We start from the raw sequence: 114,436 nt of genomic DNA, 5'->3' as shown, positions 1-114,436 counted from the left end.
TTCAACACCTGTGCCCGCGGGTACTGAATACCTCGGTGTCAACGAGCTCAGCAGGCAAATGGCCCTGCCGGGCGGGCTCACTTCGGTCGATCTGGTCACTCACCTGCAGGAGCGGATTCGCAGGCTGGATCCGCAACTGAGCGCCATCATCGAACTCAACCCCAAGGCGCTTGAAACCGCACGTGAGTTGGACCGTGAGCGGGCCAATGGCAACGTGCGCGGGCCGCTGCATGGCATTCCCATCTTGCTCAAGGACACGATCGAAACCGAAGGCATGCAAACCAGTGCGGGTGCGTTTGGGCTGGTCGGTGCATCAGCCAGCAAGAACGCCCCGTTGGTGGACTACCTGATCCAGCAGGGCGCGGTGATCCTCGGCAAAACCAACATGACTGAAATGGCTGGGTTCCGTGGGGGCCCCGATGGTTGGAGCAGTCGGGGCGGGCAGACCCGCAACCCTCATCAAAGGGATGCCGACGTTGGAGGGTCCAGCTCCGGCTCTGCCGCCGCCGTTGCAGCAGGGTTGGCGCCCATGGCGGTGGGGGCAGAAACCAACGGTTCGATCATTGTGCCGGCAGCGCGCAACGGTATTGTCGGGCTCAAGCCCACTGTCGGCCTGCTGGATCGCAATGGAATTATTCCCGCGAGCCAGTACCAGGACACACCGGGCCCGATGACGCGTTCTGTGTTTGATGCTGCACTGATGCTCAATGCCATGTCAGGCAGTGATCCTGCGGATCCAGCAAGCGTGGGAGCACCCCAAGGTATCGATTACACCCAGTTACTGGTTCCAGGCGCGTTGAAAGGCAAGCGTATCGGCTATCCCGCCACGTTCTCCAAAGAGGGTGAAACCCTGCCAGTGGAGAACAGCACGACGTTCAATCGGACATTGGAAGTGCTTCGCGAGCAAGGCGCGGTGTTGGTGCCGGTCAACCTGCGCCTGGCCGATGCCTCACGGTACGACGAACTATTGCTTTCGGATGTGAAGGACTCACTGAATACCTACCTGGGCAAGCGCTCGGGATTGCCGGTCAAGTCGCTGACCGAACTGATCCGGTTCAACGACGAACGCGATGGCAGTGAGACGGATCATCAACCGGTGCTCAGGGAAATCAGCGCCTCAACGCTGACGCCAGCAGCACGCAAGCCACTGTGGGAGGCGCTCATCCAGGATTTCAGAAGCTCGATCGATGACCCGATCAAGGCAGAAAACCTGGACGCGATGGTGTCGGATTTCGACACCAACAGTTACTTCGGCGTCGCGGCAGCCGGCTATCCGGGAATCGCCGTACCGTCTGGTGTAGATGAGGATGGTCTACCCACCAGTGCTTACTTTTTGGTACCCAATGGGCCGAGCCTACCTTGCTGGCAGTGGCCCATGGGTATGAGCAAGCAGCTCAGGTAGCGGTTAAGCCGCAACTTTGACACCGTAGCGTGCCGCTGGGGAGCGATGCGACAGGTTGGGTGCCAGGGAGCCTTGCTGTTTCGTAGGCGTCCCTGCTGCTCGATCTTGGCGACCACTTCATCGACACCATCGCCCGCGAAACCGGCTTCGGCGAGCTGGAACGGATGCGCCGTGCATTCCTGCGTGCCTTTGGCCAACCGCCGCACATGATGCGCTGGGCGCGACAACTGCAGGCATGAAGCTCTACGCACCTTTAGGTTCAAGAGATGCCGACGTTGTGCCTATCAGACGGGAGAGGATGCCCTGCGCTACAGGCTCTGGTTCTGCACAGTCAAACCGGCGCACACTCATCCCCCACCCCGGTGCAAACCCCGGGAAAAACACCAGCCCTTCAGCTTCCAACCGAAACGCCAAGGCCAGGCGGGTTTCATCCCCCACGTCATGCTGGCTTTCAAACTGTTGAACCGCCTCAACGGCCACACCGGCCTGGCGAGCCAGGTCTTCCCGGCTCCAGCCCAGCATCGCGCGGGCTTGCACACTGTGTTTGGCGGTGAATTGATGCAGGACGATCTGCTGTTCTACGAAAGAGCTCATTGCCAGAGAGGACATGGGGTTTCTCCAGGTTCGACGGGGGAGGGCAAACTATACTGTGTTTTTGTACAGTTGTTTTGACCGCTCATCAACTGGATTTTTGCTGACCCACTATTCCACCCCTGGCGCCTCCCGAATGATCAGATGGTCCAGGTTCTCGATATTGGCACTGAATACCCCGAAGGTCTGCTCGGGATTCTTCTTGCTCGGCACCTGTTTCAGCTCCGGCGTCACCCCGTAGAAAAAGCAGTACAACGCGCGCTCACTGTCCACTGCCGCCTTGATCTGCTCCAGGAACACCTTGCGTTTGCGGTAGTTCTCAATGAGTTTTTTACTCAGGTAGACGTTGACCGAGTAGGGCTTCTTGTCGAGCCACACTTTCTTTTCGAAGTCGATGCGAAAGCTGCTGGTGTAGTCCTTGATCGCCCTGATCTTGCCCCAGTAGATCAGGCCTTTGTTGTCTTGCAGGTATTCGATTTTCTTGAAAAACGTCCAGTAGGTCGCGGTGTGGTCACCGATTTTCAACGGCATGGACTTGAGCTTGTCTTTGTCGTCGATGTTGGACACGAAACATTCGACCGGGTGGGCGAACACGCTGGTTTTGTCTGGGGTGCTGTCATTGGTGCGGTGGGATACAGAGCTTCGGTTTGAGGGCGCTTTCACTGGATCGTGTGGGATGCTTCCCTCTGTACTCGCAAGCGGTGTCTGGCGTTCGTACTGACGACGGGTGAGTACAAACTCCGATGGGAAATGGTCCTCACGCTCGTCGTCACTGTCATCTACCGCAGTCTTGTGCGTGCTGGCGTAACGACAACCGTCGATATGCCGGGTGCTGGTCTTGTTCTTGAAATGCGGCGTGCGCAGGTAATTGACGTTTTTGGCGTTGAAGGTGCTCAGCGCGTTGCCGGGATCAAACGCCGCACGACAGTCGTCATTGGGGCAGAGAAAGCTGTCCTTGTCTGAGTCGAAATCGGCTGTTTCGTCGAAATTCAGGTCTCGTACGTCGTAGATCGACAGCTTATCATCGAGACTCAGGCAGTAGGCCGTGTCGAATTTCATGGGGCTCGGGTCCGTGAGAGGTTTGGCTATTAATAGCGGGATCCTGCGTAAATATCAGCAAGAACCTGCAACCCGCCGCCCGCTCAAGAAGCACAGCGCACCGCCCGCCGCCGTCAACCCGGCCAGTGCATAAAACATCGTGGTCGGCGGTGAGTTGATCAACAAATAGCCACAAATCACCGGGCTCAGCGCCCCGCCAAAGGCCGCCAGGTTCTGCGCGCCGTAGTAACTGCCACGCAGCGACTCGGGGGCAAGGGTGTCGATAAACAGGAATTCGGACGGGAAGATAATCATCTCGCCCAACGTGAACACGAACATGGCCACACACCACGACAGCAGGCTGTCGGCCTGGCTGAAGCCGATCAGGCCGCCGATGAACAGCGCAGTGCCCAGCAGGATCCAGTAACGCAATTGCTCACGCTTAAGGAAGCGGCCGATCTGGTATTGCAGCACCATCACCGTGATTGCGTTGCACGCCAGCACGGCGGAAAGAATTTTCAGTGCATCATCCGGGTTGTGAATCACCAGCAGAAATTGCGACAGGTACAAGGTGTAACGGCCATGCACGATGGTGCTTAGCAGGCTGCCGCCGGTGAACAGCACCAGGCTGCGATCGTTGCGCAGGGTTTTCAGCGTGGTGAGAAAACTCAAGGGCTTGCTGCTTTCCTCACGCTGGGTTGGCGGGATGCCTATCATCAGGAACACGCTGATAAACGCGATGGCGCTGGACAGCATGAATGGCAGCAGGGGCATCTGCCCGGCAATGACCACGCCCACCATGGGGCCTGTGGCGTAGCCGATATTGGTCAGGGTGTAGCGCAGGGAAAACACCTTGGCGCGCTGCTCCACCGGCAGGTTCTCGCTGATGATCGCCTTGGAACCGATCAGGAACAGCGCCGATGCCGACTCGGTGATGACGAGTGTCAAGGTGGTGAGGTAAAGGTTGGTGGCAAAGGTCAGCAACAGAAAACCGATGGAGCTGGAGAGCATCGCCAGGATCAGCAGCTTGCGCTTTTCCATGCGGTCGATGACGTAGCCGCCGTACAGGCCCATCAGGGTGGCGGTAAACACCGCGATGCCCATCAGCAAGCCGATGTCCTGCTGGTTGAGGCCCAGGCGCCGGCTGAGCAACAAAGTCATCAAGGGACTGGTCATTGCCCGGCTGATGACGATGGTCAGCGAGCAAATCATCAGGCGGCGGATTACCAGGGAGTAGGTGGCCACGGTGGGGCACATGTCCTTGTCTGGGTGGCTTGGTTTTCTGTAGGAACGAGCGTGCTCGCTCCTACAGAAGGAGGGTTATTGGCCGGCGTTGATGCTGATCTTATCGACCGCGCCCTGCTCCAGATCCCACTTTTTCAGGATCTTGCCGTAAGTGCCGTCATCGATCATGCCCTGCAACGCTTCACTGATCGCGGTGACCAATTGCGTGTTGCTCTTCTCGATCCCAAGCCCGGTGAACTGCTTGGAAATCGCCAAGCCCACCGGCTTGTACTTGCCCTTGTCCAGCGACATCAAATAAGGAATCGTCTCGCTGCCCTGCATCGCCGCATCCAAGCGGTTCTGCTGCAACTGCGCGCGCGCATCCGCCGAGCCTTCGGTGCCGATTACCACTATCGCTGGCTTACCCGCCGCTTCGCAGTTTTCCTTGCTCCACGCGGCAATTTCCGACGGCCAAGTGGTGCGACGGCTGGTGCCGACTTTTTTCCCGCACAGGTCAGTCAATTCCTTGAGGTCTTCACGCTTGGCCATCGTGTACAGCTGCGGGCCGCTGCTGAAGTAGTCGATAAAGGTTACGGATTTCTGCCGCTCGGCGGTATCGGTCATGCCCGACAGCACGATGTCCACGCGCTTGGTGGTCAGGCCGCTGAGCATTTGCTCGAAGCCGGTTTCCTGCCACTTGATCTTTACGCCCAGGCGCTCGGCGAGGGCGTTGCCCAGATCGAAGTCAAAACCGGTGAGTGTGTTGGTGGCCGGGTCCTTGAAATCCATCGGCGGATAGTTCGGCACGATGGCCGCGCTGATCTCACCCTTGTCCTTGATTGCCGCCGGCAAAGCCGCGAAAACAGCGGAGGAGGCCAGCAAGCCTGCGAGCAAGGTTGGGATAAACAATTTTTTCATGGGGGCGTTCTCGTTTGTTTTTTAGTTAAGTGCGAACGGCAGAAATAAAGCTTTGGGTACGCGGGTTTTGTGGGCTTATTAGAATTTCTTCGGGGCTGCCGGCTTCCACAATCTGACCGGCATCCATGAACACCATGCGGTTGGACACTTCGCGGGCGAAGCCCAACTCGTGGGTGACCACGATCATGGTCATGCCGGTGGTGGCCAGATCGCGCATCACCGACAGCACCTCTCCTACCAGCTCCGGGTCGAGGGCTGACGTGGGTTCGTCAAACAACATCAACTTGGGGCGCATGGCCAATGCGCGGGCAATCGCCACACGCTGTTGCTGGCCGCCGGATAACTCCACAGGGTAGGCATTGCGCTTGTCTGCCAGGCCGACGCGGGCCAGCAACTCCAGCGCATCTTCGATGGCCTCCTTGGGCGAGCGCTTGAGCACCTGGCACGGGCCTTCGATGATGTTCTGCAACACGGTCATATGAGGGAACAAATTGAAGCGTTGGAACACCATGCCGGTGGCCAGGCGCTGGCGGGCAATCTGCGATTCATTCATCTCATGCAGTTTGTTGCCGACGACCCGGTAACCCACCAGTTCGCCGTCGACCCACAGGCCGCCCTTGTCGATTTTTTCCAGTTGGTTGACGCAACGCAGCAGCGTGCTTTTACCGGAACCCGACGGGCCGATGATGCACATCACTTCGCCTTGTTCGACCTCGATGTTGATGTCGCGCAGCGCGTGATACTGGTCGTAATACTTGTTCAGGTTGACGGCCTTGACGATGCTTCTCATGGGGCAGATCTCCTCAACCCAGACTTACGAACGCTTGCCGGCGCCGCGGGCAAAACGACGCTCAAGGCGGCTTTGACCAAATGAAAGAACAGTCACCACCGCCAGGTACCAGATGCCGGCCACAATCAGCAGCTCCATGACCCGTGCGTTGGCGTAGTAGATGTTTTGCGCGTTATGCAGCAGCTCCGAGTACTGGATCACGCTGGCCAGGCTGGTCATTTTCACCATACTGATAAACTCATTGCCTACAGGCGGAATGATCACGCGCATCGCCTGGGGCAGAATTACCCTACGTAGGGCTTGCAGGCTCGGCATGCCGATGGATTTGGCGGCTTCGTACTGGCCGGTGTCGACCGAGAGCAAACCGGCGCGCACCACTTCGGCGGTGTAGGCGCCCTGGTTGATACTCAGGCCGAGCAGGGCAGCCACGAAGGGCGTCATCAGATCGACAGTGTCGATACTGAACAGGCCCGGAATTGCGATCACCGGGAAGATCAGTGCCAGGTTGAACCACAGCAGCAGTTGCAGGATCAGCGGCGTGCCGCGGAACAGCCAGGTGTAGGTGATGGCCACATACCGCAGGATCGGGTTGGCCGACATACGCATGATCGCCGTGATCACGCCGATCACCACGCCCAGCGCCATGGCCAACACCGACATGATGATGGTGTTCACCAGGCCCCAGAGGATGGCTTCAGACGTGAGGAACTGACCGATGTAGGACCATTCGATCTGACCATTGGCAAATGCACGCAACAGCGCGGCCAACACAATCACGATCAACGTGGCAAAAAACATCCGCCCGTAGTAGCGACGCGGCACGTGCTCGTACTGCGTGATATCGAACTGGTTCTCGGACAACTTGCGCTCGGCTTCCAAGCGCTCTGCCGGGGTTTGGTTCATGGTGCTTCTCCAAAACTGATGACGCTACTACTGATGTACTCGGTCCAAATGTGGGAGCGGGCTTGCTCGCGAAAGCGTCAGCCCCAGCACCACACCTCTGACAGGCTTAAATCCGAAAGCCCTGATAGCTCTCAGCCCACTGCTGCTGAGCCGCCAATGCAATCTTCAACCGCCCAATCTGCTCGCGAACCCGCTCCGGCGCCGTCCCGCCCCACCCACTGCGCGCCGCAATCGCCGCTTCCAGGCTCAAGCAGTCCCGCACTTCAGGCAGCAACCGCGCGTCCACCTCCGCCAACATCGCCGGCGAGGCTTCCCACAATTCAATCTCATGCTTCTCACAGGCCTGAACCAGTGCGCCGGTAATCTCATGCGCCTCCTTGAACGGCACACCGCGCGTGGCCAACCAATCCGCCACCTCCGTCGCCAAGGTGAAGCCCATCGGCGCCTGGCGCCGCAGCTCTTCAACCTGCACCTTCATGGTTGCGACCATCCCGGCCATCGCCGGCAGCACCAGCAGCAAGGTATCCACACTGTCCAACACGCTGTGCTTGTCTTCACTTAAATCGCGGTTGTACGACAGCGGCAACGACTTGAGCGTCGACATCAAACCGGTCAGGTTGCCAATCAAGCGCCCTGCCTTGCCCCGCGCCAATTCGGCAATGTCCGGGTTCTTCTTCTGCGGCATGATCGAGCTACCGGTGGCGTAGGCATCGTCCAGCACTACCCAGCGAAACTGCCGCGACGACCACAGGCAAAATTCCTCAGACAGGCGCGAAATATTCACCCCGAGCATGCCCGCCACAAATAGAAACTCCGCCACATGGTCACGGCTGGCGACCGCGTCGATCGAGTTTTCACAGGGCCCGGTGTAGCCCATCTCCTTGGCCGAATGCTCCGGCTGGCGCGCAATCGCCGAACCGGCCATGGCCGCCGCACCGAGGGGCGACAACGCCGTTCGCGCATCCCAATCCACCAACCGCTGCACATCCCGCAACATCGATTGCGCGTGGGCCAGCAAGTGATGAGCAAACACAATCGGTTGTGCCTGCTGCAAATGGGTAAAGCCGGGGCAGACGCTCTCGATATGCTGTTCAGCCTGGTCCACTAACGCCTGCTGCAGACCCAGCACCTCAGTGGTGATGGTGCGCGCGTGGTCGCGCAGGAAAAGACGCAGGTCATTGGCCGTTTGGTCATTGCGCGAACGCCCGGCGCGCAATTTGCCACCCAAGGCGCCCAGGCGCTCGGTCAATACGCGTTCGATAAAGGTGTGCACGTCTTCGTCATCCAGGGTCGGATGCAGCGTGCCGGCGGCGAAGTCCATGCCAATACTGTCCAGCGCTTCAAGGGTGCGCAGGGTTTCCGACTCATCCAGCAAACCGGCGCGCTGCAACTCACGGGCATGGGCACGGGAGCCGGCCAGGTCGTAAGGCGTCAGACGGAAATAGCGCTCAGGGCAACGCGACAACGCGGCCAATGCAGCAGACGGACCGGTCTTGAAACGAGCGCCCCAAAGGCGGTCGGTGGGCTGGGACATGGATGTTCCTCACGCTTGTTTTTAGAAGAGTCGGAGGCAGTAAAAATAAGGTTTCAACTAGACTGAATCGGCGTCTGACGCGCCGTATTCATGTTTGCCAAGGGCGGATGTTTATGTTCATTATCGCCGCCTGGCTATGTTCAAGGACTGGGTCAAAGCCTGTTGAATATGGCACTTGAGGTCAACGCGTATTATGGAAACCCCACTTTCCACTTCTGGAAACATACCGCCCAAACCCGGCACAAGACCGCCCCTGCAACTGAGCGGGCTGGACTTCAAATTGCTCCGGGTATTCATGGCGGTTGTCGAAGCCGGCGGCTTCAGCGCCGCGCAAAACGAGCTGAATGTGGGCTTGGCGGCCATCAGCAAACAGATCTCCGACCTTGAAATCCGCATCGGCATGCGCCTGTGTACGCGCGGCAGGGAAGGCTTTGGCCTCACCGAAGAAGGCAAGTTGGTGTATCAGGCGTCCATCGAGTTATTTACCTCGGTGGACAGTTTTCGCGACAAGCTTAGTTCGGCGCAAAACGAGCTTATTGGTGACCTTAGTGTCGGCGTAATTGATAACACTGTATCGGACGTTAATTCGCCGCTGATTACCGCGTTGGGAAAATTACACAGCGAGTCGCCCAAGATTAGATTGCGCTTACATGCCTCACAATTGGACGAAGTTGAGCGCGGTGTGGTGGAAGGAAGGCTGATCGTCGGCATCGTCCCTGTGTACCAACGCCGTGAGGAATTCGACTACTTCCGGCTGTACGAAGAAAAGGCCCACGCCTACTGCGCCGTAGGACATCCGCTGTTCACTGCGAGCGACATCACGCCGGAAGTCTTGCGCCAATACGAAGTGGTTAACCATCGGTACGCGATCCACCGCGACAAGGCCAACTTCGTCAACTACGACAGCCAATCCGCCTCAGCCTCCCAGGTTGAAGCGGTCGCCATCCTGGTGCTGACCGGCCGGTTTATCGGCTTCCTGCCCCAGCACTACGCCGCATCGTTGGTAAGGGAAGGGCGCCTGCGCGCACTGTGCCCGGAGCATGTTCACCTGAGCACCGCCTTCAACCTGATCCTGCGCCACAACGCCCCAAGAAGCCCGCTGGTAAAAGCCTTCGCTACAGCGCTGGGCGTGGACCTCAAAGCCACGACATAAGCTCCGCCGAACACCGCTCAACAAGCTCACGACGCTCAACTGTGGGAGCTGTCGAGCCCCAGCGAGGCTGCGAAGGGATCACCTCGGTCCACCTGCCGAACTCGCTATTGGTATCGATACATTTTCCGCCTAGGCAATGTGCTATCTAACGCGCAGTGTTTTCTACCAGGCACAAAAAAGCCCAACCTTTTCAGGTTGGGCTTCATCACCAATCTGGCATTCAACCCCTGGCATCTCATGCCAGTGCGCGATCACCGCAACTGCTTGCGCTTCTTCTTCGAATGAAAATGCCGAAAATGCGCATCCTGCGCCGCCGCCAACAACTCCCTATCCCCACGCGTATCGCCCCAGGCCCGGAGCCGATACTCCCCCAGGTCTCCATACACCGCTTCAAGGCGCAGCACCTTATTCTCACACCGGCAGTTATTCCCGGTGAGTTTGCCGGTCAACACCCCGTCGACCACCTCAAGCTCAGTCCCGATCAACTTGATCCCCAGCCGATTTGCAAACGGCTGCAACACCAACGCCGGCGACGCCGAACACAGCGTGACCTCCGCTCCCGAGCCCAACTCGTGCTCCACCGACAACACCCCCGCCGGGCGCATCAGCCGCGCCCAATTGCGCTGGCAATACTCCTCGGCCTTCTGTTGCACCCACGTCTTCTCCACCCCGGTCATAAAGGTGCGAATCAACTGCGCCTTCAACTCATCCCGGCTGATCTGCCGCACCAAAAAGCGCAGCCCCGGCACCGCCAGCTTGACCATCCGGCCATAAAACTCACCGGTACCAAAGGCAAACTTGAGGAAGGGCACGAAACTGTCGTGGTGGGTCAGGGTGCCGTCGAAGTCAAAGACGGAGAGTACTTTGGCGTCAACGGGGCCGGCTTCGAGCATGTCTGGGTTCACGGGTTGGCCTCGGTCCTATCTAGTATTTTTTTAGCGTGCATCAGGTGTGACAGCAGGAGTCTACTCCCGTGCCAATCTTCCGACTTTGCTGTAAAGCGCTTCAGTGAAAGCGTTCCGATCACTCGACCGGTGACAACGCTGATGGCAATTGGGGCACAAGGCTACAGCATTGGTGGTGCGATCCGAACCCTTCTGGGTCAGGTGGTCAGCCGGATGTGCTTCAAGAAGTGGCAATTCACCGGGCATAAAAAAGCCCTGAACACGTCAGGGCTTCATAGGGGGGCTGGGCTCAGGAATCAATCCCAGCTCAGCGCGCCGCCGGTCTGGTACTCGATCACACGGGTTTCGAAGAAGTTTTTCTCTTTCTTCAAGTCCATGATCTCGCTCATCCACGGGAACGGGTTAGTGGTCCCTGGATACTCTTCTTTAAGACCGATCTGCGACAAGCGACGGTTCGCGATGAACTTGAGGTAATCCTCCATCATCGCCGCGTTCATGCCCAGTACACCGCGTGGCATGGTATCGCGCGCGTATTCGATCTCCAGCTGAGTCCCTTGCAGGATCATCTGGGTCGCTTCCTCTTTCATCTCGGCATCCCACAGGTGTGGGTTTTCGATTTTGATCTGGTTGATCACGTCGATACCGAAGTTCAAGTGCATCGACTCGTCGCGCAGGATGTACTGGAACTGCTCGGCCACGCCGGTCATTTTGTTGCGGCGGCCCATGGACAGGATCTGGGTGAAGCCGCAGTAGAAGAAGATGCCTTCCAGGACGCAGTAGTAGGCGACCAGGTTGCGCAGCAGTTCCTTGTCGGTCTCGACGGTGCCGGTTTCGAACTTCGGATCGGAGATCGAGCGCGTGTACTTGAGGCCCCAGGCGGCTTTTTTAGCCACCGATGGAATCTCGTGGTACATGTTGAAGATCTCGCCTTCATCCATGGCCAGCGATTCGATGCAGTACTGGTAGGCGTGGGTGTGGATCGCTTCTTCGAAGGCCTGGCGCAGGATGTACTGGCGGCACTCCGGGTTGGTGATCAGGCGGTACACGGCCAGGACCAGGTTGTTGGCGACCAGGGAGTCGGCGGTGGAGAAGAAGCCCAGGTTGCGCATGACGATGCGGCGTTCGTCGTCGGTCAGGCCTTCGGGGTTTTTCCACAGGGCGATGTCGGCGGTCATGTTGACCTCTTGCGGCATCCAGTGGTTGGCGCAGCCGTCGAGGTATTTCTGCCAGGCCCAGTCGTACTTGAACGGCACGAGTTGGTTGAGGTCGGCGCGGCAGTTGATCATGCGCTTTTCGTCAACGGCGACGCGGGCGGCGGAGCCTTCCAGCTCGGCGAGGCCTTCGGCGACGTCGAGTTTGTCCAGGGCGGCCTTGGCGCGCACGATGGCGGCGGAGTCACTGGCGGTGACGGCGCGCGCTTCGAGGGCGGCTTTGGCGCCGTCACCGTCGAGGCGGTCCATGTTGGCTTCGGTGGCGTGGCCGGCGTTGGCGCCTTTGGTGGCTACTTCGCCTTCTTCTTCTTTGTCGAATTCGTCCCAGCTCAGCATGACGTGTCGTCTCCTGCGTGAGGGCTCAAAGGTGCCCGTGTGAAACCGGATGGTTGGGTGTTCACACGGCCCTGAGGCCGCGGTGGATCTTAAGGAATCGTTTGTTGCAGCTAGCGCACGCATTAAACGGAATAGGGTTACGGGTGCTCTGCGTGAGGCTTGAGGTGCGGAGCGGTAGGTGCTTGCTCCAGCGGGAGGCCTCAGGTCTGGCTCTTCATCCCAGTGTAAAGGGATATTGCAGGCCCGATTTACCCGCGCATTATAGGGAAAAAATCGGCTTTGTGTTGTGGCGGATGGTCACGGATCGCAGACAAAAAGCCTGCTTTTCAAGCCAAAGCGCGGGTTTGCTGGGGTTGGCCGGAGGGACGAGCGGCAGGATTTTTTTCGAGGGGGCGCAGCGAGGGGAGGAGGGGCCCGGTTCTTTGCCGCAAGAACGATTTCTTGCGGCGAATAAGATCGGGTTCAGGTCAACCTAATCAGGTAATTAGCCGTTAGAACAACCATTGCCCATCACATGGTAATTAAGAATGTGACGCTGACCTTGTGAGTCTTCATATTCCATCTTCACCGGTACAACTTCACACACTTCCGGAATACTGCTCATGGACACTACTTTGGCAACATCCAAGTGGGTGCTGTAAGTGTAATCCTCAACGATCGGGGTGTTGCGGCTAGCTACGTCAGTCGGGGCTTCGTCGGCCAGGGCGGCGGTGACGCACAAGCTGCTGAGGGCCATAACTACTAAAGCTTTCATTTCTCTATATACCTTATTCAGGGCGAGTGGGGTCACGGGGCCCTTGTGAGGCCACGTGTGTAACTTAGGGTTGGAAAGTTCGGATTAACGTTGCCTTCGTGGGGGCTGTTGCGTTGTTAATCACAGTGTCGTGTTGACGGAGTTGATTTTAGGCCTGCGGGTTATATTCATATACCCGTACTTTTGATAAACACTATTGGCGGTTTTTGTAACAATCCCGTGGTAAAGCTTTTTTCACACAGCTGCGAAGCGCCGCAGCCCGCGGGCTAGAGGTGTAGACGGCGATATCAGGGCAATTTGTAGGGGCTTGTTACTACCATCGTCGAATGGTTCTATAGGTCGGCCCCGGCTACAACAGGGCCATACAACAACAACTATGTCACCGAGGTAAGAAAGATGAGTGCGGCTTCCCTGTACCCCGTCCGCCCCGAAGTAGCAGCCAACACGCTGACCGACGAGGCGACCTACAAGGCCATGTACCAGCAGTCGGTGGTCAACCCCGATGGCTTCTGGCGCGAGCAAGCCAAGCGCCTTGACTGGATCAAGCCTTTCACCACGGTGAAGCAGACCTCGTTCGACGATCACCATGTCGACATCAAGTGGTTCGCCGATGGCACGCTGAACGTTTCCTACAACTGCCTGGACCGTCACCTCGCCGAGCGCGGCGATCAGGCGGCGATCATCTGGGAAGGCGATGACCCTTCCGAAAGCCGCACCATCACCTACCGCGAGCTGCATGAAGAAGTCTGCAAGTTCGCCAACGCCCTGCGCGGTCAGGATGTGCATCGCGGCGACGTGGTGACTATCTATATGCCGATGATCCCCGAAGCCGTGGTCGCCATGCTGGCCTGTACCCGCATCGGTGCGATCCATTCCGTGGTGTTCGGCGGTTTCTCGCCGGAGGCCCTGGCCGGTCGCATCATCGACTGTAAGTCGAAGGTAGTGATCACCGCCGACGAAGGCATCCGCGCGGGTAAGAAGATTCCGCTGAAGGCCAACGTCGACGACGCCCTGACCAACCCGGAAACCAGCAGCATCCAGAAAGTCATCGTGTGCAAGCGCACCAATGGCAACATCAAGTGGAACCAGCATCGCGACATCTGGTACGAAGACCTGATGAAAGTGGCCGGCACTGTGTGCGCGCCGAAAGAGATGGGGGCTGAAGAAGCGCTGTTCATTCTTTATACCTCTGGCTCAACCGGCAAGCCTAAAGGCGTGCAGCACACCACCGGCGGCTACCTGTTGTACGCAGCCCTGACCCATGAGCGCGTGTTCGACTACCGCCCAGGTGAAATCTACTGGTGCACCGCCGACGTCGGCTGGGTCACCGGCCACACCTATATCGTCTACGGCCCGCTGGCCAATGGCGCGACCACGCTGCTGTTCGAAGGCGTGCCGAACTACCCGGATATCACGCGGGTGGCGAAGATTGTCGACAAGCACAAGGTCAACATCCTCTACACCGCACCAACCGCGATCCGCGCGATGATGGCTTCGGGCACCGCTGCCTGTGAAGGCGCCGATGGCAGCAGCCTGCGTTTGCTGGGTTCGGTGGGCGAGCCGATCAACCCGGAAGCCTGGGACTGGTACTACAAGAACGTCGGCCAATCCCGTTGCCCGATTGTCGATACCTGGTGGCAGACCGAAACCGGCGGCAACATGATGAGCCCACTGCCGGGGGCCCATGCGCTTAAGCCGGGTTCGGCGGCGCGTCCGTTCTTCGGCGTGGTGCCGGCGTTGGTGGACAACCTGGGTAACCTGATCGAAGGGGCTGCCGAGGGCAACCTGGTGATCCTCGATTCGTGGCCAGGCCAGGCGCGGACGCTGTTCGGCGACCATGACCGCTTTGTCGACACCTACTTCAAGACTTTCCGTGGCATGTACTTCACCGGTGACGGTGCGCGTCGTGATGAGGATGGCTACTACTGGATCACCGGCCGCGTGGACGACGTGTTGAACGTGTCCGGCCACCGCATGGGCACCGCCGAGATCGAAAGCGCCATGGTTGCCCACCCGAAAGTCGCCGAAGCGGCGGTGGTGGGTGTCCCGCACGACATCAAGGGTCAGGGCATCTATGTGTATGTCACGCTCAAAAATGGCGAAGAGCCGAACGAAGCCCTGCGCCTGGAACTGAAAAACTGGGTGCGCAAGGAGATCGGTCCGATCGCTTCACCGGACGTGATCCAGTGGGCACCGGGCTTGCCGAAGACGCGTTCGGGGAAAATCATGCGCCGTATCTTGCGCAAGATTGCCACGGGCGAGTACGACGGGTTGGGCGACATTTCCACCTTGGCGGACCCGGGTGTGGTCGCGCATTTGATTGAAACGCACAAGACCATGAACGTCGCGTAAGGCGGGTTGATGGGACAGAGCCCCATTCGGTGTGAGCCGAGTGGGGCTTTTTTGTGGGATCTGGCAAACGCTTGAAATCCCTGTGGGAGCGGGCTTGCTCGCGAATGCGGTGTATCAGTCAAAGATGTATTGACTGACCCGCCGCCTTCGCGAGCAAGCCCGCTCCCACATCGGGAAGGTACTGCGAGCAGGTATCGGTTAGTGATCTGAAAGACCGGTATAACCTGCAACCCAATAAATATCGGTTTCTCGCGTAGGAGGTTTCTGAATGTTACCGTCGAACGCAAATGTGTAACCCCACGCCCAAACCTGAGGCAAAGGGCTACGCCTATGCCCCGAAAAACCGCGTTTTAGACGCTCCAAGAAATAAGATTAAACGCCAGACTTGCCGTGCTAGAAGGGTTTGCGAATAATAGGCCCGCAACTTGCAGCATCTACAGGTTTAATGTCTTTTGTCTCTGCATAAAATTCAGAGGCTGTCAATGAGCTGGAACCGCTTTCTCGGTGCTTCTGTAAATTGTTGTCGCATTGAGGAAATATCGGCTTCCGGCCTGTCGTTAGAATGCCGATCACTCGCTCGTCGTCTCCAGTGTGTCGCTGGTGTGGGACGCAGCACCGCAATTCGGTTTCCCTTACGCCGCATCGTGGGCCATGGCTCATACTGCTGTTTTGCCCTATACCGATGGAGTCCCAAGATGAAGAAACTCGTGCTGTTGGGCGCCCTGGCGCTGTCCGTGCTGTCCATGCAGGCTTTCGCTGAAGGCAAGCCTCTGAAAATTGGTATCGAAGCGGCTTACCCTCCGTTTGCCTCCAAAGCGCCCGATGGCAGTATCGTCGGCTTTGACTACGACATCGGCAACGCCCTGTGCGAAGAGATGAAGGTCAAGTGCACCTGGGTCGAGCAAGAGTTCGACGGCCTGATCCCAGCGCTGAAAGTGCGCAAGATCGACGCGATCCTGTCGTCCATGTCCATCACTGACGACCGCAAGAAGTCCGTGGACTTCACCAACCGCTACTACCTGACCCCAGCGCGCCTGGTATTGAAGGAAGGCACCGCCGTCAGCGACAGCCTGGATGAACTGAAGGGCAAGAAGATCGGCGTACAGCGCGGTTCGATCCACGATCGTTTCGCCAAGGAAGTCCTGGCGCCTAAAGGCGCAACCATTGTGCCTTACAGCTCGCAGAACGAAATCTACCTGGACGTGGAAGCCGGTCGCCTCGACGGCACCGTGGCTGACGCGACCCTGCTGCAGGAAGGTTTCCTCGATACCCCGGCTGGCAAAGGCTACGCGTTCACCGGCCCAGCCTTCACCGACGCCAAATACTTCGGTGACGGCATAGGCATCGCGGTACGCAAGGGCGACAAGGAAAACCTGGACCGTATCAACGCTGCCATCGCCGCGATCCGTGCCAATGGCAAGTACAAAGAAATCGAGAAAAAGTACTTCAACTTCGACATTTACGGCCCTGAAGCCCAGTAAATCGTCGCAGCTGTCTGTCCGAAATGGCGCAAGCAACAGAATTCCTGAGGTTTGCGCCATTTTTTCATCCCCCTTTTCGAGGACCTGAATCATGTTGAAAGGCTACGGGGCCGTCATCCTCGATGGCGCATGGTTGACGCTTCAGCTCGCCTTGTCGTCCATGGCCTTGGCCATTGTTCTGGGTCTGATCGGGGTCGCGTTACGCCTGTCGCCGGTGCGCTGGTTGGCCTGGCTGGGTGACTTGTACTCCACGGTGATCCGCGGGATCCCCGACCTGGTGCTGATCCTGCTGATTTTCTATGGCGGCCAGGACTTGCTCAACCGCGTCGCGCCGATGCTCGGCTACGACGACTATATCGACTTGAACCCCTTGGCCGCCGGTATCGGCACCCTGGGTTTCATCTTTGGCGCCTACCTCTCGGAAACCTTCCGTGGCGCCTTCATGGCCATTCCCAAGGGTCAGGCCGAAGCCGGCCTGGCGTATGGCATGAGCAGTTTCCAGGTGTTTTTCCGGGTGATGGTGCCGCAGATGATCCGTCTGGCGATCCCTGGCTTCACCAACAACTGGCTGGTACTGACCAAGGCCACTGCGCTGATTTCGGTGGTGGGCCTGCAAGACATGATGTTCAAGGCCAAGCAGGCGGCAGACGCCACCCGCGAGCCTTTTACCTTCTTCCTCGCAGTGGCGGCGATGTACCTGGTGATCACCAGCGTGTCGTTGCTGGCCTTGCGTCATCTTGAGAAGCGCTACTCGGTAGGCGTAAGGGCGGCTGATCTATGATCTTCGACTACAACGTCATCTGGGAGGCCATGCCGCTGTACCTTGGCGGCCTGCTGACCACCCTGAAACTGCTCGCCATCTCGCTGTTCTTCGGCTTGCTCGCTGCCTTGCCTTTGGGCTTGATGCGCGTGTCCAAGCAGCCGATTGTCAACGGCGCGGCCTGGCTCTACACCTATGTGATCCGTGGCACGCCGATGCTGGTGCAGTTGTTCCTGATCTATTACGGCCTGGCCCAGTTCGAAGCGGTGCGCGAAAGTTTCCTGTGGCCGCTGTTGTCCAGTGCCACGTTCTGCGCGTGCCTGGCGTTTGCGATCAACACCAGCGCCTACACCGCCGAGATCATTGCCGGCAGCCTCAAGGCCACCCCCAACGGCGAGATCGAAGCGGCCAAGGCGATGGGGATGTCGCGCTATAAGCTGTACCGCCGCATCCTGTTGCCATCGGCCTTGCGTCGGGCGCTGCCGCAGTACAGTAACGAAGTGATCATGATGCTGCAGACCACCAGCCTGGCCTCCATCGTCACCCTGATCGACATCACCGGTGCCGCGCGCACGGTGAACGCCCAGTTCTACCTGCCGTTCGAAGCCTATATCACCGCCGGTGTGTTCTACCTGTGCCTGACCTTCATCCTGGTGCGCCTGTTCAAGTTGGCCGAGCGCCGCTGGCTGAGCTACCTGGCTCCACGGAAGCACTGATATGGAACGTGTCGATCACCTGTTGCCCTGGGGCCACCTGGGGTGCGAGCGCCAACTGAGCGTGTTCCGTTTCGGCCAGGGCGAACGCAAGGCCTATATTCAGGCCAGCTTGCACGCCGATGAGTTGCCGGGGATGCGCGCCGCGTGGGAGCTGAAGAAGCGCCTCACCGAACTGGAACAGCAAGGTGCGCTCAATGGCGTGATCGAGCTGGTGCCGGTCGCCAACCCGATGGGCCTGGGCCAGTTGCTGCAAGGCAGCCACCAGGGCCGTTTCGAAGTGGGCAGCGGCAAGAATTTCAACCGCGATTTCGTTGAGCTGAGCGAGCCGGTGGCCAAGTTGCTCACGGGCAAGCTGGGGGATGATCCTCACGCCAACGTGCGCATGATTCGCCAGGCGATGACCGATGCGCTCAACGCATTGCCCGAGCCGAACAGCCAGTTGCAAGGCATGCAGCGCATCCTGCTCAGCCACGCCTGCACCGCCGATGTCGTGCTCGACCTGCACTGCGACGCCGAAGCCGCGCTGCACATGTACGCATTGCCCCAGCACTGGCCGCAGTGGCGTTCGCTGTCGGCGCACCTGAATGTGAAAGTCGGCCTGCTGGCGGAAGACTCCGGCGGCAGCTCGTTCGATGAAGCCTGTTCGCTGCCGTGGCTGCGTCTGTCCCAGGCATTCCCCGAGGCGCAGATCCCGCTGGCCTGCCTGGCGACTACGCTGGAATTGGGCGGTCAGGCGGATACGGGACGTGACGAGGCGATCTTCCACGCCGAAGGCATTCTCGCGTTCCTCGCCGAGCAGGGGTTGATCAAGGGCGAATGGCCCGCGCCACAATTCGAACCCTGTGAAGGCCTGCCCTTCGAAGGCACCGAATTACTGTTTGCGCCCCACGCCGGTGTGATCAGCTACCTGCGTAAAACGGGTGAGTGGGTCGAAAAAGGCGAACCGATTTTTGAAGTGATTGACCCCTTGGAGGACCGCGTCAGCACCCTTTGCGCGGGCACCTCGGGGGTGTTGTTTGCCGTTGAACGGCTACGTTATGCCCAAGCGGGTTTCTGGCTGGCCAAGGTGGCGGGGCGCGATGCGCTGCGTCACGGGCGCTTGCTCAACGACTGACCACCTGTTTCTGTGAGAACCGACCGCATGTACAAACTTGAAGTCCAAGACCTGCATAAACGCTATGGCAGTCATGAAGTGCTCAAAGGCGTGTCCCTGGCTGCTGCAGCCGGTGATGTGATCAGCATCATCGGTTCCAGCGGTTCAGGCAAAAGTACCTTTTTGCGCTGCATCAACCTGCTGGAGCAACCCCACGCCGGCAAGATTCTGCTCAACAACGAAGAGCTGAAACTGGTGGCCAACAAGGACGGCGCCATGAAGGCCGCCGACCCCAAGCAACTGCAACGCATGCGTTCGCGCTTGTCCATGGTGTTCCAGCATTTCAACCTGTGGTCGCACATGACCGCGATTGAAAACGTGATGGAAGCGCCCGTGCACGTGCTCGGCGTGTCGAAGAAAGAAGCCCGTGAAAAGGCCGAGCACTACCTGGCCAAGGTCGGCGTGGGCCATCGTAAGGATGCGTTCCCTGGCCACATGTCCGGCGGTGAGCAGCAGCGCGTAGCCATCGCCCGGGCCCTGGCGATGGAACCTGAGGTGATGCTGTTCGACGAACCCACCTCGGCCCTCGACCCGGAACTGGTCGGTGAAGTGCTCAAGGTGATGCAGGACCTGGCGCAGGAAGGCCGCACCATGGTGGTGGTGACCCACGAAATGGGCTTTGCCCGTGAAGTCTCGAACCAACTGGTGTTCCTGCACAAAGGTATCGTCGAAGAGCGCGGCAACCCGCGTGAAGTGCTGGTGAACCCACAATCGGAGCGCTTGCAGCAGTTCCTCTCGGGCAGCCTGAAATAATCAAGACTGCTTTTGTGCACTGAAGTAGTGCATGCTCGGCAGTCTTCAGGTTGGCCCAGGCCCCCTGTGGGAGCGGGCTTGCTCGCGAAGCGGAGTGTCAGTCGATACATGTATAGTTGAAGTACCGCCTTCGCGAGCAAGCTCGGTCCGACATTTGGATATTCATCAGCTTTAAAGATTTGTGTTGGTTTACGGGCTAGCATTAGCCCTTGTCTTCATTACGTTACTCGCTTCGGATAGCACTCCATGACCGCCCATAAAATTGGTTTCCTGATTTGGCCCAGCACAAAAGCCCTGACGCTTGCGCTGGCTGAGGAGGCCTTGCGCGTTGCCCAGCGGGTGCATCCGGACGTGGTCTACGAGCTGTCGTTCCTGCAAGCCGAGCCGTCCACCGAGGGCGCCTGGCAACTGCCGGGCGAGCCGTGGGGCGGTAAGCTGGAGGGCTTCCAGAAGCTGTTCCTGCTGGCGGACGAACCCCCCGCGGTCATCGCCTCCCCATTGAGCACCGCCCTCAAGCAACTGGTTCGCGCCGGATGCGTGATCGGTGGCTTGTCGGCTGGTGTGTACCCGCTGGCCCAGCTCGGCCTGCTCGACGGCTATCGTGCCGCCGTGCACTGGCGCTGGCAGGACGATTTTGCCGAGCGTTTCCCCAAGGTCATCGCCACCAGCCATTTGTTCGACTGGGACCGCGATCGACTCACCGCCTGCGGTGGCATGTCGGTGCTCGACCTGCTCCTGGCAGTGTTGGCCCGTGATCATGGCGCCGAACTGGCCGGTGCGGTCTCCGAAGAGTTGGTGGTGGAACGCATCCGTGAAGGTGGCGAACGCCAGCGCATTCCGCTGCAAAACCGCCTGGGATCCAGCCATCCCAAGCTGACCCAGGCCGTGCTGCTGATGGAAGCCAACATTGAAGAGCCGCTGACGACCGACGAAATCGCCCAGCATGTGTGCGTGTCGCGACGACAACTCGAACGGATCTTCAAGCAGTACCTCAATCGCGTCCCCAGCCAGTACTACCTGGAGCTGCGCCTGAACAAGGCCCGCCAGATGTTGATGCAAACCAGCAAGTCGATCATCCAGATCGGCCTGTCGTGCGGTTTTTCCTCAGGGCCGCACTTCTCCAGCGCCTACCGTAATTTTTTCGGCGCCACCCCTCGTGAAGACCGCAACCAGCGCCGTAGCAGCAGCCCGTTTGAGTTGTCGTCGGTACCGTCCGAGCGCGGTTGATCGACAGCGGGGTCTTATTCCTCCATCGGCTCTGGTGAACGGGGCCTGACCAAAGGACTGCCGTTCTCATCCAGCCCGGCTGCGGCCACCGCTAAGTCGTCACCGGTCAGCAGGTAGTAGTGCCTGAGCGTATCCAGGCTCGATGCCGACAAGGGGTTGCCGCTGATGTCTGAGTCGGTGTCGAGCTGCGTGGCCAGCTGCAGAAAGTCTGCAGGAATCTCTTCGATCAAATTGTCGCTCAAGTCCAGGCTGCGCAACTCGTGCAAGGCGAACAGCCCTTGTGGGAGGTGGGTAATGTCGGTGTCTGGCAGGTACAGCGTTTCCAGTTCGGTCAGTTGACTGACGTCAGGCGTGAGGCCCAGCCGGTTGCCACCCAGGTCCAGGTACTCCAGTCTGCTCATCCATGACAGGGCGTGGACACTGGTGGGTGTCAAGCGGATAGCTGACTCGGTCAGGCTCAGGGCGTTGAGCGCTGGCAGGCTGAGTGCGGTGAGGGGAATTTCGCCCAGACTGAATCGTGTGATGACCAGGCTCCTGAGTTTTGGGAAGCATTTGAGCAGTCCGTCGATGCGGGTGGTGGTGCCATTGCCTTCTAGGTCGAGTGTCGTCACATGGTCGAACCGGGCGCTCAGTTCGGGCAGCTCGCCCAGTATCGGCATTTCAAAAGTCAGCTTATGGGTCGGCCGAACGTCGTCGTTGTTGTCGTCCAGTTCGCTTTCGCGGCGCCAGGCTGCTTCAAGCAGCGTTTTGAATGCACGGCGATTAAGCTGATCCTGTGCCCGCGTTTGTTCATCCAATGGTGTGTCCACGACGGGGTGCCGTTCTGGGACATTCACCACCCACTCTTCTAGGTCGGTGCTCAGTTGTGCGTATTCGGTTTCAAGTCGTTCGATGGCAGGCTCTGCCGCGTCCAGGTCACCGGGCAGCTCAAAAAAGAAGCGGCTGGCTTCGTGTTCGGTGAAGGTGGGGTACAGCGCTTTGATCCTTTCTCGCGACGTCGTCGGGGCATCGACGCGCCAATGCTCGCCAGTGCGTTGGCAATGGCGTTTGATCTGCATCAGCCCCGAGCGGTTCAGCGGGTTGCGGGAGAGGTCGAAGACGGCGGTTACTGAGTCGGGGAGCCTGAACGCGCTGTCGGGAATCTGGGTGATCAGGTTGTTGCTCAGGTTGACGCGTTGGCGCTCCACGGCCTTCAGCAGGCCGTCGGGGATTGCCGTCAAGCCGGTGTCTTCAAGTTCGATGCTGGTAAGTCTGGGGAGCGCGCTGAAATCCGGCAGTTGCCCCAGAGCGGTGTTATGGCTCAAGTCCAGTGTTGCCAGCTCGCTCAGCGTGGTGAGTGAGGCGGTACTCTCGGTTGATAAGGTGAGCGCGCAACGGGGCAGGCGCAAGGATGACAGTTGCGGCAGGTCCCATACCGAAGCAGGGATATCGCCCATCACATACCCCTCGATGAATAAGTGGTTAAGGGTCGGGAATCCTCTGAAAAAAAGCGGCGACTGCAACGGGAATGGACCCTGCGCGCCCTTCAGGTGCAATGAAGACACGTGCCTGAACACGCCGCTGTCGAGTGACGGGAAGGTGCCAGTCACAGGCTGCGGGCTTTCCACGGTGAACGTGGAAATGGCCTGTGGGCCGCTCGTATCCAATGCACCTTCTCGGCGCCAGCACGCTTGGAGTTCCTCTTTGAAATCCACTCGCCGGGCTTGCTCCTCCGGTGCGGGGACCTGTCGTGCCCATGTATCAAGCCCGTCGGACAGGTTGGCATATTCGACTTCCAGCCGTGCCAGTTCGATCTGACCTATTTCAATCGTGCCGGGCAGGCCAAAGAGAAAGCGGTTGACTTCGTTCACGCTAAAGTCGGGGAAGAGCGTGTTGACGCGCTGAATATCGATTGCCAGGGCATCGACTTCCCAATAGCGGCCTGTTCGTTGGTAATAACTTTTTACCTGCTCCAAGGTCGCTCGCGACAGGGGATTGCCCGAGAGGTCGAAGGTGGCCGAGGTGTCGGCGGGCAGGTCGAACAGCGCGGAAGGCAACTGTGTGATCCGGTTTCTGGACAGCACCGCCAGCTCCAGCGATGCTCGACTGAGCAGCCCGGCAGGGAGGTTGGAAATGCCGGTCTCGGACAGGTCCAGAGCGCGCAGATCAATCATGCGTTCAACGCTCGGAGACAATCCCAGCGGGTTGCTGTACAGGTCCAGGGTTCGAAGTCTATTCATGGCTGTCAGGGTATTCAGGCTATCGGGTGTCAGGGTGATGCCGCAGTTGCTAAGGATCAACGTGTTGAGGCGCGGCATTGCGCTGAGAGTGGCTGGCAGCTGACCCAGTTGGGCATGGGTGATGCTGAGGTGGCGAATGTTCGGAAAGCTGCGCAAAAAAACATCGATATTAGTCAGTGCAGACTGGTTGCCACTGAGTTCAAGGTAGGAAATATGCTCGAAATTGGCCGGCAGCGCCGGTAGCTCTCCATACAAAATGGCGTGCGATTTGAGTGTTTGACCGTTTTGGCTGGGATGCTCGAAGTAGGCGTCTGTCTCGGTTTCCCGGCGCCAGGCGCGTAAGAGTTCACGCCAGAAAAGGATGCGGTTTTGCCGCATGTCACTGTATTCCTGACGGCCCATGCTCACCTCGGTGCCCGGATAGCTGTGCGGGGGGCGGGCGGCCCAGTCGGCCAGGGCACGATTCAGATGCTGAAACTCCTGGCGCAGGGCCGTTAATGTCGCAAAGGCTCCGCCCGGACGGCGCTCCAGCGTTTGGATCATCTCGCCGATCTGTTCATCGGTGTGGGCTGGATACAGTTCTCGTGCCAACGCCTGCAGGTCGGGCTGTTCGGCCGGTGCCGGCGGGTAGTTGTCCAAGCCCAGCAGGCGCAGGTGGGTGCGGGTGTCGGTGGGCGCGCGTGTGGGTTCGGCGGTGATCAGCGTACGCAACGGCGCGCGTTTCAGGGCATGGGTGCGCAGGGCCAGCCTTAAAGCGGGACCTTGGCCGATGTGCAAGCCCAGGGCGTTGCGCTCGTCATCGGGGAGGGCCTGCAGTACCGCGTTGTACAGGTCGGTCGCGCCGGACAGTTCGCCGCTGTCGTCTTGCGGGGTGTAACGCCCGTCGGGCGAACGGACCAGGGTTCGTTTGATGCGTGCCTTCGGTTTGCCGATGGCATCCAGGAGGGCGGCCTCGGGCGTGGGGTTTCTGATCTCAATGCGCAGCTTTTTTCCTGCCCAGCCAGGCAATTTCTCCAGGGAGTGCAAGGCCAGTCGGTGGGTGTCGAGGGTCTCCGTCGAGTCGAGGTACAAACCGTCGTAGGCATGGTTCACCCTGGCTTCGTCCCGCAGCGATTGGGCCAACTCGCTCAAGCGCGCGGGGATCTTGCCTTCGTCAACGGCCTTGAGTTCCTGGCTGTTGGCGGTGTCCAGCAGGGCGTCGGCTGCGGTGAGCGGCAATCCGGGTGTGTTGTCTATCATGGCCTGTTGGCGAGGGGTGATAGGGCGCTCCAGCTGTTGGTAGCGGGTGTTGAACAATTCAGCTCGATGCAATTGGGCCCGCCCGGCCAGTTGTTTCCTGAGTTTAAGCGCGCGATTTTTCAGGGAGGTGACCGGGTCGCCGAATGCTTCCCCCAGCAAGGTTTTGCGTTGGGGCTCATCCAGGGCCTCCAGCAGCGTTTCCAGCACGACATCTTGTTTCAGCTGGGCTTCGTGTATCTGCACCACACTGGCGTTTTTTTCGCCGGGCAGCTCCCAGGCGGTTCTGCCGTTTGAGTCAAGGAAACGCAGGGTCTTGGCTTTTGGCCAAAGCTCCAGGTTGGCCAGCAGGTGCAGTTGGGACTGCGCATCGGCCCGTCGGTAAATCGCCGGATCATCGCTGTTCATTTGATCGATGAAGTCCTGCAATGCCTGGTCGATCCGGAAGCGATCAACGGTGTCGGTCAGCAAGGGGGGCGGCTGATGCTGGTTGACGTACATCTTGCGCAGCGCACCTTCGCGGGTGCCGCTGATACGACGAGCAGCGACCAACTGCTCATCACTGAGCCCGGCGGTTCTAGGGCCTTGGCGTTTCATGAGGGTGGTGCTGTCCCAGCTCAGCGGCGTATCCAGCTCGTTTAGCCAGGCGCCCTTGTCGTTGCTCAGCAGGGGTGGGCGGTAGGCATTGCTCCGGGTGGGATGTTGCAGGTAGCGCTGCTGGGTGATGGGATCGGTCTCGACCATGAAAGGTTTGTCCGCGAGCAGCAGGATGTTTTTACCGTTGTAGGCATGCAGCCCTTGGGCGTTTGGGTAGGAGTGGCTCGCCAGTCGGAGGTCGTGGGCGTAGGGCGCGAGGTCGGGTTTCCAGAGCCGCGTCTTGCCATCGGGTAGAGCGACAGGCTTGAAACTGTCGAAAAACTTTATGGCATCAGCGGGTAATAGCGTGCGCAGGGCGCTCGCGGCAATGGGCGCACCCGCGATGAACAGGCCCAGTTGTATCCCTTGCTCTACGAATGACAGCAAATGTGCGAACGCCTCGGTCACGTCGCCCACCGCCCAGTCGATGACCCATTCGAAGGCCTCGTCCAGCATTTGGTAGGCGCTGTAGCCAAGCATCAGCAAACCCACGGGCGGCACAAACGGGGCGACGATAAGCGCCGCGATTTGCAGGATCGCCGAGGCGACTTTCTGCACGATGGCCCAGCGCTCCCAGCGTACTCGCTGGTCGACGCTGGCGGTGGACACCGCGATGGCGCGGGCATCGCTGAACACCTTGCTGAGTTTTGTCTGAAACAAGTGGGTGAACAGATCCCCACTGATCGCAGTGGCGCGGAATGCCAGGTGCGGCTGGTCGATGGGTGTCTCGCGCCAGGACGGCAGTGGATCGCCGCGGGTGTGCGGGTGCCAGGTGACCTTGGACAGCCTGCGGTTGAGGTCGGCGAAGAAGAGGCCGCGTTCTTCGTGGCTGATGAAACGGCTGAAGAATTGTTGATACTCGGCGCTGCGCAGGTTGTTGCCCAGGGCGGTCATGAAGTCGACAAGAGTGGGGTACTGCTTGAGCGGTGCGTAAGGGTCGTCGGGGATATAGGCGATAACGCCTACGGGATGCCGGCTGCCGATGTTCTCGGCAAACAGCACGATGCCGGTGAGCGCCGTCGACATGATGCTCAGGTTGTAGCACTGCAGTGGGTAGCAGGTGCTTGGGTTGTCGTCGGTGTTGAGCAGGCGCTGCAACCGTGTGACGGACTGATCATCGTGCAGATCGCCTTTCATCCAGGCCATTTTCAGCGCGACGTTCAAGTCTGCTGCCTGGCTGTGCTTGAGCTTCAGTTGCAGGCTGGCCATGGCCAGCGGGTTGTTGAAGTCAAAGAACTGCTCAAGGTAGCGTTGGTACTTGGCGCCGATGTCCAGCTCGCGGCACAAAGCGGTGAACTGCGCCACCGTGATGCGTGTGTCGAGCGCAGGCAGCGTGTCGAATTGGCCGGTGCTGGTGGGCTTGGTGATGAAGCCGGATGACGCTTCAAATACCTCGCCGGCTTCGAAGTTGTGCAGGGCCGCGTCCAGCAATGACACGGTCCAGGTTCTTGCCGCGCCTGAGCGCACCGAGAACCATGGGATCGTCAGGGGAATATAAAGGCGCAAATACGTGGTCTCGACGTCACGTTCGATGCCAAAGCGCCGTTTGAGTAACTGCGCGAGCAGGGGCGCCCCGAATGCCTGCGGCGATTTCAGGGTGCCCATGGCCTGATCCACCTTGGATTGTGCCTCCCAGGCACGACTCACTCGGTTTTTCAGGGTGTCATGAGCGTCGGGGGACGCGGTTTTGTACCACTGCGGAATGCTTGGCTTAACGTTGTTCAGCGCTGTGCGCTTGGCCGGGGAAAGGGTGGGCAGCCACGCGGGCACGGCTTGCATGAGGATATCCTGGTGCAGGTCGCGATATGCCGACACGTCCGGGAGCTGAATGGGTGAGGTCACTGGAATACGCCTTTGCGTGATGAACAGGCGCAGTAGCAGAACAATTTCGGCCAGTCGGCCGGAGGTAGATAGATAGCCGGCTGCCGATTACATTGCCGCTATCCTGCCCGACCACCTGCCGCTGGGACACGCGAGCGTTTAAACTGCGCCATTGCGACGCTATTTGTCGCATTGGCGTAAACCCGCCAAAATCGCGGGTTGGCGCTATAAGAAGTTGTCGCTTGGCGGCAAGGCCGCGCTGAAAACTGTCCTTACAATCCCTGCATCGCCCGCCAGTTCCAGGCAGGCGTTCCTCTTCAGGAGACTCCGATGTCCGTTGAGCAAGCCCCGGTGCAACGTGCCGATTTCGACCAGGTCATGGTGCCTAACTACGCACCGGCTGCATTCATCCCTGTGCGTGGCGAAGGTTCGCGCGTATGGGACCAGGCGGGTCGCGAGCTGATCGACTTTGCCGGCGGCATCGCGGTCAACGTATTGGGCCATGCCCATCCGGCGCTGGTCGGTGCGCTGACCGAACAGGCCCACAAGCTGTGGCACGTCTCCAACGTCTTCACCAATGAGCCGGCCCTGCGCCTGGCCCACAAGCTGATCGACGCCACCTTCGCCGAGCGTGTGTTCTTCTGCAACTCCGGCGCCGAGGCCAACGAGGCCGCGTTCAAGCTGGCCCGTCGCGTGGCGTTCGACCGTTTCGGCAGCGAGAAATACGAGATCATCGCGGCGCTCAACAGCTTCCATGGCCGTACCCTGTTCACCGTCAACGTCGGTGGGCAGTCCAAGTACTCCGATGGTTTCGGTCCTAAAATCACCGGTATCACCCACGTTCCTTATAACGACCTGGACGCGCTGAAAGCCGCCGTGTCGGATAAGACCTGCGCCGTTGTATTGGAACCGATCCAGGGCGAAGGCGGCGTGCTGCCGGCCGAACTGGCTTACCTGCAAGGCGCCCGCGACTTGTGCGACGCGAACAACGCGCTGCTGGTGTTCGACGAAGTGCAGACCGGCATGGGCCGCAGTGGCCACCTGTTCGCTTACCAGCACTACGGCGTGACCCCGGACATCCTCACCAGCGCCAAGAGCCTGGGCGGTGGTTTCCCGATCGCGGCAATGCTCACCACCGAAGCGTTGGCCAAGCACCTGGTGGTCGGCACCCACGGCACCACCTACGGCGGCAACCCGCTGGCGTGTGCGGTGGCCGAGGCGGTGATCGACGTGATCAACACCCCTGAAGTGCTGGCCGGCGTGAATGCCAAGCACGACCTGTTCAAGGCGCGCCTGGAGCAGATCGGCAAGCAGTACGGTATCTTCACCGAAGTGCGCGGCATGGGCCTGCTGCTCGGTTGCGTGCTGAGCGACGCGTTCAAGGGCAAGGCCAAGGACGTGTTCAACGCGGCCGAGAAAGAAAACCTGATGATCCTGCAAGCCGGCCCCGACGTGGTGCGTTTCGCGCCGAGCCTGGTGGTGGAAGACGCGGACATCAAGGAAGGCCTGGACCGTTTTGAACGTGCTGTGAAGGCGTTGACGCAAGCCTGATGGACCGATCGGCGCCTGGTAATCCCGGTGCCGAACACAAATTTTGTATGCCGGATCCCTTGGTTGGAACGGTGGAGATCAAATGTGGGAGCGGGCTTGCTCGCGAATGCAGTGGTTCAGTCACCTCAAATGTTGAATGACACAGCGCTTTCGCGAGCAAGCCCGCTCCCACACTTGACCTCACCGTTTTCAAGATCGTGTCCGGCATTTTTCCCTGTGAGTTTTTCGAGTTAAGGAGTGACACCATGCTGGTGATGCGCCCCGCGCAAATGGCTGATCTGGGCGAGGTACAGCGTCTGGCTGCGGACAGCCCGATTGGTGTCACCTCCTTGCCGGACGATGTGGAACGACTGAGCGACAAGATCGCCGCCAGCGAAGCATCCTTCGCCGCAGAGGTCAGTTTCAACGGCGAAGAGAGTTATTTCTTCGTGCTCGAAGACACCGAGACCGGCAAGCTCGCCGGCTGCTCGGCCATCGTCGCGTCGGCTGGCTACTCGGAACCCTTCTACAGCTTCCGTAACGAGACCTTCGTGCACGCCTCCCGCGAGCTGAAGATCCACAACAAGATCCACGTGCTTTCCCAGTGCCACGACCTTACCGGCAACAGCCTGCTCACCAGTTTCTACGTGGTGCCGGAGCTGGTGGGGTCGCCGTGGTCGGAACTCAATTCCCGTGGCCGCCTGCTGTTCGTCGCCAGCCATCCCGAGCGCTTTGCCGACTCTGTGGTGACCGAGATCGTCGGCTACAGCGACGAGAACGGTGACTCGCCGTTCTGGGACGCCATCGGCCGCAACTTCTTCGACCTCAATTACGCCGCCGCCGAGCGCCTGTGCGGGCTGAAAAGCCGCACCTTCCTCGCCGAATTGATGCCGCATTACCCGATCTATGTGCCGCTGCTGCCGGACGAAGCCCAGGAAGCCATGGGCCAGGTGCACCCGCGTGCGCAGATCACCTTCGACATCCTCATGCGTGAAGGCTTCGAGACCGATCACTACATCGACATCTTCGACGGTGGCCCGACGCTGCATGCACGGGTCTCGGGCATTCGCTCGATTGCCCAGAGCCGCGTGGTGCCGGTGAAGATCGGTGAGATGGTCAAGGGTGTCGGCCGCCAGTATCTGGTGAGCAACGCACAGTTGCAGGATTACCGCGCGGTGATGCTGGAGCTGGACTATGCGCCCGGCAAGCCGGTGACGTTGGACCTCGCAGCGGCCGAAGCCCTGGGTGTTGGCGAAGGCGCGAGCGTGCGTCTGGTAGCGGTTTAAAAAGAGAGTTTCGCGGGTGGCTGACAACAGCGGCTCGTCTGAGGAGATAGCATGATCGTTCGTCCCGTACGCAGCAGCGATTTACCGGCCCTGATTGATCTGGCGCGCAGCACCGGCACTGGCCTCACCACCTTGCCGGCCAACGAGGAGCGCCTGACCCATCGGGTAGGCTGGGCCGAGAAAACCTTTCGCGGCGACGCCGGGCGTGGTGATGCCGACTACCTGTTCGTGCTGGAAAACGACGAAGGTCGCGTGGTGGGGATTTCCGCCATTGCCGGCGCCGTTGGCCTGCGTGAACCCTGGTACAACTTCCGGGTCGGCCTGACGGTCAGCGCCTCCCAGGAGCTGAATATCTACCGCGAGATCCCGACGCTGTTCCTGGCCAACGACCTCACCGGCAATTCCGAGCTGTGTTCGTTGTTCCTGCACGCGGATTACCGCACCGGCCTCAACGGCCGCATGCTGGCCAAGGCACGTCTGCTGTTTATCGCCGAATTCCCGCACCTGTTTGGCAACAAGATCATCGCCGAGATGCGCGGTGTGTCTAACGACGCCGGGCGTTCGCCGTTCTGGGAAAGCCTGGGTCGGCACTTCTTCAAGATGGAATTCAGCCAGGCCGATTACCTCACCGGTGTGGGCAACAAGGCGTTTATCGCCGAGCTGATGCCGAAGTTTCCCCTGTACAGCTGCTTCCTGTCCGAAGACGCGCGCAATGTGATCGGCAAGGTCCACCCGGACACTGAGCCCGCCTTGAGCATGCTCAAGAGCGAAGGCTTCAGCTACCAGGGCTATGTCGACATCTTCGACGCGGGACCTGCGGTGGAGTGTGAAACCACCAAGATCCGCGCCGTGCGTGACAGCCAATCGCTGGTGCTGGCCATCGGCACGCCGGGGGACGATGCCACGCCGTTCCTGATCCATAACCGCAAGCGTGAAGAGTGCCGCATTACCGCCGCACCGGCCCGTCTGGCGGCAGGCACGCTGGTGGTCGATCCACAGACCGCCAAGCGCCTGCAACTGGTGGTGGGTGATCAAGTGCGTGCCGTTCCGTTGTCCGCTGCTCGGGAGTCGAAATAATGAATTCGTTGTATATCGCAGGGAGCTGGCTGGCCGGCCAGGGTGAACTGTTTGAATCGCGCAACCCGGTGACCCAGCAGGTGCTGTGGGCCGGCAATGGCGCCACCGCCGAGCAGGTCGAATCCGCTGTGCAGGCCGCACGCCAGGCGTTCCCTGCGTGGGCCAAGCGTCCGCTGGAAGAGCGCATCAGTGTGCTGGAGGCCTTCGCTGCCACCCTGAAAAGCCGTGCCGACGATATCGCCCGTTGCATCGGGGAAGAAACCGGCAAGCCGCTGTGGGAGTCGGCCACCGAAGTCACCAGCATGGCGAACAAGATCGCGATCTCGGTGCAAAGCTACCGTGAGCGTACCGGCGAGAAGAGCGGCCCCCTGGGCGACGCCACTGCGGTGTTGCGCCACAAGCCGCACGGTGTGGTGGCAGTGTTTGGCCCGTACAACTTCCCTGGCCACTTGCCGAACGGGCATATCGTCCCGGCCTTGCTGGCGGGCAATACCGTGCTGTTCAAGCCGAGCGAGCTGACCCCCAAGGTTGCCGAGCTGACCGTGCAGTGCTGGATCGAAGCCGGATTGCCGGCAGGCGTATTGAACCTGCTGCAAGGCGCGCGGGAAACCGGCATCGCGTTGGCGGCCAACCCAGGTATCGACGGGTTGTTCTTCACCGGTTCCAGCCGTACCGGCAATCATCTGCATCAGCAATTCTCCGGGCGTCCGGACAAGATCCTGGCCCTGGAAATGGGCGGCAACAACCCGCTCGTGGTCGACGAAGTGGCCGACGTGGATGCAGCGGTCTACACCATCATCCAGTCGGCGTTTATCTCTGCCGGCCAGCGCTGCACCTGTGCGCGCCGCTTGCTGGTGCCGGAAGGCGCCTGGGGCGACGCATTGCTGGCGCGCCTGGTGGCGGTCAGCTCGACCATCGAGGTGGGCGCATTTGATCAGCAACCCGCGCCGTTCATGGGCTCGGTGATCTCCCTCGCAGCGGCCAAGGCCTTGATGGACGCTCAGGAACTGATGTTGGCCAATGGCGCCGTGGCGTTGCTGGAGATGACCCAGCCCCAGGACCAGGCCGCGTTGCTGACCCCTGGCATCATCGACGTGACCGGCGTCACCGAGCGCGAAGACGAGGAGCTGTTCGGCCCGTTGTTGCAGGTGATCCGCTACGCTGATTTTGAAGCGGCGATTGCCGAGGCCAACAACACCCAGTACGGCCTGGCCGCTGGTTTGTTGTCGGACTCCGAAGCGCGCTACCAGCAGTTCTGGCTGGAAAGCCGCGCCGGTATCGTCAACTGGAACAAACAGCTGACCGGCGCCGCCAGTACCGCGCCGTTCGGTGGGGTGGGGGCGTCGGGCAACCATCGCGCCAGTGCGTATTACGCCGCGGATTACTGCGCGTACCCGGTGGCCTCGCTTGAGACCCCGAGCCTGGTATTGCCAGCCACGCTGACCCCGGGCATAACACTGGTCTAAAAATGTGGAAGCGGGCTTGCTCGCGAATGCGGTCTGTCAGTTGATGTATGAGGTGACTGGTGCACCGCTTTCGCGAGCAAGCCCGCTCCCGCATTGGATCTGTGGTGTGCTGAAGATTGCCTATAAAAACAGATGTTCGTGGAGCCTCGCCGATGAAATCCTATGAAGTCAATTTTGACGGTCTAGTGGGGCCGACCCATAACTACGGCGGCTTGTCCTTCGGCAACGTCGCGTCCCAGAGCAACAGCCAACAGCATTCCAACCCCAAGGAAGCGGCGTTGCAGGGCCTGCAAAAGATGAAAGCCCTGATGGACATGGGCTTTGTCCAAGGTGTGTTGGCGCCTCAGGAACGTCCTGATGTGGCTGCCTTGCGCAACCTGGGTTTCAGCGGCAGCGACGCCCAAGTGATCCAGCAGGCGGCCAAGGATGCGATGCCGTTGCTGGTCGCGAGCTGCTCGGCGTCGAGCATGTGGGTGGCCAACGCCGCCACCGTCAGCCCAAGTGCCGACACCTTTGACGGGCGCGTGCATTTCACCGCCGCCAACCTCAACTGCAAGTACCACCGCAGCATCGAACACCCGACCACCAGTCGCGTGCTGGGGGCGATGTTTGCCGATGATAAACACTTCGCCCACCACGCCGCGTTGCCGGCCGTGGCGCAATTCGGTGATGAAGGCGCGGCCAACCACACACGCTTCTGCCGTGAATATGGCGAGGCGGGCGTCGAATTCTTCGTGTTTGGTCGCAGCGCGTTCGATCCCCGTTACCCGGCGCCGCAGAAATACCCTGCTCGCCAGACGCTTGAGGCGTCTCAAGCCGTCGCACGTTTGCATGGCCTGAAAGATGACGGCGTGGTGTACGCCCAGCAGAACCCGGCGGTGATCGATGCCGGTGTGTTCCATAACGACGTGATCGCAGTGGGTAACGGCGAAGTGCTGTTCTATCATGAGGATGCCTTTCTCAATACCGAACAGATGCTCGCCGAACTGCAAGGCAAACTGGGCAAGTTGGGCGGTAACTTCCAGTCCGTCTGCGTGCCCCGCGCTCAGGTCAGTGTCGAAGACGCGGTACGTTCCTACCTGTTCAACAGCCAGTTGCTGAGCCGCGCCGACGGCTCGATGCTGCTGATCGTGCCGGAAGAATGCCGCGCCAACGAGCGCGTCTGGCAGTACTTGCAAAGCCTGACCGCGACCGGTGGCCTGATCCGTGAAGTGAAGGTGTTCGACCTCAAGCAAAGCATGCAGAACGGCGGTGGCCCGGCGTGCCTGCGTTTACGTGTGGCGTTGAATGAAACGGAACTGGCGGCGGTGAATCCAGGCGTTATCATGACCGCGCCGTTGTACGACACGCTCACCCAGTGGGTCGACAAGCACTACCGCGACAGCCTGCGCGAAACCGACCTGGCAGACCCGCAATTGCTGTTGGAGTGCCGGACGGCATTGGATGAACTGACGCAAATCCTTAAACTGGGCTCGGTTTATCCTTTCCAGATCAATTAACGCCACCTTCTTTTACGACCTATGGCTGAGAGCTAATTTATGACCACCGACACCCTGAAACTGATTCTTGAAGACACCGACGGCACCCAGCTGGAAACCTCCTGCACCCGCGTCGCCGTGGTCTGGCAGGGCAAGGAAATCTGGATCCAGCACGATGGCCGTGGCCAACTGCTGATCGGCGTAGACGTGGAAGAAGGCGACGCCGAGTACGCCAACCTGCTGATGCGTCCACTGGCCACCAATCTGATGAGCCTGCAACTGGAAATGGAACCGGCCGACGTTGAAGGTGATGACGACGATCACGTCCACGGCCCAGGCTGCAACCACTAAGGAAGCTGCGTATGCTCGCCCTTGGCAAACTGCTTGAACTGACCCTCGCCGGTCGCGAACCGGCGCAAAAAATTCAACTGACTGTCGACGGCGTGCAGATGCGCTGGCTCAGCGAGGGCGCGCTTGAAGTGCGCCCGCCTGAGGCGAAGGACAACGGCAGCGACCTGCTGCTGTCGTCCGGCATCCATGGCAACGAAACCGCGCCGATCGAGCTGCTCGACCGCCTGTTGCATGGCATTGCCCGAGGGGAGATCAAGCCCCGCACCCGTATTCTGTTCCTGTTCGGCAACCCTGAGGCCATGCGCCGCGGCGAGCGTTACCTCGAACTGGACGTCAACCGGCTGTTCAACGGCCGTCATGAAAAAAACATCGGTCCCGAAGCCATGCGCGCCGCCGAGCTGGAGCAATTGGCCCGCAGCTTCTTCAGCCTGCCTGGCCGTTCGCGCCTGCATTACGACCTGCACACCGCCATCCGTGGCTCGAAGATCGAACAGTTCGCCCTGTACCCCTGGAAGGACGGTCGCCAGCATTCTCGCCACCAGTTGGCACGCCTGAACGCTGCCGGCATGCAAGCGGTGCTGCTGCAGAACAAGACCTCGATCACCTTCACTGCGTTTACCTATGAGCAACTCGACGCTGAGGCCTTTACCCTGGAACTGGGCAAGGCGCGGCCGTTCGGGCAGAACCAGGGCGTGGACGTCTCTCGCCTGGAAACCCGCCTGAAGCAGCTCATCGAAGGCACCGAGCCCGAAACCGAGAGTCTGGATGGCCTGCAACTGTTTGCCGTCTCCCGTGAAGTCATCAAGCACAGCGATGCCTTCCTGATGCACCTGCCCGCCGATGTCGAAAACTTCTCGCCGTTGGCCCAGGGCTACCTGTTGGCCGAAGACGTGGCCAAGACCCGCTGGGTGATCGAGGAGGAGGGTGCGCGCATTATCTTCCCCAACCCGAAGGTGAAGAATGGCTTGCGCGCGGGCATCCTGATTGTGCCGACCACCGAGGCAGGCCTGGCTTAAAGCGCATGCCTGGACGATGAGCGCAGGTTTCAGAGGGTGTAGTGCTCACTCAGCAAGCGCGGCGGCAAGCCCAACTCCCTGCGCAAGCCGTTCTCGCTGAACGGTTCGGGGTTGGTCGTGGTTGGGGCGGTGGCCGGGTCGTTATCGAAGTCGAACGGTTCGGCGGACGTTGGCAGGCCCAGGGCTTGAAGTTCTTCGTTGGAAACCTGAATACGTGCTTGGTTGCCGTCCGCGGCCGCCTCACTGAACCCGTGCAGTCGCGTGCCGGTAATGTGGTTATACGCGTGGCATAGCTGGTGGAACAGCGCGATGATGCTGGGTTGATGGGAGCGGGTGTCAGTGGTGTTCAACCCTATTTGCCCTCCATAAGGGGGGCGTGCCTGGATGGCCATTCTCTATAAACGCACCGTCGCGGGTCGCGGGGTCAGCGCTGAACCTGGTGGATGGCGTGTCAATGAGCTCATTGATCGCAACCGGGATACCACTCTCGAGCGCCGCCCTCTGCAGCACGGCCAGCAGTTGTCGGCCGGTCGGGGAAGTGTTCAGCAGCCGCAGGTCATCGTTGATGCGCTCAACGAACTGCGGGCTACCTACGACCGTCACTCCGCTCTCCTGGATATTCCCGGGCTCGACCTGAAGGTTGCCCGTCGCCGGTTCGCCAGGGGCAAACGCGTTCAGTCTGTCCCACTCCTCTGATGAGGTCGGGAACTTGATGGACAGCTCGGTCAGGAGGCTGTGGTACGTCATGTCATCAGGCTTGAGCAAGGTGACTTCATTCCTTCCTTCACCGGCAAAAATGACGTTGGTAGCGTCGCCGGCTTCGATGTGGTCGTCGCCTGGGCCGCCACTGAGAATGCTGTGGCCGTGGCCGCCGATGATGAAGTCATTGCCGTCGCCACCATCGATGAAGGAGGCGCCGGCGGCGACTATTTCATCGTCCCCTGGACCACCATACGCAGTGATGTTGGCATCAAACTTCGCCAGGATCATATCGTCGCCGGGCCCGGTTTCGATATGGCTCGACCCTTGGAAGACCGTCACGCTGTCATGACCCGGTCCGGTAGAAATGTTGGCAAGGGGAGCAGTGCTGATCACAAAGTCGTTGCCTTCGCCGGTGTCAACGATGACGGGGTTTTCGATCCTGTCATCGATCTGCACAACGTCTGAGCCGCCCTGAGTGATGAACACCAACGCCTGATCCCGGGTGGCGGGGATGATGCAGTACTTTGCGTCGTTGACCTCAAGCGTGACGGTCGTGGACGGCAGCGCGGCGTGTGACCGGTTGACGGCAATCGTGTGAATCGCCCCCGATTCGGGCACATACTTTCGCAGAACAATGACGTCATCGTGGTCCTGCGTGGTGACTATCAGTTGATCCGCATCTGCGCTCACCCTGCGTTCGATCGTCAGTTGGTTGCTCGAATGCAGCAGCACCTCAATGCTCCCCTGTGCGTCAGGATGCTCGTTATTGCTGGGGGGGACAGGTCTCTGCCCCCAGGCTGCCCCATGAATGATCTGGAATCCCTGGGCGGTTATCTGGTTTATTTCCAGTTCGTATTGGCCTGCAATGGTCATGCGAAGATCTCCCTATCTAACAAGTAATGTCGCCGGTACGGCGCGTCAGCGTTACTAAATAGAAAGGCGCAGGGGGCAGGGGGTAATTAATTAGTGCGAAGCCAGACCCCAATAAAAAAACGCCCCGGCAAGAGCACTTGCCGGGGCGTTTCTTTGACGGGCTGAGGGGGTCAGACGGCCAGTTTTTGCTCACTGCGACGGATCGCGCGCACCTTGTGCAGCGTGTCGGCGCAGGTACGTGCAGCTTCCTGGCCTTTGTGCACAAAGTGCTCGTAGAAGAAGGTCTGGTGTTCGCTGCCGGCGTGGAAGTGATGCGGGGTCAGGGACACCGAGAACACCGGCACTTCGGTTTCCAGCTGAACCTGCATCAGGCCGCTCACCACCGATTGGGCAACGAATTCGTGGCGGTAGATGCCACCGTCGACCACCAGTGCGGCAGCAACGATGCCGGCGTAGCGACCGGTCTTGGCAAGCAGCTTGGCGTGCAGGGGCATTTCAAAGGCGCCGCCGACTTCGAAGAAATCGATGTCCGATTCCTGGTAGCCCTGGGCGATCATTTCGGCGAGGAAGCCTTTGCGCGATTGGTCGACAATATCCTTGTGCCAGCAGGCCTGGATAAACGCGACGCGCTCGCCGTGGTGGTTTTTGCTTTTGCTATCGATTGCGGTAGGTTGCATGTTCTGACTCCTGTTTAAGAAAAAAACAGGGCGTTATGAATCGAATGGGATTTAAGGGTACGCGAACACAATAGGTGCGCGGCCCTTAGGTGCCAATCCCGTTCTCTCTTCATCCGGACTATGACCGTCGGCCCCGGGATCACACCGGGTCTGCTGACCTTGCCGCCGTCCTGCATGAGCAGTTCGAGGCGCCAAGCGCTCGCGGGCTATACACATTGCGTGTAATTACCGCCGGTGGGGAATTGCACCCCGCCCTGAGAACGTTGCCGCCAGAACCCTGGCGGCGGAGAGTTTTTAACATGGTTTTTCAAAAACTGCACGATCGCTGTATCGATAAGCTATATCGGTTTGTTTGGTTGGTATTCGATTGAGCAACGATGGGGCTTGATATTCCGAGGCTTTGCCCGCAGTAATCATCGATACAAGAAATTTAATACTTCTCAGAGGCTTGTTTCATGTCTGTGATCGACCTGCGCAGCGACACCGTGACCCAACCCACCCCCGGCATGCGGGACGCGATGGCCACCGCCGTCAGCGGCGATGACGTGTATGGCGAGGACCCCAGCGTCAATCGCCTCGAAGCCGAACTGGCCAAGCGCCTGGGCTTTGCCGCCGCCTTGTTCGTGCCGACGGGCACCATGAGCAACCTGTTGGCGTTGATGGCCCACTGTGAGCGCGGCGAGGAGTACATCGTCGGTCAGCAGGCCCATACCTACAAATACGAAGGCGGTGGCGCGGCGGTGCTCGGTTCGATCCAGCCGCAACCACTGGAAGTGCAGGCCGATGGTTCGCTGGACCTGGACCAGGTGCTCGCGGCGATCAAGCCCGACGACTTCCATTTCGCCCGCACCCGTTTGCTGGCGCTGGAAAACACCATGCAAGGCAAGGTATTGCCGCTGGATTACCTGGCAAAGGCGCGGGCGTTCACCCGTGAGCATGACCTGGCCCTGCATCTGGATGGCGCGCGGCTCTACAACGCGGCGGTCAAGCTGGGGGTGGATGCGCGCGAGATCGCCCAACATTTCGATTCGGTGTCGGTGTGCCTGTCCAAAGGCCTGGGCGCACCGATTGGCTCGGTGTTGTGCGGTTCCACGGCGTTGATCGCCAAGGCCCGGCGCCTGCGCAAGATGGTGGGTGGTGGCATGCGCCAGGCCGGTTCACTGGCGGCAGCCGGGTTGTACGCCTTGGATCATCAGGTTCAGCGTCTTGCGGAGGATCACGCCAATGCCCACTGGCTGGGCGACGCCCTGCGCCAGGCCGGTTATGAGGTGGAGCCCGTGCAGACCAACATGGTCTATGTGCAGATCGGTGACCAGGCCCAGGCCTTGAAGGCGTTTGCCGCCGAACGCGGGATCACGTTGAGCGCCGCCCCGCGCCTGCGCATGGTCACGCATTTGGATGTCAGTCGGGCGCAGATCGAGCGCGTCGCGCAGACATTCGTCGAATTTTCGCGGAAATGACAGTGCAGACCGTCTAATTGAACGTTTCAATCGTATAAACACGCTGTACCACCGGCAAAGGGCCGATATAATGCGGCCCTTTGCCGTCGCTCCGTCTGATGATGTTGCGCACTGGCCTTTGGCCGCAGCCTCCGTGGAAGAACCTAATGAAAAGCGCAGAAATCCGTGAAGCCTTCCTTCGCTTCTTCGAAGAGCAAGGTCACACCCGTGTCGCCTCCAGCTCCTTGATCCCAGGCAATGACCCAACCCTGCTGTTCACCAACGCGGGGATGAACCAGTTCAAGGACTGCTTCCTGGGCCAGGAAAAGCGCGCGTACACCCGCGCCGTCAGCAGCCAGAAATGCGTCCGCGCCGGTGGCAAGCACAACGACCTGGAAAACGTCGGCTACACCGCCCGTCACCACACTTTTTTCGAAATGCTCGGCAACTTCAGCTTTGGCGATTATTTCAAGCAAGACGCGATCAACTTCGCCTGGACCTTCCTCACCGGCGTGCTGAAGCTGCCCAAGGAAAAACTCTGGGTTACCGTCTACGCCAGCGATGACGAGGCCTACGACATTTGGACCAAAGAAGTCGGCGTGCCGGCTGAGCGCATGGTGCGCATCGGTGACAACAAAGGCGCTCCATACGCCTCCGACAACTTCTGGACCATGGGCGATACCGGCCCGTGCGGCCCTTGCACCGAGATCTTCTACGACCACGGCGCCGACATCTGGGGCGGCCCACCGGGCTCGCCAGAGGAAGACGGCGACCGTTACATCGAGATCTGGAACAACGTGTTCATGCAGTTCAACCGCACCGCCGACGGCGTGTTGCATCCGTTGCCAGCGCCGTCGGTGGATACCGGCATGGGCCTGGAGCGGATCAGTGCGGTGATGCAGCACGTGCATTCCAACTACGAGATCGACCTGTTCCAAAGCCTGCTGGCCGCGGCGGCCAAGGCCATTGGTTGCACCAATGAAGACCAGGCCTCGCTGAAAGTCGTGGCTGACCATATCCGGTCCTGCGGCTTCCTGATTGCCGACGGCGTGCTGCCGTCCAACGAAGGCCGTGGCTATGTGCTGCGTCGCATCATCCGTCGTGCTTGCCGTCACGGTAACAAGCTGGGTGCCAACGGCAGCTTCTTCTATCAGATCGTCGCGGCCCTGGTGGCCGAGATGGGCGAAGCCTTCCCGGAACTCAAGCAGAACCAGGCGCATATCGAGCGCGTGCTCAAAGCTGAAGAAGAGCAGTTCGCCAAGACCCTGGAACAGGGCCTGAAGATCCTTGAACAGGACCTTGCCAACCTGCAAGGCTCCGTCGTGCCGGGCGACGTGGTGTTCAAGCTCTACGACACCTACGGTTTCCCGATGGACTTGACCGGCGACATCGCCCGTGAACGCAACCTGACCCTCGACGAGGAAGGTTTCGAACGCGAGATGGAAGCCCAGCGTGTGCGCGCACGTTCGGCCAGCTCGTTCGGCATGGACTACAACAGCCTGGTCAAGGTTGACGTGGCCACCGAATTCACCGGCTACAAGGCCACCCGTGGTGCGGCCAAAGTGGTTGCTCTCTATAAGGAAGGCCAGTCGGTCGACGTATTGAACGAAGGGGATGACGGCGTGGTGGTTCTGGACCAGACGCCGTTCTACGCCGAGTCCGGTGGCCAGATCGGCGACTGCGGTTTCCTTGAAGCCTCGTCCGGACGTTTTGACGTACGCGACACCACCAAGACGGGCGGCGCGTTCCTGCACCACGGTGTGTTGGCGTCGGGCAGCCTGACCGTCGGTTCGCCGGTCGAGGCGCAAGTGGACGCCGATGTGCGCCACGCCACCTCGCTGAACCATTCGGCCACGCACTTGCTGCACGCCGCGCTGCGCCAGGTACTGGGCGAGCACGTCCAGCAGAAAGGGTCGTTGGTCGACAGCCAGCGCCTGCGCTTCGACTTCAGCCACTTTGAAGCGATCAAGCCGGAGCAGATCAAGGCCCTGGAAGACATCGTCAACGCCGAGATTCGCAAGAACACCGCAGTCGAAACCGAAGAAACCGATATCGAGACCGCCAAGGCCAAGGGCGCCATGGCGCTGTTCGGCGAGAAGTACGGCGACAGCGTGCGCGTATTGAGCATGGGCGGCGATTTCTCGGTAGAACTGTGTGGCGGTATCCACGCCAACCGTACCGGCGACATCGCCCTGCTGAAGATCATCAGCGAAGGTGGCGTGGCGTCCGGTGTGCGTCGTATCGAGGCAGTCACCGGCGCTGCGGCCCTGGCCTACCTCAATGCGGCTGAAGAACAACTCAAGGAAGCGGCCAGCCTGGTCAAGGGCAGCCGCGACAACCTGATCGACAAACTGTCCGCTGTGCTGGAGCGCAACCGCGCGCTGGAGAAACAGCTGGAGCAGTTGCAAGCCAAGGCGGCCAGCGCGGCAGGCGACGATCTGTCGGCTTCTGCGGTGGACGTCAAGGATGTGAAAGTCCTGGCTGCACGCCTGGACGGTCAGGACGGCAAGGCGCTGTTGGCTTTGGTCGATCAGTTGAAGAACAAGCTCGGCCGCGCAGTGATCCTGCTCGGCGGTGTCCATGAGGATAAGGTCGTTCTGGTTGCCGGCGTAACCAAGGACCTGACTGGCCAACTCAAGGCCGGTGATTTGATGAAGCAAGCCGCCGCGGCAGTGGGCGGGAAGGGCGGTGGTCGTCCGGACATGGCGCAAGGCGGTGGTGTCGACGCCGGTGCCCTGGACGCAGCCCTGGCCCTGACCGTGCCATTTGTCGAGGCAGGTATTTAAGGCATTGTTAACCGGCCCGTGATCTAGTCACGGGCCTGTTCGGTGCTGGTTGATTGAATATTAGGCGCCCCTTTACGGGCTGAGGCGGCTTAGAAATGGCTTTGATCGTACAGAAATTTGGAGGCACCTCGGTCGGCTCTGTCGAAAGAATCGAGCAGGTGGCCGACAAGGTTAAGAAATTCCGCGATGCCGGCGACGACCTGGTGGTAGTGCTGTCGGCGATGAGCGGCGAGACCAATCGCCTGATCGATCTGGCCAAGGCAATCAGTGGTGATCAACAGCCGCTCCCGCGTGAGCTGGATGTGATCGTGTCCACCGGCGAGCAGGTGACCATCGCCTTGCTGGCCATGGCGCTGAACAAGCGCGGTGTGCCGGCGGTGTCCTACACTGGCAGCCAGGTACGCATCCTTACCGACAGCGCGCATACCAAGGCGCGCATTCTGCAGATCGACGATCAGAAAATCCGTACGGATCTGAAAGCCGGTCGCGTGGTAGTGGTAGCGGGCTTCCAGGGTGTGGACGAGCAGGGCAACATCACCACCCTCGGCCGTGGCGGTTCGGACACCACCGGCGTGGCGCTGGCAGCGGCGCTCAAGGCCGATGAATGCCAGATCTACACCGATGTGGACGGTGTCTACACCACTGACCCGCGTGTGGTGTCCGTGGCTCAGCGCCTGGACAAGATCACCTTTGAAGAGATGCTGGAAATGGCCAGCCTCGGTTCCAAGGTTTTGCAGATCCGTGCGGTGGAATTCGCCGGCAAGTACAACGTTCCGCTGCGCGTATTGCACAGCTTCAAAGAGGGTCCGGGCACCCTCATTACTATTGATGAAGAGGAATCCATGGAACAGCCGATCATTTCCGGTATCGCTTTCAACCGTGATGAAGCCAAGCTGACTATCCGTGGCGTGCCGGACACCCCGGGCGTGGCGTTCAAGATCCTGGGCCCGATCAGCGGCGCGAACATTGAAGTCGACATGATCGTGCAGAACGTTTCGCACGATAACACCACCGATTTCACCTTCACCGTGCACCGCAACGAGTACGATGCGGCGGAGCGGATCCTGCAGAACACTGCGAAGGAAATCGGCGCCCGTGAAGTGGTCGGCGATACCAAGATTGCCAAGGTGTCGATCGTGGGTGTGGGCATGCGTTCCCATGCCGGCGTTGCCAGCCGTATGTTCGAAGCCCTGGCCAAGGAAAGCATCAACATCCAGATGATCTCCACTTCGGAAATCAAGGTCTCGGTGGTGATTGAAGAGAAGTACCTGGAACTGGCTGTACGCGCGCTGCATACCGCTTTTGAGCTGGACGCTCCGGCCCGACAGGGCGAGTGACGAAGTGCCAGAAAGGCGCGGTTTACCGCGCCTTTCCTTTTTTTGTAGGGCGCATGTTCTTTTGCGTGCGCTCGACAATACTTAGGCGGTAGGGCTATGGCCTTTGGGTTGTAGGTCGAAGGCCTTTTTTTTGCAGACTGTTGTTCCTGAACTGAAATGCGTGAGGAGAAAGGTATGCTGATTCTGACTCGTCGTTGCGCAGAAAGCCTGATTATCGGTGATGGCGAAATCACCGTGACCGTGCTCGGCGTCAAAGGCAATCAAGTGCGTATCGGGGTTAACGCTCCGAAAGAGGTGGCGGTACACCGCGAGGAAATCTACCTGCGGATCAAGAAAGAGAAGGACGAAGAACCAAGCCTTTAATTTTTATCGTTTTTTATGTTTGCAAACGGGGATGAACGTGGTTAATATACGCCCCGTGTTGCGGAGAGCTGGCCGAGTGGCCGAAGGCGCTCCCCTGCTAAGGGAGTACACCTCAAAAGGGTGTCGGGGGTTCGAATCCCCCGTTCTCCGCCATTATTTGCTTAGTACGTTGCAATCTGGTTTTTTCGGTAAGTTGTTGAAACTAAACGAAAAAATAGCTTTACATAGAGATTGAACGGCCTATAATGCGCGGCAACAAATGCACTCGTAGCTCAGCTGGATAGAGTACTCGGCTACGAACCGAGCGGTCACAGGTTCGAATCCTGTCGAGTGCACCATTTAAGAGTCAGTTGCAGCAATGCAGGTGATTCGGTTACAACCAGTTGTGATCTGGTCTAAAAACACAATCTGCACTCGTAGCTCAGCTGGATAGAGTACTCGGCTACGAACCGAGCGGTCACAGGTTCGAATCCTGTCGAGTGCACCATACAAACAAAAAGCCCGCCTAGTGCGGGCTTTTTGCCGTCTGGGGTTTGTGTAGGATTTTTCGTTTTTCTCTCGCCTCCATGTGTTTTCCTTCCGCACTGCGTCGTCGCAGTTCATAGATGCAGCCAATGCTCAGCTTTGGCTCGCAAGCGCTTGTTCTTTCCAGTTTTTTGACGTTTAAAGTGGCCGGGCGGTGTATCATTGCGCCCGTCAGCCCCGCCGGGGCTTGTGGAATACCTCCATGGACTTACCCAGTAGTTACTCAGTACCCCGTTTTACCAATCATGAATTGACTGATTGATCCTTCCGGCGTGCCCCGCTGCTGGGAGTGGAGTTCGCCTATGACCGAAGTAGAAGTAAAGAAAACACAAGAAAGCCTGCAGGATCGCCTGGCTCAAGTCATCGAGCTGCTGCAGCGCCAGCGTGTGGTCGAAGACCTTACGCATCGCCAGGATGGCCCGAACAACAACCTGGTCGAAAACCTGGTTCACCGGCAAAACCTCGTTGAGCTGCAACGCAAGCTCGACGACCTGCACTCTGCCGACGTCGCCTACATTCTCGAAGCCTTGCCGCTGGACGATCGACTGACCCTCTGGCAGTTGGTCAAGGCCGACCGCGACGGCGACATTCTGCTCGAAGTATCCGACTCGGTCCGTGAAACCCTGATCGCCGACATGGACGATCACGAGCTCTTGGCGGCGGCCAGGGAGATGGACGCCGACGAACTGGCTGACCTGGCCCCCGAACTGCCCCGTGATGTTGTCCATGAGCTGATGGAAGCCCTCGATGGCCAGCAGCGTGAGCGTGTGCGCTCCGCGTTGTCCTACGACGAGGACCAGGTCGGCGCCCTGATGGACTTCGAGATGGTCACCATCCGCGAAGACGTCAGTTTGGAAGTGGTCTTGCGTTACCTGCGTCGTCTCAAAGAGTTGCCGGGTCATACCGACAAGCTGTTCGTGGTCGATTACGAAGGCATTCTCAAAGGCGTGTTGCCGATCAAGCGCCTGCTGGTCAACGACCCTGAGAAGAAAGTGGCCGACGTCATGGCCAGCGACCCGGTGAGTTTCCATCCGGATGAAGACGCGTACGAGGCTGCTCAGGCGTTTGAGCGTTATGACTTGATCTCGGCGCCGGTGGTGGACAAGAACGGCAAGCTGATCGGTCGTTTGACCATCGATGAAATGGTCGACCTGATTCGTGAAGAGAGTGAGACCGAAGTCCTCAACATGGCAGGTTTGCGTGAAGAGGAAGATATTTTTGCCTCGGTTTGGCGTTCCCTGCATAACCGTTGGGCGTGGCTGGCCATTAACCTGATCACTGCCTTCATCGCGTCGCGGGTTATTGGACTGTTCGAAGGTTCGATCGAGAAGCTGGTGGCGCTCGCAGCGCTCATGCCGATTGTGGCCGGGATCGGCGGCAACTCGGGTAACCAGACGATTACCATGATTGTGCGTGCCATGGCGCTGGACCAAGTGAGTACGGCGAACTCGTCGCGCCTGCTGCGCAAAGAGTTGGCGGTCGGCCTGATCAACGGCCTGGTGTGGGGTGGCGTGATCGGTGTGGTGGCCTACTTGCTGTATGGCAGTTGGTCGCTCGGCGTGGTGATGACCGCCGCCATGACCCTCAACCTGCTGTTGGCCGCGCTGATGGGGGTGTTAATCCCGATGACCCTGGCCCGCCTTGGACGCGACCCGGCAATGGGCGCCAGTGTGATGATCACGGCCATGACCGACAGTGGTGGCTTCTTCATCTTCCTCGGCTTGGCAACGATCTTCCTGCTCTGATTCCATCCAGCGGGGGCAAATCTGCCCCCGCTTCACACCCTTTTCCCGAATGGCATGCAAAAAAAAGCCAGCACATGGCTGGCTTCGGCTTTCAGTTGCAAATCAATTGGCTTCTGCGGCCGCCTCAACGTCGTGCGCGATAAGCGAGACGAGAGCATTTTGCTGGCGGTGGGAGAGCTGACGAAAACGCTGCAGCAGTTCGCGTTCGTGCAGCGACAGCTCGGGGCTGTCCAGGCGCATGCTCAACTCGTCGCCCAGCGCACCTTCCTGAATGAGGCTTTGTTCCAGGCGCGCGATGATTTCGGAGTTCATGCTGCGGTGATGATTGCGAGCCACCTCGGCAATGCGTTCCCGCATTCCGTCTGGCAGACGTACGACGAACTTGTCAGCCGTACGGCTGGAATAAATTGCCTGTTTCAATGGGCGCATATATTTAACCGGTTAGTTCAGGGGAGCGGTTTTTGGAATTGGCCGCAAGATGAGTGTTAAGACAAGGCTCACGACCAAAGTTCAACCTGAATTGCAAAGAGGCCGCATCATGCCTCAGATTTGACATTTCCTTGGCGTCAATTCTGTGACAAATATTGAACTGCCTAAAGGCTTTATGCCAGCACTCATTTGCATTTTTGCGGACTGGTTGGAAAACTTTGCCACCCGTGAAGCTTCACGGGAACTTCCCTTAAGTCCATGCCACCACAGGGTTTGAGGCCGCACATCCTATAGCAAAGTGGCCTTTTGCCCTTAACTTTAAGACTAGTGGCAATTTGCCGATTAGCGAGGCTGAGGCGACATAAGGTAGGGGGAGAGGCAGGGCGTTAGCGCAGGACTGGATCGAATTTGATGCGTCGACCCATGATCAAGGTGAGCAGCGATAGGCTGGCGAACACGCCGCTGGCAATGAAGGCCGTCGTTTGGCTGTCTGAGGGTTCGGCGTTCAAGCCCAGAATGCCTGTTAGGGCGGTCAGGCACAAAAACAGCCAGGCAAATTTGTTCATCAGAGGTTCCTCAGAAAACCCAGTGTTCAGAAGCGGGTGCGGACTGAGTGTCTTGGGTCAGGCGTACAGGCGATTGCGCGGTCGGTGTCATCACCGCCAGTTGCGGGCGTTGTTGCAAGTGATGGGGCACTGCCTGGCTGATCTGTGCGGGATCGTTGCTGCCTGTCGATTGAAAATGAAACATCAGCAATGCAGCCAAGGCTACGGTGTTGAGGGCTAACAGAAGGGCACTGTTCATGGTCATGTTCTCCGCTTAACGCCGTGGCTTATTGGGTTTGTAGGAGAACTGTTGCAGGTGTCGTGCCAATCTAATAACTCAATAAAATCAGATAGTTGAGTCTACTTTAAAGCCCTGAAAGGTTGCAATTTGCAATGGTGGCGTTTTGGTGGAGTGCATTTTGCACGATAGGTTCAAGGGCCCGTGTTTCCGGGGCCGATTCACGATTAATCAGGCAGTTATCGGCCTACACTCAAAAAGCCCACGGACGACATGACAAAACCCACCTCGGCCGTTAACATGCACGCCGTCCGTCGCCACACTCACAGCGCGACGGCTGTCATTTGTCCCAGTAGCTCAATTGGATAGAGCATCCCCCTCCTAAGGGGAAGGTTGGCCGTTCGAACCGGCCCTGGGACACCAGATACAAGGCCCCGCACAGTTCCTTCTGGCGGGGCTTTTTTGTGGGCGCTTTCCGAAGATGAGTCGAACCTTGCCTGGGTTCTGGGTTCACACCACTGGCATCGTGTATTTATAGCAATCTGTGTATCCCGCGAGCAGCCGGACAGCGTCTGAGTCTTTAAGCAAAATAATCCCCGGAAACAGCGCCTACCGCCTGTCCGGACCCAGTCACCCCGGACTATCATGCCGATAGCCCTGTCTCTCACCGCAAGGAGCCGCTCGGAACGCCGATGCGCCAGATCTGGAAATCTTTTCGAGCCCTTTATTTCGCCTCCTTGATGATGCTGATCGGCTCCGGCCTGCTCAGTACTTATCTGGCATTGCGCCTGGCGGCCGACCACGTCGACAGCCTGTGGGTCGGTGCGCTGATGGCGGCCAACTATTTTGGCCTGGTCCTGGGCGGCAAGATCGGGCACCGCCTGATTGCCCGGGTCGGGCATATTCGTGCTTACGCCACCTGTGCCGGGATCGTCGGCGCGGCGGTGTTGGGCCACGGCCTGGTCGACTGGCTGCCGGCCTGGATCGTGCTGCGGATAATCGTGGGCCTGGGCATGATGTGCCAGTACATGGTCATCGAGAGCTGGCTCAATGAGCAGGCCGACGCCAAGCAGCGTGGTGTGGTGTTCAGCGGCTATATGATCGCGTCCTACTTGGGCCTGGTGCTCGGCCAACTGATCCTGGTCATGCACCCTCAGCTCGGTCTTGAATTGCTGATGCTGGTCGCGCTGTGCTTTGCCCTGTGCCTGGTGCCGGTGGCCATGACGCGACGGATTCACCCGGCGCCTCTGCATCCTGCGCCGATGGAGCCGCGCTTCTTTATCAAGCGCGTGCCGCAGTCGCTGAGTACTGTGCTTGGGGCGGGGTTGATCGTCGGCTCGTTCTACGGTCTGGCGCCGCTGTACGCTTCTCAACAGGGCTTGACCACCGAGCAAGTGGGCCTGTTCATGGGTAGCTGCATTTTTGCCGGGCTGGTGGTGCAGTGGCCATTGGGCTGGCTGTCGGACCGCTATGATCGCGCGCTGCTGATCCGCTGCTTTGCCCTGTGCCTGGCAGTGGCGGCGTTGCCGCTGGCGATATTGACCCAGGTGCCGCTGGAAGTGCTGTTTGTCGCAGGCTTCCTCTGCTCCCTGGTGCAGTTCTGTCTTTATCCGCTGGCGGTAGCGTTCTCCAACGACCATGTGGAAGGTGATCGCCGTGTATCGCTCACGGCCATGCTGCTGGTGACCTACGGCGTCGGCGCCAGTATCGGGCCGTTGCTCGCCGGTGTGGTGATGAAGCTGTTCGGCAGCCAGATGCTGTATGCGTTTTTCAGCCTGTGTGCGTTGATCCTGGTGTGGCGTATTCGGCCCAAAGCGGTGACCAACCTGCATCAGGTGGACGATGCACCGTTGCACCACGTGGCGATGCCCGACAGCATGTCCAGCTCGCCGTTGGTAGCGGCACTTGATCCGCGGGTGGATGAGGCGGTGGTGCAGGAGCAAATGCAAACTGCGGTCCCGGAACCTGAGCCGGAAGCCGAGCCGGCCCCAGAAGTGGAGGAGCCAGCCTTTGTCGGGCCGCCTGAGCCTGTGGGGCCAGACGAGCATCCTCACGACTTGAGCAGGGCGCGCCCCTGAATGCAAAACGGGCAGATCCCATCAGGATCTGCCCGTTTTTTTTGCCGCGATCGTTAAGTGTTAAAAATCGTCGTCTTTGTCGAAGCGACGTGCTTCGCGTTGCAGTTGGTACACGAACCGCTCGACCTGGCGCTGCACCAAGCCGCTCATGTTGTGGAAGCGCACGCCGGCGAAGGTCGTGTTGATCTTCTCTTCGAAATGCAGGTAACGCAGTTCGACAGCGGTGGTCATGCTGCCAAAGGGCAGGGCGGCGATAAAACGGTCATAGACCTGGCCCAGTTGCAGTCGCTCGGAGATATCCCCTTCAAAGCGCAATTTGCAGCCAGTGGCGGAAATATCCAGCAGCTTGCCGCTGATAGGCGCCTTGAGCTTCTCGCCACCCAGCTCGATGTTGACCAGTTGTGCCAGCTTCAAGGCGGCGCGGAAGGCATTGCGGCGCTGATGGTAGACCACTTCGTCGGGCATGTTGCCGGTGTAGATGCGGTGGCCGTCCTTTTCGCTGATGCTCAGGCTGCCGTTGCTTTCCCAGGCAACGCGTACACCCTCGTGGAAGCCTTCGATGCGGAAGGGTTCACCGTTTTCCAGGTAGCGTTCGCCGTCACGGGGGATCATTTCATCCAGGGCCAGGGTGCCGCTGTCCCGATTGACGTCCACCAGGTAGCTCTGGAAGCGCTGGCTGCGTTCATGGAAGGTGATGATCAGCGGGTCATGGCTGTCTTGCAGCATCCGCAAAGTGCTGGCGATTTCCAGAGGGGTGGTGAGGACCTTGGGTGGCTGCGGAGCATCTTCCGCATTAAGGGCGTTGAACACGGTTCTTCCATCTCCAGACAAAATACGACTACACGCAAGAGCGGGCATTTTGCCAGTATGTGGCGCGCCTTGGATAGGTCGCGCTGTAATCCGGCGTCAGGCTTGGCTGCGGGTGCTTGGCTTGACCAGGCGCGAGGTGGAGCCTTGAGCGTTGTAAAGCGCCGGGGGCTCGCCGCCGTGAAGTATGCGCAACTGGTTGGCGGTCGTGGCTTGCTGAAGCTGGATCGACTGACCGTTGAGCAGGTTGGCTTCCTGGCACTGGGTGAGCAATTGATTGAGTTCTTTGCTCTGGGCCAGCAATTGATCGCCAACCGTGGAGTGGCTGGCCAACTGTGCCAGGCCGTCATGGTCTGCCGGCAGGCCCAGGCTGGTCAGGATCTGGCTGCGTTTCTTGCCGTGCTGTTCCAGCAGGACAATCAGCGATTGCTTGCGCGCCAGGATTTCTTCCAACAGGGGCATGTCTCGGCCGTAGAGGGCCAGGGATTCCTCCCTGAGCAGCTCGAGCAGCTGTTGTGTCGGCGCTAGATCATCAATGATCAGTTGAAGCAGATTTTCGTCGTGATGCATGGCTGGCCTTGGGGTTTAAGCGTCCAAAAGCCCGGCGCAGGCCTTTGCCTAGCGCTCGGCTTCGAAATTAAGCAGCTTGCTGGCTACACGGTTGCTGTCGACTTGATAGCTGCCATCGGCGATTGCCTGTTTCAATTCGGCCACACGGGCTTTATTGACCACCGGTTGATCGCGCAGCGAGTCAGTGACCTTCTGCAACTGTTGAGCCTCATTGCTCAGGTGTACGGATTCCCCGCTCTGGCTGGCGCTGGCCTGTTCCGCCTTGGCAGGCAGTGGCTGGGCCTTGGCTTCTACGCTGTCCTTGGTGCCAGTAGCTCGCGTAGGGGCCGACGTGGTCGGGGTGTTATTTAAACGACTGAAATCGATGACCATGATCAAAAAACCTCTGGGTATTTGGACGCTTGCCATGTTTTCGGCCATACCCGGACAAACTTTAGGCGCGAATGACAATAAATCTCCGCACGGCACTTCTCATGCACAGTGTAGGAAAACCCAGCGTCCTGTACCAGTAATCTATAACGCGACCTCGACTTGCCCAGGGGCTGTCACCCGCGCTTTGATCACGCGGTTGGAGTTGAGGTTCTTGACGCGAATCTGTTCGCTCATGCCGCCGTTGGACAGCGCTTCCCCCGGCATCTTCACTTGAAGCGCACCGCTGCTGGCGGAAATCACCACTTGGTCGCCCTTGCGAATCACCTCGGCTTGCTCAAGATGCACCAGAGTGATGACTTGGTCAGTGACCACTGGTCGGGTCAATTTTTGCCCGATGGCCTGGTCGAGGGACGTCAGGTAGCCCTGGCTGATCATGCTGATGTCGCGTTCGCGTAGTACAACGTCCTCAAAATCGATGATCCCGGTGCGCTTGAGTGGGCGAGCCACCACCACTACATCACGGAACAGCTTCACCTGGGCCGGCACGAACACCGTCCAGGGCGAGGCGCCGTCGCAGCGCACCTTGACCGTCACCCGGCCAATCGGCTGAGCGGGGCTTTCCAGGGTGGCTGTCAATTCCTTGTCGCACTTTGGCATGCGCAAGCGCGGGTCCAGTTGGTTGACCTGGATTTCATAACGCCCCGGTGTCTGGGTGGTCGCCAGATAATCTTCTACAGTGAACTCAAGAAAGCCTTGGGTGACGCCGATAAGTAGATCAGGCAAGGTGACGTTGTCCGCACGGGCCGTAGTGCCCAGGCCTAGGGCAAGCAACACCAGCGGTGCGCAGAGCAATCTGCGAAACCGTGTCAGGATGGGGCGTCGGGAAACTGTCGTTTTAATATCCATGACCAATAAATAGCAAAGGCCGTGCCGTTTAGCGTTGGTGCGCGTCACTGCCCTTATAGGTATGGCCAAAGGTTCAGCGTGGGAGTCAAGGCATGGCAGGAGTAATGGATTCAGTAAACCAGCGCACACAGCTGGTAGGGCAGAATCGCCTGGAGTTGTTGCTTTTTCGCCTGGATGGCAAGCAGCTGTATGGCATCAACGTGTTCAAGGTGCGGGAAGTGCTGCAATGCCCCAAGTTGACGATCATGCCCAAGTCCAGCCCGGTGGTGTGTGGCGTTGCCAACATCCGTGGTGCGACGATCCCGATTCTTGACCTGGCCCTGGCCACGGGTTCGGCAGGATTGCAGGACCGTGAGAGCCCGTTCGTTATCATTACCGAGTACAACACCAAGACCCAGGGTTTTCTGGTGCGCTCGGTGGAGCGCATCGTCAACATGAACTGGGAAGAGATCCATCCGCCGCCCAAGGGCACCGGTCGCGATCACTACCTCACGGCGGTGACACGGGTGGATAACCAGTTGGTGGAAATCATCGACGTGGAGAAGATCCTCGCCGAAGTGGCGCCGACCTCGGAAACGATTTCCGTGGGGGTGGTGGACGCCGAAACCGCGCACAAGGCCGTTTCCCTGCGGGTGCTGACGGTGGACGACTCCTCGGTGGCGCGTAAACAGGTGACCCGTTGCCTGCAGACCGTCGGCGTGGAGGTAGTGGCCCTCAACGACGGTCGCCAAGCGTTGGATTACCTGCGCAAGCTGGTGGACGACGGCAAGAAGCCGGAAGAAGAATTCTTGATGATGATCTCCGACATCGAGATGCCGGAAATGGACGGCTACACCCTCACGGCCGAGATACGCAACGATCCACGCATGCAAAAATTGCACATCATCCTGCATACTTCGTTGTCGGGGGTATTCAACCAGGCGATGGTCAAGAAGGTCGGTGCCGATGACTTCCTGGCCAAATTCCGTCCTGATGACCTGGCATCCCGGGTAGTCGACCGGATCAAGGCAGCAGATCACGGCTAGGGGGCATTTCCCCTGGCGGTCACACGATTTAAGAGGCGGTATCATTGTCTACGGGTAATTTGGATTTCGAGCAGTTCCGGGTCTTCCTGGAAAAAGCCTGTGGCATATTGCTCGGTGAAAACAAGCAGTACCTGGTATCCAGCCGTCTCAACAAACTGATGGAGCAGCAGGGCATCAAGTCGTTGGGTGAGCTGGTTCAGCGCATCCAGGGGCAGCCGCGCAGCGGGCTCAAGGAGATGGTGGTCGATGCCATGACCACCAACGAAACCCTGTGGTTTCGTGACACCTACCCCTTTGAAGTGCTCAAGAACAAAGTGCTGCCGGAGGCTATCAAGGCCAGCCCGGGCCAGCGCCTGCGGATCTGGTCGGCCGCCTGCTCTTCGGGGCAGGAGCCCTACTCGATTTCGATGTCCATCGATGAGTTTGAGCGGACTAACATGGGCCAGTTGAAGGCCGGAGCGCAAATCGTCGCCACCGACCTCTCCGGCACCATGCTCACCAATTGCAAGACCGGCGAGTACGACAGCCTGGCCCTGGGCCGTGGTTTGTCCCAGGAACGCCTGCAACGTTACTTCGACCCGAAAGGGGCTGGGCGTTGGGCGGTCAAGGCGCCGATCAAGAACCGTGTGGAGTTTCGCTCGTTCAACCTGCTCGACAGCTACGCCAGCCTGGGCAAGTTCGACATGGTGTTCTGCCGCAACGTGCTGATCTACTTCTCGGCCGAAGTGAAGAAAGACATCCTGCTGCGCATCCATGGCACGCTCAAGCGCGGCGGCTATCTGTTCCTCGGCGCTTCGGAAGCGCTAAATGGTCTGCCGGACCATTATCAGATGGTGCAGTGCAGCCCTGGGATCATTTACCAGGCCAAATAGTACGCAAACCTAAATGTGGGAGCGGGCTTGCTCGCGAATAAGGTCTGTCAGTCATAGATAAGTTGACTGCTCCACCGCATTCGCGAGCAAGCCCGCTCCCACATTTGTTTTGCGGCAACCCTCCCAATAGCGGCAACCCCCCATTGCCGCTTTACTGGCGCCACGCGGAAAGCGTTTGCCGCTTTTCTGGCATTGCCACCCGGCAATCTCCCCTCAAGCCCTTGATTTACTGGCCTTCAGTAGATTGGCATGCACCTTGCTATAACCCAGTTAACGAACAGCAGGTCAGCCCTTAAAGGTTTCCACCATGAGCATCAGCTTCGATAAAGCGCTCGGTATCCACGAACAAGCCCTGGGCTTCCGCGCCCAGCGTGCCGAAGTCCTGGCCAACAACATTGCCAACGCCGACACCCCGAACTACAAGGCTCGGGATTTGGACTTCTCCGCCGTGCTCGCTGCACAGCAGGACAAGACCAAGAACGGCACCTTCGCCTTGAACATGACCAACAGCCGTCATATCGAAGCGCAAGGCCTGAGCAATGGTGACGAGTCGCTGCTGTATCGCACGCCGATGCAGCCGTCGATCGACCAGAACACCGTCGACGCGCAGCTGGAGCAATCGGCCTACGCCGAGAACTCGGTGAACTTCCAGGCCAGCTTCACCCTGCTTAACAGCAAATTCAAAGGGCTGATGTCAGCCCTGCGTGGAGAGTAAGCCATGTCCCTGTCCAGTGTTTTCAATATTGCCGGCAGTGGCATGAGCGCGCAGACCACGCGCTTGAACACCGTCGCCAGTAACATCGCCAACGCCGAGACCGTGTCTTCGAGCATTGACCAGACTTACCGCGCCCGTCACCCGGTGTTCGCCACCATGTTCCAGGGCGGCCAGGCAGGTGGCAGTGATTCGTTGTTCCAGGACCAGGGGGCCGCAGGCTCCGGCGTGCAAGTGCTGGGTGTGGTCGAAGACCAGAGCAACCTTGAAGCCCGCTACGAACCCAACCATCCCGCCGCGAACGAAAAGGGTTATGTCTATTACCCGAACGTCAACGTGGTCGAGGAAATGGCCGACATGATTTCCGCCAGCCGCTCGTTCCAGACCAATGCGGAAATGATGAACACTGCCAAAACCATGATGCAGAAGGTCCTGACCCTGGGTCAGTGATAAGGGGCGCCAAATAATGGCCATCGTTGATACGAGTAACAACACGCCAGTCCAGGACCTTTTCAATTCCAAGGTCAAAACTGCCCAGGACAACAGCAGCGTCACTGATGCTGCCAATAAGGCCACGGGCAAACAATCGCTGGGCAAGGATGCATTCTTGCAGCTGTTGGTCACCCAACTGAAAAACCAGAACCCGCTGTCGCCGCAAGACAACGGCGCGTTCGTGGCCCAGCTGGCGCAGTTCAGCAGCCTGGAAGGCATCAACACCCTGAATGATTCGGTGAATGCGATCTCCAGCAACTTCAGCTCGTCGCAAGCGCTGCAGGCGTCGTCGCTGGTCGGGCGCTCGATCATCATCCAGACCGACAAGGCCATGGTTGATACCAGCAAGAGCATGACCGGATCGGTGGATGTCACAGCGGCGACCGGCAATGTCTCCGTCAAGATCACTGACAAAGACGGCAATGTGGTGCGCACCATCGAAATGGGGGCCCAGAGCGCCGGTACCCAGAGCTTTATCTGGGATGGCAAAAACGACAAGGGTGAGGTCGCTCCTGCGGGCACCTACACCTTCAATGCCACCACCAAGAACGACAAGGGTGATGCCGTCGCCCTGAGCACTTCGCTGCCGGCAACGGTAACGAGCGTGACCTTGAGCAAGACCGGCGGCGAAATGCTGCTGAACCTGGCAGGCGGCATGGGCAGCGTCAAGCTGTCGCAAATTCAGACTATCGGTACATAGAGCCGGCTAAATACGGCAGAGGGAGAGAAACATGTCTTTTAATATCGGCCTTAGCGGGCTCTATGCGGCCAACAAACAACTGGACGTGACCGGCAACAACATCGCCAACGTGGCGACCACGGGCTTCAAGTCGTCCCGTGCGGAGTTCGCGGACATTTACGCCGCCTCCAAACTGGGCACCGGCCAGAACAGCATCGGCAACGGTGTGAACCTGGCGGCCGTGTCCCAGCAGTTCACCCAGGGCGACGTCAATGGTAGTGGCGGTATCCTGGACATGGCGATCCAGGGCGGCGGCTTCTTCGTGCAGAAGGGCAGCGACGGTTCGCTGGAATACACCCGTAGCGGTGCCTTCCGTGCCGACAAAGACGGCTACATCACCAACAACACCGGGACCTCGCGCCTGCAAGGCTATGCGGCGGATGCGGACGGCAAGATCATCAAAGGCGGCCTGACCGACCTGCAACTGAACCTGTCGAACCTGCCGCCCAAGGCGTCCACCAAGGTAGATTCCACCAGTAACCTGAACTCCTCGGAGCCGGTGATCGACCAGACGGCCAAGCCGTTCAACCCGAACGACACCAGCACCTTTACCACTCAGTACAGCACCACGTTGTACGACTCCCAGGGTAACGCGCACCCGATGGTGCAGTACCTGGTGAAAACCGACGGTAACAAGTGGAACGCCTACACCCTGATCGATGGCCGCAACCCTAACGGTTCGGCGCCAACCGGCACTCCGTCGACCCCGCCAGTACCGTCGGCACTGACCTTTGATGGCAATGGCAAGCTGACCAGTGTTGTGACCGGCGGTGTGTCCGACAAGACCCTGACCATCGCCGGTTGGGTCCCTGGAACTGTGACTGATGGTGTGTGGAAGGCCAACGGCGCCAATGCCAACCCGACCGGTATCGCGGTCAACATGGCCAACATCACCCAGTACAACTCGGCCACCTACCGCAACCCACCGGTCACCGATGGCTATGCCACCGGCCAGATCACCGGCCTGAAAATCGACGGTAACGGCGTACTGTTCGCAACGTTCAGCAACCAGCAGAGCAAGGCCATCGGCCAGATCTCCCTGGCCAGCTTCAACAACGAACAAGGCCTGCAGCCTGCCGGCGGTACCTCCTGGAGAGAGACCTTCGCTTCGGGCCAGCCAGGTTACGACACCCCGCAAGCGGGCACCCTGGGTTCGATCGTGGCCAACTCCCTGGAGAACTCCAACGTCAACCTGACCAACGAGCTGGTAGACCTGATCAAGGCCCAGAGCAACTATCAGGCGAACGCCAAGACCATCTCCACCCAGAGCACCATCATGCAGACCATCATTCAGATGACGTGATGCGGTAGTGCTCTATAGAAAGCCCCTCGAAAGAGGGGCTTTTTTTTGCGTGTCATTTGGCCTTAGGACCTTTCCCACCGTTGCTGTAGTCAGGGGATGACGCGCGACTACCGGAACGTATCACATCGCTCCTTCCACTCATTCAGGCGTAGGCCGTTTGGATCATATGGGGAGGGTTTGGTATGTGGAGTTCGTCAGCATCCGCCCAAGAGGCTGGAGGTGCACGTCGCAACGTTGCCTGGGGTGGGAGTTACCCGGTAGATGCACGTCGTTCGGACACTACAACGCAGGACGTAGGGTCCAATAAACAAGCTATCAGTCAGTTGCTCAAAGAAATTGAAGATGCCGAGAAAACGTCAAAGAGCCAGGTCGTACGGGATCTGCGTGACAAGCTGAATAAAGTACGAGGGGAACTGGGTGACGAGAAATTCAAGGAGGTCCTTGAGGAGCTGAAGAAAGATAAGGCTGATGCCTGGTGGGCGTGGCTGAAGGCCCTGTTTCCGGATCTATTTCCAGATGATTCGCCTTTGGAGTCGCCCTCTCCAGCACCCTCTCCACGTGGAGGCGGAGGGGGTGGAGGAGGCGGAGGCGGCAATAGAGTCAACCCGCAAGGCTTTGGGCCCGCCGACGTCATGAGCAACAAGCCCATTACCGAGGGTGCTAAATATTTCAACTACAAACCTGACAACAGTAACCCAGGTAAAAAGCCAGACAATATCTGGAGCGGATTCAGCCAGGGGCCTGATGGAAACTGCGTGACTGTTTCGTCAATCAAGGCCGCGATGATGCAGTTCGGGCAGAAACCCACCGACGTGTTCAAAGAGGTGAGGGAGACGGGCAGTGGCTATGACGTGACCATGCGAGATGGGGTCAAGGTTTCTTTTACTAAAGATGAATTGAGGCAGGCTGCCACTCAAGCTCGTTTCAAGGGAGATGATCCGCAGATGATCACGGACGCCAACTTCATGTATGCAGCGAGCGCGAAGCGGGCACAGATGGAAAACAACGATGGCACGGCGGGGCGAAGCTTCCAGGCTGCAATGAACAGCCTCAATGATGGTGAGGGCTCGCGCGAGGGGCTAAACCGCTTGGGTCTTAAGGGGCACTACAGGCCGGCGACAGACTCTGATTTGAGAAGCAGCAAGGTGGGGACGGTGGAGTACGGAGGCCATTCGATGGCGGTGATCGATGGTCGAATAGAGTTGTGGGGTCGACGCGGTGGGGTGCCCCAGTCGGGTATGGCGACCGTGTTGTTCTGAGGTTCCGGTCTTTCGTCCTGGCCAATAAAAACCCCCGATAAACCCCAGTGAATCCGGGGTATATCGGGGGTTTTTCAGTTCCGGGTGATTAAACCCGGAACTGCCTCAGCTTATTGGCAAGCTTCGCAATCCGGCTCGTCAATCGCGCAGGCCTTTGGCACTGGCGCCGGGCCGGCTGGCGCTGCAAGCACCGAATCATCACCGTGGTTGCCACCGCTGGAAACAGCGTTCAGCTTACCGGTGTTGATGGTCGACTTCTCGGTGCTGGTCGCGGCCAGGGCGCGGAGGTAGTAAGTGGTTTTCAGGCCACGGTACCACGCCATGCGGTAGGTCACGTCCAGCTTCTTGCCCGAAGCGCCGGCGATGTAGAGGTTCAGGGACTGGGCCTGGTCGATCCACTTCTGGCGACGGCTGGCGGCGTCAACGATCCACTTGGTGTCCACTTCGAAGGCCGTCGCGTAGAGCTCTTTGAGTTCTTGCGGGATGCGCTCGATCTGCTGCACGGAACCGTCGTAGTACTTCAGGTCGTTGATCATGACCGAGTCCCACAGGCCGCGGGCTTTCAGGTCGCGAACCAGGTACGGGTTGATCACGGTGAATTCGCCCGACAGGTTCGATTTCACATACAGGTTCTGGTAGGTCGGTTCGATCGACTGCGATACGCCGGTGATGTTGGCGATGGTGGCGGTCGGTGCGATGGCCATGATGTTGGAGTTGCGAATACCTTTCTGCACGCGGGCACGTACCGGCGCCCAGTCCAGGGTTTCGTTCAGATCAACGTCGATGTACTTCTGGCCACGGGCTTCGATCAGGATCTGTTGCGAATCCAGCGGCAGGATGCCCTTGGACCACAGCGAACCCTGGAACGTCTCGTAGGCGCCGCGCTCGTCGGCCAGGTCGCAGGAAGCCTGGATCGCGTAGTAGCTGACCGCTTCCATGGACTTGTCGGCGAACTCGACCGCAGCATCCGAACCGTAAGGAATGTGCTGCAGGTACAGCGCGTCCTGGAAGCCCATGATGCCCAGGCCCACTGGACGGTGCTTGAAGTTGGAGTTCTGCGCCTGTGGCACCGAGTAGTAGTTGATGTCGATCACGTTATCGAGCATGCGTACTGCGGTGTTGACGGTGCGCTCCAGCTTGGCGGTGTCCAGCTTGCCGTTGACGATGTGGTTCGGCAGGTTGATCGAGCCCAGGTTGCAAACGGCGATCTCGTCCTTGTTGGTGTTCAAGGTGATCTCGGTGCACAGGTTCGAACTGTGGACCACGCCCACGTGCTGCTGCGGGCTGCGCAGGTTGCACGGGTCTTTGAAGGTCAGCCATGGGTGGCCGGTTTCAAACAGCATGGACAGCATTTTGCGCCACAGGTCTTTGGCCTGGATGGTCTTGAACAGCTTGACCTTGCCTGGGTATTCGGTGAGGGCTTCGTAGTACTCGTAGCGCTCTTCGAAGGCTTTACCGGTCAGGTCGTGCAGGTCCGGGACTTCGGATGGCGAGAACAGGGTCCATTTGCCGTCATCGAAGACGCGCTTCATGAACAGGTCAGGGATCCAGTTGGCGGTGTTCATGTCGTGGGTGCGACGACGATCATCACCGGTGTTCTTGCGCAGCTCGATGAACTCTTCGATGTCCATGTGCCAGGTTTCCAGGTAGGCACATACAGCGCCTTTGCGCTTGCCGCCCTGGTTGACCGCAACGGCGGTGTCGTTCACGACTTTCAGGAAGGGCACAACGCCCTGGGACTTGCCGTTGGTGCCCTTGATGTACGAACCCAGTGCACGCACCGGGGTCCAGTCGTTGCCCAGGCCGCCGGCGAATTTGGACAACATGGCGTTGTCGTGGATCGCGTGGTAGATGCCCGACAGGTCATCCGGCACGGTGGTCAGGTAGCAGCTGGACAGCTGTGGACGCAGGGTGCCGGCGTTGAACAGGGTTGGGGTCGACGACATGTAGTCGAAGGACGACAACAAGTTGTAGAACTCGATGGCACGGTCTTCTTTCTGCTTCTCTTCAATCGCCAGGCCCATGGCCACGCGCATGAAGAACACTTGCGGCAGTTCGAAGCGGATACCGTCCTTGTGGATGAAGTAACGGTCGTACAGGGTCTGCAGGCCCAGGTAGGTGAACTGCTGGTCACGCTCGTGGTTGATCGCCTTGCCGAGTTTTTCCAGGTCGAAGGTGGCCAGGATCGGGTTCAGCAATTCGAATTCGATACCCTTGGCGATGTAGGCAGGCAGGGCCTTGGCGTACAGGTCGGCCATTTCGTGGTGGGTGGCGCTGTCGGCGACTTTCAGGAAGCCCAGGCCTTCGGCACGCAGGGTGTCCATCAGCAGGCGCGCGGTCACGAACGAGTAGTTCGGCTCGCGTTCAACCAGGGTACGGGCGGTCATCACCAGGGCGGTGTTGACGTCGGTCAGGGCCACGCCGTCGTACAGGTTCTTCAGGGTTTCGCGCTGGATCAGGTCACCGTCGACTTCTTCCAGGCCTTCGCAGGCCTCGGTGATGATGGTGTTCAGGCGACCCAGGTCCAGCGGCGCAAAAGTGCCGTCGGCCAGGGTGATGCGGATCGATGGGTGAGCCTGTACGGCGGCTTCTTCAGCCGGGGCACGTACAGCGCGCTCCTTGGAGCGGGCATCACGGTAGATCACGTAGTCGCGGGCAACTTTCTGCTCGCCGGCACGCATCAGGGCCAGTTCGACCTGGTCCTGGATTTCTTCGATGTGGATGGTGCCGCCCGAAGGCATGCGACGCTTGAAGGTCGCGGTGACTTGTTCGGTCAGGCGGGCAACGGTGTCGTGGATGCGCGACGAGGCAGCAGCGGTGCCGCCCTCAACTGCAAGAAACGCTTTGGTGATGGCGACGGTGATTTTGTCATCGGTGTAAGGGACGACAGTGCCGTTACGCTTGATCACACGCAATTGGCCGGGTGCGGTGGCTGACAGATCCAGGTTCGAATCGGCGGCCTGCTGCACGGAGCCTTGCGGGTTCTCGCGAGTTGTGTCGGTTTGCATGGGGGGTTGTCTCCACGTTCTATATTTGATTGCGAGTGCCAGGCTCTTCCTGCAACACCCGTACCGTTTTCCATATCGGGGATGGGAAACAGCTGCCATCCGCGTGAGCGGTTTGGTCTACTGAAAATCGGTTGGTTCCATGCTGCGGTAGCAATAAAACGCTTGAATTTCTTGCCACTTGTGTGGTTGGGCGCTTTCTTGAAAAACCCCACATGTAGGGTCTTATTCAGTGCCGAGGTACAAGATAATGCGTTTTTGAGGGGTTAGCAACGCAGTAACCTGTGGATAACGCTGTGGGTAAAATGTGTAAGAAAGGTTGAATGGGCGTGTAGGCCGCATTGCTGCTGGATTACGCCGTTTGTCATTAATTGTTTCGGGCTTAAAACAACCTGCCCATTTTCGAAGGGCGCGAACCCTATCACAAAAAAACGCGATCACCGAATGGATTTCCCGGCTTGTGTTTGAGGGCTGGCCCGTGGCTACAATCGACCGTATCGGGCTACGCAGTTACCCAGATCATGCCCGCCTTTTATGACAGACATTGAGGTCACCCGTGGAGCAAGAAGCCTGGCAGGTATTGATAGTCGAAGACGACCAGCGACTGGCCGAATTGACCCGTGAGTATCTGGAGAGTAATGGCCTGCAGGTGTCCGTGGAAGGCGATGGCGCCCTGGCAGCGGCGCGCATCATCGCCGAACAGCCGGACCTGGTGATCCTCGACCTGATGCTGCCCGGCGAAGACGGCTTGAGCATCTGCCGCAAGGTGCGCCAGCGCTATGACGGGGTGATCCTGATGCTCACCGCGCGTACCGATGACATGGACCAGGTGCTGGGCCTGGACATGGGAGCCGACGATTACGTGTGCAAACCCGTGCGCCCGCGCCTGTTGCTGGCACGCATCCAGGCCCTGCTGCGGCGTAGCGAACCGACCGAACCGGTTGCCGTGGAGAACCAGCGCCGCCTGCAATTCGGCCCCTTGGTGGTGGACAACGCCCTGCGTGAAGCCTGGCTGAACAATGACGGCATCGAGCTGACCAGCGCCGAGTTCGACCTGTTGTGGCTGCTGGTGGCCAATGCCGGGCGCATTTTGTCCCGCGAAGAACTCTTCATCGCCCTGCGCGGCATCGGCTATGACGGTCAGGACCGCTCCATTGACGTGCGTATCTCACGCATACGCCCCAAGATAGGTGACGACCCGATCCACCCGCGCCTGATCAAGACCATCCGCAGCAAAGGCTATCTGTTCGTCCCCGAAGCCGCCGCCGACATGCCGCTGTGAACTCGATCTTCCTGCGCATCTACGGTGGCATGTGCGCGGCGCTGATCCTGGTGGCGCTGCTCGGCGTGCTGGCCCTGCACCTGCTCAACGAGGTGCGCAGCGGCCAATACCGCGAGCGCCTGGCCCACGGCACCTTCGCCTTGATGGGCGATAACCTGCAACCCATGAGCCCCATCGAGCGGCAACGGGCCCTGGCGGTGTGGGAGCGTTTGCTCGGTATCCCGCTGGAACTGCGCCCCCTGGCCGATGCGCAACTGGATTTGAGCCAACGCAATCGCCTGCAACGCGGCCAGGTGCTGGTGGAGCAGACCGGGCCGCACGCCGCGCGAGTACTGCGTTTGGTCAATGATCAGGCGCAGTTGGTGCTCATGGGGGAAGTGCAGCAGATCAGCGAACAGCTGGCGCGTGCGACGATCTACCTGCTCGCCGACGAGCTGGTGCGCTTCCCCGTGGCTGAACAGCCGCAGCGCCTGGCGGATATAAAAGAAGCCAAGGGGTTTGGCTTCGATATGCATTTGATGACCCTCGACCAGGCCGACATGGACGAAGACCAGCGCCGCCGCGTCTCTGAAGGCGACACGGTGATGGCCCTGGGCAAGGGCGGCGACTCGATCCGCGTGTTTGCCGGCATGGTCGGTACGCCGTGGGTGCTGGAACTCGGGCCGCTGTATCAAATGAACCCTTACCCAGCGCAATGGTTGATCCTGATTACGTTGATCGGCCTGACCCTGATCGGTTTGATCGTCTATCTGTTGGTGCGCCAGCTTGAACGGCGGCTGCGCGGCCTGGAAGCCGCCGCCACCCGCATCGCCAAGGGCAACCTGGAAGTCCGCGTACCGGCCCGTGGTGCTGACTCGGTGGGGCGCCTGGCCGCCGCCTTCAATGGCATGGCCGAGCACTTACAGCAGTTGCTGGCGATCCAGCGTGAACTGGTGCGCGCGGTGTCCCACGAATTGCGCACGCCGGTGGCGCGCTTGCGTTTCGGCCTGGAGATGGTCGGTGATGCCACCACGGCCGAGGCGCGGCGCAAATACCTGGAAGGCATGGACAGCGATATCCAGGACCTCGATGGCCTAGTCGATGAAATGCTCACTTACGCGCGGCTGGAACAAGGCTCGCCAGAGTTGAATTTCCAGCGGGTCGACCTCGATGCGCTGCTCGATCAGGTCATAGGCGAATTATCGCCACTGCGTCCGCAGGTCAGCGTAAGCCGGGGCATTTGCCTGTCTTCGGCCCATTGGGATGATGCCTGGGTGGATGCTGAGCCACGTTACCTGCACCGTGCGTTGCAGAACCTGGTGAGCAATGCCATGCGTCATGCCCAGGGCCACGTGTTGATCAGTTATCAGGTGGGCCAGGTGCGCTGCCGCATCGATGTCGAAGATGATGGGCCCGGTGTGCCTGAGAGTGCCTGGGAGCGCATTTTCACGCCATTCCTGCGCCTGGACGACAGCCGCACCCGTGCCTCCGGCGGGCATGGGTTGGGGCTGTCGATCGTGCGACGGATTATCTATTGGCACGGCGGGCGGGCGTTGATCAGCAAGAGCAACAATTTGGGTGGGGCGTGCTTCAGTCTGAGTTGGCCGAGGGGTCAGGAGAAAACCTAAGCCTGGATGGCGACCAGGCTCAGCAACTGCCCATCATTCACCGAAAACTGCGCGTTCAGCTCTTTGCCGTGGCACCACTCGCTGGACAGGTCTGTCAGCAACCGCAGCCGTAGCTGGCCCGCGTCGGACCACTCCAGCATTTCGGCATGCTCAAAATAGAAGCGCTTTTGCACGATCGGGTACAGCGCCTTGAACAGGCTCTCTTTGGCCGAAAACGTCAATGTCACCAGCTGTGCGATCTGTTCTCGCGGCAGCGTCGCCATCCGTTGCAGTTCATCGGCCGTGAGGATCTCCCCAGCCAAGCGCTCCGCCCGCTCCAGTGTCAGTACATTCTCCAGGTCCATCCCCAGCCCGCGCCATTGCGCCGTGTGCGCGACAATCGCGGCGGCATGCCCGGTGCTGTGGGTGATGGAGCCACAGATATGCGCAGGCCACACCGGCGCACGGTCTTCACCGATGGCGGGGATATAGTTGAGGTGATCGAGCTGTTTCAGCGCGGCGCGGGCGCACAGTCGGCCGGCCAGGAACTCGGCCTGACGCTTGGCCACCGAGCGCTGGATGCTGGCCGGAGGCGGCACGGCGCTGCGCTGGAAATCGCCGGCCGTCAATAAAGCCGGATCAAAGCGGGTGCTGAGAAACACCGTACCCGGCAAGGGGACGGGCAGCGGCCAATGGGCGTCGAGTGGGGTGCAGCAAGCGGGTAGGGAATTCATGGGCGGTATTTTGCCGAGTTGATGGGCAACAGGATAGCCCGCTGCGGTTCAGGTGAGGTTCAGAGCCTGTTCAGGGGGAGTTCAGGGGCGCCTGCGTAGTCTGGGACTCACACAAAGGCAACAGCCAAACGCATAGAGGTATCACCATGACTGCGATCAAACAGCTGATGTTGGCGTTAACCATGCTCAGTGCCACCGCCGGGGTCCAGGCCGCCGACGGTGCCTTCGCCGCGTTCGGCGGTGAGAAAACCAAGAAATCCAGCACCTTGCTCCAGCGTGTCAGCTTCGAAGAAGTGGGCAGCCAACCCGCGCCCTGGGGCCAGTCCCTGGGCCTTGCAATCCCGCAGCTGGGCTACCGCGCCGGCTATGAACACCTGACGGGCCAGTTCAATGGCACTAAACTGCGCCCGCAAGACCTGCAGGGCCGCTATGATATCCCTCTGTCGGACAGTTGATTTGCCTTGGAGAGCTTTATGAAATTGCTGGTGGTGGAAGATGAGGCGCTGCTGCGTCATCACCTGTTTACCCGCCTGACCGACAGCGGGCATGTGGTCGAGGCTGTGGCCAATGCCGAAGAGGCCCTGTACCAGACCGGGCAGTTCAACCATGACCTGGCGATCATCGACCTGGGCCTGCCCGGCATGGGGGGGCTGGACCTGATCCGCCAACTGCGTACCCAGGCCAAGACCTTCCCGATCCTGATCCTCACCGCGCGTGGCAACTGGCAGGACAAGGTCGAAGGCCTGGCAGCCGGTGCTGATGACTATGTGGTCAAGCCGTTCCAGTTCGAAGAACTGGAGGCGCGGATGAACGCCTTGCTGCGCCGCTCCAGCGGGTTTACCCAGTCGACGATTGTTGCGGGCCCGTTGCTGCTGGACCTCAATCGCAAGCAGGCGTCCCTCGACGAACAGCCCCTGGCGCTGACGGCCTACGAATATCGGATCCTTGAGTACCTGATGCGCCATCACCAGCAGGTGGTCGCCAAGGACCGCTTGATGGAACAGCTCTACCCGGATGACGACGAGCGTGATCCGAATGTCATCGAAGTGTTGGTCGGCCGCCTGCGTCGCAAGCTGGAAGGCCCGGCCGGGTTCAAGCCGATCGACACCGTGCGTGGCCTCGGCTACCTGTTCAACGAGCGCTGCCGTTGATTCGCTCGCTTCGCGTGCGCTTGATGCTGGCGGCCGCCACCCTGGCCGTGCTGTTCATGCTGGGCTTGTTGCCCGCCATGCAAGGGGCGTTCAGCCTGGCGTTGCAGGATTCCATCGAGCAGCGCCTGGCGTCGGACGTCACGACGCTGATCTCTGCCGCACGGGTTGAAAACAACCGCCTGCTGATGCCGGCGCAATTGCCGGACGAGCGCTTCAACCTCACCGACAGCCGCCTGCTCGGCTATATCTACGATCGCGAAGGCCATCTGGTGTGGCGTTCGCGGGCGACCAAGGAAGAAAACATCAACTACAAGCCGCGCTACGACGGGCGCGGTAACGAATTCGCGCGGATCCGTGAGGCCAACGGCCAGGAATTCTTCGTCTATGACGTCGAGGTCCGGCTGCTGGGCGGCAAGAGCGCGGCGTTCAGTATTGTCGCCCTGCAACCGGTGCGCGAATACCAGTTGACCCTCGAAGGCCTGCGCGAAAACCTCTACCTGGGCTTCGGCGCAGCGTTGCTGGTGCTGTTGACCTTGCTGTGGCTGGGCCTGACTTGGGGCCTGCAGGCCCTGCGGCGCCTGAGCCAGGAACTTGACCAGATCGAAGGTGGCACCCGCGAAAGCCTATCCGAACAACACCCCCGTGAATTGTTGCGCCTTACCGGTTCCCTCAACCGCTTGCTGCACAGCGAACGTGAGCAACGGGCGCGTTACCGCGACTCCCTCGACGACCTGGCCCACAGCCTGAAAACCCCGCTCGCGGTACTTCAAGGTGTGAGCGAAGACATGGCCCAGCGCCCGGAAGACCGCGACCAGGCCTGGGTGCTGCAATCGCAGATCGAGCGCATGAGCCAGCAGATCAGCTACCAACTGCAACGCGCCAGCCTGCGCAAGAGCGGCCTGGTGCGTCACCAGGTGCGCCTGGAGCCGGTGTTGCAAAGCCTGTGCGATACGCTGGACAAGGTCTACCGCGACAAACGTGTCACGGTGTCCTTTGAGCTGCCGGAAGAGTGCGACGTGCCGATTGAGAAGGGCGCTTTGCTGGAGTTGCTCGGCAACCTGCTGGAAAACGCCTACCGCTTATGTTTGAGCGAGGTGCGCATCAGCTTCGCGGAAAACCTCGAAGGCAGCGAGTTGTGCATCGAGGATGATGGGCCAGGTGTGCCGCCGGATCAGCGCGCCCGGATTCTGCAGCGGGGCGAGCGGCTGGACCGCCAGCATCCGGGGCAGGGGATCGGCTTGGCGGTGGTCAAGGACATCATTGAAAGCTACGGTGCACGGCTGACCTTGGGCGATTCGCCTTTGGGCGGGGCGGCGTTCAAGATTCATTTTCCGGCCTTGTGATCGTTACTGGCCGTGCGGGCCTCCTCGCAGGCAAGCCAGCTCCCACAGTGGATGGGGTTCGAATCACAATGTGTAAACCCTATCCACTGTGGGAACCGGGCTTGCCCGCGATGGGGGTCTTCCAGGCCATACAGCTCTAACTCTCTTGGGCCCGGTAAGCCCCCGGTGTCAGCCCCGTCCACTTCTTGAACGCCCGATGAAACGCCGACGGTTCGGAAAAGCCCAGCTGCTCGGCAATCTCCTGCAGCGACAAGTCTGCGCGGCCCAAATGATAGATGGCGATGTCCCGCCGCAGCTCATCCTTGAGTGCCTGAAAGCTGGTGCCTTCTTCACGCAAATGCCTGCGCAGGGTCTGGGGGCTGATGTGCAAGTGCTGGGCGACGGCTTCCAGGTCCGGCCAGGGACTGCGGTCGCGGCTGAGCAAGCGGCGTAGCTGGCTGCTCAAGCTGTCGCCTTCGTCCGGCCGCGACAGCAGATCGGCGGGGGAGCGTTCCAGGAAGTGCTTGAGCGTGCGTTCATCCTGCAACAGCGGCAGGTTCAGGTAACGCGCGGGAAACACCAGGCTGCTGTTCGGTGCACCGAATACCTGGGCACAGGGAAACAGCAGGTCATATTCGCTGGCGTGAGCCGGCTGCGGGTAGCTGAAGGTGGCCTGGTGCAGCCGGATGCGTTGGCCGATCAGCCAACTGCCCAGGCGATGCCAAATCACCAGCAGGCACTCACTCAAGAAATGCTCCGGGTCCCATAGCTGCGAGTCGTCCAGGCTCAAGCGGGCCATTTCGCCTTCGCGTGTCAGCTGCCAGCGCGGGCCTTGTGGGAATAGGCTATAAAATAATAAGCCGCGTTCCAGAGCCTTCTCCAGCGTGCGGCAATGGATTAGCGCGTGGCACATCATGGCGAAAGTGCCGCGTTTACTCGGACCGTCGGCGAACCCCAGGTATTCGTCGTCCAGCGCCAGCCAGAGCATTTGCAGCAAACGAGTGAACTGCTCCGGCGCGATGCGGGCGCGGGGTTCGGTCAGCAGTTCCGGGGTGATGCCCACTTGTTGCAGCAGGCCCGAGTAGTCATAGCCGGCCCGACGCGCCCCGCCGAGGGCCGCACGGGCGTAATGGCTGGCGATGGTACGTTCACGCATGCGGAGGCCTCGTCCATGGAGGGGCCGATGGTAGCCAGCCCCGGCTGCGGTCACAAGGCGGATATCCGCCAAATTGTAGGACGGGATGGGTCGAGTGGGCGGAAATCCGCCACTTGTTTCGCTGCCTGGGAGGGCGTCTCAAAACGCCAGGCCCTGATGTCTAAGGGCCTTCAGAGCTTTTCAGCAAAGTGGCACGGCGTTTGCGATAGGGATTACAGCGCAGCCTTGTTCCTACAGGGCTCGCAAACAACAAATCCCTCCAGTGCAGGAGGGTTCGCAATTCAAGTGTCGTGGGCAATGGCGGATATTTGCCACACGGGACGATTGAGGAACTTTGCAATGACGACTCGTCAGCCAATCTACAAATCCCTGTACTTCCAGGTGATCGTTGCAATCGTTATCGGTATTTTGCTCGGTCACTTCTACCCGCAGACCGGTGTGGCCCTCAAGCCGCTGGGTGACGGGTTCATCAAACTGATCAAAATGGTCATCGCCCCGATCATCTTCTGCACCGTTGTCAGTGGCATCGCTGGCATGCAAAGCATGAAATCGGTGGGCAAGACCGGCGGCTACGCGCTGCTGTACTTCGAGATCGTGTCTACCGTTGCGCTGCTGATCGGCCTGATCGTGGTAAACGTCGTGCAACCGGGTAACGGCATGCACATCGACGTAGCGACCCTGGACGCCTCCAAAGTGGCGGCCTACGTCACCGCCGGTAAAGACCAGAGCATCGTCGGCTTTATCCTCAATGTGATCCCTAACACCATCGTCGGCGCCTTCGCCAACGGCGACATCCTGCAAGTGCTGATGTTCTCGGTGATCTTCGGTTTCGCCCTGCACCGCCTGGGTGCCTACGGCAAGCCGGTGCTGGACTTCATCGATCGCTTCGCCCACGTGATGTTCAACATCATCAACATGATCATGAAGCTCGCGCCAATCGGTGCCCTGGGCGCCATGGCGTTCACCATCGGTGCCTACGGCGTAGGTTCCCTGGTGCAGCTGGGCCAGCTGATGATCTGCTTCTACATCACCTGCCTGCTGTTCGTGCTGGTGGTACTGGGTGGTATCTGCCGCGCCCACGGTTTCAGCGTGATCAAACTGATCCGCTACATCCGTGAAGAGCTGTTGATCGTTCTGGGTACTTCGTCTTCCGAGTCCGCACTGCCGCGCATGCTGATCAAGATGGAGCGTCTGGGCGCGAAGAAATCCGTAGTAGGCCTGGTGATTCCAACCGGCTACTCCTTCAACCTCGACGGTACTTCGATCTACCTGACCATGGCTGCCGTGTTCATCGCCCAGGCGACTGACACCCACATGGACATTACCCACCAGATCACGCTGCTGCTGGTGCTGCTGCTGTCCTCCAAAGGCGCTGCAGGCGTGACCGGTTCGGGCTTCATCGTACTGGCTGCCACCCTGTCGGCCGTAGGCCACCTGCCGGTTGCCGGCCTGGCGCTGATCCTGGGTATCGACCGCTTCATGTCCGAAGCCCGCGCACTGACCAACCTTGTCGGTAACGCCGTTGCCACCATCGTTGTGGCCAAGTGGGTCAAGGAACTGGACACCGACAAGCTGCAAAGCGAGCTGGCGTCCGGCGGTACCGGTATCTCGGAAACCCGCGAACTGGATGACCTGGGCGTGGCCGAAGGCCCTGCACCTGTCGTCAAGTAAGCCGCTGCTGGCGTGAACTAACGCCGACAGCAACGTACAAACGCCCCGACTGGTTCGGGGCGTTTGCGTTTCTGGCGCATTACTTTGGCAGCTTTTGTTTTACAGTAAGTGAATAGGTTGTAACGCTTGCAGGAGGTTATGTGGACAGTGTGGATTTGAACGTCCTGCGCAGCGTGCTCGAATGGCGCCGTGCCGGGCAGCGAGTGGTGTTGTACAGCGTTGTCCAGACCTGGGGCAGTGCCCCGCGTCCACCGGGCGCCATGCTGGCGCTGAGGGGGGACGGGGTGGTGATCGGCTCGGTGTCGGGCGGCTGCATCGAGGACGACTTGATTGCACGCCTGCAGGATGGCCGGTTGCCTGCAGACGGGCCGCCGGTCCAGTTGGTGACCTACGGCGTTACCCGCGATGAGGCCGCGCGTTTTGGCCTGCCCTGTGGGGGCACCTTGCGCCTGACCGAAGAGCGTGTGCGCGACTGGGCGTGGGTGTCGGAACTGCTGGCGCGCTGTGAAGATCATCAGATCGTCGCACGTGAGCTGGACCTGGCCAGTGGTGACGTCACCTTGAGCAGTGCAAGCAAGACCGATGTGGTCACCTTCGACGGCGAACGCCTGCGTGCCATCTACGGCCCGCGCTGGCGCCTGCTGTTGATCGGTGCCGGGCAACTGTCACGCTACGTGGCGGAGATGGCGCGCTTGCTGGATTTCGAGGTGTTGATCTGCGACCCGCGTGATGAGTTCGTCTACGGTTGGGAAGAACAGCACGGCCGCTTTGTGCCGGGCATGCCCGATGAGGCTGTGCTCAACATCCAGACCGATGAGCGCACGGCCATTGTGTGCCTTACCCATGACCCGCGCCTGGATGATATGGCTTTGCTGACGGCGCTGAACTCCTCGGCGTTCTACATCGGCGCCCTGGGGTCGCGGGTCAACAGTCAGAAGCGTCGGGAAAACCTCGCCGCGCTGGGGTTATCGGCGGAAGCGATCACCCGCCTGCATGGGCCGATCGGCTTGCATATCGGCAGCCACACCCCGTCGGAGATCGCGTTGTCGCTGATGGCGGAAATTGTCGCGATCAAGAACGGTGTGGCCCCGATGCAGAAGAAGCCATTGCCGGTGGTGGCTGAGTGACAGTCACTGCGATTGTGCTCGCGGCGGGGCAGGGCAGTCGCTTCCGCGCCGTGGCGGGGGCTGGCCAGGATAAGTTGCTGGCTGATTGTGTGGGCTTGGATGGCATGACGCGGCCGGTGGTCGAGCAGGTGCTGGTGAATCTGCCGGCTACTGTGGTTGAGCGTTGGGTGGTGACGTCGCCGGACCGTCATGAAGTGATTCGTTTGGCCGAGGCCTGCGGTTGCAAGGTCCTGCTGCTGCGCTCAGCCGGCATGGGCGACAGTATTGCGGCGGCGGTTGCAGCCAGTGCTGCGGCGGACGGCTGGCTGGTGGTGTTGGGGGATATGCCGTTTATTCGGTCGTCGAGCATTGAGCAGGTGATCGATGGGCTGGAGGAGGGCGGTATCAGTGTGCCGATGCAGGATGGGCAATATGGGCATCCTGTGGCATTTAGCCAGGCATTTGGGCCGGGGCTGATGGCGTTGACCGGTGATCGTGGGGCCAAGCCGTTGTTTGCGTACGCTGCAGTGAGGCAGGTGCAGGTAAATGACCCCGGCGTGTTATGGGATGTCGACCTGCCGCACTCCCTGAGTTTCACCTCGGGCTAAATGTGGGAGCGGGCTTGCTCGCGAATGCGCTGGGTCAGTCACTGCAGCTCTGCCTGACCCGGCGCATTCGCGAGCAAGCCCGCTCCCACCGTGAATCTACGATATCTACAAGATGGTTATAAAAAAGCCCCGCCTGATCACTCAGGCGGGGCTTTTTAGTCGCTGCTGGAATCAGGCGAGAGGTTTGCTCTCGTGCTCTGCTTCCTGTGCCGCGGCAGCTGCTGCGGCTTCAGCTTCCTTGCGACGACGACGCACTTCACGTGGGTCGTTCGGGGCACGGCCGTTTTCGGTCAGTGCACTGACCGGGGCTGCTTCAACCACCGGTGCTGCCACTTCGGCAACTACCGGAGCTTCAACCACGGGCACAGGTTCTACGACCGGAGCAGGCTCAACCACTGGGGTTGACTCGGCGACCACGACTTCGGCAACCGGCGCTGGCGCTTCTTCTACCACAGGGGCAGGTTCTGACGCTTCAACCGGTGCGGCAGGCTCGGCAGTCCATTGGAAGGCGGTCTGTTCTTCACGAACTTCGCGTACTTCTGGGGCTGCTTCGACAACCGCTGCTTCGACCACTGGCTGAGGCTCAACCACTGGCGCTTGTTCAACCGCTGCCACTTCAATTTCTGGCTGGGCTTCTTGAACCGGGGCAACTTCCACTTCCGGAACAGCCGGCGCTTCGATTGGGGTGGTGGCTTCGACAACCGGTGCTTCGACAGCCGACGCTTCTACGACTGGCGTTTCAGCAACCGGCGCTTCAACAGCAGGTGCTTCAACGGCTGGCGTCTCGGCAACCGGTGCTTCCACGGTGACGGTGTCTTCGACCGCTGCGGTAGCGCGTTCAGCCTGCTCGTGAGCCTGGGCTTCAGCCGGTGCGCTGATGACCGAGCTGGCAACGGCAGCGGTAACGGCCAAGCCGGCAGCCAGTTCGGCGCCAGTCGGTTCGCTGGTAGCGGCTTCTGTGTTTTCGCCGGTCTCTTCCGAGCCTTCGATCACGTTGCCGTTGGCATCACGTTGACGCTCACGACGGTTGCTGCGACGACGCTGACCACGGGAGCGGCGGCGTGGACGATCGCCTTCGGCGCCTTCCTGACCGTCTTCCTGCAGTTGCTCTTCGCCGGTCAGTACCTCTTCTTCGCTGGCAGCAGCCGCTTGTTCGGCACGTGGTTGACGCTCTTCACGCGGGGCGCGAGGTTGGCGTTCTTCGCGTGGCGCACGCTCTTCACGCGGCTGGCGGGCCGGGCGTTCTTCAGCAGCAACGGCAGCACCGGCAGCGGCTGGCGCGGCGTCCAGCGGCTCGCGCAGTTCACGCACGCGTTCTTCGCGCTCGCCACGTGGCTTGCGATCTTCGCGTGGGGCACGTGGAGTGCGCGGTGCGCGCTCTTCACGCGGTGCACGTTCTACGGTCGGGGTTTCTTCACGGGGTTCGCGAGGTGCACGCTCTTCGCGTGGGGCGCGTTCTTCACGCGGCGCACGTTCTTCGCGCGGCTTGCGCTCTTCGTCACGGCGGCCGTTGCGGTTACGGCTCTGCTGACGACCGTTGCGACGCTCTTCGTTGCGCGCAGGACGCTCGGTAGCCGGTTTTTCGACCACAACCGGAGCAACAGGCTCTTCCTTGGTGGCGAACAGGCTGACCAGCGACTTCACCAGGCCTTTGAACAGGCTTGGTTCAGGCAGGGCGGCCGGTGCGGCAACCGGAGCGGCGACTTCGGTCGGCACCGGAGCGTTGGCGCGAGCCGGCGCGGTCTTGACCGCGGCTTCCTGGCGAACCAGGGTGCGGGTCGCGGCGGCTGGCTGGACTTCTTCCACTTCGGCTGCGGCAGCGGCGATTTCGTAGCTGGACTGGCCGCTGTGGGCTTCCGGGCTGTCGTCGCGCAGACGCTGCACTTCGAAGTGCGGGGTTTCGAGGTGATCGTTCGGCAGGATGACGATACGGGCACGGGTGCGCAGTTCGATCTTGGTGATCGAGTTGCGTTTTTCGTTGAGCAGGAAGGCGGCAACCGGGATCGGCACTTGCGCGCGGACTTCGGCGGTGCGGTCTTTCAGGGCTTCTTCTTCGATCAGGCGCAGGATCGCCAGGGACAGCGATTCAACGTCACGGATGATGCCGGTGCCGTTGCAACGCGGGCAGACGATGCCGCTGCTCTCGCCCAGGGAAGGACGCAGGCGCTGACGGGACATTTCCAGCAGGCCAAAGCGCGAAATGCGGCCGACCTGTACGCGGGCACGGTCAGCTTCCAGGCATTCGCGGACTTTCTCTTCCACGGCGCGCTGGTTCTTGGCAGGGGTCATGTCGATGAAGTCGATCACGATCAGGCCGCCGATGTCACGCAGGCGCAGCTGGCGGGCGATTTCTTCAGCCGCTTCCAGGTTGGTCTGCAGGGCGGTTTCTTCGATGTCGCTGCCTTTGGTCGCACGCGCCGAGTTGATGTCGATGGACACCAGGGCTTCGGTCGGGTCGATCACAATGGAGCCACCGGAAGGCAGTTCGACCACGCGCTGGAAGGCGGTCTCGATCTGGCTTTCGATCTGGAAACGGTTGAACAGCGGGACGCTGTCTTCGTACAGCTTGATCTTGCTGGCGTACTGCGGCATCACCTGGCGGATGAAGGTCAGGGCTTCGTCCTGGGCTTCAACGCTGTCGATCAGCACTTCGCCGATGTCCTGGCGCAGGTAATCGCGGATGGCGCGGATGATCACGTTGCTTTCCTGGTAGATCAGGAATGGCGCGGAACGATCCAGGGACGCTTCTTTGATGGCGGTCCACAGTTGCAGCAGGTAGTCGAGGTCCCACTGCATTTCTTCGCTGCTGCGGCCCAGGCCGGCAGTGCGAACGATCAGGCCCATGTCGGCTGGTGCAATCAGGCCGTTCAGCGCTTCACGCAGTTCGTTGCGCTCTTCGCCTTCGATGCGGCGGGAAATGCCGCCGGCACGTGGGTTGTTCGGCATCAGGACCAGGTAACGGCCGGCCAGGCTGATGAAGGTGGTCAGGGCTGCGCCCTTGTTGCCACGTTCTTCTTTTTCTACCTGGACAATGACTTCCTGGCCTTCGCTCAGGACGTCCTTGATGTTCACGCGGCCTTCAGGGGCTTTCTTGAAGTATTCGCGGGAGATTTCTTTGAGGGGCAGGAAGCCGTGGCGCTCGGAGCCGAAATCGACAAAGGCAGCCTCAAGGCTTGGTTCGATGCGAGTAATACGGCCTTTATAGATGTTGGCCTTCTTTTGCTCGCGTGCACCGGATTCGATGTCCAGGTCGTAGAGGCGTTGGCCATCTACCAGTGCAACACGCAACTCTTCGGGTTGAGTTGCGTTAATCAGCATTCTTTTCATGTTGTACCGTCGGTTTCCGGGCTGCCGGAAACGGCGTTCGGCACACACGACTTCTCACGGTCGGTGTCAGGTGCGTCAAGAGTGGTTGGCCACTCCAGTGTCCAGCAAAAACCAGCCAATTGGGCCGGTATCGCGACGGACGCGTCCTGCTTGTTAGCGGTGGTGACAAAGGCACCACTTCAACAAAAGCTAAGGTCAGGAGGAGGAATCAACCGGCGACTGTGGACGAGATGAAGCGTCTAAATATAAGCCTAGTGCTACACGGTCCGACGGTTGTGCATCTCCACCCTACACGTATCCCTGATAATTCGGGTGCTGCCGCGCGCAGAATCCGCAGCGGGTTGGCATTTACCGTGTTCTCCAATGGGGAGTCCACGCTCATGGCTAAACAAGACTAGGTGTGGGCGGTTGCGCTCTCACTCAGCTCTTAACAGGCGTTGTTTCCGAAGTATTCGCCGTGGTCTGGTTCAAGACTGACTGCACTTTGTGAACTGGCCGTAAATATCGGCGCGGAACGCGAGTATTCACTCTGCTTTCTGCACTCGCTTCAGGCCTCATGTCACCTGCGCTTGTTACAATCTTGAGCCTTCCAGGGTGGCGAAAGCCCCGTAGGACGGCCTCGCGTCCTGATGAATTGCGATGGTCAGGGCCGGCAGTTTGCCGCATGTCCTCTGTCCAGGCCGCTTTTGGCGGCGTTCGCGACTATAGCAGCAATGATTAAGTGCTTCAATTCCATAAAAAATTGTTATCATCGCCGCCATGACGACTACCGCCCCCCAGACCCCCAGCGTCCAGCTGCTCGAGGTCTCGCCGGAATATGCCGGCCAACGCATCGACAATTTTCTCCTGGCCAGGCTCAAAGGCGTGCCCAAGACCTTGATTTACCGCATCTTGCGTAAAGGTGAAGTGCGGGTGAACAAAGGCCGGATCAAGCCCGAGTACAAGTTGCAGGCGGGCGATATCGTCCGTGTGCCGCCGGTTCGCGTGCCTGAGCGTGATGAGCCCGTGCCATTGGCCCAAGGCTTGTTGCAGCGCCTTGAAGCGTCGATCATCTTTGAAGACAACAAGCTGATCGTGATCAACAAGCCCTGTGGCATTGCGGTTCACGGCGGCAGCGGCCTGAATTTCGGCGTGATCGAAGCCTTTCGTCAGTTGCGTCCGGACGCCAAGGAGCTGGAGCTGGTCCACCGCCTGGACCGTGACACTTCCGGCCTGCTGATGATTGCCAAGAAGCGCAGCATGTTGCGCCACCTGCACACCGCCCTGCGTGGCGATGGCGTGGACAAGCGCTACATGGCGCTGGTGCGCGGCAACTGGGCCAGCTCCATCAAGAGCGTCCGCGCGCCGTTGCAGAAGAGCAACCTGCGTTCCGGCGAGCGCATGGTGGAAGTGGACGAAGAGGGCAAAGAAGCCCTGACCCTGTTCAAGGTGCTGCGCCGCTTCGGTGACTTCGCCACCATGGTCGAGGCCAAGCCGGTAACCGGCCGTACTCACCAGATTCGCGTGCACACCCTGCATGCGGGCCATTGCATCGCTGGCGATACCAAATACGGTGACGAGGATTTCTCCAAGGAAATCCGTGACCTGGGCGGCAAGCGCCTGTTCCTGCATGCCTACATGCTCACTGTGCCGCTGCCCGATGGTGGCGAGTTGAAGCTGCAGGCGCCGGTCGATGAGATGTGGGCCAAGACCGTGGAGCGTTTGAGTGTCGCACCTTGATTACAAACTGCTGATATTCGACTGGGATGGCACCCTGGCCAACTCCATTGGCCGGATTGTCGAATCGATGCACGCAGCGTCGACCCGCTCGGGCTATGCGCCGTGCACGGATCACGCAGTCAAGGGCATCATCGGCCTGGGCCTGCCTGAGGCGATTCGCACCTTGTATCCCGAGATCAGCGACGCTGAACTGGTCACCTTTCGTGATCACTACGCCGATCACTACATCGCCCTGGAGGCCACGCCTTCGCCCCTGTTCGACGGTGTGGTGCAGTCCCTGGAGGCGTTCCGCGCCGAGGGTTATCACCTGGCGGTCGCCACCGGCAAGGCGCGTCGCGGGCTGGACCGGGTGCTCAAGGCTCACGGCTGGGAAGATTATTTCGATATCACCCGCGCCGCCGATGAAACTGCCAGCAAGCCCCACCCTCTGATGTTGGAGCAGATCCTGGCCCATTGCGGCGTCTCGCCACGCCAGGCGCTGATGGTGGGGGATGCTTCCTTCGACCTGATGATGGCGCGCAATGCGGGCATGGACAGTGTGGCGGTCAGCTATGGTGCCCAGGCTGCCGAGGCGTTGCAGCAATACGAGCCGCGTCTGACGATTGATCATTTTTCCGAATTGCAGGCCTGGCTCAGCCGGGCCCAATAAGTCTTTGTTGGGGTTGATGGCATGAGTGACGAGTGGAAAGCGCCCGAAAAGGCTGAAAACAGCGATGATAAAAGCTGGAAGCTACTGGAGAAGACCCTCCTGGCCAGCGTCCAGGAACAGCGTCGTGCACGGCGTTGGGGGATATTCTTCAAGCTGCTGACGTTTATCTGGCTCATCGCCATGCTGGCGCTGTTCAGCCCGTTGATGGACATGGAAAAAAGCGCTACCCGGGGTGCCAACTACACCGCCCTTATCGAAGTGCGCGGGGTGATTGCCGACAAGGAGCCCGCCAGCGCCGACAATATCGTCAGCAGCCTGCGTGCCGCGTTTGAAGACCCCAAGGTCAAGGGCGTGATCCTGCGCATCAACAGCCCTGGCGGGAGTCCGGTGCAGTCCGGTTATGTGTATGACGAGATTCGTCGCCTGCGTGTTCTGCACCCTGATATCAAGCTGTACGCCGTGATTTCTGACTTGGGTGCTTCGGGTGCCTATTACATCGCCAGTGCCGCTGACCAGATCTACGCCGACAAGGCCAGTCTGGTGGGTTCCATCGGTGTGGCGGCGGCCGGTTATGGCTTTGTCGGCACCATGGAGAAGCTGGGGGTGGAGCGTCGTACCTACACCTCGGGTGAGCACAAGGCATTTCTCGACCCGTTCCAACCACAAAAGGCAGATGAAACCCAGTTCTGGCAGGGCGTGCTCGACACCACTCATCGCCAGTTCATCGCCAGCGTGAAGCAGGGGCGCGGCGACCGCCTGAAGGATAAGGACCACCCCGAGCTGTTCTCCGGTCTGGTGTGGTCGGGCGAGCAGGCGTTGCCGCTTGGCTTGATCGACGGGCTGGGCAGTGCCAGTTCGGTGGCGCGGGATGTGATTGGCGAGAAGGAGTTGGTGGATTTCACGGTTGAGGAATCGCCGTTTGATCGGTTCTCCAAGAAGCTCGGAGCGAGTGTGGCGGAGAAGCTGGCGCTGTATATGGGCTTCCAGGGTCCGACTCTGCGCTGAAATCCTGAGGCTGGCATCGCTCAAAATGTGGGAGCGGGCTTGCTCGCGAATGCGGTGGTTCAATCAGCACATCAGTGACTGATACACCGCATTCGCGAGCAAGCCCGCTCCCACAATTGGTTTTGTGGTGGGCTTAAGGGATCTGCACGCCTTCGACCAGTAGCATGTCTACTAGGCGGATCAGCGGTAGGCCGATAAGGCTGGTTGCATCCGGCCCTTCGGTACTCTGGAACAGGCTCACACCCAGCCCCTCAGCCTTGAAGCTGCCCGCGCAGTCGTACGGCTGCTCAATCCGCAGGTAGCGCTCAACGCGCTCAGCGTCCAGCTCACGCATGTGCACAGTAAAAGGTACGCAGTCCACCTGGCAGTGCCCTGTCTTGCTGTTCAGCAGCGCCAAGCCGGTGAGGAAGCTGACACGCTTGCCGCTGGCGGCCAACAGTTGTTCGCGGGCGTTCTCGAACGTGTGCGGCTTGCCGATGATCCGGCCGTCGAGCGCAGCCACTTGGTCGGAGCCGATAATCAAATGCCCAGGATGGCTGGCCGCAAGCGCGCGTGCCTTCTCTTCGGCCAGGCGCTTGACCAGCTCAATGGCGGATTCATTCGCACGGTGGCTTTCGTCGATATCCGGCGAGCTGCAGATGAACGGCAGGTGCAGGCGGCTCAGCAATTCCCGGCGATAAACCGAGCTGGATGCGAGTAATAAAGGCAGCATGGGCGTCTCCTCAGGGCAGCCGGGGATTCTAGCGGGGTGACCGGCTGACGCACAGGGCTGAATTTCCTTTGACATGGCTGGGTGCATCCCTATAATGCTGCGCCTATGTTGAATGACCCGATTCCACCTCACGTTGACCCGCGCAAATTGGCTGATCGTGGCACTTCCCTTCAAGGTGAGTTGCTGCTGGCCGATTTGGAGAGACTCTGCGACCCGCTTTCCGACACTGTCGGTAGGGTGCAGGCCAAATTCGTTTTTGAACGAGATGAACGTAAGTCTGTGGTAATCCACAGCTTTATCGACACCGAAGTCAAAATGGTTTGCCAGCGTTGTCTTGAGCTGGTCACCCTGCCGATCCACAGCGAGTGCAGTTATGCTGTGGTGAAGGAGGGTGCGAATACCCAGTCGTTGCCGAAAGGTTATGACGTGCTGGAACTGGGCGAAGATCCTTTGGATCTGCATGCACTGATCGAGGAGGAGCTTCTGCTCGCCTTGCCCATTGTGCCTGCTCATCATCCGGAAGAATGCCAGCAGCCGGCGGGCCTCGATGACGAGCCCGAACCGAGCGAGGACGAGGTAACGCGGTCCAACCCGTTCAGTGTATTGGCGCAGTTAAAGCGTGACCCAAACGTTTAGGAGTTAATCAATTATGGCTGTTCAGCAGAACAAAAAATCCCGCTCCGCCCGTGACATGCGCCGTTCGCACGACGCTCTCGAGGCAAGCACCCTGTCCGTAGAAAAGACCACCGGTGAAGTTCACCTGCGTCACCACGTATCGCCAGAAGGCGTATACCGTGGCCGTAAAGTGATCGACAAGGGCGCTGACGAGTAATCACTTGTCTGCTCTAGTCATCGCGATAGACGCAATGGGCGGGGACTTCGGTCCCCGCAGCATTGTTCAGGCCTGCATTGCCAGCCTGTCCGCTACACCCTCGCTGCACCTGACCCTCGTCGGTCAACCCTCCCTCCTTGAAGAACTGATTGCCAGCCATCCGGCGGTGGATCGCGCGCGCCTGACGATTACGCCGGCCAGCGAAACCATCACCATGGATGACAAGCCGGCGGCGGCCCTGCGTGGCAAACCCGACTCTTCGATGCGGGTGGCGCTTGAGCTGCTGCGTGATGGCAAGGTGCAAGCCTGTGTCAGTGCCGGCAATACCGGGGCTCTGATGGCGCTGTCGCGCTTTGTGCTGAAAACGTTGCCCGGCATTGATCGGCCGGCCATGGTGGCGGCGATTCCGACGCAGAAGGGCTATTGTCAACTGCTGGACCTGGGCGCGAATGTCGATTGCAGTGCCGAGCACCTGTTCCAGTTCGCCGTGATGGGCTCGGTGGCCGCCGAAGCGCTTGGCGTGGCCCGCCCGCGGGTGGCCTTGCTGAATATCGGTACCGAAGACATCAAGGGCAACCAGCAGGTCAAGCTTGCTGCTACGTTGTTGCAGGGTGCGCGCGGCTTGAACTACATCGGCTTTGTCGAGGGTGACGGCTTGTATCGCGGTGAGGCGGATGTGGTGGTGTGCGACGGTTTTGTCGGCAATATCCTGCTCAAATCCAGCGAAGGCCTGGCGACCATGATCGCCACGCGCATCGAGGCGTTGTTCAAGCAGAACCTCGCGTCGCGCCTGGTCGGCGCCCTGGCGCTGCCGTTGATGCGCCGCCTGCAGGCCGACCTGGCGCCAGCGCGGCATAATGGTGCGAGTTTTCTGGGCTTGCAGGGCATTGTGGTGAAGAGCCATGGTTCTGCGGGCGTTGAAGGCTTTCAAAGCGCGATTGCGCGGGCCCTGATCGAGATCCAGGAAAACCTGCCGCAACGCTTGCACGGCCGTCTTGAGGACCTGTTGCCTTAGGCGAATCGGCTCGGGAGTGCTTAAATGTGACCGGCCAGTTCAATTGACCATCCAATCTGTCAGTTTCGTGCACTCCCACCGTAGGCGTGCGCATTTTCGACGACCAGATCATTAGGGGCTTGTTACATGTCTACATCCCTCGCATTCGTCTTTCCAGGGCAGGGTTCGCAGTCCCTCGGCATGTTGGCCGAGCTGGGCGCGCAATACCCGCTGATCCTGGACACCTTTAAAGAAGCGTCCGACGCCCTGGGGTACGACCTGTGGGCACTGACCCAGCAAGGCCCGGAAGAGCAGCTCAATCAAACCGATAAAACCCAGCCGGCCATCCTGACCGCTTCGATCGCCCTGTGGCGTTTGTGGCTGGCGGAAGGCGGCGCGCGTCCGGCATTTGTCGCGGGTCACAGCCTGGGCGAATACAGCGCCTTGGTGGCAGCGGGCAGCCTGACCCTCGGTGAGGCGGTCAAGCTGGTCGAGCGCCGTGGCCAACTGATGCAAGAAGCCGTTCCGGCCGGGCAGGGCGGTATGGCCGCTATCCTGGGCCTGGACGATGCCGTGGTGATCGAAGCCTGTGCCGAAGCGGCCCAGGGCGAAGTGGTCAGCGCCGTGAACTTCAACTCCCCTGGCCAGGTGGTCATCGCCGGTGCCAAGGCGGCGGTCGAGCGTGCCATCGAAGGCTGCAAGGCCCGTGGCGCCAAGCGTGCCCTGCCGTTGCCGGTGAGCGTGCCGTCGCACTGTGAGCTGATGCGCCCGGCAGCCGAGCGTTTTGCCGAGTCCATCGCCGCCATCAACTGGCAGGCACCGCAGATCCCGTTGGTGCAGAACGTCAGTGCAGCCGTGGCTGCCGACCTCGACACTCTCAAGCGCGACCTGCTGGAGCAACTCTACAAGCCCGTACGTTGGGTTGAATCGGTCCAGACCCTGGCGGCCAACGGCGCCACCGAGCTGGTCGAGTGCGGTCCGGGCAAAGTCCTGGCCGGCCTGAACAAGCGGTGCGCCGACGGCGTGTCGACTGCCAACCTCAATACCCCGGATGCCTTCGCTGCCGCTCGCGCGGCACTGGCCTAATCCCCGAACTAAGGAGAAGCCTGCATGAGTCTGCAAGGTAAAGTTGCACTGGTTACCGGCGCAAGCCGTGGCATTGGCCAGGCGATCGCCCTGGAACTGGGCCGTCAGGGCGCCGTTGTGATCGGCACAGCTACGTCCGCTTCGGGCGCCGAGCGTATCGCCGCGACCCTGAAGGAAAACGGCGTGCAAGGTACCGGCCTTGAGCTGAACGTGACCAGTGATGAGTCCGTGGCTGCCGTACTGGCCGAGATCACCGCACAGTTCGGTGCGCCGGCGATTCTGGTGAACAACGCCGGTATCACCCGCGACAACTTGATGATGCGCATGAAAGACGACGAGTGGTACGACGTGGTCGACACCAACTTGAACAGTCTGTTTCGCCTGTCCAAGGGCGTTTTGCGCGGCATGACCAAGGCGCGTTGGGGTCGAATTATCAATATTGGCTCCGTAGTGGGTGCCATGGGCAACGCAGGCCAAGTAAACTACGCCTCTGCCAAAGCCGGTCTGGAAGGTTTCAGCCGTGCATTGGCACGTGAAGTCGGCTCGCGGTCGATTACGGTCAACTCGGTGGCCCCAGGGTTCATCGACACCGATATGACCCGCGAACTGCCAGAAGCACAGCGTGAAGCCTTGCTGACGCAGATTCCGCTGGGCCGTTTGGGCCAGGCTCAAGAGATCGCGAATGTGGTCACTTTCCTGGCATCCGACGGTGCGGCATACGTGACTGGGGCTACAATCCCGGTGAACGGCGGGATGTACATGAGTTAAATTGTGACGGATCGCTTCAAAAAAATGTCATACGAGCTGTCTAAAATCCGTTATAAAGCTGCAACTTAATTTATAGGCAGGTGGCCGACCGGGTACAGGGTGAAGCTTTCAGTTGAAAAGCTGAAATGGCTTTCTATACACTTACCCACTGGCCAGCTGCCTGAATTTGTCCATTAGGAGTTAAACAAGGTATGAGCACCATCGAAGAGCGCGTCAAGAAAATCGTCGCCGAGCAACTGGGCGTTAAAGAAGAAGAAGTGGTCAACACTGCTTCCTTCGTAGAAGACCTGGGTGCCGATTCCCTTGACACCGTTGAGCTGGTGATGGCTCTGGAAGAGGAATTCGAGACCGAAATCCCGGACGAAGAAGCTGAAAAAATCACTACTGTTCAAGCTGCTATCGACTACGTTACTAGCCACCAGGCGTAATAGTTTGTAGTCGTCGTTTGCTTTCAGGGAAAAACCGCACTGCTGTAACGGCGTGCGGTTTTTTCTTTAGCCCTGATCAAAAGTAAACGTTGAAGCAAAAGTGTCGTCATTAGAAAAAGGAGAGTGCTGTGTCGCGTAGACGCGTCGTAGTCACCGGTATGGGTATGTTGTCGCCACTGGGCACGGATGTGCCGAGCAGTTGGCAGGGCATTCTGGCTGGCCACAGTGGTATTGGTCTGATCGAACACACGGACCTTTCTGCCTATTCCACCCGTTTTGGCGGCTCGGTAAAGGGTTTCAATGTCGAGGAATACCTCTCGGTCAAAGAATCCCGCAAACTCGACCTGTTCATTCAATACGGCCTGGCAGCCGGTTTTCAGGCAGTGCGTAATGCCGGCCTGGAAGTCACCGACGCCAACCGTGATCGCATCGGCGTGGCGATGGGTTCGGGTATTGGCGGTTTGACCAATATCGAAGAAACCAGCCGCACGTTGCATGATTCCGGCCCTCGTCGAATTTCACCGTTCTTCGTCCCGGGATCGATCATCAATATGATTTCCGGTTTCCTGTCGATCCACCTGGGCGCACAGGGGCCTAACTACGCCATCGCCACGGCGTGTACCACTGGCACGCATTGCATCGGCATGGCGGCGCGCAACATCGCCTATGACGAAGCCGACGTGATGATTGCCGGCGGCGCCGAAATGGCGGCCTGCGGCCTGGGCATGGGCGGCTTCGGTGCCTCCCGGGCGCTGTCGACCCGTAATGACGAGCCGAGCCGTGCCAGCCGTCCATGGGACAAAGGCCGTGACGGTTTCGTACTGTCCGACGGTGCCGGTGCGCTGGTACTGGAAGAGTTGGAGCACGCCAAGGCGCGTGGTGCCACGATTTACGCCGAGCTGATCGGCTTCGGCATGAGCGGCGACGCTTACCACATGACCTCGCCACCGTCCGACGGTGCCGGTGCTGCGCGTTGCATCACCAACGCCCTGCGCGACGCGAAGGTCAATGCGGACCAAGTGCAGTACATCAACGCCCATGGCACGTCGACCCCGACCGGCGACCTGGCTGAAGCCGAAGCCATCAAGTCGGTGTTCGGCGAGCACGCCTACAACCTGGCGGTCAGCTCCACCAAGTCGATGACCGGCCACTTGCTGGGCGCAGCGGGCGCGGTCGAGGCGATCTTCAGCGTCATGGCCATCAAGGATCAGGTCGCTCCACCGACCATCAACCTGGATGAGCCGGATGAAGGCTGTGACCTGAACTTCGTGCCTCACGAAGCACAGCCGATGCCGATCGACGTGGTGATCTCCAACTCGTTCGGTTTTGGTGGCACCAACGGTTCCCTGGTGTTCCGCCGGTTCGCCGAGTGATGCACAGCTGGGTCGACGGTCAGCCAGCGGACAGCGTGCCCCTGAAAGATCGCGGCCTGGCGTATGGTGATGGGCTGTTCGAGACCATCGCCGTCAGTGCCGGGCAGCCTGTGCTGCTCGACCGCCACCTGCAACGCCTCGATGAGGGGTGCAGGCGCCTCGCCTTGGTTGCGGATCGTGAATTGATCCGCAGCGAAGTGCTGGCCTATGCCGCCGCCCTCGGCGACGGTGTTCTCAAATTGATCCTGACCCGCGGCGACAGCCTGCGCGGTTATGGCATCAACCTCGGCGCTCCGGTGCGCCGCATCTTGCAGGGCAGTCCGCCTGCTACCTATCCCCACGCCCATGCAGCCGACGGCATCCGTCTGTTCGCCTGTGCGACCCGCTTGGCCGAACAGCCGTTGCTGGCCGGTCTCAAGCACCTCAATCGCCTCGAACAGGTGATCGCCCGCGCCGAGTGGCAAGACACTGAGCACGCTGAAGGCTTGATGCTGGATGTGTCCGGACGTGTCATCGAAGGCGTATTCAGCAACCTGTTCCTAGTGCGCAACGGCTTGTTACTAACCGCTGATCTGACCCGTTGCGGCGTTGCCGGTGTGATGCGCGCCGAGATTCTGGCCCAGGCACAAAGCCTGGGCATCCCGGTGGCCGTGGCCGACATCGATCTTGAGCAGGTGCAGCAGGCCGACGAAGTCTTTGTGTGCAACAGCGTTTATGGCATTTGGCCGGTGCGCGGGTACGCTGCGATGAGCTGGCCGGTTGGGCCGCTCACCCGTAAACTGCAGGCCATTGTTCGCGCGCTATTGGAAATTTGAGTTGATACGAAAACTGGTTGTACTGCTGCTGGTCGGTCTGTTCTCGGCGGCTTTGCTGTTGGGCTATGGCGTCTGGAAATTCGACGCTGCCTTGAAGCAGCCCTTGAACCTGACCCAGGAGCAATTGCTCGACGTGCCGGCGGGGGCAACGCCCACAGGCACCTTCAATCGCCTGGAAGCCGATGGCGTGCTGGATGGCGCCTTCTGGTTGCGCCTGTACTGGCGCTTTAACCTCGACGGCCAGCCACTGCACAGCGGCGAATACCGCATGACCCCCGGCATGACGGCGCAGGGCTTGATCGGCCTATGGCAGCGTGGCGAAGTGGTGCAATACAGCCTGACCCTGGTCGAAGGCTGGAACTTCCGCCAGGTGCGCTCGGCCCTGGCCAAGCATGAAAAGATCGTGCAGACCCTCGCAGGCCTGAGCGACACCGAGGTTATGGACAAGCTCGGTCACCCCGGCGTGTTCCCGGAAGGTCGGTTCTTCCCTGATACCTACCGCTTCGTGCGTGGCATGACCGACGTCGAGTTCCTGAAAAAAGCCTACAACCGCCTCGACGATGTACTCGCTCAGGAGTGGAGCAAGCGTGCCGCCGATGCGCCGTACACCGACCCTTATCAAGCGCTGATCATGGCCTCCCTGGTGGAGAAAGAGACTGGCGTGCCTGAAGAGCGTGGGCAGATTGCCGGTGTCTTTGTGCGTCGCCTGAAGGTCGGCATGTTATTGCAGACCGACCCGACGGTGATCTATGGCCTGGGCGAGCGCTACAACGGCAAGTTGACCCGCGCTCACCTCAAGGAAGCCAATCCCTATAACACCTACATGGTGGCCGGCCTGCCGCCGACGCCCATTGCCATGGTCGGGCGCGAGGCGATCCATGCCGCGCTTAACCCGGTGCCGGGCAGCAGCCTGTATTTTGTCGCGCGGGGTGACGGCAGCCATATTTTCTCCGATGACCTGGATGCGCATAATGCCGCCGTGCGGGAGTTCCAGCTCAAGCGCCGGGCCGATTACCGCTCCAGCCCTGCGCCTGCCGTGAAGCCTGAGGAAGACGCAACGCCTGCGGTGGATGTGCCCGCGCAAGCGCCGGTTGAAAAGCCGACCGAGCCTGCGCCGGACACCGCCGCCCCGCAAAGCCCGCAATAATTCTGACTAAGGACTGCCTGTGACTGGCTTGTTTATTACCCTGGAAGGCCCCGAAGGCGCCGGCAAAAGCACCAACCGCGATTACCTGGCCGAGCGTTTGCGCCACGAAGGTATCGAAGTGGTGCTGACCCGCGAGCCCGGCGGCACGCCGCTGGCCGAGCGTATACGCGAGGTGCTGCTGGCGCCGGGTGAAGAGCAGATGAACCCGGACACCGAACTCCTGCTGGTGTTCGCCGCCCGTGCCCAGCACTTGGCCGAAGTGATTCGCCCGGCCCTGGCGCGCGGTGCCGTGGTCATCTGCGACCGATTCACCGATTCCACTTATGCCTACCAGGGCGGTGGCCGAGGCCTGTCCCTGGAGCGCATCGCGACGCTCGAAACCTTCGTCCAAGGCGACCTGCGCCCTGACCTGACCCTGGTCTTCGACCTGCCGGTGGAAGTCGGCCTGGCCCGTGCCAGCGCCCGTGGTCGCCTTGACCGTTTCGAGCTCGAAGGCCAGGCCTTCTTTGATGCGGTACGCACGGCGTTCCTCAAACGGGCTGCGGCCGAACCTGCGCGTTACTACCTGCTGGACGCCGCCCAACCGCTGGCCCAGGTGCAGCGCGCCATCGACGGCCTGTTGCCCACACTGCTGGAGCGCGCCCGTGGCTGAAGCCTACCCGTGGCAGGACAGCCTGTGGCAACAACTGGCCGGCCGTGCCCAGCACGCCCACGCCTACCTGTTGCATGGGCCGGTGGGTATCGGTAAACGTGACCTGGCCGAGCGCCTCATGGCTAGCCTGCTGTGCCAGCGCCCGGTCAACCTGGAAGCCTGCGGCGAGTGCAAATCCTGCCTGCTGCTCAAGGCCGGCAGCCACCCGGATAACTACCTGTTGGAACCCGAGGAAGCCGACAAGGCGATCAAGGTCGACCAAGTGCGCGACCTCGTCAGCTTTGTGGTGCAGACCGCGCAGATGGGCGGGCGCAAAGTCGTGTTGATCGAGCCGGTGGAGGCGATGAACATCAACGCCGCCAACGCCTTGCTCAAGAGCCTGGAGGAACCGTCCGGCGACACCGTATTGTTGCTGGTCAGCCACCAGTCCAGCCGCTTGTTGCCGACCATTCGTAGCCGCTGCGTGCAGCAGGCGTGCCCGCTGCCGAGCGAGGCGATGAGCCTCGAATGGCTCGCGCAGGCGTTGCCGGCGTGCAGCCAGGATGAACGGGTCGAGCTGCTGACCCTGGCGGCCGGCTCGCCCCTGGCGGCGGTGAAGCTGCAAGCCCAGGGCGTGCGTGAGCAACGCGCGCTGGTGGTGGATGGCGTGAAGAAACTGATCAAGCAGGAAGTGTCTGCCACTCAACTGGCCGAAAGTGCCTGGAAGGACATTCCCCTGTTGTTGCTGTTCGACTGGTTCTGCGATTGGTCGAGCCTGATCCTGCGCTACCAGCTGACTCAGGATGAAAGTGGCCTGGGCTTGCCGGATATGCGTAAGGTGGTGCAGTACCTGGCGCAGAAAAGTGCCCAGGACAAGGTGCTGACGATCCAGGACTGGATCCTCGCCCAGCGCCAGAAGGTGCTCGGCAAGGCCAACCTCAACCGCGTGCTGTTGCTCGAAGCGCTGCTGGTGCAGTGGGTCGGCTTGCTTGGCCGCCGTTAAATTCCGTGGCCGACAGGTGTATCGTCGGTCAGACACTTTTCGTGACTGAAGTTGTAGAGCCTTATGCTAGTAGATTCCCATTGCCACCTCGATCGCCTCGACCTGGCCCAACACGGCGGTTCCCTTGATGCGGCCCTCGACGCTGCGCGCCAGCGTGGGGTAGGGCATTTCCTGTGCATCGGCGTCAGCGCGCAAAACGCGGCTGACGTCAAAGCCCTGGCTGATCGCTATGCCGATGTGGATTGTTCGGTGGGTATACACCCGCTGGACCTCAAGCCCGGTGAAGCGCCTGCGCTGGACTGGCTACTGGCTGAGCTCAATCACCCGCGCGTGGTTGCCATCGGCGAAACCGGCCTGGATTATCACTACGAGCCCGAAGCCGCCGAGTTGCAGCAGGCCTCCTTCCGTTTGCACCTGCAAGCCGCCCAGCAAACCGGCAAACCGGTGATCGTCCACACCCGTGGCGCCCGTGCTGACACCCTGTCCTTGCTGCGCGAAGCCGCGCTGCCCCAGGCCGGCGTGTTGCACTGCTTCACCGAAGACTGGGACATGGCCAAGGCGGCCCTGGACCTGGGGTTCTACATTTCCCTCTCGGGCATCGTCACCTTCCGCAATGCCGACGCCCTGCGTGATGTCGCGCGCCAAGTGCCGGCCGACCGCCTGCTGGTGGAAACCGACTCGCCGTACCTGGCGCCCATTCCTCATCGCGGCAAGCCGAACCTGCCTGAGTACGTGCGTGATGTAGCGGATTACCTGGCAATGTTGCGCGGCGAGTCCTACGAGCGCTTTGCCGAACAGACTACCGAGAACTTCAAACGCCTGTTCCCGCTGGCTCATGTAGCCGTTTGACGCGGCCACATCGCAGGCAAAAAAAACCCGGCTTCTGGGGGGGGAATCCGGGCTAAGACCATTAGGAGTAAAACAAGGGTACGCGGTCCGTTGGTACCCAGGTCGGCGCTTCACTTGGGGGAGATGTCGCGCCGACAGTTGAAGTATTGATCAGTATCCGATTCAGTCCAGTCGCGGCTGATCGTTTTTTAAACAGATTTGGAATACGCGCGCTTCGCTTGAGTTCTCATCGGACAGGAGCACGGTGGCAGTTTTTGCGTGTTATTTCTGACTGGGATCCATGAAATCGTTGGCGCACTGAAAGTAAAGTGCGTTTCGGGTTCACATAGGCATTGCCCAGCGACCGTTCAGTCGGGATAATCCCTCGTACCGGGTAAATCGTATCGCCGCGTATCCGTGGCCCTGCGTTACCCTCCCTATTTTGACCTTTGCAGACCTCTTCCTCATGCACAAAGAACCCCGTAAGGTCCGTGAGTTTCGCCGCCGTGAGCAGGAAATTCTCGACACCGCACTCAAGCTGTTCCTCGAACAGGGTGAAGACAGCGTCACCGTCGAGATGATCGCGGATGCCGTGGGTATCGGCAAAGGCACGATCTACAAGCACTTTAAATCGAAGGCCGAAATCTACCTTCGCCTGATGCTCGACTACGAGCGCGATTTGAACGAACTGCTGCATTCGGCCGATGTGGACAAGGACAAGGAAGCCTTGTCCCGCGCCTACTTCGAGTTCCGTATGCGTGACCCGCAGCGCTACCGCCTGTTCGACCGCTTGGAAGAGAAGGTGGTCAAGGGCCATCAGGTACCGGAGATGGTCGAGGAACTGCACAAGATCCGTGCTTCGAACTTCGAGCGCCTGACCCTGTTGATCAAGGGCCGCATCAGCGAAGGCAAGCTGGAAGACGTGCCGCCGTATTTCCACTACTGCGCCGCCTGGGCCTTGGTGCACGGTGCCGTGGCGCTGTACCACTCGCCGTTCTGGAGCAATGTGCTGGAAGATCAGGAAGGTTTCTTCCAATTCCTGATGGACATCGGCGTGCGCATGGGCAATAAGCGCAAGCACAGCGCTGAGCAGCCACCGGCTGAAACGCCCGCCACGTAATGATTTGCTGCCACGCGTAGTACCCCAGGAATATACTCAGGCATGGACTCTTGCTAAAAGCTGATTTATCAGTCAGCTTTTAGCGCGCCCGAATCATCCTCTGCCGGAGTGATCCATGATCGTTGATCGTCAAGGCAGGCGTTTTCGCAATTTGCGGATCAGCCTGACCTCAGCCTGCAATTACGCGTGTACCTACTGCGTGCCTAACGGCAAGCGGCTGGTGGCTGCCCAGGACGAACTCTCGGCCGAGGCCATGGCCCGTGGCGTGGCTTACCTGATCGAGGCGGCGGGCATTGAGCGCCTGCGCATCACCGGCGGTGAACCGCTGGTCAGCCCCAAGCTGGAAGCCTTCATGGGCGCCGTCGGGCAGATGGGGCTCAGTGACATCAGCCTGACCACCAACGGCCAACTGCTGGCGCGCAAACTGCCGCTGCTGGTCGAGGCCGGGATCAAGCGCATCAACGTCTCCCTCGATACCCTGGATGCGGACGCCTTCCGCAGCATCGCCCGTGGCGGCGACCTGGCCACCGTACTCGACGGCATGGACCAGGCCCGTGCTGCCGGGATCAAGATCAAGGTCAACATGGTGCCGTTGCGCGGCCAGAACCTCGACCAGGTAATGCCGCTGCTCGAATACTGCCTGGCGCGCGGTTATGAACTGCGCTTTATCGAGCTGATGCGCATGGGCCACCTGGCCAAGGACTCCAACGCGTTCCTGCAGCAATTTGTCAGCTTGCAACAGCTGTTGGGCCTGATCGGCGAACAGCATGAATACTTGCAAGCCAGCGCGCCCATTGACGCGACGGCGGTACGTTATGAAATACCTGGCAAGGGCTACTTCGGGGTGATTGCCAACGAAAGCGTGCCGTTCTGCCGTACCTGTTCGCGGTTGCGGTTGTCGTCCACCGGTTGGCTGCATGGCTGCCTGTCGTCGAGCAATCGTCACTATGTCGGCGACTTGCTGGACAAACCGCGCCACCAAGCGCTGCCAGCGTTGCAGGGCCTGTTGATGAAGGCGTTGGGCGACAAGCAGGAAGTTGCCTTCTCCGGGGGCGCGACCATCATGAAGATCATCGGCGGCTAGTCTTCCAAGCTGGCGCAGAACCTGCATCTCACGCCCATTCGCCGGTTTTCCGTCACCGGCTTCTGGAGGATTAGGATGCGTAGTCTGGTTTTGTTGCTGGCGTCGTTGACGCTGAGTGGTTGCATGACCGTCAGCGATATGGCCGAAGGCACCCGCTATCAGATGAGCGATGCCGGTTTGCTGGATCACAGCGATACCCGTCGCACCGCCTCGGTTCGCATACAGCCGGATTCTTTCGTGTTTATTGCCCAAGGCGCCTTCGTACCGCCGGGTAGCGCTTATCCGCGTCCGAACGTGGTGGCTGAGGAAGCCTTCAACGGTTTCATCGAGTATTTCCCCATGGTGCGTCGTGCCCGTCAGCCAGAAGGTCTTGAGCAGGCAATGTCCGAAGCCCGTGCGGCCGGCGCTCACTATCTGCTGTACTGCCGCTTCGCCAAGGCGGATGACCGTATCGGCAATGCCGATGAGTGGTCCGATCAGGAAGCTCTCGACCGTGTCGGGCTGGACAGCGGCGTCATTCAGATCATGTTGATCGAGACCAGCACCCAGTATTTGATTGATACTGCACGTATTCGCAGTCGTGGCGGTTTACTGACGTTCCACGACAACAAGCCAGAAGATCTGATTGCCCGCCCGCTGAGGCAGTACGCCCGCAGTCTGCTGGGTATGAGTGATCAATAAGCACCAGGAGAACGCTATGACCGATTCCGCCAAGGCCAACGATCTGTTGGCCCAGCTGCCCAAGGGCAAGGGACCGGCGCCGGTACATCTGTGGAACCCGGACTTCTGCGGCAACATCGACATGCGCATCGCCCGCGACGGCACTTGGTTCTACCAGGGCACGCCGATCGGGCGTAAGCCGATGGTCAAGCTGTTCTCCAACATCATTCGCCGCGATGGCGATGACTACTTCCTGGTCACTCCCGTGGAAAAGGTCGGCATCAGCGTCGATGATGCGCCGTTTGTCGCGGTTACGCTGGAGGTCGAAGGGCAGGGCGAAGGCCAGGTACTGCGCTTCACCACCAACGTGGACGATCAGATCGAAGCGGGCCTTGAACACCCCTTGCGGGTGGTGATCGACCCGGTTACCCAGGAACCTGCGCCCTATCTGCGGGTGCGCACCAACCTCGAAGCCCTGGTGCATCGCAATGCCTTTTACCAATTGGTGGAGCTGGCGGTGAGCCGTCCGATCAATGGTCAGAACTGGCTGGGTGTCTGGAGCGGCGGGGAGTTTTTCCGTATCGGCCTGGAACCTTGAGGCCGGTTTTTTTATTTCCCTGAAATAATTCGCTTGCTGGAATCGGGCACTTTCGGTTATCAATTTGTACATGATTAGACATGTCCGATTTGATAAGAAAAAACGCGTCGTCGACGAGCTCATCCGCCGTATCGAAGGTGGAATGATGGCCGACGGTTTCCTGTTGCCGGGCGAGCACCAACTGGCCGAAGAATTTGCGGTCAGCCGTGGCACCCTGCGCGAAGCCCTCGCCGAGCTGAAGCGGCGCAACTACATCGCCACGCAGAGCGGCGTCGGTTCCATCGTCACCTTTGACGGCATGGTGCTCGACCAACGCAGCGGTTGGGCCCAGGCCCTGGCCGACACCGGAGCGCGGGTGAACACTGACATCCTGCGCCTGGAAGCGGTGACCCGCCCCGACCTGTTCAGCCGCTTCGGCAGCGACCAGTTCATCGCCCTTGATCGCCGCCGCCGTACCACCGATGGCACGTCGGTATCCCTGGAACGCTCATTGATGCCCGCGTCCGGCGGCCTGGAAAGCCTGCCGACAGTCGGCCTGATCGATGACTCCCTGACCATCACCCTGGCCGCCTACGGTTTTATCGGTGCCGAAGGTGACCAGTGGATCGGTGCGTCACCCCTCAGTGACGAAGATGCCGAGTTGCTCGGCCGTCCCGCAGGCACAGTGTTTCTCAAGGCGTCACGTACCACCTATGACCGTCGCGAGCGTTTCATGGAGTATGTGGAAAGCTTGCTCGATCCTCTGCACTTTCGCCTGCACCTCCAGTTTGGACGTTCGACATGACCTCGCTCAACCACGCCATCGGCGCTTTCTACGGCCTGGCCTTGGGTGATGCCCTGGGCATGCCGACCCAGTCCTTGAGCCGCGAGCAAGTCCGCGCGCGTTTCGGCGGCATCACCGGCCTGGAAGATGCCGACGCCGACCAGCCTATCGCACCGAACATGCCCGCCGGTTCCATCACGGATGACACCGAGCAGGCGATCCTGGTGGGTGAGTTGCTGGTCGAAGGGCAGGGCGTCATCGAACCGACGGTGCTTGCCCAGCGTTTGATCGAATGGGAAGCGGTGATGCGTGCCAAGGGCTCGCAGGATTTGCTCGGCCCCTCGACCCAGCGTGCGATCAGCATGATCCTCGCCGGCCACACCCCGGAAGAGTCCGGCCGTTACGGCACCACCAACGGCGCTGCGATGCGCATCACGCCGGTAGGCATTGCCGCCGATGTCAGCGACCCGGCGACATTTATCCAGGCGGTGATCCAGGCCTGTCAGGTGACCCACAACACCACGCTGGGAATCTCCAGCGCGGCGGCGGTGGCGGCGGTGGTATCGGCCGGTATCAACGGCGTGGACCTGGGGGGAGCGCTGAACATCGGCACCCAGATTGCCCAGCAGGCGGAAGGTCACGGTCACTGGGTTGCCGGCGGGCGTATCTCCACCCGCATCAGTTGGGCGCGCACGTTGAGTGTCGGCAGCGGCGACAAAGCCCTGTTCGCCGACCTGCTGTACGAATTGATCGGTACGTCCGTCGCGTCCCAGGAGTCGGTGGTGGTGTCGTTCGCCCTTGCCCAACAAGTGGCGGTGGGTGAGATGAGTGCGTTGGAGGCGTTGTGCCTGGCCGCCAGCCTTGGCGGTGACACTGACACGATTGCCGCCATTCTCGGCGCCATGCTGGGTGCGTGCCTGGGCATGCAGTGCTGGCCTGACGCGATGATCGAGCAGGTCAAACAGGTCAATGGCCTGGATTTGCAGCCGCTGGTTCTGGGGCTGCTCAAATTGCGCTGAACACCACAGAGCAAAAATCTGGGCGCTGGCTTGCCTGCGATATCAGTGTGTCATTCATTGATGCACTAACAGGTTGACCGCTATCGCAGGCAAGCCAGCTCCCACACTGATTGCGTCGAGTCAGGATGACCGGTTAACGCTTTGATTCTCTGCCACAACCACAACAATACAGGCACTTGGAGCACCCCTCATGAGCACGACTTCTTCCGGCCAGAGTGCCGGGCAATTGGAAACACGCGGCATCGAACCGGTCCCAGAAGGCGAGTGCAACGGGCACCCGCTGCAACTGTTCTGGGTGTGGTTCGCCGCCAATATAAGCATCCTTGGCTTACCGCTCGGCGCCACGTTGGTTGCGTTTCGCGGCCTGGCGATCTGGCAGGCCATTATCGTGGCGATCCTCGGCGCTGCCGGGTCGTTCGCGGTGGTGGGCATCATCTCCATCGCCGGTCGTCGTGGACGCGCGCCGAGCCTCACCCTTTCCCGCGCCATCTTCGGCGTGCGTGGCAATATCGGGCCGACGCTGGTGTCGCTGATGTCGCGCCTGGGTTGGGAAACCGTCAACACCACCACGGCCGCCTTTGTACTGCTGTCGTTGTGTTCGATCCTGTTTGGTTCGCCGGTCGAGGCGAAAAGCGCGCCAGTGCTTACCCTGATCTTTATCGCGATCTTCGTGCTGCTGACCCTGTCGGTGTCCGGGCTGGGCCACGCCACCTTGCTGGTGATCCAGAAGTGGGCCACCTATGTGTTCGGTGCCTTGAACATTCTGGTCGGCGGCTTCCTCTGCGCGACCATTGATTGGAGCGCGGTGTTCAACGCGACCCCGGCGCCGCTGAGCGCGATGATCATCGGCGTCGGCACCATGGCCGCCGGCACCGGCATTGGGTGGGCGAATGCCGGTGCCGACATGTCGCGCTACCAGCACCGCAGTGTCACCGCCGTGCGCCTGGTGGCATCGGCCGCGTTTGGTGCAGGCATTCCGCTGGTGTTGCTCATCACCCTCGGCGGTCTGCTGTCGGTGGGCAACAACGACCTGGCCTCGGCCACCGACCCGATCGTCGCGATCCGCGACATGCTGCCGACCTGGATGGCGGTGCCGTACCTGATCACCGCGTTTGGTGGGCTGCTGCTGTCCAACAACCTGTCGGTGTACTCGGCAGGCCTCACGACCTTGACCCTGGGCTTGAAGGTCAAGCGCGTGCATGCGGTGATCGTCGACATCGTGGCGATCTTCGCCGGTTCGATCTACTTCATGCTGATCGCCGACAGCTTCTACGGCCCGTTCATCACCTTCATCTCGTTACTGGCCGTGCCGATCACGGCGTGGGTCGGCATTTTCGTGGTTGACCTGATCCACCGTCACTACTACAGCCCCAAGGACCTGCTGGACGTGAGCCCAAGCAGCGCCTACTGGTATCGCGGCGGTGTGGAATGGCGTGCGTTCGGCGCCTGGGCTGTGGCGATCGTGCTGGGTTTCAGTTTCACCACCATTGGCACCACCGCCGAAAACATCTGGTTCGCCGGGCCTTTGTCCGACTCCTGGCTGGGCCACAACGGTCTGGGCTGGATCGTCACCTTCCTGGTGGCCGGCGGGATTTATGCAGTACTGGGTGGCGCAGCTGACCGTCGCCCGGCTTTGGTAGAGCGTCCTAATGTCTAGATTGCTGCACACCGGCCAGGTCATCGTCGACTTGGTCATGGCCCTCGATACCTTACCCGCCACTGGTGGCGACGTGCTGGCGCAATCGGCCAGCTTTGAGGCCGGCGGTGGCTTCAACGTGATGGCCGCTGCTCGGCGTAACGGGCTGCCAGTGGTCTATCTGGGGCGTCACGGTAACGGGCGCTTTGGCGACCTGGCCCGTGCAGCGATGCAGGCCGAGGGCATTGAAATGGCCCTGGCCGCCAGTGCTGGCAAGGACACCGGCTTGTGTGTGTCCCTGACCGAAGCCACCACCGAGCGCACCTTCATCTCCCACATCGGTGCCGAAGGTGAGCTGAATGCCGAGGACCTGGCCAGGGTTGTGCCGCAGCTTGACGACTATGTATACGTCAGCGGCTATAGCTTGCTGCTGGAGGGCAAGGCGCAGCCGCTGATCGATTGGTTACTGGCGTTGCCACGGGAGATCGTGGTGGTGTTCGATCCAGGCCCGCTGGTGAAGGCACCGGACTCGGCCTTGATGCGCACGTTATTACCGCGTATCGACATCTGGACCAGCAATGGCCCGGAAGCCCTGGCCTTTACCGGTGCATTGGATATCGCCGCCGCGCTGCCCGAGCTGAGCCAGCACCTGCCCGCCGAAACGCTGCTGGTGGTTCGTGATGGGCCCAATGGCTGCTGGGTAGGGCGAACGGGCTCGGTTGAGCATGTGCCCGGCTTCAAGGTGCTGGCAGTGGACAGCAATGGCGCCGGGGATGCGCATGCGGGGGTATTTATTGCTGGCCTGGCGAAGGGGCTGAAGCCTGCTGAAGCGGCACGTCGAGCGAATGCAGCCGCAGCCTTGGCGGTAACACGCTGGGGACCTGCAACGTCTCCAGGCACCGCCGAAGTCGACGCACTTCTTACCGAATAAACACACCAAAACCTGTAGGCACCGGCTTGCCCGCGCCTACAGGTTTTTTGTTCAACCGGCTTTGCGCAGTGCTTCGATCAATTGATCCTTGCGCATGCTGGATCGGCCCGGTATGTCCTTGGCCCGCGCTTCTTTCAGCAGGCTTTCCTTGGTCTGGGTCGCCAGCGAAGCGCGGCTGCTGCGTGGGTGGCCCTCACGGGTGGCCGCGGCACGCTTGGCTGATGCTTGCCGGTCCGCGGCTTTCCTGGCCGGCGCTTTGCGCTGACCCGAGCCGCCGGCCTTTTCGCCCCCGCCGGACTGCTTGTTCACGGTGGCCCAGGCACGGGCTTCAGCTTCATCCTTGGGTACGCCTTTGTGCTCATAACTTTCTTCGATACGAGCAGCTTTGCGCTTCTGTGCGGCGGTGTATTTGGCTTTGCTTCCAAGAGGCATTGCGATACTCCTACTGGCCCCGGCAGCGGGGCCAGACCAGACAAAAATGAATTACTGCGGGCCTGCACCGTCGAGCTTGCGCGCCTCATCCACACCGGACGCGGTCAGCTTGATCGGCAAGTTCAACGAATATTCACCGGCGTCGTCGGTGGTCACATGCCCATCCTTGATCAACCCACGGTCCTGCAGAAACGCCAAGACACTGGCGACCTCTTTTTCGCCGCGGTAGTTATCCAGCACCTCCTTGCCTAGACCTTGCGGGTGAGCGTGCAGCAGGCGGGTGAGGACTTCTTTTTCAAGGTTTCTATCGACGTTCATGCGTACCTCTTCATTGGGAGATGATCGGGTGTTCGTCTAGCGTTCGATGGATCAAGGCGCAGGTTGCTTTGGTGCACCTGGGACGTTGGAGTCATCGCCCTTGTTGATGTTGGGCTGATTGATCGCCGGGCCCATTTTGCCGTTACCGACGGCAGCAGGCGCTTGGCGTTGGGTGTCATTGCCTTTGGTGCGCGGGTCAGCGCCGTTATCGATGACCGCACCACCGTTGGAGTCCATGCCGGTGCCCATGGACTTCTGCGACTCGGTGGTGGCGTCAGGCGTTGGATCGGTCGGTCCGGTGGTCGAGCTGGCGGCGAAGGCGCTCAGCGACGCAGCAGACAACAGGCCAGTGAGGGCGAGGGCGGCAAACTTGGAATTTTTCATGAGGGTGTCTCCATATGATTAATGTCCTTACCTACTATTGGTCAGCCCTCGTTTCGTGTTCGTGCCTTGATGGCGACGAACGGTCTTGTGTCACCTGTAAGATTTTGTGTGCCGGTAACCGCGAAAATGCGCTGCAACTCGTCATGAAAGCGCCTTAGTATGTGTGCTTTGAAATTGCCAAGGCTCGCCCATGACCATCGAGATTCGCCCCGCCGTGCCCAGCGATGCTGCGCAGATCCTGACTTTCATCACCGAGCTTGCCGAGTATGAGAAAGCCCGGCATGAAGTGATCGCCAGCGTGGTGGATATCGAGCGCAGCCTGTTCAGCGAGGGCGCCACGGCCCATGGCCTGATCTGCTTGCGCGACGGCTTGCCGATTGGTTTTGCGGTGTTTTTCTTCAGCTATTCGACTTGGCTGGGCAGCAACTGCCTGTACCTGGAAGACCTTTATATCAACCCGGAACAACGCGGCGGCGGGGCGGGCAAGAAGCTGTTGCGCCACTTGGCGAAGATTGCTTTCGATAACGGCTGCGGGCGCTTCGAGTGGAGTGTGCTGGACTGGAACGAACCGGCGATTGCCTTCTACAAATCCATCGGTGCCCAGCCGCAGGAAGAGTGGGTGCGCTATCGCATGGAAGGCGATGCGCTGCGGGACTTCGCCCTGGGCTAGCACCGTTCTGTAAACACTGAAGATCAAAAATGTGGGAGCGGGGCTTGTGTGGGAGCTGGCTTGCCTGCGATAGCATCACCTCGATGCAACTGAAGAACCGAGGTGCCTGTATCGCAGGCAAGCCAGCTCCCACACGGGCCCGCTCCCATATTATTTTTGTGACTGTGCTCAATATATGGGATGAGAATTTATATATTGAGATATTTCAAATGATGGGTTTATAGTCGCCTGCATCAGCACTCACTACCAAAAATAAAACAGGTGAAGCGATGCAGGCACAACCCTTGTCACTCCCCGCCGTGCCCGAGCCAACCTATGGCGAGCGGCTCAACGGCAAAGTGGTGATCATCACCGGCGCCGCCCAGGGCATTGGCGAGGCCATCGTCGCGTGCTTCCAGGCCCAGCAGGCGCGGTTGATCATTGCGGATATCCAGGGCGAAAAGGTCGAGAAGGTTGCCGCCCACTGGCGTGAACGCGGCGCGGACATCTACGCGCAAGCCGTCGACATCACCTCAAAAGATCAATGGCTGGCGCTGGTCAATCTGGCCATCGAACGCTTTGGTCGCGTGGATGTATTGGTCAATTGCGCCGGGGTCAACGTGTTCCGCGACCCGCTGGAAATGACCGACGAAGATTGGCGCCGCTGCTTCGCCATCGACCTCGACGGTGCCTGGTTCGGCTGCCGCGCGGTGTTGCCGCACATGATCGAGCAAGGCATCGGCAACATCATCAATATTGCCTCCACCCATTCCAGCCATATCATCCCCGGCTGCTTTCCCTACCCCGTGGCCAAGCACGGCTTGCTCGGCCTGACTCGCGCCCTCGGCATCGAATACGCGCCCAAAGGCATCCGCGTGAATGCCATCGCGCCGGGCTATATCGAAACCCAGCTCAACGTCGACTACTGGAACGGGTTCCCCGACCCTCACGCCGAGCGCCAGCGCGCCTTCGACCTGCACCCGCCCAAGCGCATCGGCCAGCCGATCGAGGTGGCGATGACGGCACTGTTCCTGGCGACCGACGAGGCGCCCTTTATCAATGCAACCTGCCTGATGATCGATGGCGGGCGTTCTGTGATGTACCACGACTAAAGCGTTTTCCAATAACAAGAAGGAGGTGGTCCATGTTCAAGAAGACTCTAGGCACCCTGGCGCTGGCCATGGCGTTCAGCAGCGTGGCGCTCGCCGAGGAAGTGAAGATCGGCTTCCTGGTCAAACAGGCTGAAGAACCCTGGTTCCAGACCGAATGGGCCTTCGCCGAAAAAGCCGGTAAGGACCAGGGCTTCACCGTGATCAAGATCGCCGTGCCTGACGGTGAGAAGACCTTGTCTGCCATCGATACGCTTGCCGCCAACGGCGCCAAGGGCTTTGTGATCTGCCCGCCGGACGTGTCCCTCGGCCCGGCGATCATGGCCAAGGCCAAACTCAATAACCTCAAAGTGCTGGCGGTGGACGACCGGTTTGTCGACGCCAAGGGCAAGCCCATGGAAGACGTGCCCTACGTCGGCCTCGATGCCTACAAGATCGGCCAGAAACAAGGCGAAGCCATGGCCACCGAAGCCAAGCATCGCAACTGGGACTGGAAGGACACCTACGCCGTCATCAACACCTTTGACGAGCTGGAAACCGGCAAGAAACGCACCGACGGTTCGGTAGAAGGCCTCAAGGCCGCCGGTCTGCCCGCTGACCACATTCTGTTCAGCGCGCAGAAAACCCTCGACGTGCCCGGCAGCATGGACGCCACCAACTCGGCCCTGGTGAAACTGCCCAGCGGTGCGAAAAACCTGATCATCGGCGGCATGAACGACAGCACCGTGCTGGGCGGCGTGCGGGCCACCGAAAGCGCCGGGTTCAAGGCGGCCAACGTGATAGGCGTCGGCATCAACGGCACTGATGCGATTGAGGAACTGAAAAAATCCGACACCGGCTTCTACGGCTCGATGTTGCTGAGCCCTGACGCCTCCGGCTACAAGACTGCCAGCGCGATGTTCGAGTGGGTCACCCAAGGCACCGAGCCGGCCAAGTTCACCGCCCTGGACAACGTGACCCTGATCACCCGCGCCAACTTCAAGGAAGAGTTGAGCAAAATCGGGCTGTGGAAATGATCGGCGCGGCCTTGCGTTTCAACGGCATCGGCAAAGAATTTCCCGGTGTGAAAGCCCTGTCGCAGATCAGCTTTGAAGCGCGGCCGCGCGAGGTGCATGCGTTGATGGGCGAGAACGGCGCGGGCAAGTCGACGCTGCTGAAGATCCTCGGCGGTGCCTACCTGCCCAGCAGCGGCACGTTGCAGATCGGCGAGCAGACCATGGACTTCAAGTCCGCCGCCGATAGCATTGCCTGCGGCGTGGCGGTGATCCACCAGGAGTTGCATCTGGTGCCGGAAATGACCGTCGCTGAGAATCTGTTTCTTGGGCATTTGCCGACGCGCTTCGGGGTGGTCAATCGCAGCCAGTTGCGCAAGCAAGCGTTGGCCTGCCTCAAAGGCCTGGCGGATGAAATCGATCCGGATGAAAAGCTCGGTCGGTTGTCCCTTGGCCAACGCCAACTGGTGGAAATCGCCAAGGCACTGTCCCGTGGTGCCCATGTGATCGCCTTCGACGAACCCACCAGCAGCCTGTCGGCGCGGGAGATCGACCGTTTGATGGCGATCATCACGCGCCTGCGCGATGAGGGCAAAGTGGTGCTCTATGTGTCGCACCGCATGGAAGAAGTATTCCGCATCTGCAACGCGGTGACAGTCTTCAAGGACGGCCGTTATGTGCGCACCTTCGACGACATGAATGCGCTGAGCCACGACCAGTTAGTGACCTGCATGGTCGGTCGCGATATTCAGGACATCTACGATTATCGACAACGGGAACAAGGCGAAGTGGCGCTGAAGGTCGAGGGTTTACTCGGGCCAGGCCTGCGTGAACCGGTGAGCCTGAACGTGCACAAGGGCGAGATTCTCGGCCTGTTCGGATTGGTCGGGGCGGGGCGCACGGAGCTGTTTCGGCTGCTGAGCGGTTTGACCCGTAGCACCGCTGGAAGCCTGGCACTCTGCGGGCAAACGCTGCAATTGCGGTCACCCCGCGATGCCATCGCCGCCGGCGTGCTGCTGTGCCCGGAAGACCGCAAGAAGGAGGGCATCATTCCGCTGTCCAGCGTGGCCGAGAACATCAACATCAGCGCACGCGGTGCCCATTCCACCTTTGGCTGGCTGCTGCGTGACGGCTGGGAAACGACCAACGCTGATCGGCAGATCAAGGCGATGAAGGTCAAGACCCCTAACGCCGAACAGAAAATCATGTACCTCTCCGGCGGCAACCAGCAGAAGGCCATTCTCGGCCGCTGGTTGTCGATGCCGATGAAGGTGCTGTTGTTGGACGAGCCGACCCGAGGCATCGATATCGGCGCCAAGTCGGAGATCTACCAGATCATCCACAACCTCGCCGCCAGCGGTATTGCGGTGATCGTGGTGTCCAGCGACCTGATGGAAGTGATGGGTATCAGCGACCGCATCCTGGTGATGAGCGAGGGCGCCTTGACCGGCGAACTGACCCGCGATCAGGCGGACGAAGCTCGGCTGTTGCAACTGGCTCTCCCGCGTTCGCGGGCTTGAAGAACTCGAGGTGAATGATGTCTGAGGTAAAAACTGCAAAGGGCTTCTGGCCGGGTTTCAACCAGCGCAAGTTTCTCGATGACTGGGTGATGTTGCTCGCTGCATTGAGCATCTTTGTGCTCAGTGCGTTGTTTATCGATAACTTCCTGTCGCCCCTGAACATGCGCGGGTTGGGCCTGGCGATTTCCACGGTGGGCATCGCTGCGTGCACCATGTTGTTCTGTCTGGCGTCGGGGCATTTCGACTTGTCGGTGGGCTCGGTGATTGCCTGTGCCGGGGTGGTCGCGGGCATCGTGATCCGCGACACCGACAGTGTGGTGCTCGGCGTGTCCGCCGCGTTGGCCATGGGGCTGGTGGTGGGGCTGATCAACGGTATTGTCATCGCCAAGCTGCGCATCAACGCCTTGATCGCAACGTTGGCGACCATGCAGATCGTGCGCGGCCTGGCTTACATCTTCTCCAACGGCAAGGCCGTCGGCGTGATGGACGAAGGTTTCTTTGTGTTCGGCAACGGCCAGCTGCTGGGCGTGCCGGTGCCGATCATCATCACCGTGCTGTGTTTTGTGTTCTTTGGCTGGCTGCTCAACTACACCACCTACGGGCGCAACACCATGGCCATCGGGGGCAACCAGGAAGCGGCGTTGCTGGCCGGGGTGAACGTTGATCGCACCAAGATCATCATCTTTGCCGTGCACGGCCTGATCGGCGCTTTGGCCGGAGTGATCCTCGCCTCACGCATGACCTCGGGCCAGCCAATGATCGGCCAGGGTTTTGAGCTGACGGTGATTTCTGCCTGTGTGCTGGGCGGGGTGTCGTTGAGCGGCGGCATCGGCATGATCCGGCATGTGATTGCCGGGGTGCTGATTCTGGCGATCATCGAGAATGCGATGAACCTGAAGAACATCGACACCTTCTACCAGTATGTGATCCGGGGTTCGATCCTGTTGCTGGCGGTGATCATCGACCGCATGAAGCAACGCTGACGTCCTGCCATGTGACGGTCAACATGCGGGAACTGGCTTGCCAGGCTGTGCCAGCCTATAAATTTACTGACTGACACTCCCTCATCGCAGGCAAGCCAGCTCCCACAATGGATCTCCTCTGTTCTGGAGGATGGTATTTGCCATAATGGCGCCGTTTTCGTACTTCCCAATAGGCCCGATATGCAGGAAAACGCCCACACCCCCGTCAAAGACGCTGCCCCCACCGGCACCCAGACCCTGTTGCGTGGCCTGGGCGTGGTGCAAGCGGTGGCGGCCGGTGCGCGGGATCTGAAAGAGATCGCCAAGCGCATCGGCACCACTCGTAGCACCACCCACCGCCTGGCCAGTTGCCTGGTGGAGGAGCGTTACCTGCGCGTGGTGCCGCAGGTCGGTTACCTGCTGGGGCCGAAGTTGATCGAGCTGGGTTTCCAGGCGCGGGAAGAACTGCCGCTGGTGACCTTGGCCATCCCCTATCTGGACGAGTTGTCGGCGCTGACCGGCGATACCATCCACCTGGCGATCCGCGAATACGACGATGTGCTGTACCTGCACAAGAACCCCGGTCGCAATGGTCCGGAAATGCGTTCGCGGGTCGGCCATCGCATGCCGCTGGCGCGCACCGGGATCGGCAAGGCATTGCTGCTCGATGACAGCGTCGCAGAGTGGCAGCGCCTGTACGAAGTCAGCTTGCCGGCGGGTGGTAAAAGTCAGCAATGGCCGCAGCACCCGGAGCAATCCTGGGCGCAGTTCGAGCAGCGCATGCATGAATACGTGGTGGGCGGTTATGCGTTCGACCTGGAAGACAACGAACCGTCGATCCGTTGCGTGGCGGCTCCGGTGCGCGATGCCAGCCGGCGAATTATCGCCGGCATCAGCATCGCCAGTACCGTGCCCTACATGCCGCTGGAGAAAATGGCCGAGCTGATCCCTGTGGTCAAACAGGTCGCAGCCCGGCTGTCGGCGGAGTTGGGGGCAAAGGCCTGATCAGGCCTTCAGGGTCGCCATGTCGATGACAAAGCGGTACTTCACATCGCCGGCGATCATGCGGCTGTAGGCTTCGTTGATGTGGCGGATGTCGAGCATTTCGATGTCACAGGTGATGCCGTGCTCGGCGCAGAAATCCAGGACTTCCTGGGTTTCGGCAATGCCACCGATCAAGGAACCGGCCAGGACTTTGCGGCCCAACACCAGCTTGGCCGCGTTCACGGGCGGGTCCACCGGTTCGATCAGGCCGACCAGGATGTGCACGCCGTCAAAGCGCAGCACGTCGAGGTAGGGGTTCAGGTCGTGTTGCACCGGGATGGTGTCCAGCAGGAAATCGAAGCTGCCGGCGGCGGCTTTCATCTGGGCTTCGTCGGTGGACACGATCACATGATCGGCGCCCTGGCGGCGGCCTTCCTCGGCCTTGCTTGCCGAGCGGGTGAACAACGTCACTTGCGCGCCCATGGCCTTGGCAAACTTGATGCCCATATGGCCCAGGCCGCCCATGCCGAGTACACCGACTTTATCGCCGGCCTTCACGCCGTAGTGCTTGAGCGGCGAGTAGGTGGTGATGCCTGCGCACAGGATCGGCGCGGCGCTGGCCAGGTCGAGCTTGGCCGGGATCTTCACCACGAAGTGCTCGCTGACCACGATGCTGTCCGAGTAGCCGCCCATGGTGTTGCTGCCGTCGACGCGGTCCGGGGTGGCGTAGGTCATGGTCGGGCCTTCGAGGCAGTATTGCTCCAGGTCCGCTTGGCAGGCGTCGCAATGACGGCACGAATCGACCATGCAGCCTACGCCAACCAGGTCGCCGACTTTGTGTGCGGTGACGTTGGCGCCGACGGCGGTGACCTTGCCGACGATCTCATGGCCGGGCATCAGCGGGTACACCGCGATGCCCCACTCGTTGCGCGCCTGGTGGATGTCGGAGTGGCACACGCCGCAGTACAAGATCTCGATCGCCACGTCATCGGCGCGTGGGCTGCGGCGCTGGAAGGACATGGGGGCGAGGGGCGTGGTGGCCGACTGGGCGGCATAACCGATGGCGGTGTACATGGGGGAAACCTCGCTAAAGCAATGACAGGTGAGGCGGCGCATTCTCCGCGCCAGCCCTGGCTACGGCCATGGTGATTGCTCCGAGTCTCATGCCTATTCGTCCGGGAGTGCCCCGTGTTTGGGCCTATGTGACGCCAGACCTGCGATGATGTTCTCATCCCTTTTTCGCGAAGTTTTTTGCCATGTTGCTCACCCGCCATCTCGACGCCAACGCCACACTGGTTGCCTTGATTGAGGGGCTCACGCCCTGCGACGGTTTTTCCCCCACTAACCTGCCCGGCGTTCAAGTGCTGCGCGCCAGTTGCGACGTGGCGCGCGGGCCGCAGATCTATGAGCCGAGCCTGATGTTCGTGGCCCAGGGCAGCAAAGTCGCCTACCTGGGGCCTCGTACACTGGAGTATGGCGCCGGGCACTACCTGATCCAGGCAATGCCGGTGCCGTTTGAGTGCGAGACGTTTGCCATGGCGCCGGATGCACCGCTTTTGGGTGTGACGGTGGGCATTGATCGCGTGGTGTTGGGCGAACTGGTGATGGCCATGGGCATTCAGGCCGGGCCGCCGCCGACGGCGCAGACGCTGGAGTCGATGAGTTCGGTGGTGCTCGATGATGCCATGCGCGGGTGTGTCGAACGGCTGCTGCAGTGCCTGCACGATCCGCTGGAAAGCCGGATCATGGGCCCGGCGCGGGTACGCGAATTGTTGTTCACCGCGTTGCGCGGGCCGCAGGCCGATGTGCTGCGTGCGCTGGTCGAACAGCAAGGGCAGTTTTCGCGGATTGCCACGTCGTTGAATCACCTGCACGCCCATTACGCCGAGCCGCTGAATATCGAGACGCTGGCGGGCTATGCACACATGAGCGCGTCGACTTTTCATGAGCACTTCAAGCGCTGTACGTTGTTGTCGCCGGTGCAGTATCTGAAGCGTTTGCGCTTGCTCAAGGCCCAACAGTTGCTGCTGGTGGAAGGGATGGGGGTGGCGCAGGCGGCGCATAGCGTGGGGTATCAGAGCACGTCGCAGTTCAGCCGGGAATATAAGCGCTACTTCGAGCGCAATCCCGGGGAGGAGCGGGCGGCCTGATGACTTCAGGCACAACACACTCAATGTGGGAGCGGGCTTGCTCGCGAAAGCGGTGTATCAGTCAGCAAACTTGTATCTGACCCACCGCCTTCGCGCGCAAGCCCGCTCCCGCAGTTGATGTGTGTTGGCCATAAAAAAGGCTCCCGTTCGGGGAGCCTTTTTGTTCAAGCAACGGACTTACATGTTCGGGTAAGTCGGCCCACCGGCGCCTTCCGGCGTGACCCAGGTGATGTTCTGCGAAGGGTCCTTGATGTCACAGGTCTTGCAGTGCACGCAGTTCTGGGCGTTGATCTGGAAACGCTTCTCGCCGTCTTCCTTGGTGATCACTTCATACACGCCCGCCGGGCAGTAGCGCTGCGCCGGTTCATCGTAGAGTGGCAGGTTGGTGCCGATCGGGATGCTCGGGTCTTTCAACTTCAAGTGGCACGGCTGTTCTTCTTCATGGTTGGTGCCGGAGATGAACACCGAACTCAGCTTGTCGAAGCTCAGCTTGCCGTCGGGTTTCGGGTAATCGATCTTCTTGCTGTCTTTCGCCAGCTTGAGGCAGGCGTAATCCGGCTTGGTGTCGTGCAGCGTGAACGGCATCTTGCCGCCCAGGATGTTCTGGTCGAACCAGTTGAAGCCGGCGCCGATGATCGGGCCGAACTTGTGCATCGCCGGGCCGAAGTTGCGGCTGGCGAACAGTTCTTCGTAGAGCCAGCTCGATTTGAAACTATCGACGTAAGCGGTCAGCTCATCACCGCCTTCGGATTCGGCGAACAGGCGGTCGGCCACGGCGTCGGCGGCGAGCATGCCGGACTTCATTGCGGTATGGCTGCCTTTGATCTTGGCGAAGTTCAGGGTGCCGAGGTCGCAACCGATCAGCGCGCCGCCCTTGAAGACCATCTTCGGCAGCGAGTTCAGGCCGCCTTTGCAGATGGCACGGGCGCCGTAGCTGATGCGCTTGCCGCCTTCCAGGTACTGGGCCAGCACCGGGTGATGCTTGAGGCGCTGGAACTCATCGAAGGGCGACAGGAAGGTGTTGCTGTAAGACAGGTCGACGATCAGGCCGACCACCACCTGGTTGTTTTCCAGGTGATAGAGGAACGAGCCGCCTGTGTTTTCGGCGCTCATGATGTCCAGCGGCCAACCGGCGGTGTGCACCACCAGGCCAGGCTGGTGCTTGGCTGGGTCGATTTCCCAGATTTCCTTGAGGCCGATGCCGTAATGCTGGGCGTCGGCGTCGCTGTCCAGGTTGAAGCGCTGGATCAGTTGCTTGCCGATATGGCCACGGCAACCTTCCGCGAACAGCGTGTACTTGCCACGTAGTTCCATGCCTGGGGTATAGACGCCTTCTTTCGGATTGCCTTCGCGGTCGACGCCGAGGTCGCCGGTGATGATGCCGCGGACCACGCCATTTTCGTCGAACAGCGCTTCCTGGGCGGCGAAGCCTGGATAGACTTCCACACCGAGGTTCTCGGCTTGCTGGGCGAGCCAGCGGCACAGGTTGCCCAGGGAAATGATGTAGTTGCCTTCGTTGTGCATGGTCTTGGGCACAAAGAAGTCAGGCACCTTGGTGGAGGCTTCGGGGCTGCGCAGTACATAGATGTCATCGCGCACCACCGGGGTGTTGAGCGGGGCGCCGAGTTCTTTCCAGTCCGGGAACAGTTCGTTCAGGGCGCGTGGTTCGAACACGGCACCGGAGAGGATATGCGCGCCGACTTCGGAGCCTTTCTCGACCACGCAAACGCTGATTTCCTTACCGGCTTCGGCGGCCTTTTGCTTCAGTCGGCAGGCGGCAGACAGTCCCGCCGGGCCAGCGCCGACGATGACCACGTCGAATTCCATGTATTCGCGTTCCACAGGCTATCTCCTACTCAAGGCTCAACAGGCTTTTTTTTCTAATGGGTGGAGGTTCGGTGTCGTCTTGCAGCAACGGCAGGACCCACCTTTCTCTCTAGGTGGCGCATTATATCTACACCACTGTCAGCGTCCAATACAAACGTTTGTTTGAATTGCCCGCAGGCTAGGTAAATCAAAGTGGTGCGGCTTATGACTGGCTATTTTGCCGTATTGACCAGAATAGGTGTTCCGGTCAATATACGGTCGGTTTTGCGCTAACCGTAGGCAGACTGCAGGTTTCAAGAGCACGTCCAAAAGCAAGACAGGTGGCGCGCGTCCAGACAATGGCGCGCAGTTTACACGCTGCGATAAAGAATGACCTCTCAGTCACTGCTGACGAACGGTCACCATTTCCCGTGAGCAAGGTCATCCGCCGACGTTTTTGGAGGTGCCCTTGTGTGCCGATGAGCATCAACCGCCAGGTTCGCCTAGGCGACTTTCTTTTCACCGGAGAGTAACGAGGAATCCATGAAGGTTCTTGTAGCTGTCAAACGCGTTGTCGATTACAACGTGAAAGTTCGCGTCAAAGCGGACAATTCCGGCGTCGACCTTGCTAACGTCAAGATGTCGATGAACCCTTTCTGCGAAATCGCTGTGGAAGAAGCCGTCCGCCTGAAAGAGAAAGGCGTGGCGACCGAAATCGTCGTGGTTTCCATCGGTCCTACCACCGCTCAAGAGCAGTTGCGTACCGCCCTGGCACTGGGCGCCGACCGCGCCATCCTGGTCGAGTCCGCTGAAGAGCTGACCTCCCTGGCCGTTGCCAAGCTGCTCAAAGCCGTTGTCGACAAGGAACAGCCTCAGCTGGTGATCCTTGGCAAACAGGCCATCGACAGCGACAACAACCAGACTGGCCAGATGCTGGCTGCGCTGACCGGTTACGGCCAGGGCACCTTCGCTTCCAAAGTCGAAGTGAACGGCGACAGCGTAGCTGTGACCCGTGAAATCGACGGCGGCGCGCAGACGGTTTCCCTGAAACTGCCAGCCATCGTCACCACCGACCTGCGTTTGAACGAGCCGCGCTACGCGTCCCTGCCAAACATCATGAAAGCCAAGAAGAAGCCGCTTGAGTCCCTGACTCCGGATGCCTTGGGCGTTTCCACCGCCTCTACCAACAAGACCGTCAAGGTTGAAGCACCGGCTGCTCGCAGCGCGGGTATCAAGGTCAAGTCTGTTGCTGAGTTGGTCGAGAAACTGAAAAACGAAGCGAAGGTGATCTGATCATGACTATCCTCGTAATCGCCGAACACGATAACAAGGTGCTGGCCCCGGCCACCCTGAACACCGTGGCCGCTGCCGCTAAAATCGGTGGCGACATTCACGTGCTGGTTGCCGGCCAAGGCGCTGGCGCCGTGGCTGAAGCCGCTGCCAAAATTGCTGGCGTGAGCAAAGTCCTGAACGCTGACAACGCCGCCTACGCGCATCAGCTGCCGGAAAACGTTGCGCCACTGGTTGCCGAGTTGGGCAAGAGCTACAGCCACATCCTGGCTGCCGCTACGTCCAACGGCAAAAACATCCTGCCACGCGTTGCTGCGCAGCTGGACGTTGACCAGATCTCCGAGATCATCTCGGTCGAAAGCGCTGACACCTTCAAGCGCCCGATCTATGCCGGTAACGCCATCGCGACCGTACAGTCCAACGCTTCGGTCAAAGTCATCACCGTGCGTGCCACCGGTTTCGACCCGGTTGCCGCCGAAGGTGGTTCGGCGACCGTTGAAGCCGTTGCCGCTGCTCACGACGCTGGCACGTCCAGCTTTGTTGGCGAAGAGCTGGCCAAGTCGGACCGTCCAGAGCTGACCGCTGCCAAGATCGTCGTTTCCGGCGGCCGTGGCATGCAGAACGGTGACAACTTCAAGCACCTGTACGCCCTGGCCGACAAGCTGGGCGCTGCGGTCGGCGCTTCCCGCGCGGCCGTCGACGCAGGTTTCGTACCCAACGACATGCAGGTCGGCCAGACCGGCAAGATCGTTGCGCCACAGCTGTACATCGCCGTTGGTATCTCCGGCGCGATCCAGCACTTGGCGGGTATGAAAGACTCCAAAGTGATCGTCGCGATCAACAAGGACGAAGAAGCGCCAATCTTCCAGGTGGCCGATTACGGCCTGGTGGCGGACTTGTTCGAAGCCGTCCCTGAGTTGGAGAAGCTGGTCTAATCCAGTCGCTTCACTTATAAAGAGCCCGGTCCTTGTGACCGGGCTTTTTTTTGACTTGGAGACACCCGCCATGGAATTGCGCCCCTGGGCTGTACTGATGGGCCTCACATTACTGCCTGCGCTGTCGTTGGCCGCCGGCAAATGCGATCGCCTGGTGATCACCGGCAGCCCGGATGCACCGCCGTTGCTCTGGCGCGACCCGCAAGACCCTACGCACCTGATCGGCGCCACCGCCGATGTATTGCAACAAGTGGGCAAGGACCTCGGGTTGAAAATCGACCTGCTCTACGGTGGCAAACGCTCCCTGGCCCTGGAGGAAGTGCGCAGCGGGCGCATGGACATCCTCGCCGACGCGCCGCTGAACCTGGGTGAGCTGGAAACGCTCGACTACATCCACCCGGCGCTGGTGCAACTCGACTACCTGGTGTGGACGCGCAAGGATTCGGCGCTGGACTATGCCACCGCCGCCGACCTGCACGGGCACACAGGCGCGGTGTCAGAGCGCGCGCGGTTGAGCGCGGCCTTCGAAACCTTCGCCAGTGAGCAACTGAGCCTGGAACGCCTGCCGTCGCTGACGCCGGCATTCCAGAAACTGCTGCTGGGTGAGGTGGACTACGTGCTGGCCGGACGTTATTCCGGTATGGCCATCGCGCAGACCTTGGGCATGAGCAACGACCTGGTTGCCCGGGATATACCCATCGACCAGCCGGGCCTGTACCTGGCGATTTCCCATAACTCGGCCTGCAATGATCCGTGGCTGCGCGGACAGCTGGCCAAAAAGATGACAGAATTGCCCGCGTCCGGTGTGGCGCAAGCTGCGTTGCAGAGCAATCTGGAACGCTGGAAAGCGCAATTGCAGCAACCCGTCGGCACCCCAACAAAGTAGGGATTTTCAGTGACTTTTCGACCTCTTTTCGCGGCCCTCGCCGTTGTCGCTCTGGCGGGATGTGCAGCCGATCCTGCGCCGAATGAACAAATGCGCCTCACCCAGCAAGCCTTGGAGCAAGCCAGTGCCGTGGGTGCCAACGCGGATGAATCGCCTGAATTGAAACTGGCCGAAGCCAAGTTCGCCCGGGCCAAGTCGAGCATGGCCGACCAATCCTACAAAAACGCGCGCATGCGTCTCGAACAAGCTGAGCTGGATGCTCGCCTGGCCGAGGCCCAAGTGCTGACCCGCAAGAGCCAGGAACAATTGGACGTACTCAGCACCCGTATCACCCGCCTGCGCAAACAACTGCAGTTGGGAGAAGCCCAATGAGCCGGATGATCCGCGGGTTGAGCTATGCGGTGCTCCTGGGCACCGCCGTGTTGGGCGGTTGCGCCAGCCACCCCGACAGCGAGCAGGCCTTGCAACAGGCGGGTAACGACTTCCAGCAGGTCAAGGAAGACGCCAACGTGCTGCGCTTTGCGCCCAAGGACGTGATCCGCGCCGGTGAGTCCCTGGCCCGCGCCGACCGCTTGTCCAGCTACTGGGGCAGCGGCGCCGACGTGGTGCATTACGCCTACCTGAGCCAGCGCTACAGCGCCATCGCCCGCGAGCACACCGAACAGGCGCTCAACCAGGAGCGTGGCGCCAAGCTCGAACTGGAGCGCCAGCGCCTGCAATTGGCCCTGCGGGAAAACAAGCTGATCAGTGTGCAGCAACAGGGCAAATGGCTTGAAGAGCAGATCGCCAGTTTGGCCACTACCCAGACTGATCGCGGCCTGGTGATGACGCTGGGCGATGTGCTGTTCGATACCGGTGAAGCAGAGCTGAAAAACTCGGCCAACCGCACGGTGTTGAAAATCGTACAGTTCCTGCAACTCAACCCCAAGCGCGTGGTGCGCATCGAGGGTTACGCCGACAATACCGGCGGTGAGCGGGAAAACCTCAAACTGTCCCGCGACCGCGCGCAGTCAGTGGCGGATGTGCTGGTAGACCTGGGGATCGACGAAAAACGCATCCAGGTCGAAGGCTATGGCGACCAGTATCCCGTCGAAGCCAACGCCTCCGAGCGGGGCAGGGCGCAGAACCGTCGGGTGGAAATCGTGTTCTCTGACGAGAAAGGCCAGCTCGGCGCCGCGCGTTAGGCGCTTGGCATAGATCACCATGTGGGGGCGGGCTTGCTCGCGAAAGCGGTATATCAGTCGATATTTCAGTGGCTGACAAACGGTTTTCGCGAGCAAGCCCGCTCCCACGTTCTTTCGAAGTAGCCCCACAACTCTGTACGCCACCCTTTCAGTTTTTACTGTCACTCCCGCCCGCGCTCGACTATTGTGGCAACTGTCCCCGTACACTTCTAAACTGTGCCGGTATGTTTCACACAAAAATAAAATACCCGTGAAATCGAGTGCTGCGTCATGACCAATCTGTTGCTTTACCAACGTATCGCCCAGCAGCTGGCTGAGGATATCCGGCGCGGTGTCTATCAACCGGGCGAGCGCGTGCCTTCGGTGCGCAAGATGAGCTCGCAGTTGAACGTGAGTCACGCCACGGTATTGCAGGCCTACGCCAACCTGGAAGACCAGGGGCTGATCCGCGCTCGGCCGCAGTCCGGCTATTACGTGCACCAGACACCCGCACTCACCGCGCCGACGCCGGACATCGCGCGTGTCGAACGCCCGGGTCTGGTCACCCGCAGCAGCATCATCCAGCAGGTACTGGGTGAGTCGCGCCGCGAAGGTGTGTTCCCGTTGGGCGCCGCCGTGCCGAGTGTGGATTACCTACCGGTACGCGCGCTGCACCAACAGTTGGCCAAGGTCACGCGCTTCCAGAGCCCACGGGCATTCAGTTACATGTTCAGCCCCGGTTTCGAGCCGCTGCGCCGCCAGGTGGCGATCCGCATGCGCGATGCCGGTGTGGTGGTGGACCCTTCCGAAGTGGTGATCACCCACGGTTGCGTTGATGCCCTGCAGATGTCGCTGCGGGTGTTGACGCGGCCTGGCGACCTGATTGCCGCAGAGTCACCGACCTATTATGGCTTGCTGCAACTGGCCGACCTGCTCGGCCTCAAAGTCATCGAGATCCCCAGCGATCCGTCCACCGGCATGAGCTTGGAGGCGCTGCAATTGGCGGCCAACCAATGGTCGATCAAGGCGCTGGTGTTGACCGCGCGGCTGAGCAACCCGTTGGGCGGCACCATGCCCGAAGAACGGCAGAAACAGTTGCTGCGCCTGGCGTCGGACTTCGACATCCAGATTGTCGAGGACGATATCTACGGCGAGCTGATGTTCGAATTGGGCCGCACCAAGGCCCTGAAGGCCTATGACCGCCTGGATCGAGTGATCTATTGCTCCAGCTTTTCTAAGACGCTGTCCCCCGGCGTGCGCATCGGTTGGATGATCGCCGGTAAGTACCAGCAGGAAATCCAGCGCTTGCAGATGTTCAGTACCCACTCCGCCTGCAGCGTGACCCAGATGGGCGTCGCTGCGTACCTGGAAAACGGCGGCTACGATCGCCACCTGCGTTACATCCGCCAGGAGTACCGCAAGAACCTCAGCGCCTTCCAACTGGCGGTGCAGCAATATTTCCCGGAAGGCACACAGATGACACGTCCGACCGGCGGTTTCATCCTGTGGGTCAGTTTGCCCGGACGGGTCAACACCCAGGAACTGCACGTACGCGCACTGCAACAGGGCATCAGCATTGCACCGGGGCTGATCTTCAGTAACACCGAGCAGTTCAACCACTGCATTCGCCTCAACTGCGGTACGCCGTGGAACCGCGAGGCAGAGCGGGCGCTGATGACCTTGGGGATGCTGGCAAGCCAGTTATGCCAGGAAACCGCAGCCGGACTGTGACGCACGGAAAGGGGACAAATCCTATAGCGAGCTAATCACCGCGCTTGTCATGCCGCGCACAACAAGCGAGCATATGGCCCTCTGCCGTTAATGCTGTAGGCAATATGACTTCGATTTTTCGTGCGGTTTTCGTGATTGGCCTGATAAGCCTGTGCAACGTCGGCACTGCGCTGGCGGCGGCGCCTGTGAGCGAAACCAAGCCCGCCGCCAGTACCGAGCAGAAGCCCCCGGCGAAAAAAACGGCCCCCGTAAAAAAAGCGCCAGT

Annotated in this window: 104 protein-coding genes, 4 tRNA genes, 2 pseudogenes and 1 riboswitch (2 of these 111 running past the window's edge); of the genes and pseudogenes, 78 read left to right on the top strand and 32 right to left on the bottom strand. The window is 60.1% G+C overall.

The features are described from left to right. Positions 1-1,422, top strand: a pseudogene (locus AB4N92_RS05610) (amidase family protein); it begins 50 nt to the left of the window's first position. A 223-nt stretch (positions 1,423-1,645) separates the two neighbouring features. Here the strand turns inward: AB4N92_RS05610 and AB4N92_RS05605 are convergent. The 7 genes from AB4N92_RS05605 to argH form a co-directional block, all read right to left on the bottom strand. Then, the gene (locus AB4N92_RS05605) at positions 1,646-2,011 is read right to left on the bottom strand and encodes a helix-turn-helix domain-containing protein (RefSeq protein ID WP_021491290.1); all 366 of its coding nucleotides are present in this window, start codon (positions 2,009-2,011) and stop codon (positions 1,646-1,648) included. A gap of 93 nt (positions 2,012-2,104) precedes the next feature. Further along, positions 2,105-3,052: a hypothetical protein gene (locus AB4N92_RS05600; protein ID WP_154846699.1), complete on the bottom strand. Its 948-nt coding sequence runs from the start codon at positions 3,050-3,052 to the stop codon at positions 2,105-2,107. 54 nt (positions 3,053-3,106) lie between these two features. Beyond that, positions 3,107-4,276 carry an MFS transporter gene (locus AB4N92_RS05595; RefSeq protein WP_010208287.1) on the bottom strand — a complete coding sequence of 390 codons (1,170 nt, stop codon included), beginning with the start codon at positions 4,274-4,276 and terminating at the stop codon, positions 3,107-3,109. 75 nt (positions 4,277-4,351) lie between these two features. Beyond that, positions 4,352-5,173, bottom strand: a complete 822-nt coding sequence (locus AB4N92_RS05590; RefSeq protein WP_010208288.1) for an ABC transporter substrate-binding protein — start codon at positions 5,171-5,173, stop codon at positions 4,352-4,354. A gap of 25 nt (positions 5,174-5,198) precedes the next feature. Continuing rightward, a complete protein-coding gene (locus AB4N92_RS05585; protein ID WP_010208290.1) occupies positions 5,199-5,963 on the bottom strand; it encodes an amino acid ABC transporter ATP-binding protein in 765 nt (254 codons plus the stop codon). A 24-nt stretch (positions 5,964-5,987) separates the two neighbouring features. Continuing rightward, on the bottom strand, positions 5,988-6,866 hold the full coding sequence (locus tag AB4N92_RS05580) for an amino acid ABC transporter permease (RefSeq protein WP_010208291.1): 879 nt from the start codon (positions 6,864-6,866) through the stop codon (positions 5,988-5,990). 106 nt (positions 6,867-6,972) lie between these two features. Further along, positions 6,973-8,400 carry an argininosuccinate lyase gene (argH, locus tag AB4N92_RS05575; RefSeq protein ID WP_044287740.1) on the bottom strand — a complete coding sequence of 476 codons (1,428 nt, stop codon included), beginning with the start codon at positions 8,398-8,400 and terminating at the stop codon, positions 6,973-6,975. A gap of 193 nt (positions 8,401-8,593) precedes the next feature. Between argH and AB4N92_RS05570 the strand changes: the two genes are divergently transcribed. Continuing rightward, on the top strand, positions 8,594-9,553 hold the full coding sequence (locus AB4N92_RS05570; RefSeq protein WP_236267625.1) for a LysR family transcriptional regulator: 960 nt from the start codon (positions 8,594-8,596) through the stop codon (positions 9,551-9,553). Positions 9,554-9,804: 251 nt separating this feature from the next. Here the strand turns inward: AB4N92_RS05570 and AB4N92_RS05565 are convergent, their stop codons facing one another. From AB4N92_RS05565 to AB4N92_RS05550, 4 genes and pseudogenes are all read right to left on the bottom strand, one after another. Continuing rightward, the gene (locus AB4N92_RS05565; RefSeq protein ID WP_021491294.1) at positions 9,805-10,446 is read right to left on the bottom strand and encodes an HAD-IB family hydrolase; all 642 of its coding nucleotides are present in this window, start codon (positions 10,444-10,446) and stop codon (positions 9,805-9,807) included. Positions 10,447-10,518: 72 nt separating this feature from the next. After that, positions 10,519-10,689 (bottom strand): annotated as a pseudogene (locus tag AB4N92_RS05560) (HNH endonuclease); the annotation flags it as partial. A 65-nt stretch (positions 10,690-10,754) separates the two neighbouring features. Then, on the bottom strand, positions 10,755-12,005 hold the full coding sequence (locus tag AB4N92_RS05555) for a ribonucleotide-diphosphate reductase subunit beta (RefSeq protein ID WP_044287739.1): 1,251 nt from the start codon (positions 12,003-12,005) through the stop codon (positions 10,755-10,757). A 484-nt stretch (positions 12,006-12,489) separates the two neighbouring features. Continuing rightward, positions 12,490-12,759, bottom strand: coding sequence for a DUF2790 domain-containing protein (locus AB4N92_RS05550; protein WP_021491461.1), 270 nt, complete (start codon positions 12,757-12,759; stop codon positions 12,490-12,492). 396 nt (positions 12,760-13,155) lie between these two features. On the opposite strand from AB4N92_RS05550, the gene acs reads away from it, so the two are divergent. The 7 genes from acs (at position 13,156) to AB4N92_RS05515 (ending at position 21,201) form a co-directional block, all read left to right on the top strand. After that, positions 13,156-15,111, top strand: a complete 1,956-nt coding sequence (gene acs / locus AB4N92_RS05545) for an acetate--CoA ligase (protein ID WP_010208301.1) — start codon at positions 13,156-13,158, stop codon at positions 15,109-15,111. Between the two features lie 695 nt (positions 15,112-15,806). Next, a complete protein-coding gene (locus AB4N92_RS05540) occupies positions 15,807-16,592 on the top strand; it encodes an ABC transporter substrate-binding protein (RefSeq protein WP_010208303.1) in 786 nt (261 codons plus the stop codon). A 91-nt stretch (positions 16,593-16,683) separates the two neighbouring features. Further along, positions 16,684-17,373: an ABC transporter permease gene (locus AB4N92_RS05535; protein ID WP_010208305.1), complete on the top strand. Its 690-nt coding sequence runs from the start codon at positions 16,684-16,686 to the stop codon at positions 17,371-17,373. Further along, positions 17,370-18,068, top strand: a complete 699-nt coding sequence (locus AB4N92_RS05530) for an ABC transporter permease (protein WP_010208307.1) — start codon at positions 17,370-17,372, stop codon at positions 18,066-18,068. Before AB4N92_RS05535 ends, AB4N92_RS05530 begins: the two co-directional genes overlap by 4 nt. A 1-nt stretch (position 18,069) precedes the next feature. Continuing rightward, complete coding sequence (locus tag AB4N92_RS05525) at positions 18,070-19,182, top strand: succinylglutamate desuccinylase/aspartoacylase family protein (RefSeq protein ID WP_010208309.1); 1,113 nt, start codon at positions 18,070-18,072, stop codon at positions 19,180-19,182. Positions 19,183-19,209: 27 nt separating this feature from the next. After that, complete coding sequence (locus AB4N92_RS05520) at positions 19,210-19,974, top strand: ABC transporter ATP-binding protein (protein ID WP_010208310.1); 765 nt, start codon at positions 19,210-19,212, stop codon at positions 19,972-19,974. A gap of 246 nt (positions 19,975-20,220) precedes the next feature. Next, a complete protein-coding gene (locus AB4N92_RS05515; protein ID WP_010208312.1) occupies positions 20,221-21,201 on the top strand; it encodes a GlxA family transcriptional regulator in 981 nt (326 codons plus the stop codon). 14 nt (positions 21,202-21,215) lie between these two features. On the opposite strand, the gene AB4N92_RS05510 is transcribed toward AB4N92_RS05515, so the two are convergent. Beyond that, on the bottom strand, positions 21,216-27,134 hold the full coding sequence (locus AB4N92_RS05510) for a dermonecrotic toxin domain-containing protein (protein ID WP_236267449.1): 5,919 nt from the start codon (positions 27,132-27,134) through the stop codon (positions 21,216-21,218). 309 nt (positions 27,135-27,443) lie between these two features. Here AB4N92_RS05510 and AB4N92_RS05505 point away from each other — a divergent pair, with 309 nt between their 5' ends. The 7 genes from AB4N92_RS05505 (at position 27,444) to astE (ending at position 35,317) form a co-directional block, all read left to right on the top strand. After that, complete coding sequence (locus AB4N92_RS05505; RefSeq protein ID WP_010208316.1) at positions 27,444-28,664, top strand: aspartate aminotransferase family protein; 1,221 nt, start codon at positions 27,444-27,446, stop codon at positions 28,662-28,664. A 245-nt stretch (positions 28,665-28,909) separates the two neighbouring features. Beyond that, complete coding sequence (gene aruF, locus AB4N92_RS05500) at positions 28,910-29,929, top strand: arginine/ornithine succinyltransferase subunit alpha (protein WP_003175655.1); 1,020 nt, start codon at positions 28,910-28,912, stop codon at positions 29,927-29,929. A 51-nt stretch (positions 29,930-29,980) separates the two neighbouring features. Further along, entirely contained in the window at positions 29,981-31,006 is a 1,026-nt protein-coding gene (gene astA / locus AB4N92_RS05495; RefSeq protein WP_010208317.1) for an arginine N-succinyltransferase, read from the top strand. Next, entirely contained in the window at positions 31,003-32,472 is a 1,470-nt protein-coding gene (gene astD / locus AB4N92_RS05490) for a succinylglutamate-semialdehyde dehydrogenase (RefSeq protein WP_162483030.1), read from the top strand. The genes astA and astD overlap by 4 nt, the downstream gene beginning before the upstream one ends. A gap of 152 nt (positions 32,473-32,624) precedes the next feature. Then, entirely contained in the window at positions 32,625-33,971 is a 1,347-nt protein-coding gene (gene astB / locus AB4N92_RS05485; protein ID WP_010208320.1) for an N-succinylarginine dihydrolase, read from the top strand. A gap of 39 nt (positions 33,972-34,010) precedes the next feature. After that, positions 34,011-34,301: a hypothetical protein gene (locus AB4N92_RS05480; RefSeq protein WP_003214319.1), complete on the top strand. Its 291-nt coding sequence runs from the start codon at positions 34,011-34,013 to the stop codon at positions 34,299-34,301. Between the two features lie 11 nt (positions 34,302-34,312). Beyond that, positions 34,313-35,317, top strand: coding sequence for a succinylglutamate desuccinylase (gene astE / locus AB4N92_RS05475; protein ID WP_010208321.1), 1,005 nt, complete (start codon positions 34,313-34,315; stop codon positions 35,315-35,317). A gap of 29 nt (positions 35,318-35,346) precedes the next feature. Here astE and AB4N92_RS05470 read toward each other — a convergent pair whose 3' ends face one another. The 3 genes from AB4N92_RS05470 to AB4N92_RS05460 all read right to left on the bottom strand — a co-directional run bounded on the left by AB4N92_RS05470 (position 35,347) and on the right by AB4N92_RS05460 (position 37,569). Then, the gene (locus AB4N92_RS05470) at positions 35,347-35,667 is read right to left on the bottom strand and encodes a M91 family zinc metallopeptidase (protein WP_460129452.1); all 321 of its coding nucleotides are present in this window, start codon (positions 35,665-35,667) and stop codon (positions 35,347-35,349) included. Further along, on the bottom strand, positions 35,654-36,892 hold the full coding sequence (locus tag AB4N92_RS05465) for a M91 family zinc metallopeptidase (RefSeq protein ID WP_460129449.1): 1,239 nt from the start codon (positions 36,890-36,892) through the stop codon (positions 35,654-35,656). Before AB4N92_RS05465 ends, AB4N92_RS05470 begins: the two co-directional genes overlap by 14 nt. A 170-nt stretch (positions 36,893-37,062) precedes the next feature. Further along, positions 37,063-37,569 carry a 6,7-dimethyl-8-ribityllumazine synthase gene (locus AB4N92_RS05460; RefSeq protein WP_010208324.1) on the bottom strand — a complete coding sequence of 169 codons (507 nt, stop codon included), beginning with the start codon at positions 37,567-37,569 and terminating at the stop codon, positions 37,063-37,065. A gap of 96 nt (positions 37,570-37,665) precedes the next feature. Further along, a riboswitch (FMN riboswitch) is annotated at positions 37,666-37,835 on the bottom strand. 189 nt (positions 37,836-38,024) lie between these two features. On the opposite strand from AB4N92_RS05460, the gene ltaE reads away from it, so the two are divergent. From ltaE to mgtE, 8 genes are all read left to right on the top strand, one after another. Beyond that, positions 38,025-39,029 carry a low-specificity L-threonine aldolase gene (ltaE, locus tag AB4N92_RS05455; protein ID WP_029529053.1) on the top strand — a complete coding sequence of 335 codons (1,005 nt, stop codon included), beginning with the start codon at positions 38,025-38,027 and terminating at the stop codon, positions 39,027-39,029. A gap of 146 nt (positions 39,030-39,175) precedes the next feature. Beyond that, the gene (gene alaS / locus AB4N92_RS05450) at positions 39,176-41,794 is read left to right on the top strand and encodes an alanine--tRNA ligase (protein ID WP_021491469.1); all 2,619 of its coding nucleotides are present in this window, start codon (positions 39,176-39,178) and stop codon (positions 41,792-41,794) included. Positions 41,795-41,889: 95 nt separating this feature from the next. Continuing rightward, entirely contained in the window at positions 41,890-43,131 is a 1,242-nt protein-coding gene (locus AB4N92_RS05445) for an aspartate kinase (protein ID WP_010208327.1), read from the top strand. A gap of 174 nt (positions 43,132-43,305) precedes the next feature. Continuing rightward, the gene (gene csrA / locus AB4N92_RS05440) at positions 43,306-43,494 is read left to right on the top strand and encodes a carbon storage regulator CsrA (protein ID WP_003175645.1); all 189 of its coding nucleotides are present in this window, start codon (positions 43,306-43,308) and stop codon (positions 43,492-43,494) included. A gap of 62 nt (positions 43,495-43,556) precedes the next feature. Continuing rightward, positions 43,557-43,647 (top strand) — tRNA-Ser (locus AB4N92_RS05435). A 108-nt stretch (positions 43,648-43,755) separates the two neighbouring features. After that, a tRNA-Arg gene (locus AB4N92_RS05430) sits at positions 43,756-43,832 on the top strand. A 72-nt stretch (positions 43,833-43,904) separates the two neighbouring features. Further along, positions 43,905-43,981 (top strand) — tRNA-Arg (locus AB4N92_RS05425). Between the two features lie 340 nt (positions 43,982-44,321). After that, positions 44,322-45,764: a magnesium transporter gene (mgtE, locus tag AB4N92_RS05420; protein ID WP_010208332.1), complete on the top strand. Its 1,443-nt coding sequence runs from the start codon at positions 44,322-44,324 to the stop codon at positions 45,762-45,764. 102 nt (positions 45,765-45,866) lie between these two features. Here the strand turns inward: mgtE and AB4N92_RS05415 are convergent, their stop codons facing one another. The 3 genes from AB4N92_RS05415 to AB4N92_RS05405 all read right to left on the bottom strand — a co-directional run bounded on the left by AB4N92_RS05415 (position 45,867) and on the right by AB4N92_RS05405 (position 46,997). Further along, complete coding sequence (locus tag AB4N92_RS05415) at positions 45,867-46,193, bottom strand: Arc family DNA-binding protein (RefSeq protein WP_003175643.1); 327 nt, start codon at positions 46,191-46,193, stop codon at positions 45,867-45,869. A 386-nt stretch (positions 46,194-46,579) separates the two neighbouring features. Then, a complete protein-coding gene (locus AB4N92_RS05410; RefSeq protein WP_042571985.1) occupies positions 46,580-46,759 on the bottom strand; it encodes a PA3371 family protein in 180 nt (59 codons plus the stop codon). Positions 46,760-46,769: 10 nt separating this feature from the next. Next, on the bottom strand, positions 46,770-46,997 hold the full coding sequence (locus tag AB4N92_RS05405; RefSeq protein ID WP_010208335.1) for a hypothetical protein: 228 nt from the start codon (positions 46,995-46,997) through the stop codon (positions 46,770-46,772). Positions 46,998-47,322: 325 nt separating this feature from the next. Between AB4N92_RS05405 and AB4N92_RS05400 the strand changes: the two genes are divergently transcribed. Beyond that, positions 47,323-47,399 (top strand) — tRNA-Arg (locus tag AB4N92_RS05400). Between the two features lie 269 nt (positions 47,400-47,668). Continuing rightward, positions 47,669-49,054: an MFS transporter gene (locus AB4N92_RS05395; RefSeq protein ID WP_010208337.1), complete on the top strand. Its 1,386-nt coding sequence runs from the start codon at positions 47,669-47,671 to the stop codon at positions 49,052-49,054. Between the two features lie 60 nt (positions 49,055-49,114). Here the strand turns inward: AB4N92_RS05395 and AB4N92_RS05390 are convergent, their stop codons facing one another. The 4 genes from AB4N92_RS05390 to flgA form a co-directional block, all read right to left on the bottom strand. Then, positions 49,115-49,864: a flagellar brake protein gene (locus AB4N92_RS05390; protein WP_010208338.1), complete on the bottom strand. Its 750-nt coding sequence runs from the start codon at positions 49,862-49,864 to the stop codon at positions 49,115-49,117. Between the two features lie 96 nt (positions 49,865-49,960). After that, positions 49,961-50,431 (bottom strand): flagella synthesis protein FlgN, encoded by a 471-nt coding sequence (locus tag AB4N92_RS05385; protein ID WP_010208339.1) that lies wholly within the window; start codon positions 50,429-50,431, stop codon positions 49,961-49,963. Between the two features lie 48 nt (positions 50,432-50,479). Further along, the gene (flgM, locus tag AB4N92_RS05380; RefSeq protein ID WP_010208340.1) at positions 50,480-50,803 is read right to left on the bottom strand and encodes a flagellar biosynthesis anti-sigma factor FlgM; all 324 of its coding nucleotides are present in this window, start codon (positions 50,801-50,803) and stop codon (positions 50,480-50,482) included. Positions 50,804-50,944: 141 nt separating this feature from the next. Next, positions 50,945-51,709 carry a flagellar basal body P-ring formation chaperone FlgA gene (gene flgA / locus AB4N92_RS05375; protein WP_032882708.1) on the bottom strand — a complete coding sequence of 255 codons (765 nt, stop codon included), beginning with the start codon at positions 51,707-51,709 and terminating at the stop codon, positions 50,945-50,947. Between the two features lie 92 nt (positions 51,710-51,801). On the opposite strand from flgA, the gene AB4N92_RS05370 reads away from it, so the two are divergent. The 7 genes from AB4N92_RS05370 to AB4N92_RS05340 all read left to right on the top strand — a co-directional run bounded on the left by AB4N92_RS05370 (position 51,802) and on the right by AB4N92_RS05340 (position 58,111). Then, entirely contained in the window at positions 51,802-52,734 is a 933-nt protein-coding gene (locus AB4N92_RS05370; RefSeq protein WP_010208344.1) for a chemotaxis protein CheV, read from the top strand. A gap of 44 nt (positions 52,735-52,778) precedes the next feature. Next, on the top strand, positions 52,779-53,606 hold the full coding sequence (gene cheR / locus AB4N92_RS05365) for a protein-glutamate O-methyltransferase CheR (protein WP_010208345.1): 828 nt from the start codon (positions 52,779-52,781) through the stop codon (positions 53,604-53,606). A gap of 307 nt (positions 53,607-53,913) precedes the next feature. Beyond that, complete coding sequence (flgB, locus tag AB4N92_RS05360) at positions 53,914-54,321, top strand: flagellar basal body rod protein FlgB (RefSeq protein WP_010208346.1); 408 nt, start codon at positions 53,914-53,916, stop codon at positions 54,319-54,321. A gap of 3 nt (positions 54,322-54,324) precedes the next feature. Next, complete coding sequence (gene flgC / locus AB4N92_RS05355) at positions 54,325-54,768, top strand: flagellar basal body rod protein FlgC (RefSeq protein ID WP_010208347.1); 444 nt, start codon at positions 54,325-54,327, stop codon at positions 54,766-54,768. Positions 54,769-54,784: 16 nt separating this feature from the next. Beyond that, positions 54,785-55,510 carry a flagellar hook assembly protein FlgD gene (gene flgD / locus AB4N92_RS05350; protein ID WP_010208348.1) on the top strand — a complete coding sequence of 242 codons (726 nt, stop codon included), beginning with the start codon at positions 54,785-54,787 and terminating at the stop codon, positions 55,508-55,510. Between the two features lie 31 nt (positions 55,511-55,541). Then, complete coding sequence (gene flgE, locus AB4N92_RS05345) at positions 55,542-56,852, top strand: flagellar hook protein FlgE (RefSeq protein WP_236267649.1); 1,311 nt, start codon at positions 55,542-55,544, stop codon at positions 56,850-56,852. 182 nt (positions 56,853-57,034) lie between these two features. Then, positions 57,035-58,111: a hypothetical protein gene (locus tag AB4N92_RS05340; RefSeq protein WP_236323491.1), complete on the top strand. Its 1,077-nt coding sequence runs from the start codon at positions 57,035-57,037 to the stop codon at positions 58,109-58,111. A 110-nt stretch (positions 58,112-58,221) separates the two neighbouring features. On the opposite strand, the gene AB4N92_RS05335 is transcribed toward AB4N92_RS05340, so the two are convergent. Further along, positions 58,222-61,119 (bottom strand): ribonucleoside-diphosphate reductase subunit alpha, encoded by a 2,898-nt coding sequence (locus AB4N92_RS05335; protein ID WP_010208351.1) that lies wholly within the window; start codon positions 61,117-61,119, stop codon positions 58,222-58,224. A 553-nt stretch (positions 61,120-61,672) separates the two neighbouring features. Between AB4N92_RS05335 and AB4N92_RS05330 the strand changes: the two genes are divergently transcribed. Both AB4N92_RS05330 and AB4N92_RS05325 read left to right on the top strand, forming a co-directional pair. Then, positions 61,673-62,398, top strand: a complete 726-nt coding sequence (locus tag AB4N92_RS05330; protein ID WP_010208352.1) for a response regulator — start codon at positions 61,673-61,675, stop codon at positions 62,396-62,398. After that, a complete protein-coding gene (locus AB4N92_RS05325; protein WP_176332394.1) occupies positions 62,395-64,005 on the top strand; it encodes an ATP-binding protein in 1,611 nt (536 codons plus the stop codon). The genes AB4N92_RS05330 and AB4N92_RS05325 overlap by 4 nt, the downstream gene beginning before the upstream one ends. Here AB4N92_RS05325 and AB4N92_RS05320 read toward each other — a convergent pair. Then, positions 64,002-64,718 carry a 4'-phosphopantetheinyl transferase family protein gene (locus AB4N92_RS05320; protein ID WP_029529055.1) on the bottom strand — a complete coding sequence of 239 codons (717 nt, stop codon included), beginning with the start codon at positions 64,716-64,718 and terminating at the stop codon, positions 64,002-64,004. The two genes, AB4N92_RS05325 and AB4N92_RS05320, sit on opposite strands and share 4 nt — an antisense overlap. Positions 64,719-64,864: 146 nt before the next feature. Here AB4N92_RS05320 and AB4N92_RS05315 point away from each other — a divergent pair, with 146 nt between their 5' ends. From AB4N92_RS05315 to AB4N92_RS05305, 3 genes are read left to right on the top strand one after another with little or no spacing between them, the layout of a single operon-like run. After that, on the top strand, positions 64,865-65,173 hold the full coding sequence (locus AB4N92_RS05315; protein ID WP_236267586.1) for a hypothetical protein: 309 nt from the start codon (positions 64,865-64,867) through the stop codon (positions 65,171-65,173). A gap of 18 nt (positions 65,174-65,191) precedes the next feature. Then, a complete protein-coding gene (locus AB4N92_RS05310; protein ID WP_010208358.1) occupies positions 65,192-65,869 on the top strand; it encodes a response regulator in 678 nt (225 codons plus the stop codon). Continuing rightward, entirely contained in the window at positions 65,866-67,212 is a 1,347-nt protein-coding gene (locus AB4N92_RS05305; RefSeq protein ID WP_010208360.1) for an ATP-binding protein, read from the top strand. The genes AB4N92_RS05310 and AB4N92_RS05305 overlap by 4 nt, the downstream gene beginning before the upstream one ends. 136 nt (positions 67,213-67,348) lie before the next feature. On the opposite strand, the gene AB4N92_RS05300 is transcribed toward AB4N92_RS05305, so the two are convergent. Next, entirely contained in the window at positions 67,349-68,347 is a 999-nt protein-coding gene (locus AB4N92_RS05300) for an AraC family transcriptional regulator (protein ID WP_010208362.1), read from the bottom strand. 339 nt (positions 68,348-68,686) lie between these two features. Between AB4N92_RS05300 and AB4N92_RS05295 the strand changes: the two genes are divergently transcribed. From AB4N92_RS05295 to AB4N92_RS05285, 3 genes are all read left to right on the top strand, one after another. Further along, positions 68,687-70,018, top strand: coding sequence for a dicarboxylate/amino acid:cation symporter (locus tag AB4N92_RS05295; protein ID WP_010208364.1), 1,332 nt, complete (start codon positions 68,687-68,689; stop codon positions 70,016-70,018). Positions 70,019-70,158: 140 nt separating this feature from the next. After that, entirely contained in the window at positions 70,159-71,145 is a 987-nt protein-coding gene (locus AB4N92_RS05290) for an XdhC family protein (protein ID WP_010208365.1), read from the top strand. Beyond that, positions 71,142-71,732 (top strand): nucleotidyltransferase family protein, encoded by a 591-nt coding sequence (locus tag AB4N92_RS05285; RefSeq protein ID WP_236267587.1) that lies wholly within the window; start codon positions 71,142-71,144, stop codon positions 71,730-71,732. Before AB4N92_RS05290 ends, AB4N92_RS05285 begins: the two co-directional genes overlap by 4 nt. Before the next feature lie 171 nt (positions 71,733-71,903). On the opposite strand, the gene rne is transcribed toward AB4N92_RS05285, so the two are convergent. Then, complete coding sequence (rne, locus tag AB4N92_RS05280; protein WP_236267588.1) at positions 71,904-75,059, bottom strand: ribonuclease E; 3,156 nt, start codon at positions 75,057-75,059, stop codon at positions 71,904-71,906. A gap of 759 nt (positions 75,060-75,818) precedes the next feature. Here rne and rluC point away from each other — a divergent pair. Genes rluC through AB4N92_RS05265 form a run of 3 tightly spaced genes read left to right on the top strand, consistent with a single transcriptional unit; the run spans position 75,819 to position 78,432 of the window. After that, entirely contained in the window at positions 75,819-76,778 is a 960-nt protein-coding gene (gene rluC / locus AB4N92_RS05275) for a 23S rRNA pseudouridine(955/2504/2580) synthase RluC (protein ID WP_010208368.1), read from the top strand. Continuing rightward, complete coding sequence (locus AB4N92_RS05270) at positions 76,765-77,427, top strand: HAD-IA family hydrolase (protein ID WP_042571981.1); 663 nt, start codon at positions 76,765-76,767, stop codon at positions 77,425-77,427. The genes rluC and AB4N92_RS05270 overlap by 14 nt, the downstream gene beginning before the upstream one ends. Positions 77,428-77,448: 21 nt before the next feature. Beyond that, positions 77,449-78,432 (top strand): S49 family peptidase, encoded by a 984-nt coding sequence (locus AB4N92_RS05265; protein WP_236267589.1) that lies wholly within the window; start codon positions 77,449-77,451, stop codon positions 78,430-78,432. Positions 78,433-78,565: 133 nt separating this feature from the next. On the opposite strand, the gene AB4N92_RS05260 is transcribed toward AB4N92_RS05265, so the two are convergent. After that, positions 78,566-79,144: a Maf family protein gene (locus AB4N92_RS05260; protein WP_010208372.1), complete on the bottom strand. Its 579-nt coding sequence runs from the start codon at positions 79,142-79,144 to the stop codon at positions 78,566-78,568. A gap of 105 nt (positions 79,145-79,249) precedes the next feature. Here AB4N92_RS05260 and AB4N92_RS05255 point away from each other — a divergent pair, with 105 nt between their 5' ends. From AB4N92_RS05255 to AB4N92_RS05160, 20 genes are all read left to right on the top strand, one after another. Next, the gene (locus AB4N92_RS05255; RefSeq protein WP_010208374.1) at positions 79,250-79,780 is read left to right on the top strand and encodes a YceD family protein; all 531 of its coding nucleotides are present in this window, start codon (positions 79,250-79,252) and stop codon (positions 79,778-79,780) included. 13 nt (positions 79,781-79,793) lie between these two features. After that, positions 79,794-79,976, top strand: coding sequence for a 50S ribosomal protein L32 (gene rpmF / locus AB4N92_RS05250; RefSeq protein WP_003179396.1), 183 nt, complete (start codon positions 79,794-79,796; stop codon positions 79,974-79,976). A 4-nt stretch (positions 79,977-79,980) separates the two neighbouring features. Continuing rightward, a complete protein-coding gene (gene plsX / locus AB4N92_RS05245; RefSeq protein WP_021491482.1) occupies positions 79,981-80,991 on the top strand; it encodes a phosphate acyltransferase PlsX in 1,011 nt (336 codons plus the stop codon). A 126-nt stretch (positions 80,992-81,117) separates the two neighbouring features. Continuing rightward, complete coding sequence (gene fabD, locus AB4N92_RS05240; RefSeq protein ID WP_021491483.1) at positions 81,118-82,056, top strand: ACP S-malonyltransferase; 939 nt, start codon at positions 81,118-81,120, stop codon at positions 82,054-82,056. A 24-nt stretch (positions 82,057-82,080) separates the two neighbouring features. Then, a complete protein-coding gene (gene fabG, locus AB4N92_RS05235) occupies positions 82,081-82,824 on the top strand; it encodes a 3-oxoacyl-ACP reductase FabG (RefSeq protein WP_005790544.1) in 744 nt (247 codons plus the stop codon). A gap of 191 nt (positions 82,825-83,015) precedes the next feature. Then, the gene (gene acpP, locus AB4N92_RS05230; protein WP_003175607.1) at positions 83,016-83,252 is read left to right on the top strand and encodes an acyl carrier protein; all 237 of its coding nucleotides are present in this window, start codon (positions 83,016-83,018) and stop codon (positions 83,250-83,252) included. 128 nt (positions 83,253-83,380) lie between these two features. Further along, positions 83,381-84,625: a beta-ketoacyl-ACP synthase II gene (fabF, locus tag AB4N92_RS05225; protein WP_010208386.1), complete on the top strand. Its 1,245-nt coding sequence runs from the start codon at positions 83,381-83,383 to the stop codon at positions 84,623-84,625. Beyond that, positions 84,625-85,440, top strand: coding sequence for an aminodeoxychorismate lyase (gene pabC, locus AB4N92_RS05220; protein WP_021491484.1), 816 nt, complete (start codon positions 84,625-84,627; stop codon positions 85,438-85,440). Before fabF ends, pabC begins: the two co-directional genes overlap by 1 nt. 1 nt (position 85,441) lies before the next feature. Further along, a complete protein-coding gene (mltG, locus tag AB4N92_RS05215) occupies positions 85,442-86,587 on the top strand; it encodes an endolytic transglycosylase MltG (protein ID WP_010208389.1) in 1,146 nt (381 codons plus the stop codon). A gap of 19 nt (positions 86,588-86,606) precedes the next feature. Continuing rightward, a complete protein-coding gene (tmk, locus tag AB4N92_RS05210; RefSeq protein WP_010208391.1) occupies positions 86,607-87,239 on the top strand; it encodes a dTMP kinase in 633 nt (210 codons plus the stop codon). Further along, a complete protein-coding gene (locus AB4N92_RS05205) occupies positions 87,232-88,221 on the top strand; it encodes a DNA polymerase III subunit delta' (protein ID WP_010208392.1) in 990 nt (329 codons plus the stop codon). Before tmk ends, AB4N92_RS05205 begins: the two co-directional genes overlap by 8 nt. Before the next feature lie 63 nt (positions 88,222-88,284). Beyond that, positions 88,285-89,070: a TatD family hydrolase gene (locus AB4N92_RS05200; RefSeq protein WP_047540215.1), complete on the top strand. Its 786-nt coding sequence runs from the start codon at positions 88,285-88,287 to the stop codon at positions 89,068-89,070. Positions 89,071-89,515: 445 nt separating this feature from the next. After that, the gene (locus AB4N92_RS05195; protein WP_010208394.1) at positions 89,516-90,169 is read left to right on the top strand and encodes a TetR/AcrR family transcriptional regulator; all 654 of its coding nucleotides are present in this window, start codon (positions 89,516-89,518) and stop codon (positions 90,167-90,169) included. 115 nt (positions 90,170-90,284) lie between these two features. After that, on the top strand, positions 90,285-91,253 hold the full coding sequence (locus tag AB4N92_RS05190; RefSeq protein WP_010208395.1) for a GTP 3',8-cyclase MoaA: 969 nt from the start codon (positions 90,285-90,287) through the stop codon (positions 91,251-91,253). Positions 91,254-91,328: 75 nt separating this feature from the next. After that, positions 91,329-91,934, top strand: coding sequence for a DUF4823 domain-containing protein (locus AB4N92_RS05185; protein ID WP_010208396.1), 606 nt, complete (start codon positions 91,329-91,331; stop codon positions 91,932-91,934). A gap of 16 nt (positions 91,935-91,950) precedes the next feature. After that, entirely contained in the window at positions 91,951-92,511 is a 561-nt protein-coding gene (locus tag AB4N92_RS05180; protein WP_010208397.1) for a DUF1285 domain-containing protein, read from the top strand. A gap of 70 nt (positions 92,512-92,581) precedes the next feature. Next, on the top strand, positions 92,582-93,295 hold the full coding sequence (locus AB4N92_RS05175) for a GntR family transcriptional regulator (protein WP_236267333.1): 714 nt from the start codon (positions 92,582-92,584) through the stop codon (positions 93,293-93,295). Further along, complete coding sequence (locus tag AB4N92_RS05170; protein ID WP_010208399.1) at positions 93,292-94,293, top strand: ADP-ribosylglycohydrolase family protein; 1,002 nt, start codon at positions 93,292-93,294, stop codon at positions 94,291-94,293. Before AB4N92_RS05175 ends, AB4N92_RS05170 begins: the two co-directional genes overlap by 4 nt. 190 nt (positions 94,294-94,483) lie before the next feature. Beyond that, the gene (locus AB4N92_RS05165; protein ID WP_010208400.1) at positions 94,484-95,950 is read left to right on the top strand and encodes a purine-cytosine permease family protein; all 1,467 of its coding nucleotides are present in this window, start codon (positions 94,484-94,486) and stop codon (positions 95,948-95,950) included. Continuing rightward, the gene (locus AB4N92_RS05160; protein ID WP_042571976.1) at positions 95,943-96,860 is read left to right on the top strand and encodes a PfkB family carbohydrate kinase; all 918 of its coding nucleotides are present in this window, start codon (positions 95,943-95,945) and stop codon (positions 96,858-96,860) included. The genes AB4N92_RS05165 and AB4N92_RS05160 overlap by 8 nt, the downstream gene beginning before the upstream one ends. Before the next feature lie 51 nt (positions 96,861-96,911). On the opposite strand, the gene AB4N92_RS05155 is transcribed toward AB4N92_RS05160, so the two are convergent. Genes AB4N92_RS05155 through AB4N92_RS05145 form a run of 3 tightly spaced genes read right to left on the bottom strand, consistent with a single transcriptional unit; the run spans position 96,912 to position 97,994 of the window. Further along, complete coding sequence (locus AB4N92_RS05155; RefSeq protein WP_010208403.1) at positions 96,912-97,292, bottom strand: termination factor Rho; 381 nt, start codon at positions 97,290-97,292, stop codon at positions 96,912-96,914. A 51-nt stretch (positions 97,293-97,343) separates the two neighbouring features. Beyond that, the gene (locus AB4N92_RS05150) at positions 97,344-97,610 is read right to left on the bottom strand and encodes a hypothetical protein (RefSeq protein WP_010208405.1); all 267 of its coding nucleotides are present in this window, start codon (positions 97,608-97,610) and stop codon (positions 97,344-97,346) included. Positions 97,611-97,661: 51 nt separating this feature from the next. Then, a complete protein-coding gene (locus AB4N92_RS05145; protein ID WP_236267335.1) occupies positions 97,662-97,994 on the bottom strand; it encodes a hypothetical protein in 333 nt (110 codons plus the stop codon). A 190-nt stretch (positions 97,995-98,184) separates the two neighbouring features. On the opposite strand from AB4N92_RS05145, the gene AB4N92_RS05140 reads away from it, so the two are divergent. The 6 genes from AB4N92_RS05140 to AB4N92_RS05115 all read left to right on the top strand — a co-directional run bounded on the left by AB4N92_RS05140 (position 98,185) and on the right by AB4N92_RS05115 (position 104,231). After that, on the top strand, positions 98,185-98,664 hold the full coding sequence (locus tag AB4N92_RS05140) for a GNAT family N-acetyltransferase (RefSeq protein WP_010208407.1): 480 nt from the start codon (positions 98,185-98,187) through the stop codon (positions 98,662-98,664). A gap of 269 nt (positions 98,665-98,933) precedes the next feature. Beyond that, a complete protein-coding gene (locus AB4N92_RS05135) occupies positions 98,934-99,755 on the top strand; it encodes an SDR family oxidoreductase (protein ID WP_183702604.1) in 822 nt (273 codons plus the stop codon). 32 nt (positions 99,756-99,787) lie between these two features. Further along, complete coding sequence (locus AB4N92_RS05130; RefSeq protein ID WP_038453667.1) at positions 99,788-100,768, top strand: substrate-binding domain-containing protein; 981 nt, start codon at positions 99,788-99,790, stop codon at positions 100,766-100,768. Beyond that, positions 100,765-102,264, top strand: coding sequence for an L-arabinose ABC transporter ATP-binding protein AraG (gene araG / locus AB4N92_RS05125; protein WP_029529057.1), 1,500 nt, complete (start codon positions 100,765-100,767; stop codon positions 102,262-102,264). Before AB4N92_RS05130 ends, araG begins: the two co-directional genes overlap by 4 nt. 17 nt (positions 102,265-102,281) lie before the next feature. Continuing rightward, on the top strand, positions 102,282-103,247 hold the full coding sequence (gene araH, locus AB4N92_RS05120) for an L-arabinose ABC transporter permease AraH (RefSeq protein WP_029529058.1): 966 nt from the start codon (positions 102,282-102,284) through the stop codon (positions 103,245-103,247). Between the two features lie 180 nt (positions 103,248-103,427). Continuing rightward, on the top strand, positions 103,428-104,231 hold the full coding sequence (locus AB4N92_RS05115; protein WP_010208412.1) for an IclR family transcriptional regulator: 804 nt from the start codon (positions 103,428-103,430) through the stop codon (positions 104,229-104,231). Here AB4N92_RS05115 and AB4N92_RS05110 read toward each other — a convergent pair whose 3' ends face one another. After that, positions 104,232-105,284: an NAD(P)-dependent alcohol dehydrogenase gene (locus AB4N92_RS05110; RefSeq protein ID WP_021491492.1), complete on the bottom strand. Its 1,053-nt coding sequence runs from the start codon at positions 105,282-105,284 to the stop codon at positions 104,232-104,234. 182 nt (positions 105,285-105,466) lie between these two features. Between AB4N92_RS05110 and AB4N92_RS05105 the strand changes: the two genes are divergently transcribed. Next, positions 105,467-106,360 carry an AraC family transcriptional regulator gene (locus AB4N92_RS05105; protein ID WP_010208414.1) on the top strand — a complete coding sequence of 298 codons (894 nt, stop codon included), beginning with the start codon at positions 105,467-105,469 and terminating at the stop codon, positions 106,358-106,360. A gap of 177 nt (positions 106,361-106,537) precedes the next feature. Here AB4N92_RS05105 and AB4N92_RS05100 read toward each other — a convergent pair whose 3' ends face one another. After that, on the bottom strand, positions 106,538-108,202 hold the full coding sequence (locus AB4N92_RS05100) for an electron transfer flavoprotein-ubiquinone oxidoreductase (protein ID WP_010208416.1): 1,665 nt from the start codon (positions 108,200-108,202) through the stop codon (positions 106,538-106,540). Between the two features lie 507 nt (positions 108,203-108,709). On the opposite strand from AB4N92_RS05100, the gene AB4N92_RS05095 reads away from it, so the two are divergent. The 7 genes from AB4N92_RS05095 to AB4N92_RS05065 form a co-directional block, all read left to right on the top strand. Beyond that, on the top strand, positions 108,710-109,459 hold the full coding sequence (locus AB4N92_RS05095) for an electron transfer flavoprotein subunit beta/FixA family protein (protein WP_010208417.1): 750 nt from the start codon (positions 108,710-108,712) through the stop codon (positions 109,457-109,459). 2 nt (positions 109,460-109,461) lie between these two features. Continuing rightward, positions 109,462-110,391 (top strand): electron transfer flavoprotein subunit alpha/FixB family protein, encoded by a 930-nt coding sequence (locus AB4N92_RS05090; RefSeq protein WP_010208418.1) that lies wholly within the window; start codon positions 109,462-109,464, stop codon positions 110,389-110,391. Positions 110,392-110,461: 70 nt separating this feature from the next. Then, positions 110,462-111,277, top strand: coding sequence for a substrate-binding periplasmic protein (locus AB4N92_RS05085; RefSeq protein WP_010208420.1), 816 nt, complete (start codon positions 110,462-110,464; stop codon positions 111,275-111,277). A gap of 9 nt (positions 111,278-111,286) precedes the next feature. Continuing rightward, entirely contained in the window at positions 111,287-111,649 is a 363-nt protein-coding gene (locus AB4N92_RS05080) for a DUF4398 domain-containing protein (RefSeq protein WP_106119782.1), read from the top strand. Next, entirely contained in the window at positions 111,646-112,461 is an 816-nt protein-coding gene (locus AB4N92_RS05075) for an OmpA family protein (protein WP_106119783.1), read from the top strand. Before AB4N92_RS05080 ends, AB4N92_RS05075 begins: the two co-directional genes overlap by 4 nt. A 270-nt stretch (positions 112,462-112,731) precedes the next feature. Next, a complete protein-coding gene (locus tag AB4N92_RS05070; RefSeq protein WP_010208423.1) occupies positions 112,732-114,171 on the top strand; it encodes an aminotransferase-like domain-containing protein in 1,440 nt (479 codons plus the stop codon). 104 nt (positions 114,172-114,275) lie between these two features. Beyond that, a protein-coding gene (locus AB4N92_RS05065; RefSeq protein ID WP_045791723.1) for a hypothetical protein crosses the window boundary here: on the top strand, positions 114,276-114,436 show its 5' end (the start). The gene runs 325 nt beyond the window's last position; 161 of the gene's 486 nt are visible here — the first part of the coding sequence; it begins with the start codon at positions 114,276-114,278; the stop codon falls past the right edge of the window.

Source organism: Pseudomonas sp. S3_A09 (genome assembly GCF_054668065.1).
Note: the sequence above shows the minus strand (reverse complement) of the source record. Positions and strands in the feature narration are given on the sequence as shown.

What these genes read in the sequence shown, in the direction of transcription:
- AB4N92_RS05605 (WP_021491290.1), bottom strand. Translation starts at nt 2,011, where the DNA reads ATGTCCTCTCTGGCAATGAGCTCTTTCGTAGAACAGCAGATCGTCCTG.
- AB4N92_RS05600 (WP_154846699.1), bottom strand. Translation starts at nt 3,052, where the DNA reads ATGAAATTCGACACGGCCTACTGCCTGAGTCTCGATGATAAGCTGTCG.
- AB4N92_RS05590 (WP_010208288.1), bottom strand. Translation starts at nt 5,173, where the DNA reads ATGAAAAAATTGTTTATCCCAACCTTGCTCGCAGGCTTGCTGGCCTCC.
- AB4N92_RS05585 (WP_010208290.1), bottom strand. Translation starts at nt 5,963, where the DNA reads ATGAGAAGCATCGTCAAGGCCGTCAACCTGAACAAGTATTACGACCAG.
- AB4N92_RS05580 (WP_010208291.1), bottom strand. Translation starts at nt 6,866, where the DNA reads ATGAACCAAACCCCGGCAGAGCGCTTGGAAGCCGAGCGCAAGTTGTCC.
- argH (WP_044287740.1), bottom strand. Translation starts at nt 8,400, where the DNA reads ATGTCCCAGCCCACCGACCGCCTTTGGGGCGCTCGTTTCAAGACCGGT.
- AB4N92_RS05570 (WP_236267625.1), top strand. Translation starts at nt 8,594, where the DNA reads ATGGAAACCCCACTTTCCACTTCTGGAAACATACCGCCCAAACCCGGC.
- AB4N92_RS05565 (WP_021491294.1), bottom strand. Translation starts at nt 10,446, where the DNA reads ATGCTCGAAGCCGGCCCCGTTGACGCCAAAGTACTCTCCGTCTTTGAC.
- AB4N92_RS05555 (WP_044287739.1), bottom strand. Translation starts at nt 12,005, where the DNA reads ATGCTGAGCTGGGACGAATTCGACAAAGAAGAAGAAGGCGAAGTAGCC.
- AB4N92_RS05550 (WP_021491461.1), bottom strand. Translation starts at nt 12,759, where the DNA reads ATGAAAGCTTTAGTAGTTATGGCCCTCAGCAGCTTGTGCGTCACCGCC.
- acs (WP_010208301.1), top strand. Translation starts at nt 13,156, where the DNA reads ATGAGTGCGGCTTCCCTGTACCCCGTCCGCCCCGAAGTAGCAGCCAAC.
- AB4N92_RS05540 (WP_010208303.1), top strand. Translation starts at nt 15,807, where the DNA reads ATGAAGAAACTCGTGCTGTTGGGCGCCCTGGCGCTGTCCGTGCTGTCC.
- AB4N92_RS05535 (WP_010208305.1), top strand. Translation starts at nt 16,684, where the DNA reads ATGTTGAAAGGCTACGGGGCCGTCATCCTCGATGGCGCATGGTTGACG.
- AB4N92_RS05530 (WP_010208307.1), top strand. Translation starts at nt 17,370, where the DNA reads ATGATCTTCGACTACAACGTCATCTGGGAGGCCATGCCGCTGTACCTT.
- AB4N92_RS05525 (WP_010208309.1), top strand. Translation starts at nt 18,070, where the DNA reads ATGGAACGTGTCGATCACCTGTTGCCCTGGGGCCACCTGGGGTGCGAG.
- AB4N92_RS05520 (WP_010208310.1), top strand. Translation starts at nt 19,210, where the DNA reads ATGTACAAACTTGAAGTCCAAGACCTGCATAAACGCTATGGCAGTCAT.
- AB4N92_RS05515 (WP_010208312.1), top strand. Translation starts at nt 20,221, where the DNA reads ATGACCGCCCATAAAATTGGTTTCCTGATTTGGCCCAGCACAAAAGCC.
- AB4N92_RS05505 (WP_010208316.1), top strand. Translation starts at nt 27,444, where the DNA reads ATGTCCGTTGAGCAAGCCCCGGTGCAACGTGCCGATTTCGACCAGGTC.
- aruF (WP_003175655.1), top strand. Translation starts at nt 28,910, where the DNA reads ATGCTGGTGATGCGCCCCGCGCAAATGGCTGATCTGGGCGAGGTACAG.
- astA (WP_010208317.1), top strand. Translation starts at nt 29,981, where the DNA reads ATGATCGTTCGTCCCGTACGCAGCAGCGATTTACCGGCCCTGATTGAT.
- astB (WP_010208320.1), top strand. Translation starts at nt 32,625, where the DNA reads ATGAAATCCTATGAAGTCAATTTTGACGGTCTAGTGGGGCCGACCCAT.
- AB4N92_RS05480 (WP_003214319.1), top strand. Translation starts at nt 34,011, where the DNA reads ATGACCACCGACACCCTGAAACTGATTCTTGAAGACACCGACGGCACC.
- astE (WP_010208321.1), top strand. Translation starts at nt 34,313, where the DNA reads ATGCTCGCCCTTGGCAAACTGCTTGAACTGACCCTCGCCGGTCGCGAA.
- AB4N92_RS05465 (WP_460129449.1), bottom strand. Translation starts at nt 36,892, where the DNA reads ATGACCATTGCAGGCCAATACGAACTGGAAATAAACCAGATAACCGCC.
- AB4N92_RS05460 (WP_010208324.1), bottom strand. Translation starts at nt 37,569, where the DNA reads ATGCAACCTACCGCAATCGATAGCAAAAGCAAAAACCACCACGGCGAG.
- ltaE (WP_029529053.1), top strand. Translation starts at nt 38,025, where the DNA reads ATGTCTGTGATCGACCTGCGCAGCGACACCGTGACCCAACCCACCCCC.
- alaS (WP_021491469.1), top strand. Translation starts at nt 39,176, where the DNA reads ATGAAAAGCGCAGAAATCCGTGAAGCCTTCCTTCGCTTCTTCGAAGAG.
- AB4N92_RS05445 (WP_010208327.1), top strand. Translation starts at nt 41,890, where the DNA reads ATGGCTTTGATCGTACAGAAATTTGGAGGCACCTCGGTCGGCTCTGTC.
- csrA (WP_003175645.1), top strand. Translation starts at nt 43,306, where the DNA reads ATGCTGATTCTGACTCGTCGTTGCGCAGAAAGCCTGATTATCGGTGAT.
- mgtE (WP_010208332.1), top strand. Translation starts at nt 44,322, where the DNA reads ATGACCGAAGTAGAAGTAAAGAAAACACAAGAAAGCCTGCAGGATCGC.
- AB4N92_RS05415 (WP_003175643.1), bottom strand. Translation starts at nt 46,193, where the DNA reads ATGCGCCCATTGAAACAGGCAATTTATTCCAGCCGTACGGCTGACAAG.
- AB4N92_RS05410 (WP_042571985.1), bottom strand. Translation starts at nt 46,759, where the DNA reads ATGAACAAATTTGCCTGGCTGTTTTTGTGCCTGACCGCCCTAACAGGC.
- AB4N92_RS05405 (WP_010208335.1), bottom strand. Translation starts at nt 46,997, where the DNA reads ATGAACAGTGCCCTTCTGTTAGCCCTCAACACCGTAGCCTTGGCTGCA.
- AB4N92_RS05395 (WP_010208337.1), top strand. Translation starts at nt 47,669, where the DNA reads ATGCGCCAGATCTGGAAATCTTTTCGAGCCCTTTATTTCGCCTCCTTG.
- AB4N92_RS05385 (WP_010208339.1), bottom strand. Translation starts at nt 50,431, where the DNA reads ATGCATCACGACGAAAATCTGCTTCAACTGATCATTGATGATCTAGCG.
- flgM (WP_010208340.1), bottom strand. Translation starts at nt 50,803, where the DNA reads ATGGTCATCGATTTCAGTCGTTTAAATAACACCCCGACCACGTCGGCC.
- flgA (WP_032882708.1), bottom strand. Translation starts at nt 51,709, where the DNA reads ATGGATATTAAAACGACAGTTTCCCGACGCCCCATCCTGACACGGTTT.
- AB4N92_RS05370 (WP_010208344.1), top strand. Translation starts at nt 51,802, where the DNA reads ATGGCAGGAGTAATGGATTCAGTAAACCAGCGCACACAGCTGGTAGGG.
- flgB (WP_010208346.1), top strand. Translation starts at nt 53,914, where the DNA reads ATGAGCATCAGCTTCGATAAAGCGCTCGGTATCCACGAACAAGCCCTG.
- flgC (WP_010208347.1), top strand. Translation starts at nt 54,325, where the DNA reads ATGTCCCTGTCCAGTGTTTTCAATATTGCCGGCAGTGGCATGAGCGCG.
- flgD (WP_010208348.1), top strand. Translation starts at nt 54,785, where the DNA reads ATGGCCATCGTTGATACGAGTAACAACACGCCAGTCCAGGACCTTTTC.
- flgE (WP_236267649.1), top strand. Translation starts at nt 55,542, where the DNA reads ATGTCTTTTAATATCGGCCTTAGCGGGCTCTATGCGGCCAACAAACAA.
- AB4N92_RS05340 (WP_236323491.1), top strand. Translation starts at nt 57,035, where the DNA reads ATGTGGAGTTCGTCAGCATCCGCCCAAGAGGCTGGAGGTGCACGTCGC.
- AB4N92_RS05335 (WP_010208351.1), bottom strand. Translation starts at nt 61,119, where the DNA reads ATGCAAACCGACACAACTCGCGAGAACCCGCAAGGCTCCGTGCAGCAG.
- AB4N92_RS05320 (WP_029529055.1), bottom strand. Translation starts at nt 64,718, where the DNA reads ATGAATTCCCTACCCGCTTGCTGCACCCCACTCGACGCCCATTGGCCG.
- AB4N92_RS05315 (WP_236267586.1), top strand. Translation starts at nt 64,865, where the DNA reads ATGACTGCGATCAAACAGCTGATGTTGGCGTTAACCATGCTCAGTGCC.
- AB4N92_RS05310 (WP_010208358.1), top strand. Translation starts at nt 65,192, where the DNA reads ATGAAATTGCTGGTGGTGGAAGATGAGGCGCTGCTGCGTCATCACCTG.
- AB4N92_RS05300 (WP_010208362.1), bottom strand. Translation starts at nt 68,347, where the DNA reads ATGCGTGAACGTACCATCGCCAGCCATTACGCCCGTGCGGCCCTCGGC.
- AB4N92_RS05295 (WP_010208364.1), top strand. Translation starts at nt 68,687, where the DNA reads ATGACGACTCGTCAGCCAATCTACAAATCCCTGTACTTCCAGGTGATC.
- rne (WP_236267588.1), bottom strand. Translation starts at nt 75,059, where the DNA reads ATGAAAAGAATGCTGATTAACGCAACTCAACCCGAAGAGTTGCGTGTT.
- rluC (WP_010208368.1), top strand. Translation starts at nt 75,819, where the DNA reads ATGACGACTACCGCCCCCCAGACCCCCAGCGTCCAGCTGCTCGAGGTC.
- AB4N92_RS05265 (WP_236267589.1), top strand. Translation starts at nt 77,449, where the DNA reads ATGAGTGACGAGTGGAAAGCGCCCGAAAAGGCTGAAAACAGCGATGAT.
- AB4N92_RS05260 (WP_010208372.1), bottom strand. Translation starts at nt 79,144, where the DNA reads ATGCTGCCTTTATTACTCGCATCCAGCTCGGTTTATCGCCGGGAATTG.
- AB4N92_RS05255 (WP_010208374.1), top strand. Translation starts at nt 79,250, where the DNA reads ATGTTGAATGACCCGATTCCACCTCACGTTGACCCGCGCAAATTGGCT.
- rpmF (WP_003179396.1), top strand. Translation starts at nt 79,794, where the DNA reads ATGGCTGTTCAGCAGAACAAAAAATCCCGCTCCGCCCGTGACATGCGC.
- fabD (WP_021491483.1), top strand. Translation starts at nt 81,118, where the DNA reads ATGTCTACATCCCTCGCATTCGTCTTTCCAGGGCAGGGTTCGCAGTCC.
- fabG (WP_005790544.1), top strand. Translation starts at nt 82,081, where the DNA reads ATGAGTCTGCAAGGTAAAGTTGCACTGGTTACCGGCGCAAGCCGTGGC.
- acpP (WP_003175607.1), top strand. Translation starts at nt 83,016, where the DNA reads ATGAGCACCATCGAAGAGCGCGTCAAGAAAATCGTCGCCGAGCAACTG.
- pabC (WP_021491484.1), top strand. Translation starts at nt 84,625, where the DNA reads ATGCACAGCTGGGTCGACGGTCAGCCAGCGGACAGCGTGCCCCTGAAA.
- AB4N92_RS05200 (WP_047540215.1), top strand. Translation starts at nt 88,285, where the DNA reads ATGCTAGTAGATTCCCATTGCCACCTCGATCGCCTCGACCTGGCCCAA.
- AB4N92_RS05195 (WP_010208394.1), top strand. Translation starts at nt 89,516, where the DNA reads ATGCACAAAGAACCCCGTAAGGTCCGTGAGTTTCGCCGCCGTGAGCAG.
- AB4N92_RS05190 (WP_010208395.1), top strand. Translation starts at nt 90,285, where the DNA reads ATGATCGTTGATCGTCAAGGCAGGCGTTTTCGCAATTTGCGGATCAGC.
- AB4N92_RS05185 (WP_010208396.1), top strand. Translation starts at nt 91,329, where the DNA reads ATGCGTAGTCTGGTTTTGTTGCTGGCGTCGTTGACGCTGAGTGGTTGC.
- AB4N92_RS05180 (WP_010208397.1), top strand. Translation starts at nt 91,951, where the DNA reads ATGACCGATTCCGCCAAGGCCAACGATCTGTTGGCCCAGCTGCCCAAG.
- AB4N92_RS05175 (WP_236267333.1), top strand. Translation starts at nt 92,582, where the DNA reads ATGATTAGACATGTCCGATTTGATAAGAAAAAACGCGTCGTCGACGAG.
- AB4N92_RS05170 (WP_010208399.1), top strand. Translation starts at nt 93,292, where the DNA reads ATGACCTCGCTCAACCACGCCATCGGCGCTTTCTACGGCCTGGCCTTG.
- AB4N92_RS05165 (WP_010208400.1), top strand. Translation starts at nt 94,484, where the DNA reads ATGAGCACGACTTCTTCCGGCCAGAGTGCCGGGCAATTGGAAACACGC.
- AB4N92_RS05160 (WP_042571976.1), top strand. Translation starts at nt 95,943, where the DNA reads ATGTCTAGATTGCTGCACACCGGCCAGGTCATCGTCGACTTGGTCATG.
- AB4N92_RS05155 (WP_010208403.1), bottom strand. Translation starts at nt 97,292, where the DNA reads ATGCCTCTTGGAAGCAAAGCCAAATACACCGCCGCACAGAAGCGCAAA.
- AB4N92_RS05150 (WP_010208405.1), bottom strand. Translation starts at nt 97,610, where the DNA reads ATGAACGTCGATAGAAACCTTGAAAAAGAAGTCCTCACCCGCCTGCTG.
- AB4N92_RS05145 (WP_236267335.1), bottom strand. Translation starts at nt 97,994, where the DNA reads ATGAAAAATTCCAAGTTTGCCGCCCTCGCCCTCACTGGCCTGTTGTCT.
- AB4N92_RS05140 (WP_010208407.1), top strand. Translation starts at nt 98,185, where the DNA reads ATGACCATCGAGATTCGCCCCGCCGTGCCCAGCGATGCTGCGCAGATC.
- AB4N92_RS05135 (WP_183702604.1), top strand. Translation starts at nt 98,934, where the DNA reads ATGCAGGCACAACCCTTGTCACTCCCCGCCGTGCCCGAGCCAACCTAT.
- AB4N92_RS05130 (WP_038453667.1), top strand. Translation starts at nt 99,788, where the DNA reads ATGTTCAAGAAGACTCTAGGCACCCTGGCGCTGGCCATGGCGTTCAGC.
- araG (WP_029529057.1), top strand. Translation starts at nt 100,765, where the DNA reads ATGATCGGCGCGGCCTTGCGTTTCAACGGCATCGGCAAAGAATTTCCC.
- araH (WP_029529058.1), top strand. Translation starts at nt 102,282, where the DNA reads ATGTCTGAGGTAAAAACTGCAAAGGGCTTCTGGCCGGGTTTCAACCAG.
- AB4N92_RS05115 (WP_010208412.1), top strand. Translation starts at nt 103,428, where the DNA reads ATGCAGGAAAACGCCCACACCCCCGTCAAAGACGCTGCCCCCACCGGC.
- AB4N92_RS05110 (WP_021491492.1), bottom strand. Translation starts at nt 105,284, where the DNA reads ATGTACACCGCCATCGGTTATGCCGCCCAGTCGGCCACCACGCCCCTC.
- AB4N92_RS05105 (WP_010208414.1), top strand. Translation starts at nt 105,467, where the DNA reads ATGTTGCTCACCCGCCATCTCGACGCCAACGCCACACTGGTTGCCTTG.
- AB4N92_RS05095 (WP_010208417.1), top strand. Translation starts at nt 108,710, where the DNA reads ATGAAGGTTCTTGTAGCTGTCAAACGCGTTGTCGATTACAACGTGAAA.
- AB4N92_RS05090 (WP_010208418.1), top strand. Translation starts at nt 109,462, where the DNA reads ATGACTATCCTCGTAATCGCCGAACACGATAACAAGGTGCTGGCCCCG.
- AB4N92_RS05085 (WP_010208420.1), top strand. Translation starts at nt 110,462, where the DNA reads ATGGAATTGCGCCCCTGGGCTGTACTGATGGGCCTCACATTACTGCCT.
- AB4N92_RS05075 (WP_106119783.1), top strand. Translation starts at nt 111,646, where the DNA reads ATGAGCCGGATGATCCGCGGGTTGAGCTATGCGGTGCTCCTGGGCACC.
- AB4N92_RS05070 (WP_010208423.1), top strand. Translation starts at nt 112,732, where the DNA reads ATGACCAATCTGTTGCTTTACCAACGTATCGCCCAGCAGCTGGCTGAG.